Source organism: Stenotrophomonas sp. GQ19, from assembly GCF_059758695.1.
On the sequence record NZ_JCAXES010000003.1, the window covers coordinates 337,182 to 433,179 of the forward strand.

Here is a 95,998-nt window from a genome sequence, read left to right on the forward strand (position 1 = left end):
GCCGGTCTTGCAGCCGAGCTTCTTCTCGGCGTGCGCGACCAGGTCCTCGGCGCCGTTCAGCCAGCAGCTGATGTTGGTGCAGAAGGCAACGTTGTGGCGGCCGACCTTCTCCAGCTCGAACATCGAGTAGAAGCTGGCCACTTCGTAGGCCCACACCGGCGGCAGGTCCAGGTACTTGGCCACGCCGGCGATCAGCTCGTCGGTCAGCCAGCCTGCATTCTGTTCCTGTGCGGCGTGCAGGCCCTGCAGGACAGCCGAGCGCTTGCGATCCGGCGGGAACTTGGCCAGCCAGTGATCGATGTGCGCACGGGTCTTGTCATTCAAGACCACCATCGGGTCGACGTCGCGCGCCGCCTCGAAATTACCTGTCGCCTTCATCGGCCGACCTCAGCGAATACGAAATCGTTAAAAACCAGAACCTGCAGCGCCGGCAGCAGCCGGCGGGTGTCAGGCATCGTGCAAGCGGATGCGATCACCGGTCCACCTCGCCGAACACCAGATCGTAGGTACCGATCATGGCGACCACGTCGGCGAGCATGTGCCCGCGTACGATCGAGTCGATCGAGGACAGATGGGCGAAGCCGGGCGCGCGCAGGTGCACGCGGAACGGCTTGTTGGCGCCATCGGACATCAGGTAGCAGCCGAACTCGCCCTTGGGCGCTTCGACGGCGGCGTAGGTTTCGCCGGCCGGGACGCAGTAGCCTTCACTGAACAGCTTGAAGTGATGGATCAGCGCTTCCATGTCGTCCTTCATGTCTTCCCGGCTGGGCGGGGCGACCTTGAAGTTCTTCACCATCACCGGGCCCGGGTTGGCCTTCAGCCACGCCACGCACTGCTTGATGATGCGGTTGGATTCGCGCATTTCGGCCACGCGGCACAGGTAACGATCGTAGCAATCGCCTTCCTTGCCCAGCGGGATGTCGAACTCGACGGCGTCGTACTTGGCATACGGCTGCTTCTTGCGCAGATCCCAGGCAATGCCCGAGCCGCGCAGCATCACGCCGGTCATGCCCCAGGCATGCGCCAGTTCGGGGGTGACCACGCCGATGCCGACGGTACGCTGCTTCCAGATGCGGTTGTCGGTGAGCAGGGTTTCGTACTCGTCGACACGCTTCGGGAATTCAACGGTGAAATTCTCGAGGAAATCGAGCAGCGAACCTTCGCGCGCGGCGTTGAGGTTCTTCAGGGCCTTGCCCTTGTGCCAGCGCGATTCGGTGTACTTGGGCATGCGGTCCGGCAGGTCGCGGTAGACGCCGCCCGGACGGTAGTACGCCGCGTGCATGCGTGCGCCGGAGACCGCTTCGTAGCAGTCCATCAGCTCTTCGCGTTCGCGGAAGGCGTACAGCATGACCGCCATCGCGCCCAGATCGAGCGCGTTGGACCCCAGCCACATCAGGTGGTTCAGGATGCGGGTGATTTCGTCGAACAGGGTGCGGATGTACTGCGCACGCTCCGGCGCCTCGATCCCCATCAGGGTTTCGATCGCGCGCACGTAGGCGTGCTCGTTGCACATCATCGACACGTAATCCAGGCGATCCATGTAGCCGATCGACTGGTTGAACGGCTTGGACTCGGCCAGCTTTTCGGTACCACGGTGCAGCAGGCCCACGTGGGGATCTGCACGCATGATGGTTTCGCCGTCCATTTCCAGGATCAGGCGCAGCACACCGTGCGCGGCCGGATGCTGGGGACCGAAGTTCATCGTGTAGTTGCGGATTTCCTGGCGCAGTTCCGCCGGGTTGCTCGCAAAGGCCTGGTGGGCCTGGGGTTCACGCTTGCTCAGATCAGCACTCACTTTACTGCCTCCGTCTGCGCGCTTTCGCCGGCAGCGGTCTGGAAACGGGCATCGTCACGGATCACGCGCGGCACGCCGACGCGCGGCTCCACCGAGGTCACCGGTTCGTAGATCACGCGCTTCTTTTCTTCGTCGTAGCGCACTTCGACGTTGCCGATCAGCGGGAAATCCTTGCGGAACGGATGGCCGACGAAGCCGTAGTCGGTCAGGATCCGGCGCAGGTCCGGGTGGCCTTCGAAGATCACGCCGAACAGGTCGAACGCCTCGCGCTCGAACCAGTTCAGGCCCGGCCATACATCGGTCAGCGAGGCGACCACCGGCAGTTCCTCATTCGGCGCAAAGCAACGGATGCGCATGGTGAGGTTGTGCTGGTAGGAACGCAGCTGGGCGACCACGGCGAAACGCTGCAGCGGGATCGGCTGCGGCTGGGCGCCATCGCTGGTTTCGCGGGTGGGGAATTCACCCCAGGCGAAACGGCCGACGGACTTGCCTTCGACGCCACGGCTGAAGCCCTGGGACGACACATCGGCCGTATCCCATTCGTCGCTGCCGTAGCCGAGGTAGTCCAGGCCGCACAGATCGACGGCCTGCTCGAAACCGAATACGTCGCGCAGCGCCACAGCCGTGGCATGCCAGTCAGCGGCGGGCACTTCCAGCGTCACTTCGCCGCGGGGTTCGACCACGAAGACCTGCGCACCAGCAAAATGTGCGGAGAGTCGGTCGATGAAGGAAGGTGCTTGCTCTGCCATGGGGGCTTGGCGTGCTCTAGTCAGGAGGGAGGTCAGCGGGCGATGGTCTGCGTACGCCAGATCTTCTTCTGCAACTGCAGGATCCCGTACACCAGCGCTTCGGCGGTTGGCGGGCAACCGGGGACATAGATGTCCACCGGCACCACGCGGTCACAGCCACGAACCACTGCATAGGAGTAGTGGTAGTAGCCGCCACCGTTGGCGCAGCTGCCCATGGAGATGACCCACTTGGGGTCCGGCATCTGGTCGTAGACCTTGCGCAGGGCCGGGGCCATCTTGTTGACCAGGGTACCGGCCACGATCATCACGTCGGACTGACGCGGCGACGGGCGGAACACCACACCGTAACGGTCAAGGTCCAGGCGCGCGGCGCCGGCATGCATCATTTCGACCGCGCAGCAGGCCAGACCAAAGGTCATCGGCCACATCGAACCGGTACGTGCCCAGTTCAACAGCGCGTCGACGCTGGTGGTCAGGTAACCCTTCTCCAGCAGCGGGTTGTCGCCTTCGGGGCGCAGGATGTCGTCGACCCGCCCTTCCGGGACCGGGTTGTTCATCAGGCCGTCGAGCGTCTGAATCACTCCCATTCCAGCGCTCCCTTCTTCCAGACGTAAATGAAACCGAGGAAAAGCATGCCTACGAAGAGGCCCATCGTGACCAGCGAGCGTGCGCCCAGTTCCATGAAGACCTGGGTCCACGGCACGATGAAGATGATTTCCAAGTCAAATACGATGAACTGGATCGCGATCAGGTAGTAGCGCACATCGAACTTCATGCGCGCGTCCTCGAAAGCCTCGAAGCCGCATTCGTACGGCGAGAGCTTTTTCAGATCAGGACGTCGTGGACCGAGGAATCGGCCAACCAGCATCAGCGAAACGCCGATACCGGTGGCAACGATCAGAAACAGCAGAGACGGCAAATATTCGGCCAGCACAGCGATTCTCTCTTGCCTCTGCCGCGACGCCTGCAGGCGTGTTGGCATGGGGGAGTGGACGGATACCGCTACCTGGCGCTTTGCGCGCCAGACGAACCCGCTTACAAACAAAATGGTGCCCAAGAGGGGACTCGAACCCCTACGACCTAAGTCGCTACCACCTCAAGGTAGTGCGTCTACCAATTCCGCCACCTGGGCTTACGTTCGCAAAGAGGAGTTTCCCTATCGGATTCCCTCAGTGCGCCGCATATTGTAACCGTCTTCAGCGAGTCTGGGTGCCTTCCGAAGGCTTTTCTTCACCAGATTTCGGCGTTTCCGCCTGAGCCGGCACAGTGGCCTGCGGAACCGACTGCTGCACAGCGGTTTCCGGGGCCTTGGGCACGGCCGGCAGCTCGCCTGCCGGGGCGGCCGGGGTCGTTGCGACCGGGGCCGACATCAAACCAAGATCCTGCTGGGTGGCCGGGCGCGAGCCATGGCTGGCGTACCAGGCCATGAACAGGCTGATGCCGAAGAACACCACGGCCAGCCACTTGGTCGACTTGGACAGGAAGTTGGACGCGCCACGCGCGCCAAACACCGTGCCCGAGGCGCCGGCGCCGAAACCCGAGCCTGCGGCAGCACCGGAACCACGCTGCATCAGGATGAGCGCGATCATGGCGACGGCCACCAGCACGTAGACCACATTGAGGATCAACATCAGCATTTCGAATCCGTCCTCGGACATGTTCGTGCCGGCGGTTGGCCGGCAACATTACTAATTAGCGCCCGGCCGCCGCAGTGGCGATGGCCAGGAAGTCCGCGGCGACCAACGAGGCGCCGCCCACCAGCCCACCATCGACATCGGGCTGCGCGAACAGTTCCCCAGCGTTGTCGGGCTTCACGCTGCCGCCGTACAGGATCGGCAACGAATCGGCGATTCTAGCATCCAGCTTGGCCACTTCGCCACGGATGAACGCATGGACCTGCTGGGCCTGCTCCTTGGAGGCGGTGCGGCCGGTGCCGATGGCCCAGACCGGCTCATAGGCGACAACGGCGTGCTGGAAACCGGCCGGGCCCACCAAGGCAAGCACCGGGGCGAGCTGGGCGGCGATGACCTGCTCGGTCTGGCCGGCCTCGCGCTGCTCCAGGGTTTCGCCCACGCACAGCACGGGCGCCAGGCCGGCATGCAGGGCGGCGGCGAACTTGCGGGCAACCAGTTCGCTGGTTTCATTGTGGTACTGGCGGCGCTCGGAGTGGCCGACCAGGCCGAACCGGGCCCCGACTTCGGCCAGCATGGCGGCGGAGACCTCACCGGTGTAGGCGCCCTTTTCGTTGGAGCTGACATCCTGCGAGCCGAAGGCGATGGCCCGGCCCTCAAAGGCTTCAACCAGCTCGCCCAGGTACGGCAGCGGGGGCAGGATCACCACCTCGACGCCATCGACCGGCAGGCTGGCGACCAGGTCGCTGACCAGGTCGGTGGCGAATTGGCGGCTGCCGTGCAGCTTCCAGTTACCGGCGACGATCTTGCGGCGCATGCGGTGCTCCTTTGGGTATCAGCCGGCAATGATACCGGATGAAACGAAACGGCGCGGCTGCGAAAACGCTTACATTTCAAATGGATATTGGTTTGGGGATGCGAACGGCGTGGATTCCTTTGCTATCGGGTTGGGCTGGCGCGGGTGGGCTGGCGGGACACGCCGTAAATCCGTCCCTGGAGGCTCGTGAGCGCCATCCATGGCGCCCAACGGTCCCGCCAACCCACCCGCACCAGCCCCCGACAGTTGGCCGGTTCGCATGGGAGAGCGGTGGAGCGTGCCGACCAACGGTCGGCACCTACCCATCCCCACACCCCATCACCCATCCCCAATCCCCAGTCACCCGTAGCCTCAACCATCCGCAGACCCAAAGCACCAGCAGCAAGCCCGCCCTGCCCTCGGTTCCGGTCACAGCAATCTGTGAGGTCGGGCGCTGCCATGCCTCGCCGGGACCTTAGGCAACATGGATGTTGCCTAAGAGCCCCCATGGATGGGTTCACGGCGTGTCCCGGCGGGGCATGGCAGCGCCCGACCAACCAACAGCAACCGACCAGCCGGCGGTTGCCGTTGATTTTGAGGTTGAATTTGACGTTAAAAAGAAGAAGGCCGCCTTCCGGCGGCCCTCCTCCCAACATCATTTCAGCTTGATCTCGCGCAAACGCTCTTCCAGGAAACCATGCGCCGTAATCGGCTCCGGATAGCGGCTCGGGTTCTCCGGCGTGATGCAGGTCGGCAGCACATCGATCAGGAAGTCCGGGTTCGGGTGCAGGAAGAACGGCACCGAATAGCGCGGCTGGCGCGCCTGCTCGCCCGGGGGATTGACCACCCGGTGGATCGTCGACGGATACACATGGTTGGTCAAACGCTGCAGCATGTCGCCGATGTTCACCACGATCGTGTCCGCGTCCGAAGTGAACGGCACCCACTTGCCCTCGTGCGACTGCACCTCCAGCCCCGCCGCGCTCGCGCCCACCAGCAACGTGATGAAGTTGATGTCGCCGTGTGCACCGGCGCGCACGTTCGGAATGTTCTCGGCGGTGATCGGCGGGTAGTGGATCGGGCGCAGGATCGAATTGCCGTTGTTGGTCTTGTCCGCGAAGAAATCTTCCGGCAGCCCGATGTGCAGCGCCAGCGCCGACAGCACCCGCGACCCCAGCTGGTCCAGCGCCTGATACAGCGCATAGCCACGCTCGCGGAAGTTCGGCACCTCGGACGGCCACAGGTTCGGCGCCATCACGTCACGGTACTTCGAGTCGTCCGGAATCTCGCGGCCGATGTGCCAGAACTCCTTCAGGTCGAAGTGCTGCGAGCCCTTGGCCGTCTCCACGCCGAAGGCCGTGTAACCGCGCGCCCCGCCGCTGCCCGGCACGTGGTACTGGCGCTTGGTCTCTTCCGGCAGTGCGAAGAAGGCCTTGAACACCTCGTAGGCGGCGTCGATGTCGGCCTGCGGGATGCCGTGGTTGCGGATACCTGCAAATCCCCATTCGCGGTAGGCCGCGCCCAGCTCGGCAACGAAGGCGTCGCGGTCACTGTCGAAACGGGTGATGTCGAGGGTCGGGATCTGGCTCACAGCGGTTCCTGGCTTGTTCGGATGGGTCACAGGCCATCTCACTGGCCCGGCTGAACATTGTGCCAGATCCGCCACCCGGCACTGCCGACACAAAGATACAAACCGATACAATGCGCCCGCCCTGTTGCCATAAGCAGGGTGCCGACGCAGCCGCCGCCACGTCCCCCCGTCCCCTTTCACTGCGCCGCCGACCCGCTCCATGCCCCTTTCCCTGCCCGCTGATGCCCTCTCCCCGTCCACGCGCTGGCAGCGCTTGGCCTGGCTGAGCCTGTTCACCGCCCTCAATGCCGGCGCCGCGATTCTCATCGCACTGGGCAACACCCCGCTGGGCGACAACCCCGGTGGCGGGCTCGGGCTGGCCTACCTGAGCGTTGCCCTGCCCGGCCACTTCCTGGCGCTGGGCGCGGTGGTATCGCTGCTGCCGCTGCTGCTTGGTCTGGGCCTGCGCGCACCGCGCGGCCTGCTGGTGAGCGCGGTGGTGCTGCAGACCCTGTGGCTGTGCCTGCTGCTGGTGGATGCCAAGGTGTTCGCCCTGTATCGCTTCCACCTCAATGCCATGGTGCTCAACATGGTGTTCGGCGGCGCACTGCAGGACCAGGTTGCACTGTCCTGGCAGACCTGGCTGCAGGCCGCGGCCGTACTGGCCGCCGTGGTGCTGGCCGAAGTGCTGCTGGCCTGGGCCTGCTGGCGGCTCATCCCCGGCGCGGCGCGGCGCCGCCCGCTGCTGCTGGCCTGGGCCGCCGGCCTGGTGCTGATGACCTGCGGCCAGGTGGCCACCGCCTATTACGATGCCCGCGGCGAACGTGCGGTGACCAGTCAGTGGGCGTACCTGCCCTGGGCGCAGCCGATCACCGCCAAACGCCACATGCACCGGCTCGGCGTGCACAGCCTGCCCCAGGCCAGCCTGCCCGACCCGCGCCACAGCCAGCTGCAGTACCCGCTGCACCCGTTGCGCTGCCAGAGCAACGTGCAGCCCAATGTGCTGGTGGTGGTGATGGAATCGCTGCGCCACGACGCGCTGGACGCCACCACCATGCCCAACACCTGGGCACTGGCCGCGCAGTCCGAGCAGTTCACCGCCCACTACAGCAGCGGCAATGCCACCCGCTACGGCCTGTTCGGCCTGCTGTACGGGCTGCCCGGCGGCTACTGGGACAGCATGCTCAGCGAGCAGCGCGGCTCGCAGCTGTTCGACGTGCTCCAGCAACAGGGTTACGACCTGCACCTGTATGGCAGCGCGCCGCTGCACAGCCCGGAATTCGACCGCACCGTGTTTGCCCAGGTGCGCAACCAGCTGCACACCGCGCCGTCGGCACTGCCGGTGGCCGCGCGCGACCGGCACATCATCGATGCACTGCGCGCCGACATCGCCCGGCCCGGCAAGGGTCACTGGTTCGGGTTTGCGTTCCTGGACAGCACCCACGCGCCCTACCACCTGCCCAAGGACTACCCGCCGCTGGCCACCCCGATGGCGAGCCACATCGACTTCCTCGCGTTGGACGAGGACCACGTGCCGGTGCCCGAGCGCAACCGCTACCGCACCGCCGTGCACTACGCCGATGGCTTGCTGGGCGAGCTGCTGCAGACCCTGCGCGACAGCGGCCAGGCCGACAACACCATCGTGCTGGTCACCGGCGACCACGCCGAGGAATTCAACGACCTCGGCCTGAACTACTGGGGCCACAACGGCAACTTCTCCGATTACCAGATGCGCGTGCCGTTCGTGCTGCATTGGCCCGGCCGTGCGGCCGCCCGGCACACCGGCAACACCAGCCACGAAGACTGGGTACCTACCCTGATGCGCCATGGCCTGGGGTGCGAGAACGCGCTGGCCGATTTCAGTACCGGCCGCGACCTGTTCGACCCCGTGCCGGCCGACCGTGCCCTGCTGGTGGAAAGCTGGTCGCAGCGCGGCATCCGCCATGGCGAGCGCACCTACGTGTTCGACAAGTTCGGCAACGCCACCACCCTGGACCGCCAGTACCTGCCGGTGGCCGACCAGCAACCCGATGCCGCTGCGGTACGCGCGGCATGGGAAGCGCTCACCCATTTCCGCCGGCCATGACGGCCGCGCCCCGCCTGGAACGTTCATCGATGAACATGCCTTCCACTACCCCGCCCCTGAAGATCCTGCACACGGAAGCCGCCAAAGGATTCGGCGGGCAGGAGATCTACATCTACCGCCACATGCTGGCCATGCGCGAGCGTGGCCATGACGTGTCGCTGCTGTGCCAGCCCGGTGCACGCCTGGGCATCATCGCGCGCGAGGCCGGGTTCACCGTCCATGACCTGAAAATGGGCGGCCTGCTGCGTCTGGTGCGCGGGATCTGGTCGGTGCGGCGGCTGGTGCGCCGCCATGGCTTCGACGTGGTCAATACCACCAGCCGCCGCGACAGCCTGATCGCCGCCGCCGGCGCGCGGCTGGGGCGCACGCCGCTGGTGGTGCGCTCACGCCACCTGATGAGCCCGGTCAACTCGCTGCTGACCTATACCGGCCTGCCGCACCGGGTGATGACGGTCAGCAGCTTCGTCAAGCAGCTGCTGGTGGCGCGCGGGGTGGACGACCGCCACGTGGGCATCGTGCCGCCGATCGCGGTGCCGCCGGAGTGGTCGAAGATCGACTGCGAAGATCCGTGGCAATGCATCCAGGACACCCGTGCCGAGGTGCGTCGCGAGCTGGGCTTTGCCGACGACCAGATCGTGGTGGGCTGCGTGGCGGTGCTGCGCGAACCCAAGGGCCACGTGGACCTGCTGCGCGCGATTGCGCCACTGTGCCGCCAGCATCCCAACCTGCACCTGGTGATTGTCGGTGACGGCCAGCCGGTGATGGGCCGGCTGGAGGCGCTGCGCAGCGAACTGGGCGTGGCCGCGCAGGTGCACCTGCTCGGCTACCGGCACGGTGCGTGCCGCCTGATGGCCGGTTTCGACATCTTCGCGCTGGCCACGCATAAGGAAGCGGCCGGTACGGTGTTCCTGGAGGCGGCGCACGTGGGCGTGCCGGTGGTGGCCACGCGCGTGGGCGGGGTGCCGGAAATGGTGCTGGAAGGCAGCAATGCTATTCTCGCCCCACTAGGCGACCAGGCGGCCCTGACCCAGGCGTTGCAGACCCTGGTTGACGATCCCGCGCAGCGTCGGCGCATGGGGCGCGCCGGTTGGGAATGGATGCGCAGCGCGCAGCGCTTCACCCCGTCGGGGCATACCGAAGCGACCGAACACTATTACCACCAGTGGTTGAGGGAACTGGGCCATGGCCAACGCTAGATCCGTGCCGGTATTGATGCACCACCACGTATCGCCGTCGCCGGGGATGATCACGGTGTCGCCGGAGAATTTCGAAAGCCAGATCGCGTGGTTGGCCAACAACGGCTGGACCTCGCTGACGCTGGCGCAGTACGCCGACTTCCTGGCCGGCAAGCCGGTGCCGCGCAAGTCGATCGTGATCACCTTCGACGACGGCTACCTGGACAACTGGGTGTACGCGCACCCGATCCTGCTCAAGTACGGCATGCACGCGGTGGTGTTCGTGGTGACCGGCTGGATGGGCGAAGGCCCGGTGCGCCCGCATGCGGGGCAACCGGGGGTGACGCTGCCGCCCACCCCGGACCATCGCGGGTGCGAAGCGGCGATCCTGCGTGACGACCGTACCGACGAGGTGATGATGCGCTGGAGCGAGGCGCGCGCGATGATCGCGGCCGGCACCTTCGAAGTGCATTGCCACACCCACTCGCATACGCGCTGGTTGAAGCAGGACATCACCCGCGAGCAGAAGTGCGAGGGCATCACCCGCGACCTCTCGATGGCGCGGCTGGTGCTGCAGCAGCAGTTGGGCGAGGTGTCGGACACGCTGTGCTGGCCCTACGGCGATTTCGATGCGGACTACCTGCCGATCGCGCGTGCACAGGGCTTCAAGTACCTGCACACCACGCACCCGTTCGGGCGCAACGTGGTGGGCGGCAATCCGGAGCACATCTACCGGTTCGCGATCCGCAACCGCCCGGCCAGCTGGCTGCGCAAGCGCATCGCGTGGAGTTACAACCCGTTGATCGCGCCGGTGTTCAACCGCTTCAAGGCGAAGCAGAAGAAGATGGTGCCGGGGCCGTAACGCCCGGGTACCGCCGGGCTCTGGCGCGGCCCGCATCCGGTATGCGCTGGCTCTTGCGCAGCCGCGTAGCGCCGGGCTCTGCCCGGCTTGCATCCTGCATGCGCTGGCGTTGGAGGCGCTTCAGCCGGGCAGAGCCCGGCTCTACGTGACTGCTCAACGCAGCCCACCGACGGTGGAGAAGCCGACCAACGGTCGGCTCTACCGCGCGGTGGCCGTTCTCAGGCGGCCGCCGCCTTCACCGCGCCGGACAGGTTGTCCAGCGTGGACTGCATCAGCTCGGCGGTATCGGCCTCGACGGTGACACGCACCACCGGCTCCGTGCCGGACGGACGCAGGAACGCGCGGCCGCGGCCCTTCACCGCCTGCTGCGCGGCGACCAGCGCGGCCTGCACGGTATCGGCCTGCACAATGGCCTTGGCCGAGACGTCGCCCAGCCGCACGTTCACGGTCTTCTGCGGCACCCGGCTCAGGTCCTGCAGCGAGGCGCGCAGGGTGCGGCCTTCGCGACGCAGCACTTCCAGCACCTGCAGCGCGCTGACGATGGCATCGCCGGTGGTGGCACGGTCCAGGCACAGCAGGTGACCGGAGGCTTCGCCACCGAGCACGCCGCCGCCTTCCACCAGTGCCTGGTGCACGTAGCGATCGCCCACGTTGCTGCGCACGAACGGCAGGCCGAGACGCTCCAGCGCCTGTTCCAGACCGAAGTTGGTCATCAGCGTGCCGACCACCGGCCCGCGCAGGCGACCATTGCCCTGCCAGGACGCCGCCAGCACGTACAGCAGGTCGTCGCCGTCGACCGGGTTGCCCTGGTCGTCGGCCATCAACACGCGGTCGCCATCGCCGTCGAAGGCGATGCCCAGATCGGCACCGACCTCACGCACCTTGTTGGCGAGGTTGTCGATGTGCATCGAGCCGACGCCATCGTTGATGTTCACCCCGTTGGGCTCGGCACCGATGGTGACCACCTCCGCGCCCAGCTCGCGGAACAGCAGCGGGGCGATGTGGTAGGTGGCGCCGTGCGCACAGTCGAGCACGATCTTCAGCCCGCGCAGGTCGAAGCTGCGCGGCACGCTGGCCTTGCAGAATTCGATGTAGCGGCCCACCGCGTCGCGCGCGCGCATGGCCTTGCCGAGGCGGTCGGATTCAGCGGTAGTGAAATCGCCGTCCAGCGCTGCTTCCAGGGCCAGTTCGGTGGCGTCGTCGAGCTTCTCGCCATCGGCGGAGAAGAACTTGATGCCGTTGTCGTAATGCGGGTTGTGCGAGGCGCTGATGACGATGCCGGCGTCGGCACCGAGGGTGCGGGTGAGGAACGCAACGGCCGGGGTCGGCATCGGGCCGAGCAGCTGCACGTCGACACCGCCGGCCACCAGGCCCGCTTCCAGCGCGGCTTCGAACATGTAGCCGGAAATGCGCGTGTCCTTGCCGATCACCACCACCGGGCGGTGCCCGGGGCGGTGGCCATTGCGTTCGGTCAGTACGCGGCCGAGCGCATTGCCCAGGCGCAGCACGAAATCGGCGGAGATCACGCCTTGGCCGACACGGCCACGGATGCCGTCAGTCCCGAAATACCGGCGCGCACCCATCAGGCGACCTCGTCGGCGACCGGCGCCGGCTGGCGGCCGAGCATGGCCAGCAGGTCGGACAGGCGCTCACGCATTTCGCGGCGGTCGCAGATCTGGTCGATGGCACCGTGTTCGAGCAGGAACTCCGAGCGCTGGAAGCCTTCCGGCAGTTTTTCGCGCACGGTCTGTTCGATCACGCGCGGGCCGGCGAAGCCGATCAGCGCCTGCGGTTCGGCGATGTTGATGTCGCCCAGCATCGCAAACGAGGCCGAGACGCCACCGGTGGTCGGGTGGGTCAGGACCGAGATGTACGGCAGGCCGGCCGCACGCAGCTTGCCCAGTGCGGCCGAGGTCTTGGCCATCTGCATGAGCGAGAACAGGCCTTCCTGCATCCGCGCGCCGCCGCTGGCGGAGAAGCAGACGTACGGGGCGCCGATTTCGACGGCCTTTTCAGCGGCCAGCGAGAAGCGTTCGCCGACGACCGAGCCCATCGAGCCGCCCATGAAGGCGAAGTCGAAGGCGGAGGCGACCAGCGGGCGGCCTTTCATCAGGCCCTGCATGGCGATCAGGGCGTCGTACTCGCCGGTGTTCTTCTGCGAGGCCTTGATGCGCTCGATGTACTTTTTCTGGTCCTTGAACTTGAGCAGGTCGGTCGGGCCCAGCCGCGCACCGATTTCGGTGGTGCTGTCGGCGTCGAACAGGGCGGCCAGGCGCGCGCGCGCGCGGATCGCCATGTGGTGGCCGCACTTGGGGCAGACTTCCAGGTTCTCTTCCAGCTCAGGTCCGTACAGTGCGCTGCCGCAGTTGCTGCACTTTTCCCACAGGCCCTCGGGGACGCTGCGCTTTTTGCTGGGGACGTTGTCGGTGCGGATGCCAGACGGCATCAACTTGCTGAGCCAACTCATGCGGGATGCTACTTCCGTTCAGGGCGGCCCGAAGGCCGCAAAGGCGGACAGTCTAGCTCAGGCCCTCCCCACCCGTGCACCCCCTGCCGGGTGCGGCGGCGGACGGTAAAACCGTGCTGTGACGTATGTTTAGGAGCGGGCGACGACGGTCTCCGGCCGGGATTCCGATGCTCTCACGGCAACACCAGCGCCTTGGTCGTGTCGCGGGAGGCCGGCGGGCAGCCGCACCCGGGACACGCACGTAAACCCATCCCTGGGGGCTCGTGGGCGCCATCCATGGCGCCCAACGGTCCCGGGCGCGGCTGCCCGCCTGCCTCTGCACAGTTTCACGTATGCGGATCGGAGAGCGAGGGCGCCGCTTGATCAGGCTTGGTCGAGCGCAGCACGCAGCGGCGCGAGGAAGGACGTTGCGGTCTGTGCGGCAGTGGCTGCATCGGTCGCTTCACCCAGTGCGGCGACCAGGGCGCTGCCTACTACGACGCCGTCGGCTTCGACGGCCATGGCAGCGGCGCTGGCGGCGTCCTTGATGCCGAAGCCGGCTACGACCGGGACGGTCGAGCGGCGGCGCAGGTCGCGCAGGCGGGCGCTGGCGGCGCTGCTGTCCAGGCGCTCGGAGGCACCGGTGACGCCGGCGAAGCTGACGTAGTAGAGGTAGCCCTGGGCCATGGCCGACAAGGTGTCCAGGCGGGTGTCGGCGGTGGTTGGGGAGGCCAGCAGGATCAGGGCCAGGCCGGCGGCGGTGAAGATGGCGCGGGTTTCGGCGGCCTCTTCCGGCGGCAGGTCGACCAGCAGCACGCCGTCCACGCCGGCGGCGATGGCCGCGTCGGCGAAGCGGGCGGTGCCATGGATCTCGACCGGGTTCAGATAGCCCATCAGCACCACCGGGGTGGTGGCGTCGTCACGGCGGAAGGCGGCCACGGTTTCGAGCACGTAGCGCAGCCCTGCCCCACGCGCCAGCGCGCGCTCGGAGCTGCGCTGGATGGTGGGGCCATCGGCCATCGGGTCGGAGAACGGCACGCCCAGTTCGATCACGTCCGCGCCGGCGGCGGCCAGCGCGTGCATCACCGGCACGGTGGCGTCCAGGCCCGGATCACCGGCGGTGATGAAGGGAATCAGGGCCTTGCGGCCATCGGCGCGCAGGCGGGCAAAACAGGCATCGATACGGTCCACGGACATTTCAGGCACATCCTTCAATCAATTCAACGGCGCCGCTGGCGCCCCAGTACAGCGTCGAAATCACCCCGTCGAAGATCTCCAGCCGGATCGCCAGATCCGAGCCGGGGTCCTGCCAGGTCAGGTATTCGCCCGTTTCCGGGTCGTAGGCGTGCGGCTGCGCGAGGCTGCCCTTGGGCAGGCGCTTGAGCGCGGCGTCACGCGACATGCCCAGGCGCAACCCGAACGGGCCGGCCTGGGTGATGGTTTCATCGCTTCCGTCCAGCGGCGCCAGTTCGAAACGCTGCACATGGTCATCGTCGACCATCATCGAGATGCCCTCGGGCAGGCTGCCGCGCTCGTAGTATTCGCAGCTGCCGGCCTGCCCGCCTTCGCTCAGACCGGCCGAATGCCAGGTGGCATCGGCATCGGCGGCCGTGAAGCGCTGGCCGATGACGATGTCGCCGGCATGGTCCAGCGCCACCGAGACCACCGCTGGCGCGGGCGCCGCATCGGGGGCCGGGGCCGCCGGTTCCGGGTCGTCCTCGATCGGGCGGTTGGCGATGTCGTCATCGTTGCTCGCCGGCACCTGCGCCGGTGCGATGGCCGCCGGGGCCGACGGCGCGGCGGGCAGCAGCGGCGGATCCGGCGGGGTGCAGGCGGTCAGGCCGACCACGATCAGCAGCGCACTTCCCTGGCGCAGCAGTGGATTCACAGCATCAAGCCCTCGCGTGCGGCGATGGTATGCACGTCCTTGTCACCGCGACCGGACAGGTTGCACAGCACCAGTTTGTCGCGGGGCAGTTCACGCGCGATCTTGATGGCCTGGGCCACCGCGTGGCTCGATTCCAGCGCGGCCAGGATGCCTTCGCTATGGGCCAGCTGGTGGAACGCGGCCAGCGCTTCCTCATCGGTGATGCCGACATACTCGGCGCGCCCGGCATCGGCCAGGAACGCATGCTCCGGGCCGACGCCCGGGTAGTCCAGGCCGGCCGACACCGAGTGGGTCTCGGTGATCTGGCCGTCGTCGTCGCAGATCACGTAGGTGCGGTTGCCGTGCAGCACGCCCGGGCGGCCGGCGGCGATGGAGGCGGCATGGCGGCCGGTCTCGATGCCGTCGCCGGCGGCTTCGGCGCCGACGATGCGCACGTCGCGGTCGTTGAGGAAGGCATGGAACAGGCCGATGGCGTTGCTGCCGCCGCCGACGCAGGCGGTGATCGCATCGGGCAGGCGGCCGTAGTCGGTGAGCATCTGCGCGCGCGCTTCGCGGCCGACGATGGCGTTGAAGTCACGCACCATGCGCGGGTACGGGTCCGGACCGGCGACGGTGCCGATGATGTAGAAGGTGTCGCGCACGTTGGTGACCCAGTCGCGCATGGCTTCGTTGAGCGCGTCCTTGAGCGTGGCCGAGCCGGAGGTGACCGGCACCACCGTGGCCCCGAGCAGCTTCATGCGGTAGACGTTGATCTTCTGCCGTTCAATGTCGGTGGCGCCCATGTAGACCACGCACTCCAGGCCCAGCCGTGCGGCCACGGTGGCGCTGGCCACGCCGTGCTGGCCGGCGCCGGTCTCGGCGATGATCCGGGTCTTGCCCATCCGCGCGGCCAGCAGGGCCTGGCCGATGGTGTTGTTGATCTTGTGCGCGCCGGTGTGGTTCAGGTCTTCGCGCTTGAGCAGGATCTGCGCCCCGCCCACCTGCTGGCTGAGCCGTTCGGCGTGGTAGATCGGGCTGGGACGGCCCACGTAATGGGTGAGGTCTTTGTCGTAGGCGGCGATGAACGCCGGATCGCGGCGCGCCTCATCGTAGGCCGCCGCCAGTTCCTGCAGCGGCCCGATCAGCGTTTCAGCAACGAAACTGCCGCCGTAGCGGCCGAAATGGCCCTGGGCATCGGGATAAGCGTGGAAATCGGTGATGGGGGATGCGGACATGGCGCGACAACCGGTGGAGACAGGGTGCCAATTTAACGCACATGTCATGACAGGAATATCGATAATATCTGCGACAACCCGTCAGGAAAACTCACATGAGCGACCTTCCCCTGCCGCCGCTCAACGCCCTGCGCAGTTTCGAGGCCGCCGCCCGTTTGGGCGGGGTGGGCCGCGCGGCGGAGGCCCTGCATGTCACCCATGGCGCGATCAGCCGCCAGCTGCGGGTGCTGGAGGACCACCTGGGCGTGGCCCTGTTCGAACGCGACGGGCGCGGGCTGCGCCTGACCCGGGCCGGCGCCGAGCTGCAGAGCGCCTGTGAGGGTGCGTTCGGGCAGATCCGCGAGGCGGTGGGCACACTCAAACGCCAGCAGCGGCCGGATGCGCTGGTATTGGGTTGCAGCGGCAGCATCCTGGCGCGCTGGATGATTCCGCACCTGCCCGCGCTGCAGCGCGACCTGCCGCAGCTGGCGTTGCATTGGTCGGCCCAGGACGGCAGCTTCACCGACGCCCAGCGCGGCCTGGATGCGGTGCTGCTGCTGGCGCAGCCGCCGTGGCCACGCGGCTGGCAGGTGCGCGAACTGGCGCCGGAACGGGTGGGCGTGGTGGTGAGCCCGCAGCACCCGGCGGCGGCGCGGTTGCGCCAACAGCCGCCGACTGCCCTGCTCGGCGAAGCCTTGCTGCATACCGCCTCCCGCCCGCAGGCGTGGCCGGCGTGGGCGCTGGCGCATGGGCTGGACCCGGCGCAGCTGCAGCTGGGCAGCGGGTTCGAGCACCTGTACTACCTGCTGGAGGCGGCGGTGGCCGGGCTGGGCGTGGCGATCGCGCCCGAGCCGCTGGTCGCCGACGAGCTGGCTGCAGGCCGCCTGTTGGCGCCGTGGGGATTTGGCGCCACCGGCGGGTTCTGGGTACTGGCCACGCCCGACGGGGCGGTGGATGCACGGGTGGAGGTGCTGGCCGGGTGGTTGCAGCAGCAGTTGGCGGGGGTGTAGGTCCCCACCGTTGGTGGGGACGCTGCCGGGGCGCGCGTCGCTCAGACGGCGGTTGGCGCCGCGAGGCGCTGCTGGACGTCGTCGCGCAGGCGCGCCAGTTCCACTTCGGCCTGCTGGCGCTGCTGCATGCCTTCGCGGTGGATGGTGCGCACTTCTTCCACCGTGGCGATCAGCTGCTCGTGCACGTGGCGCAGCGTGGCCACATCGATCACCGCGCGCTGGTTGGCCTTGGCCGTCTCCACAGTGGTCTGGCGCAGCAGGTCGGCGTTGCGTCGCATCATCTCGTTGGTGGCATCGTCGATCGCGTTGGACAGCTCCACCGCGTTCTTCTGCTCGTTGAGCGACAACTGGATCGCGAACTGGCGCTTCCACGACGGAATGGTGATGTCGCGGACCGTGTTGAACTTCTCGATCAACAGGATCGCGTTGGCCTGGATCAGCCGGATCATCGGCAACGATTGGTCGGCCGCGTGCTGCATCACCACCAGATCGCCCACGCGCTTGTCGAGCAGCCGGATCGCGTTGTCCAGCTCGCCCTGGCGGATGCGCTGCTGCGGATCGTCCTGGCCCTGCCCGGCCAGCTGTTCGCTGCGCAGCGAGGCGATCCGGCGCTTGCCGGCGGCGATGTGCAGGCCCAGGCCGTGGCGTTCCTCGCGGACGATGTCGTGCATGCGGTCGAACTCGACCACGCGCTGGCCCATCAGCGCCTGCTGGCTGCCCACGTCGCCCATCAGCTGCTCGATCTGGCGGTTGGTGTCGCTGAATTTCTGCACCAGCTCGCCCTTGGAGGCGCGCAGCTTGTCGATCAACCCACCGATCACCGGCACCTTCGAGCGTTCGGCCAGCCCATCGAGCTTCAGCGAGCGCGCAATGCGCACCACTTCGCCCAGCTTGTCGCCGCTGGCGTCGAGGTCGCGGTTGCGTACCTGGTCGAGGAGCTGGCTGGAAAACGCCGCCGTCTTGGCCGCCGCGTCGCGCCCAAACACCTGCAGGTTGCCCGGCCGGATGTCGTCCAGGCCGCGCCCGATCTCGGCGATCTTCGGCAGGTCCTCCCGCCCCAGGCCCAGCGCCTGCAATGCGCTGTCATCGATGACATCCACGCTGACCTCCACCGGGAGGGATGCGTTCGGCTGGGAATCCTGGGTCATCGGTGCATCTCCATTCTGAAGGGCGGCCGGAGCGCCGGCACGGGTCAGTGTACTCAGGGAAGTCTAGCCTGCGCCGCGGCGACCTCGGCGCGGATCTGGCCCAGCAGCTGCGCCGCCTGGTCATTCTGCCGCGCATGCGATTGGGTGCTGCTGGCGCGCACGGCCTGCTGCCACGCTGGCATCAGTACCGCGGCGATGCGCTGGACGTGGTCCAGCAGGGCGGTGTCCTGTGCCTGCAGCAGCTGCGTCTGGCCGGCCTGCACGCGCTTGAGCGAGGCCAGCGTCCGCAGGTGCGTCACGCGCTGCTGCAACATGCCCTGCGCATCGGTGGGCAACCCGGCACCCAGCGCCGTTCCTGCGTCGGCCCACTGGTCCAGCGCCTGCGCGCCGTGCAGATCCACCGCGGCCGCGTGCGTGCTGGCCTCGACCACGGCGCCCAGCAGGCGGGCGTGCGCCTGCGCCTTGAGCAGCAGGACGCCGCACTGTGCCTGCAGCGCGTCAGCATCGGCCTGGCGCTCCACGTCACGCCCCAGCAGCCGCCCCCACCAGCTGGTCTGGCGGCGCAACGTGGCCGGATTGTCCGCCTGCAGTGCCAGCGCAAGCCGCGACAGCGCCTCGACCAGGCCACTGCGCGGGTCGTCGTCGTACGCAACGGCCCCCGGCTGGTGCGACATCAACGCCTGCAGCAGTACCTCGCCATAGCGCGACAGCACCGCAGCGTCCGCGCCGATGGTGGCCGGCGGCGCCGGCAGCGCAGGCAGCGACGGCGCGGTCATGCAGGCGCATCACCGCCGTCGCGTTCCCACCGCGGCGGCAGGCTCGATTCGCCGTAGAAGTGGCGCATCAACGCCTCATCCAGGGCGCGTTCCTCGGGCGTGGAGGCGCGCTTCGGCCGGGCACCGACGCGCGGGGCGGGACCGCTCTCCATCTGCTGGCGCACCCAGCCGGCCAACAAGGCCAACGTTTCGCCGGTGCGTACCTGTTGCTGATGCGAATCGCCCAGTAGTTGCAGCAGCGGGGCCAGCCCGGCCTGCAAGCCACTGGCCAGCGGTTCGGCCAACGGCAGCGCCTCCGGCGCGGCGGGGGTGGCGGCAACCGGTACCGGCTCGGCGCGTGCGGCCGACAGCCGCTCCAGCGCCGACAGCAATGCCGGCCACGGCGCGGGTTCGACCTCGGCCACCGCAGCAGGCGGCGGCAGCTGCAACGCGCTGGCGATGTCGGCCAGCTGCGCCACCACGCGGCCGCCCACATCGGCGTCGTCGGCGCCCATGGCCTTGTTGCGCAGGAAGTCGCGCTTGATCTGCTGCCAGCGCTCCAGTTCGGCGCCCTGCAGCAGGCCACGCAGTTCGGCCAGCTTGAGCAGGTTTTCCTCGGCCCCGGTGGTAAGCAGCTGCGCCTCGCCCAGGTAGTGGTCGGACACCAGCTGCTGCAGCTCGGCGTCGTTCATCACCGGCGAGATCTTCTCCGACAGCTTGTTCATGTTGCGGTAGCTGCCCTGCAGCCGGAACGCCGGTTCGGTGCGGTAGCGGTCGTCCTGCGCGGCACTGGCGATGTACTGCTGGTTGACCCGGTAGACCACGTCACGCACGCGCAGCATGCGCTGCAGCGTGGCGACGATCTCGTTGACCTCCGCGCCGCTGTAGGCATGGCTGAGCGCGTTGGTGGACACCTCCTTGCCCATCGCCCGCTCCACCAGCAGGTACAGGTCGGCCATGTCGCGCGTGGCCAGCGGCGCCAGCACCGGATTGGAGGTCAGGCTGTTTTCGATGTAGCTCAGGGTGAAGGCATCTTCCATGCCGCCCAGCACGTCACCCAGGTTGTAGATGTCGGCGCGGTTGGCCAGCATGTCCGGAATCTTGAACACCTCGCCGGACTCGGTATACGGGTTGCCGGCCATCACCACGCAGAACTTCTTGCCGCGCATGTCATAGGTGCGGGTGCGCCCGCGCCACACGCCTTCGATGCGCCGCGTGCCGTCGCACAGCGAGATGAACTTCTGCAGGAATTCCGGGTGGGTGTGCTGGATGTCGTCGACATACAGCATGGTGTTGTTGCCCATCTCCAGCGCCAGGTTGAGCTTTTCCAGCTCCTGCCGCGAGGTGGCGTCCGGCGCCTGGGCCGGGTCCAGCGAGCGCACCTCGTGGCCCAGCGCCGGGCCGTTGATCTTCATGAAGACCAGGCCAAGGCGGTGCGCCACGTATTCCATCAGCGTGGTTTTGCCGTAGCCGGGCGGCGAGATCATCATCAGCAGGCCCATCAGGTCGCTGCGCTTGTTCTCGCCCACCGTGCCCATCTGCTTGGCCAGGTTGTCGCCGATCACGCCGAGGTAGACGTCGTTGATCAGCTTGTTGCGCACGAACGAAGACAGCGGCCGCGCCCTGAACTCGGACAGGCGCAGGGTGTCGCGTTCGCGCGTGACGATGCGCTGGCGCACCGCCTGGTAAGCATGGAACGCAGGCACGAACACGCCGGTGTGGTGCTGCAGGCGCGCCAGGAAATCATCCAGCGACAGGGTCATGTGGCCCTGCACGATGCGTGGGTGTTCGCCCAGCAGGCCATCCACGCTGACCAGCAGCGCGACGTCGCTGGCACGGGTGCGCAGCGCGCGCTGCACCAGCAGCAGTGCGGCCGCCTCGTCGGCATAGCCGGCGTGGTCGGTGAACGCGGGGGTGCGGCACAGGGCGCGCAGCCACTGCCCGGCCAGCGCCCAGCGCGTGCCCAGGCCGTCCTGCTCGCGCTGCAGGGCGCGTTCCAGGGCCTCGCGCTGGCCGGCCGCCTGCAGCTGCTGGCCCAGTGCCTCCAGCAAGGCCAGCGCATAGCGGCTGCTGGTGAACACCGGCTCGCCCGCCGACAGCTCGTCGGCGAGGTAGGCCGCAGCGGCCAGGTGATCGGCCGCCGTGAACGGCAGCGCGTGTTCGTCATTGAACGCGGCCACCGCCAGCGCCATCTCCGTGCGCAGGGCCTGGCGGCCTTCATCGGACCCGAACAGGCGCGCGATCGCATCGGCGCCGGCCTGGCGTGCCGGCCACTGCGCCACGTCTTCGCGGCGTTGCCGTGCGGCCCAGAACAGCATGGCCAGCGCGCGCACGCGCGGCGCGTGCAATAACGTGCCGGCCGCCTGCTGCAGCGGCAGCAGCGCGCGCAGGATCAAGGTGGCGTCGTGGTCATGGATACCGCGCTCGTAGCCCTCGCGGTAACGCGGCGCGGCGAAATCACGCACGCTGCGGTCCAGTGCGTCCGGCTCGGCCGCGTTGTGCTGCAACCCGGCCAGGTCGAGCCCCTCGCGGTTCTCCATGGCCGCGCGCAGCACGCTGCCGGCCAGGTATTCGCCGCGGCACAGCGTGTCCGATTCCGAATCGAGGCTGAGCTGCCAGTACGGCTTGAGTTCGGCCAGTTCCGGATCGTGCAGTGGCTCCAGGAAGTCGGTGCCGGTGAGGTGGATGGCCAGCGCGTCGCCGCGCGGCAGGATGGTCAGGTCCAGCGCCTGGGTGTTCACGCTGAAGCGGTGCCGCGGGCCCAGGCGCACGATGTTGCCACCGGCCTCGAACAGGTCGCTGCGGTCGCGCAATGCGCGCACGGCCTGGTCGCGCACGCCTTTCAGGCGCGATTCGATGTCGTCGGCCTTGACGCTGTCGCGCAGGCCGCGCAGGCGTTCGGCCAGTTCGCGCAGCTTGAGGATCAGCGGGTCGCCGGCGAAGAACGCGTTGAGCTCGTCGGCGGTGGCGAAGCGCTCGGTGCGCTTGGCCAGGCCGTCGAGGATACGGGTGGCCGCATCCAGCACCGAGCGCGCCTTGCGCTGGCGCTCGTCCAGCAGCGCCTGCTTGTGGGCCTCGAAGGCATCGATCAGCTCTTCGCGCTTGGCCAGGATGTCGCCCAGGAACTGCTCGTGTTCGCCGAACTGGCTTTCCAGTTCCTCCAGCTGCACCAGCAGCCGCGACATCTGTTCGTCGGCGCGTTCGGGATCGGTGGCCATCGCCAGCGCACTGGTGATGGCCTGCGAGAACAGCGCGAACTGCGCGGCGAACTGCGCCACCGCTTCGGCCGAACCCAGGTTGCGGCGGCGCTGTTCGGCGCGTGCGCGGGTCTGGTTGAGGCGCGCGTAGATGGCCGAGATCGCTTCGACCACGCGGGTGCGCGCGGTGGCGTCGTCGACCTTCAGCCCGGCCATCAGCTCGGACAGCATGTCCAGGTCGGCCGACATCGCGCGCAGGCCCGCCAGCTGTTCGTCCAGCACGCGCGCGCTTTCGGCCTGCTGGGCCGCCTCGTCCAGCGCCTGCAGGCGCTCGCCCAGCGGGGCCAGCGCGGCATCGCCGGCCAGGAACGCGCCGGTGGCCGCGCCGATGGCCTCATGCGCCTGCTGCAGCGCGGCGGTCATCGCATCGATCAGGTCGGTGTCGATGTAGCGGTAGTCGCGGATGGTGAGCAGGTGCCCACGCTGCGCCGAGATCGCATTGAGCGCCTCGACGAAGGACTGCACCTCTTTCCAGTTCTCCGGCTGCAGGCGGGCCAGCAGGGCTTTCTGCGTGCTCTGCGCCTGGGCCATGGCCTGCGCGGACTGCGCGCGGATCGACTGCACCTTCTCGTATTCGTCCAGCACCGACTCGCCGGTGCTGCTGACCTCGCGCAGCAGGCTGACTGCGCCGCCGCATTGGTCGTCGTCCAGCCAATGGTGGGCGTCGAACAGGCGCCGGGTGTCCTGCACCAGGCGCTGGTAGCGCTGCACCGACACGTCATCGCCTTCGATGGTGCGGGCCAGGTCGAACAGGTTGGAGATGCCGCGCACCAGTTCGGCATTACCGATGCGGCCCATGAAGGTGTTGCCGGGCGGACGGCTGGCGGCGAATTCGTCACTGCTGAACGGCGTTTGCCACACCTGCATGGCATGGATGCGGGTGGCCTCGCTGCCTTCGGCATGGAACAGCACCATGCGCCCGTCGTGCATGAAGGCGTAGCCGTGGCCGAACACCGGGTTCTGCAGCACGCGCTGGATGGTGTTGTAGACAAACAGCGCCGAACGTCCGCCTTCGCGCTCGTAGAAAATGTAGAGCACGTCCTCGCCATTGGGCGAGCGGATGGCCCGCTTGAACTGCATGCCGTCCATCGCCGCGTCGAACGCCTTGTGCTCGCCGCTCTGCAGGTAATAGCCGCCCGGGAAGATGATGCCGTGGTCTTCGGGCAGCTGCACGCAAGCCTGCACGATCGCATCGTTGCGGGTGATGTTGCCGGTGAGCGTGTTGTAGATCAGGCCGCGCCACACCGTTTCGCGGTATGGCAGCACCTTGAGCAGGATCAGCGAGCCCACCCGGGCAAAGTCGAACTGCGCGTCGTCCAGCGACTGCGTGCTGTCTTCGACCGGTTCGCTGTAGACGCCCTGCCCGCTCTCGGTATTGTTCTCGACCTTGATGGTCAGATCGCCACCGGTGGTCTCCACGAACAGGCTGTCGAGGATGTTCAGGTGCGCATGGCGGCCGGTGACGGCCATGTCGCGCGTGGCGCGGGTCCACTCGAAATCGAATGGCGGCGGCAGTGCGATGTCGCGCTCGCCACGGGCGTCCAGGTAGGTCAGTGCGCCATCGCGGGCCAGCGCCCAGCGGAACACGCGCACGTCGCTGCTGCGCTCGCCGATCTGGAAGGAGGCCAGCAGCTTGTCGCCGACCACGATCAGCTGCAGCAGGCGCGCATGCTTGTAGTAGGCGTAGAGCTCGCCGAAGTCGTGCACGAACGCCGGCTGGGCCAGGAAGCTGCCCTTGGCGTCCACCGGCACCACGTCGTAGCCGTCGTTGGCCTGCACCAGCCGATACAACCCGAACACGTCTTCGACGCGGGTCTGGGTCTTGAGCCCGATGTACACGTTGTAGCCGAACAGCAGCAGGTCCGGCCCGACCTGGACGATGTCGCGGCCGACGCAGTTGTTTTCGCTGCGGATGCGGAAGCGGCCGATGACTTCCAGCCGGCTGTCGCCGAACTCGGCCAGGCGCTGCCGGTTGAGGGCATCGGCGACGCTGCGCAGGCGGCTGCCCTGCTCGGCCAGGCGGCGGCGCAGCACTTCATAGGCGCCGCCCTGGGCAACGGCCTGGTCGACGCTGGCGGTGGCTTCCGGCGCGGACGGCTCGGGACGGTTGGGGGTATCGGACATCGGCTTCCTTCCGGCTCACGGACAACCGGCCGGGCGAGCCGGCCGGGAACGGCGTGGCGGTGGCGTCACGGCCACCGCCGGGGTGCCCGACACGCCACCCCAAGGTGGCGCGCCGGCAGTGGGGCTCAGCGGGTTTCGACCACGGTGGCGGTCACGCTGGGCACCGCCTCAACGGCGTCTTCGCTGATCTGGCGCGGCGCGGATTCGCGCGGGCCCACGCCCAGGTAGCGCTGCATCAGCTCCTGCACGATCGGGCTCTTGTCGGCCAGGCCTTCGATGGACTTGCCCAGCGACACGGCCTTGATCAGGTTCTCGAACATGCCGCCGTCGCCGCCCACCAGGTCGATGTCGGCGTTGCGCAGCGCGCTGGCGATGACGCCGGCGTTCTCGCGCGAGACTTCCTTGCCGGCATCGATCGAGGCCAGCGCCTGCTTGAGGCTGTTGTCGAGCATCATGCGGAACTCTTCGTGGCCGCGCGCGGTGTCGCTGAGCGAGCCGATCGCCTCGAACTTGCGCACCAGGCCTTCGGCCTCGGCCAGCAGCTTCTTCTGCACCACGCCGGCTTCGGCGCCGCCGATGGACTCGGTCGCGGTGGCGCGGGCACGGCCCATCTGTTCTTCACCGTGGGCCTGGGCCTGCAGGTTCTCGGCCAGCACGCGGGCTTCGTTGGTGCCCTGCTTGAGGTTGGCTTCGGCCTTGGCTTCGATCACGCGGGCCTCGGCGATGCCGACCTTCTCGATGGCCAGCGCCGAGGCTTCGCGCACCTGCGCCTCGGCCAGGCCGGGGGCGGCCTGTTCGGCACGGGCACCGTCGGCCAGCAGGCGCTTGGCGTCGGCCTGCTTGCCGGCCGCCTCGTGCTGAGCCTGGGCCAGGGTGGTGATTTCCACGGCGCGGTGCTTGGCCGAGGTTTCGGCCGCCAGTGCTTCCTTGACCTGGCGCACCAGCAGTTCCTGCGCCTTGCCTTCTGCTTCCAGGATCAGCACCTGCTTCTGGCGATCGGCTTCGGACACCTCACGTACTTCCTTGATGCGCTCTTCTTCCTGGGCCACGGTCTTGTCGATGGCGATGCGCTCGCGGGTGATGTTGGCCACGTCCATCTTGCCGGACTCGACCACCTTGTCGCGCTCCACGCCCTGCAGCTGCACTTCGCGCTGGGTGGTGACCTGCTCCAGCTGGCGCGCGCGCTCGACGCGCTCGGATTCGATGGCCACCGCACGCTGGCGGTTCTGCTCGGCCACTTCCACTTCGCGCATGCGGTTCTGTTCGCGGATGTCGATGACTTCCTGCGCTTCGATGCGTGCCTGTTCGGACAGCTGGCGCTGCTCTTCCTGGACCTTGGCGGTCTCGGCTTCCTCACGCGCGCGGATGGTTTCAATCTCGCGCTTCTGGCGGGCTTCGGCTTCGGCCTGCTGGCGTTCCAGCGCCAGCAGCGCTTCACGCGCTTCGACGTTCTTCTTGGTGATGGCCAGCTTTTCGTTCTGTTCCAGCTCGTTGGTGACCACGTTGTGGGTGGCGGTCAGCTCGGTGATCTTGCGGATGCCCTGGGCATCGAGGATGTTGTTCTGGTCCAGCAGCAGCTTGGGGGTCTGCTCCAGGTAGTCGATGGCGACGTCTTCCAGCGCATAGCCGTTCAGGTCGTTGCCGATCACGGCAATGATCTCGTCGCGGAACTCCTGGCGCTTTTCGAACAGTTCGGTGAACTCGAACTTCTTGCCCACCGTCTTCAGCGCTTCGGAGAACTTGGCGTTGAACAGTTCATCCACGGCGTGCTTGTCCGAGGCGCGGTCGGCACCGATCGCCTTGGCCACGCGCAGCACGTCGGCCTGGGTTTCGTTGACGCGCAGGTAGAAGGCCACGGCGATGTCGGCGCGCATGTTGTCGCGGCAGATCAGGCCTTCCTTGCCGCGGCGGTCGATCTGCAGGGTGATCAGGCTGATCCGCATCAGCTCGGCGCGGTACAGCACCGGGATGATCAGCGCACCGGTGAAGTGCACCTTGGGCTGGGCGCTCATGTCATTGACGATCAGGGCCACGCCCTGGTCCACCTTGCGGTAGAACGCTTTGAACAGGCCGGCCAAGCCAAGCAGCAGGACCAGCAGGATGCCCACCCCGATCACGAACGGGGCCAAGGTCGCAAAACTCATCGATGGATCTCCTTATCGCCCGCAATCAGGCTGTCTTGGATGGAAAGCGCGGGGTGGACGTTTTCACGCACCACCAGGTAATGGTTGTGGTCGGCCAAGTAGTCGAGCAGGACCACGCGGTCGCCGCGCGCGAGCACGCTGCCGTCGTGCGAGCGCACCTGCAGGATCAGCCCGGCGCCGCCGTCGTCGACGTTGGCATGGCCCACCGTGGCGGTGACCTGCGGCGAGGCGACCACGCCGATGCGGCCCAGCAGTGACGCTTGGGGCACCGGGCGCAGGCGCAGTAGCAGGCGCCGGATCGGGCGCAGTACCACCACGCTGAGCGGCACGGCGGGAATCAGCGCAAGCACGGCGGTGACGCTGCCGGCGACCCAGCGCACCGGGGTGGGCAGGGACTGCAGCAGGAACAGGTGGACGAAATAGGTGACGGTCCAGCCGAAGAAGGCCAGCAGCGCGATCACCAGCATCACCGGGGCGCCGCCCAGGCCCAGGCGCGCGAAGATGCCGGAAATGCCGTGCAGGCCGTCATCGCCCAGGTGCAGGTCCATGCCGTCATGGGCAATGCCGTCATCGACCACGCCAAAGGCGGCCAGCAGCCAATACAGCACGGCGAACGCCAGCACGATGCTGTACGGCAGCGTGGGGAAACTCAACGCGACAGTGAGGAATTCGTTCATTCCATGCCTTCCCTGTGAAGGCGGCCAGCCGCTTCCCCGGCCGCCGCTTTGAGGGAAGCGCTCCGGCTTCCCGCGACTACACGCCGTGCCGGCCGCGCCATGTCCTGTCGATGCTACGTGAAATTCGCCGCTGCGCCCATAGCACCATCGCAGCGCCTTGCCTGGCAACGGGTGGGGGGTGTCGGCAATGGCCGGGGCCGGATCGCCAGGGGTGTCCCGACCAACGGTCGGGACCTACCGGGATTTACATGTCCCGACCAACGTCGGGACCCACCACCGGCCTCAGTCGGCCTCGTGACAGTCGGCGCGGCGGACTTCTTCGACGAACTTGCGCATCTTGTAGCCGTCCTTGATGCCCGGCTCGGATTCGATCCCGCTGGATACGTCCACGCCCCATGGCAGCGTGGCCACGATCGCGTCGAATACATTGTCCGGGGTGATCCCGCCGGCGAGCAGGAACGGCCGGTGCAGGCCGGTGGGCAGGCGGGTCCAGTCGAAGGCCACGCCGGTGCCACCGCCGCCACCGGGGGCGTGGCTGTCGAACAGGAACCCGGCGGCGCTGGGGTAACGCAGCTGCAGCTGGCGCGCGTTGACGTCCTCGCGGCCCCCCATCGCCACGGCCTTGAGGTAGGGCATGTTGAAGCTGCGGCAGAACGACTCGTCTTCCTCGCCATGGAACTGCAGCAGGGTGGGCCGCACCGTGCGCAGCACTTCGCGCACCTCTTCCTTGCTGTTGTCACGGAACAGGGCCACCACGTCCACCATCGGCGCGATCGCCTGGCGCATCGCACGGGCTTCGGCCGGCGCCACGCGGCGCTTGCTCTCCCGGGCGAAGATGAAGCCGACGGCATCCACGCCCAGCTCCCCGGCCAGGCGCACGTCGCCGGCGCGGGTCATGCCGCAGAACTTGATACGGGTGCGATAGAAAGAGCGGCTCATAGAGTCACCTCGGCGGGCAGTTGCCAGTTGTCGGGGTACAGGGGTCCAACGAACACCAAACCCTGCGGCGGTGCGGTCGGCCCGGCCACGGTGCGGTCCTTTCCGGCCAGCAGCTCGCCCAGCCACGACACCGGCTTGTCCCCGCACCCGACCAGGATCAATGAACCGACGATATTGCGCACCATGTGATGAAGGAATGCATTGGCCTGAACACAGACCTCCAGCACCTCGCCATCGCGGGTCACACTGATCGCCTGCAGCTCGCGGCGGGCATGCAGGGCCTCGCAATTGACGCTGCGGAAGGCACTGAAGTCGTTTTCGCCCAGCAATGCCTGCGCCGCCGCGTGCATCAGCGCGGCATCCAGCGGCCGCCGTTCCCAGCTCAGGCTCTGCCGGTTCAGCGCCGGGCGCACCTGGCGGTTGAGCAGGCGGTAGCGATAGCGCCGGGCGCGGGCGGAGAAGCGCGCATGGAAATCATCGGACACCGGCTGGCACCAGCGCACCGCGATGGCGGGCGGCAGGCGGGTGGTCGTGCCCAGGGTCCAGCCGCGCAGGTTGCGGACGACGTCGGTGTCGAAATGCACCACCTGGCAGTGCCCGTGCACGCCGGCATCGGTGCGCCCGGCACACATGACCTTGATGGGCGCATCGGCCACCGAGGACAGCGCCTGCTGCAGACTGGCCTGCACGCTGGGACGACCGCTCTCGCCCAGCTGCTGCCAGCCCTTGAATTCACTGCCATCGTATTCCACGCCCATTGCGTAGCGCATGGTCAACCTCTGTAAGTCGGTAAGAACCGGCCAGGGCCGGTCGGGGCATCAGGCCGGATCGCGCTCGGACCACACGGCAAGTTCGTTGCCGCCGGGTTCGACGAACTGGAAGCGGCTGCCCCCGGGAAAGGAAAACACGGGCTTGACCACCTGCCCACCGTGGGCGGCCACCGCCTCGGCCACCGGGGCCAGGTCGTCGGCGTAGATCACCAGCAAGGCGGCGCCCGCGGCGGTGGTGGCCGGGCTGCCGCGGAAGAAGCCGCCCTGCAGGCGGCCATCGTCGAAGGCGGTGTAGTCCGGGCCGTAATCCACGAACGTCCAGCCGAACACCGCCGAGAAGAAGCGGCGGCTGGCGGCCGGGTCGGTGGAGGCGAACTCCACGTAATCCAGCCGGCGCTCGCGCGGCGAAGGCGAGACGGGGCTGGTCATCCCAGCCGCGCCAGCAGTTCGCGGGCCTGCGCCTGGCTGTGCGGGTCTGCCGCAACGGCGACTTCCTGCAGCAGCGTGCGCGCGGTTTCGGCGTCGCCGAGGTCCAGGTAGGCGATGGCCAGTTCCAGCCGGTCGCGGCCAGGGGTGGCCAGGACATGACCACTGTTGTCGGTGGCCTCGAACGGGGCCTCGATGCCTGCCTCGGGGGACGCATCGGCATCGGCGTCAGCCGCCTCTTCCGCGGCGACGGCAACCGCGTCGCCATCGGCGGGAAACTCGAAGACGCCGCGGAACGACGGCTGTGCGGCGGCTTCCAGCGCATGCGCCGGCGGGGTGTACACGTCGACCGTGTCCGTGTCCGCATCCACGGCAGCGGTCGCTGGGGGCACCTGCTCCACGTCCGGCGCGGTGTCGTCGCCTTCGGGGTGCACTGCATCGCTGCCGGCCACGGTGTGCCCCGGGCGCGGCTCCAGCGTGAACACAGGCTCGCGGCGCAGGCCATCGGCGTAGTGTTCGGCGGGTTCGTCGAGTATTTCATTGGCCCGGTCGCGTGCTTCATCCAGGCGGGCATCCAGCGCATCGTCCTGCTGGGCGGCCAGCTCGTCGATGTAATCGGCGGCAGGCACGGCGGCGGCCAGCGCGGTGGCATCCAGGCCGTCGCGGCGCAGCGGCGGCAACGGCGACGGCTTGCGACGGCGGGCCACGGCCCACCCGCCCACCACCAGCAACAGCACCACCAGGCCCAGCCAGTACCAGCCGCTACCGCCGGCCTCACGCGCGGCCGGGGCCTGGCCCAGGCGCTGCTGCGCGGCGGCCAGGTCGCTGTCCTTCATCGCGATCAGCGACTGCTGCTGCTTCTGCAGCTTTTCCAGGTCGGCCACGCGGCTGCGCAGCTCCTGGATCTCGGCATCGCGCGTGGCGACATCTTCCTTGGCCTGACGCAGTTGTTCGTTGCCCAGCATGTCGCCCTCACTGCCGGCGGCGGTGCCGGTGGTTGTGCCTGCATTGTTATCGGTGGCGGCGACCGCCGGTGCGATCTCCAGGCGCGCGCCACTGGCCACTGCCGCCGCCGCTGCTGCCGGCTTGGCGGCCGGGCCCGGGCTGGCGGCAACGCCGCTGCTGGCCGGCTGCGGGATGGCCGCGCGGGATTGCCGCCATTGTGCGGCGTGCTCGCGCACGATCGCGGCCGCTTCACTGGCGTCGATCGGCGTGGTCGTGTCGGTGGGGCTGCGCAGCACCGCGCCCTGCTTGAGCAGGTTGACGTTGCCGCGGATGAAGGCCTCCGGGTTGGCGCGCAGCAGCGCGACCATCGCCTGGTTGCGGTTGATGCCCTGTTCGCGGGCCACCGCGGCGGCGATCTGGGACAGGGTCTGGCCACGTTGCACGGTGACGCCGCCGGCGGCGCTTGCCGGTGCCGGCGCTGCGCTGCGCGATGGAGCGGTGCGTGGCGGCTGCGCGGCCGTGCGGGCCGGTCTGGCCTCTGCCTTGGGCGCAGGCGCAGGCGCGGTCGCCGGTGCCGGCTCACGCACGATGGCGTTGGACATCGCGCCGGCCGGCGCGACGATCTCCGGTTCGGCCACGGCCAGCGCACTGTTGGGTGCATCGACCAGTGCCGAGTATTCGCGGACCAGGCGCCCCTGGCCCCAGTCGGCTTCGATCAGGAAATTCAGCGACGGGGTGGTGACGGGGGTCTGGGTGCTGACCCGCACCACCGCCCTGCCCTGCGCATTGCGGGTCAGTTCGAACTGCAGTTCACTGACCAGGCCCGCCGGTGCATCCAGCCCGACCCGGGCAAACGTGCCCGGTGAGGCCAGCGCCACCCGCAGGTTTTCCAGCTCGGCCGGGTCGGCCGAGATCACCGGTATTTCGGCCAGCAGCGGCTGGCCAGGCTTGGACAGCACCCGGATATCGCCCAGGCCCAGGGCCATGGCGGAGCTGCTGGCCAGGGCCAGCAGCAGTGTGGACACATACTTGAGCGGGCGCAGGGCGCCCCGGGTCCGGTTGTTCATGGCGGCCAATATAGCGGCTCCCCCCGTGATCGGCGATGGTTGAATTGCAACCGCCGATGGCATCCCCATGCCATCGGCGTTGCACGATCAGCCTTCGGCGGCGACCAGTTCGGCCAACTGCACCGCATTGAGCGCGGCGCCCTTGCGGATGTTGTCCGACACGATCCACAGGTTCAGCCCGTTGGGGTGCGAGAGATCTTCGCGGATACGGCCGACATACACTGCATCGTTGCCCGACGCATGCGTCACCGGGGTCGGATAGCCACCGGCTTCATGCTTGTCCACCACTTCCACGCCCGGCGAACGCGACAGCAGTTCGCGCGCGGCCGCCACAGTGACCTTGTCGCGGGTTTCGATGGTGACCGCTTCGGAGTGACCGTAGAACACCGGCACGCGCACCGCGGTGGGGTTCACCAGGATGCTGTCGTCGCCCAGGATCTTCTTGGTTTCCCAGACCAGCTTCATCTCTTCCTTGGTGAAGCCGTTCTCCAGGAAGTCGTCGATGTGCGGGATCAGGTTGAAGGCGATCTGCACCGGGAAGCGCTGCGGGTCGATCTGCTGGAAGCTGAGCAGCTGGCCGGTCTGCTTGCCCAGTTCCTCCAGCGCGGAACGACCACCACCGGATACCGACTGGTAGGTGGCCACGTTGATGCGCGTGATGCCGTACTGGCGGTGCAGCGGCGCCAGCGCCACCAGCATCTGCATGGTGGAGCAGTTCGGGTTGGCGATGATGCCGCGCGGGCGGTTCTTCAGCGCGTCCGGGTTCACTTCGGACACGACCAGCGGCACGTCGTCGTCGTAGCGGAAGGCCGACGAGTTGTCGATCACCACCGCACCGGCAGCGGCGAACTTCGGGCCGTACTCCTTGGACACGCTGCCACCGGCGGAGAACAGCGCGATGTCCACGCCCTTGGGGTCGAAGTCGGCCAGGTCCTGGACCTTGATCTTCTCGCCGCGGTAGTCGATCTCACCGCCGGCCGAGCGCGAGGACGCGAGCAGGCTCAGCGAGGCGATCGGGAAGTCGCGCTCGGCGAGGATGGACAACATGGTTTCGCCAACGGCGCCGGTGGCACCGACGACAGCGACGTGGAAACGACGATCTGGATTGTTCATGGGGGAACCTCGTGTTGGGTGTACCGACCAACGGTCGGTACCTACCGTGTTTTTGGAGGGGTGTACCGATCAACGATCGGTACCTACCGGGATAGTGAATGTGCGTGCCGACCAACGATCGGTGCCTGCCGGTTCGGGAACCTCGCCTGTTGGCTGGGGAGGTTCCCTATCGTTTTGCGTCGCCGACTTTTTTGCCGCCCACGGTCGCGCCGCCGGCTTTCGCGGCGGCCACAGCGTCGGCGTTGATCGCGCTCGGCGGGTGACCGGCGTTCGGGCCCAGCCCCAGCGCGGCGGTGAGGTTGTCCACGGCCAGCTGCACCATCGCCCGGCGCGTGGCCTGGCTGGCGCTGCCGATATGCGGGGTCAGCACGATGTTGTGCAGGGCCAGCAGTTCCGGGCGCACCGTGGGCTCGCCTTCGAACACGTCCAGTCCGGCCGCGGCGAGGCGGCCGTTGGCCAGCGCGTCGGCCAGCGCCACTTCGTCGACGATGCCGCCGCGGGCGATGTTCACCAGGGTGGCGGTCGGCTTCATCTTCGCCAATGCGCCGGCGTCGATGATGTGGTGGGAGGACGCGCTGTAGGGCAGCACCAGTACCAGGTGGTCGGCCTGGGCCAGCAGGGTGTCGAGGTCGACGTACTGCGCGCCCACTTCGGCTTCGGTGGCGTCGGGCAGCCGCGAGCGGTTGTGGTACAGCACGCGCATGCCGAACCCGAGCGCGCCGCGGCGGGCGATGCCTTGGCCGATGCGCCCCATGCCGAGGATGCCCAGCGTGCTGCCGTGGATGTCCGCGCCGAGCAGGGTCTGGAACGACCACTGGCCCCACTGCCCATCACGCAGCCAGCGCTCGGCCTCGGTGATGCGACGGGCGGTGGCCATCAGCAGCGCGAAGCCAAGGTCGGCGGTGGTTTCGGTGAGTACGTCCGGGGTGTTGCTGGCCAGGATGCCGGCGGCGCTGAGCGCCTCCACATCGAGGTTGTTGTAGCCCACGCCGACGTTGGCGATTGCGCGCAGGTGCGGGGCGTTGGCGATCTCGGCCGCGCCGATGCGCTCGTTGAGGGTGATCAGCGCGCCGTCGACCTCAGCCAGCCGCTCCGCCAACTGCTGTGGCGTATAGCGGGTGACCTCGCCGGTCATGTCCAGGTCGACATGCTGCCCGAGCTGTTCGACCACATCGTCGAACAGCGGCTGGCTGACCCAGACCCGGGGGCGGCGATCAGCCATCGATCGATCCGGGGATGCGCGGGGTGATGGTGCCCACGTCGCCGCACTGCGCGCGGTGGCGCAGGGCCTGGTCCATCAGCACCAGCGCCATCATCGCCTCGGCGATGGGGGTGGCGCGGATGCCCACGCACGGGTCGTGGCGACCGGTGGTGATCACATCGACCGCGTTGCCGTCGGCATCCACCGTGGCGCCCGGCAGGCGCAGGCTGGAGGTGGGCTTGAGCACGATCGAGGCGGTGACCTGCTGGCCGGTGGAGATGCCACCGAGAATGCCGCCGGCATGGTTGCTGGCAAAGCCCTGCGGGGTGATCAGGTCGCGGTGTTCGGTGCCCAGCTGGGCAGCGCTGGCAAAGCCGTCGCCGATCTCCACGCCCTTGACCGCGTTGATGCTCATCAGCGCGGCGGCCAGTTCACCGTCGAGCTTGCCGTAGATGGGCTCGCCCCACCCCGGCGGCACGCCGTCGGCGACCACGTTGACGCGGGCGCCGACCGAGTCGCCGGACTTGCGCAGCGCGTCCATGTAGCTCTCCAGCGCGGGCACCTGTTCGGCCACCGGCCAGAAGAACGGGTTGTCTTCCACCGCCGACCAGTCGTGCCCGGTGGGGGTGATCGCGCCCAGCTGGGACAGGTAGCCCCGCACGGTCACGCCATGGCGCTGCTGCAGCCACTTCTTGGCGATGACGCCGGCGGCCACGCGCATGGTGGTTTCGCGCGCGGACGAGCGGCCGCCACCGCGCGGGTCGCGGATGCCGTACTTCTGCCAGTAACTGTAGTCGGCATGGCCCGGGCGGAACTGCTGGGCGATGGCGGTGTAATCCTTGCTGCGCTGGTCGGTGTTGCGGATCAGCAGCGCGATCGGGGTGCCGGTGGTGCGGCCTTCGTAGACGCCGGACAGGATCTCGACGTCGTCGGCTTCGCGGCGCGCGGAGGTGTGCCGGCTCTTGCCGGTGGCGCGACGCTGCAGGTCGTGGTCGAACTCACCGGCGCTGATCTCCAGCCCCGGCGGGCAGCCATCGATCACGCAGCCGATCGCCGGACCATGCGATTCGCCGAAGGTGGTGACGGTCAGCAGTGTGCCGAAGCTGTTGGAACTCACGGCCGCTGCGCTGCCAGTTCGGTGATGCGCGCGCTGTGGGCGATGAGCTCACGGCATTCGACGGCGAAGATGCCCATCTGGCCAACCTTGAATTCGATCCAGGCAAAGTCGACTTCGGGCAGGAGCTTGATCAGATGCTGTTCGGACTCGCCTACTTCGCAGATCAGCAGGCCATCTTCGCTGAGGTGCAGCGGGGCGTCGCGCAGGATCTTGAGGACGAGGTCGAGGCCGTCGGGGCCGGCCCGCAGGCCCATGTCCGGCTCGTAGGAATACTCCTGCGGCAGGGCATCGGTTTCGTCGTTGGTGACGTAGGGCGGGTTGGTGACGATCAGGTCGTAGTGGCGGCCGGTGAGGCCGTTGAACAGGTCGGACTTGATCAGGGTGACGTTGTGCGCCTGGAGGCGTTCTTTGTTCTCATGCGCCAGGGCCAGGGCATCGTCGCTGAGGTCGACGCCGTCCACTTCCCAGTTGGGGTAGTAGTGGCCGATGGCGATGGCGATGCAGCCCGAGCCGGTGCAGAGGTCGAGGGCGCGATGGACGTCGCGGCCGGCCAGCCAGGGTTCGAAGCCGGTTTCGATGAGTTCGGCGATGGGCGAGCGCGGGACCAGGGCGCGGCTGTCACTCTTGAAGCTGAGGCCGGCAAACCAGGCTTCGCCGGTAAGGTAGGCGGCGGGGAGGCGTTCGTTGATGCGACGCTCGAACAGGGCCAGCACCTCGGCCTTTTCAGGCGTGGTGACGCGGGCGGCGCCGTAGGCGGGGCCGAGGTCATGCGGCAGGTGCAGGCTGTGCAGGACGAGCTGGGTGGCTTCGTCCAGGGCGTTGTCGTAGCTGTGCCCGAAGGTGAGGCCTGCGGCATTGAAACGGCTGGTGCCGTAGCGGATCAGGTCGATGATCGTGTGAAGTTCGGCGGCCGTTTCGGCAGTCATGGCAAGGCAACAGACAGTGTGGCCCCCGATTATAGGCGACCCCATGCCCCCCGGCATCCGTTGCAGTCGAAAGTGGTTGGGTTGGGGGGTTGGGGGTTTGGAGGCCTGGAGCAGGGTCAAGGTCAACTTCAAAGGCGGCGCTTCGTTGGTGGCGGGCTGGGTCGGTGGGGGTGGGTTGGCAGGGCACGCTGCAAGTACGTCCATGTAAGCTCCGTCGCCGCATCCATGCGGCTCAGGGCCCTGCCAACCCACCCCCACCGACCCCCGACACACCCTCGGTGCCGCATTGAGAGCAAGGTCAAGAACCAGAGCAGCCTCCTGCGCCCACGGGGTGGGAGGGGTAGTGCCGAGCCTTGCTCGGCACCTCCCTACCTTCCCCACAACCTGCCCCCCTCCCCTCGCCCCAACCCCAACCGCTCTGCCAGTGAAATGCACTGGCCCGACCCACCTTGCCCTTGCCCTTGCCCTTGCCCTTGCCTCGAGCCTTGCCTTGGCCCTTGCCCTTACCCAAGGGGCACCAGCCAACTGTCGAGCGTCGGCACGGGTGGGGTTGCGGGGCCCTGAGGCGCATGGATGCGCCGACGGAGCTTACATGGACGTACTTGCAGCGTGCCCCGCAACCCCACCCGTGCCGGCGCCGCCTCCGATCGCTGCACACAAAGGCTTCGGCTCCGGCTCCGGCTTCGGCTCCGGCTTCGGCTTTAGCTCCGGCTTTTGCCTTCGCTTCAGACCTACGCTCTTCAAAGAATCACCCCAACAAACCCCAAAAGACCCAACAGCGCCGCCGCCGCCCCTATCATGGTGGCCCCTTCCGGGAACGGGCTTTCCATGTTCAATCGCAACGTCGGCATCATCCTGCTCATCGCCCTGGCCGCCGGCCTGGGCCTGGTCGCCGCGCAGAAAGTGTTCGCGCCCAAGCCGGCCAGCGACCGCCCCGCTACCGAATCGATCACCTTCTATCCCCAGCCGCGGCCCCTGCCTGACTTCAACCTCAGCCAGTCCGACGGCACCCGCCTCATTCCCGGCGAGCTCAAAGGCCACTGGACCCTCGTGTTCCTCGGCTTCACCTTCTGCCCCGACGTCTGCCCCACCACCCTGGCCGACCTCGCCCAGGCCCAGAAACAGTGGGAAGCCCAGCCCGACACCCTGCGCCCGCGCCTGGTGTTCATCTCCGTGGATCCCGAGCGTGACACCCCGGCCCGCCTCGGCGAGTACGTGCACGCCTTCCACAAGGACACCCTGGCCGCCACCGCCGACGTCCCCTCGCTCGAACGCTTTGCCACCTCGCTCGGCTTCGTGTTCCAGAAAGTGCCCGGCAAACAGTTTGATGAGAATCCCGAGGATTACACCCTCGAACACTCGGCCAGCCTGGCCGTGCTGGACGCGGACGGCAAACTTGCCGGCCTGATCCGCCCCCCTTTCAATGCGCAGGCCATTGCCCGCGATCTGCAGACGCTGACCGAGAAAACCGCACCATGAGCCTGACCACCACGCTGAGCTACGTCCTGCCCCACCGCCTGCTGTCCTCGATGGCACGGCGCCTGGCGTATTCCAGCAACCCGCGGATCTCGCGCTGGCTGATCGACACCGTGACCGAAAAGTTTGGCGTCAACCTGGCCGAGGCCGCCAATCCCGACCCGCGCAGCTACGCCACGTTCAACCAGTTCTTCACCCGCGCGCTCAAGCCCGGCGCCCGCGTGGCCGCGCCCGACCCGCGCACCCTGGTGATGCCCGCCGATGGCCGCATCAGCCAGCTCGGCGCCATCGAGGACGGTCGCATCTTCCAGGCCAAGGGACAGTCATTCACCGCCGCCGAACTGCTCGGCGATGCCAAGGATGCCGAGGTCTTCCACCACGGCCTGTTCGCCACCGTGTACCTGTCGCCCAAGGACTACCACCGCGTGCACATGCCGTGGACCGGCACCCTGCGCGAAACCGTGCATGTGCCCGGCCGTCTGTTCAGCGTGGGCCCGGCCGCGGTCAACAACGTCCCCGGCCTGTTCGCCCGCAACGAGCGCCTGGTCTGCCATTTCGATACCGACTTCGGCCCGATGGTGTCGGTGATGGTGGGCGCGCTGCTGGTGTCCGGCGTGGAAACGGTGTGGGGCGGTGAAGAGATTCCGGCGTACGGCGACACGATCACCCGCAAGGACTATCGCGGCAAGGGCATCACGCTGGAGCGGTTCGCGGAGATGGCGCGCTTCAACTACGGCTCCACCGTGATCATACTGCTGCCGCCGGGCGTGGCCGACTTCGCCCCGCACCTGGATGCCGAGCATGCCGTGCAGCTCGGTCAGGCGCTGGCGACCTTGAAGTAACGGCGGTGCCGGCCGCTGGCCGGCATTGCGGTAGTGCCGGCCGCTGGCCGGCATTGCAGGCATTGCAGGCATTGCAGGCATTACGGCGGTGCCGGCCGCTGGCCGGCATCGCGGGCACTACGGGGAGCCGGCCAGCGGCCGGCACTACCTTGGGCTCACGTCCACAAAAAAACGCCCCGGGAAACCGGGGCGTTTTTTGTGGGACGCGGTCCGCTGCGGTCAGATCTCGACCGGGCCGACGTCCATGCCGTCGTAGTCTTCCACGCCATTGGCTTCGGCCAGCGCCTGCAGCTCGTGGTTGCGGGCGTCCAGCGAGGCTTCGCTGTGCACTTCTGCGCGCTCCACGTGCAGCACGTGGTACGGCGCCTCGCCCTCTTCCAGGTCCGGCTCGAAGATCTCGACCAGGCTGTAGCCCATGCCGACCAGCTTCTCGCCCAGGCCGCTCAACGGCTCCGGCGTGGTGTTGACGAAGAAATAGCCCCACAGCATCGGGCCATTGAGGTCCCAATCGGTGTTTTCGCGGATGTTGGCGAACATCTCGTTGATTGCGGTGATATCCATCGTCTTGTCCTGTATGCGTGACCCGGTGGCCGAAAGGGAGTGGCCGCGGGCGTGATGCCGGCAGCCTACTCCATTGGGCGTGTGCTTACTTGCCGCAGCCCTGCAGCTTGAGCACCTGGCCCTGCCTGAGCGCGTAGGCCGGGGCCTTCAGTCCGTTGGCACGGGCCAGTTCACGCACGTCGCACTGGAACTTGTCGGCGATCGCGCCCAGGGTCTGGCCCTTGCCTACCTTGTGGCTGCGCGCCGGCTTGGCCTTGGGCTTTGCCGCAGGCGTGGCCACCGGGGCGACCGGCGTGGACGCCACCGCACTGGCCTGCACCTGCGCCACCGGGACCACGCTGCCCACCGCCACGTTGCCGGTGTAGCTGGCCGCGGCGGGGCGCACGATCGCGGCATTGAGGTCGGCGGTGATCAGGGTGCGTGCCAGGTCCGCGCGCGGGCCGCTGACGCAGTACCGGTTGTACAGCCCGGCGATGCGGGTGGTGGCGTTGATCGTGGTACCGGCCGGAATCCAGCCGTCGGCCTCATAGCGCGGGTTGAGGTTGCGCAGCGCGCGCATGTAACCGTCGCGGGTGCCGGCACTGCCCAGGCAGATGGTCAGCTCGTAGATGGTGGTGGACTTGGCCAGCCGGATCGTCGCCGGCTGCGCGCTGATCTTCGGGAACTCCACGCCGTACTGCTGCGGGTGCAGGAAGATCCAGGCCGCGGCGATCACCATCGGCACGTAGTCCTTGGTTTCACCGGGGAACTGGTTGTACACGCTGTCCACCCAGAAGCCCTGGCCGCCACTCTGCTTGAACACGCGCACGGCCCGGCCTTCGCCGCCGTTGTAGCCGGCCAGCGACAGCTCGACGCTGCCGTTGAGCTCGCGCATGCGCTCGTTGAGGTAGGTGGCGCTGGCCTCGGCGGCGCTGCGCGCGTCGAAGCGGGTATCGAAGCCGGTGCCATCCGGGCCCAGCCCGAAGCGGCGGCCGGTAGCCGGCATGAACTGCATCAGGCCGGCCGCACCGGCGCGCGAGGAGGCGTGGACGCGGCCATTGGATTCCTTGGCCATGATCCCGAACAGCAGGGCCTCGGGCAGGCCGCGCTTCTCCCACTCGGGCCACATCACCTGGCGCAGGTTCTGGTAGTTCTCGTAGGTGGTCATCAAGGCCGGGCGCATGTCGGTAAGCCAGCGACGGATGCCGGCCTGCACCGCCGGGTTGTACTCGACCATGTTGTCGAAGGCATGGCGCTTGTCGTTGAGCAGCGCGGCCGCGCGGGCCGCTTCGGGCACGTCGGCCGACAGCGGGCCGATGTGGTCCGGGTCGGCTTCCAGCAGGCCGCCGTCGCTGGCCAGCTCGTCGCCCTCGCCATCACGGGTGTCGGCGTTGTCCTTCAGCAGGCGCTTGTAGGCCGGCAGCATGTTGCTGACCTGGCAGCCCTTCTGGGCGACACAGGCGCTGATCACATCCTCCATGTCCTCCAAGGCGGCATCGCCTTCGTTCTTGCCCTTGGGATCGGCATTGGCCACCAGCACCAGCGCATCGCGGTAGCGCTTTTCGGCGGCGGCCATGCGCTGGTCCAGCGCATCGATCTTCACCCGGTCACGGGCCGAAACCCGCTGTGCATGGGCCTCCGGCACGAACGAGAGCATTGCAGCGAGCGCCAACAGCGGCCAACCACGGACAAGCAAGACAGGAACGGGCATTTTTGGCACTGTGTGCGAAAGATGGGGCAGAGTAGCCGCGCCACTTGCATCGGGGCAACCCGGTCGGCCCGGCAACCTGCGTCGACGTTTAGAATCCCGCCCATTCACACAGCACCAGCACAAGCGAGTTGACCATGGATCCGATCCTGCTCGGCAAAGGCATCACCGACGATATCGCCGTGACCCTGCAACCCCGCCTGGGCAATCGCCATGGCCTGGTGGCCGGGGCCACGGGCACCGGCAAGACCGTCACCCTGATGACCCTGGCAGAAGGCTTTTCACGGATCGGCGTGCCGGTGTTCCTGGCCGATGTGAAGGGCGACGTGTCCGGTCTGGCCGTGGCCGGTGCAGGTACCGAGGCCTTGCTGCAGCGGGCACGGGAGATCGGCGTGGCCGACTACGCCCCCGCCGCCAGCCCGGCGATCTTCTGGGATCTGTACGGCAAGCTGGGGCACCCGGTGCGCACCACCGTGAGCGAGATGGGCCCCACGCTGCTGGGCCGCATCCTGGAACTCAACGACACCCAGTCCGGCGTGCTCGACATCGTGTTCAAGCTGGCCGACGACCGCGGCCTGCTGTTGCTGGACCTGGATGACCTGCGCGCCCTGCTCGGCCTGGTGGCTGACGAACGCAAGGACATCTCCACCGAATATGGCCTGGTCAGCGCGCAGACGGTGGCGGCAATCCAGCGCTCGCTGCTGCGCCTGTCGCAGGACGGCGGCGAAGCCTTCTTCGGCGAGCCGGCGCTGGAACTGGCCGACATCATGCGGGTCAACCACGACGGCCGTGGCGTGATCGGCATCCTGGCCGCCGACCAGCTGGTCCTCAAGCCCAAGCTGTACTCGACGTTCCTGCTGTGGCTGCTGTCGGAGCTGTTCGAAACCCTGCCCGAAGTGGGCGACCTGGACAAACCGAAGCTGGTCTTCATCTTCGATGAGGCCCACCTGCTGTTCGACGATGCGCCGCCGGCGCTGGTGCAGCGCATCGAGCAGGTGGTGCGGCTGATCCGCTCCAAGGGCGTGGGCGTGTACTTCTGCTCGCAGTTCCCCGACGACGTGCCGGCCAACATCCTGGGGCAGCTCGGCAACCGCGTGCAGCATGCGCTGCGCGCCTTCACCCCGCGCGACCAGAAGGCGGTGAAGACCGCCGCCGAAACGTTCGTGCCCAATCCCAAGCTCGACGTGGCGGCCGTGCTGGCCAAGCTCGGCACCGGTGAGGCACTGGTGTCCACGCTGCAGGACAAGGGCATCCCCTCGCCCGTGCAGCAGACCCAGATCGCCCCGCCCCGCTGCCGGATGGGTGCCATCACCGAGGCCGAACGCGCCCAGGTGCGCGCTGGCAGCCCGGTGGGCAGCCGCTACGACACCGCGATCAACCGCGAGTCGGCGGCCGAACTGCTGGCCCAGCGCGCGCAGAAGGTGGTCGCGCAGGCCGATACGCCCAAGGCCCGCACGCGCGAGCAGGACGAACAGCAGGAAGGCGGCTTCGGCCAGTCGATCAAGGACGCCATCTTCGGCACCAAGCGCCGCCAGGGCATGATCGAAACCATGGCCAAGCAGACCACCCGGACCGTGGGCAGCAAGCTGGGCAACCAGATCGTGCGCGGCATCCTGGGCGGGCTGTTCGGCGGCAAGCGCTGAGCGAAACCGATGTCGCGTTGGCGTCCCCCGGCGGAAAAGAGTACGGCCCTGATCACCGCACAGGGCCATCAGCGGTTGAAGACTGAACTGGACGACCTGTGGCGGGTGCGCCGGCCGGAGGTGGTCAAGGCGCTGGCCGCGGCGGCAGCGGAGGGGGATCGCTCGGAGAATGCCGAGTACACCTACCGCAAGAAGCAGCTGGGCGAGATCGACCGGCGCGTGCGCTACCTGACCAAGCGGCTGGAATCGCTGCGCGTGGTCGACACCACCCCGACCGATCCGCAGGCGGTGTTCTTCGGCGCCTGGGTGGAGCTGGAGAACGTGGACAGCGGCGATACCAGCCGCTACCGCATCGTGGGCCCGGACGAGACCGACGCCGCCACCGGCTGGATCAGCATCGATTCGCCGCTGGCGCGCGCGTTGCTGAAAAAGCGCGTGGATGACGAGTTTGAAGTGGAGCTGCCCAGCGGCCGCCACGGCTTTGCGATCCTGGCGGTGGAGTACGGCGCGGGCTGAGGCATTTGCGCCGTTCAACGCACGGCGTTACCGGGTGGTGCGCCGCTATCGGCGGTTGTTTGGGAACCAACCCTACCGTGTGGGGCGTTCTGGTGCGCAGGCGGAACGGGGATGTCCATCGGCGATGGCCCCAGCGCCATCCGGGCGTTGAGGGCTGCCCGCTGTTGGTAGGGTCGCATCCCGATCGACTGCCATGGAACACGCCGCGTTCGGTGTCGGCATGAGCATCGGCGACAAAGGCCTTTGCGTCGTTCAGCGCACGGCGTTACCGGGTGTGGCGCCACTAGCGGCGGTTGTTTGGGAACCAACCCTACCGTGCGCGGCCCTACGCGTCATGCGGCGCGGGATAGCCCCTGCCGTCGCGCAGCGGCCGGAAATAATCGGCCTGCCGGTAAAACGCCGCATCCTGCCGCGGATGCCAGCCGGGAATGCCCGCCAGCGGCAACGGCCGCAGCTCCAGCGGATCGTTGAGCACGCGTCCGCTCTGGATCATCCGCGCGACCTGTGCCACGGCGCGCGCATCCTCGTCGGCGCACACCACCACGCACTTGCCCACCAGCAGACGCCCCGGCAACAAGGCCTGCTCCATCAACGCGTGGCCGATCACCGCCGCCACGGCGATCTCGCCGTTGCGCCACTGCCCTGCCCCATCCACGAACACCGCCGCCCAGTCATGCCGGTCCCAGGCCTGCACCATCGCCGGATCGCGCACCCGCACGATCACGCCGGTTTCGTCGAACTGGGTCAGCGCCGCCTGCGCACGGTTGCGCTGCTGCGGACCATGGCAGGCGATATGCAGGCATTGGCGCGCATTGAGCGCATGTTTGATGGCCGGATGGCATGCCCACACCAGCGCGTTGAACAGGTCATGCCAGTTCGCCGTGCGGGTGGCAATGCGGCCCCGGGCAATGCGTTGTTCGTAGTGCAGGCCATCGGCCAGCAGCGCGTCGTCCTGCTCGACCAGGTGCCGGCCCGGCAATGCCAGGCGGGCATCGAGCGCCGCGACGGTCGGCCAGTCGGCCGCCGTCAGCAGATCGGCGTAGCGGGAGAACCCGGCAAACAGCGGCTGGGCGAAGACGTCCGCCGCCACGGCGCCACGTGGCGGTGCGATGAAACGGCGGCGGGTGCCGCCGGCATCGACCGCCGCCGCGGTCACAGCACCTGCAGGTCGAACGGCTTGCGGGCCGCCGCGTCAATCAACGCGTCGCCGTACAGGTCGTGGTCGTCGCTCTCGGTGATCTCCACGTCGACGAACTGACCCACGCGCAGGCGGGCTTCTTCGGCATTCTGGATATGCACCAGGCCATCGATCTCCGGCGCGTCGGCCTTGGACCGGGCCACCGCGATGCCGTCTTCGATCGCGTCGACCAGGCACTGCTGCACGGTGCCGATCTTGGCCTCCAGGCGCGCGGCGGAGATCTCTGCCTGGCGTTCCATGAAGCGCGCCAGGCGCTCCTGCTTCACTTCCTCGGGCACCGCATCGGGCAGGTCGTTGGCCGTGGCACCGGTCACCGGCGAGTAGGCGAATGCGCCCACGCGGTCCAGCTGCGCCTCGTCCAGGAAGCCCAGCAGTTCCTCGAACTCGGCGTCGGTCTCGCCGGGGAAGCCGACGATGAAGGTCGAGCGCACGGTGATGTCCGGGCACAGCTGGCGCCAGCGCTGCACGCGCTCGAGGGTCTTGTCGACCGCACCCGGGCGCTTCATCAGCTTCAGGATGCGCGGGCTGGCGTGCTGGAACGGAATGTCCAGGTACGGCAGGATCCGGTTCTCGGCCATCAGCGGCACGATCTCGTCCACGTGCGGGTACGGATACACGTAGTGCATGCGGGTCCAGGCATCCAGTTCGGACAAGCCTTCGCACAGCGCCTTGAGCCGGGTCTGGTAGGCCTTGTCGCGCCACATGCGCTCGGCGTACTTCACATCCACGCCATAGGCCGAGGTGTCCTGGGACACCACCAGCAGTTCCTTCACCCCACCGCGCACCAGCCGCTCGGCCTCGCGCAGCACCTCATCGACCGGGCGCGAAACCAGCTTGCCGCGCATCGACGGAATGATGCAGAAGCTGCACTTGTGGTTGCAGCCTTCGGAGATCTTCAGGTACGCGTAATGGCGCGGGGTCAGCTTGATGCCGTAGTCGGGCACCAGGTCCACGAACGGATCGTGCTTGGGCGGCAGCGCGGCGTGCACGGCCTCCATGACGCTGATGTAGTCCTGCGGGCCGGACACCGCCAGCACGTTCGGGTACGCCTCGCGGATCTGCTCGGGGCGCTTGCCCAGGCAGCCGGTGACGATGACCTTGCCGTTGGCGTTCATCGCCTCGCCGATCGCATCCAGCGACTCGGTCACGGCCGAATCGATGAAGCCGCAGGTGTTGACCACCACGACGTCGGCCGCATCGTAGGAGGGCACGATGTCGTAGCCCTCCGAGCGCAGCTGGGTGAGGATGCGTTCGGAATCGACGAGCGCCTTCGGGCAGCCAAGGCTGACGAAGCCGACTTTGGGGTTCAGCTGGGACATGGAATCGCGGGACTCTGGGGGCCTGGGCCCATGCCGGAATGGCGTGGGGACCTGGGGCCGGAAACGGCGGCAAGTATACCGGCGTTGGGCCCCGGGCCCTGAATCGCATCGGGGCGATCCCGCCAGACCCGGCACGGCCGCTGACACCGCCCTAACCGGCGCGCGGCCGATAATGAACGCCTGAACCAACAGGAGTCACGCATCATGGGTGAGTGGGTCACGCTCGATACGCACCACGGTCCGGTCCGGGCCTGGCAGGCCACGCCGGCGGGCAAGCCCCGGGGCGGGCTGGTGGTCATCCAGGAGATCTTCGGGGTCAACGCGCACGTGCGCGAGGTGGCCGAAGGCTTTGCCGCGCAGGGCTACGCGGTGCTGGCGCCGTCGTTCTTCGACCTCATCGACGGGGTGGACGCCGACCCCGACGCCCTGCCCTACGACCCGGACGGGGTGAAACAGGGCCTGGAACGGGTAAACGCGCTGGGCGTGGAGAAGGCGCTGGAGATCGTCCGCGCCGCGACCTCGCGGCTGGCCCCGGCCGGCAAGGTGGGCACGGTGGGCTACTGCTGGGGCGGCAGCATCGCGCTGTTGTCGGCGCTGCGGCTGGGCCTGCCGTCGGTCAGCTACTACGGGGCGCGCAACGTGCAGTTCCTGGACGAACCACCCAAGGCGCCGGTGATGTTCCACTTCGGCGCCCAGGACAAGAGCATCCCGCCCGAGGCGATCGCCGCCCACCGCGAGAAGCTGCCGCAGATGGCCACCTTCGTGTACCCGGCCGACCACGCCTTCAACCGCAGCGTCGGACATGCGTATGATCCAGACAGCGCCACCCTGGCGCTGGAACGCACCCTGGACTTCTTTGCGGAGCATCTTGGATGAGCGAGTTCGAACTGGATCCACGCCTGGCCACCGATAGCGTACTGGTAGCAGAAGGGCCGTTGTCGCAAGTGCGATTGATGAACGACGAGCGTTACCCCTGGTTGATCCTGGTGCCCCGGCTGGCCGGCATCACCGAGTGGATCGACCTGGACGGCGATCAGCAGGACAAACTGCGCACCGAGTTGAACCGTGCCTGCAAGGCGCTCAAGGGCACCGACGGGGTGGAGAAGATCAACATCGGCGCACTGGGCAACATCGTGCGCCAGTTGCATTTCCACGTGATCGGCCGCCACGTTGGCGATCCGGCGTGGCCGGGCCCGGTATGGGGCCAGGGCCAGGCGCACCGTTTCGATCCGGCGGTGCTGGCCGAACGTGTCGCGCACTGGAAGGAACGGCTAGGATATTCGCCCCAGCCCTAGCGGACCCTGCCCCTGATGCGTTCCAACCTTGTCGCTGCCATCGTCCTGATCCTCGTCGGCCTGTTCCTGCTGGCCAGCAATCTGGGCTGGACCAACATGAACATGGGGAAGCTGATCCTCACCTGGTGGCCGGTAGTACTGGTGGCGGTGGGCATCGGACTGCTGTTCGGCCGCGGCAAGTAGTGCCGGCCGCTGGCCGGCAACCGCAGAAGCAAAGGTAGTGCCGGCCGCTGGCCGGCAAATAAGCAAAGGTAGTGCCGGCCGCTGGCCGGCAAACCGGTGAAACGAAAAAGCGCGGAGCGATCCGCGCTTTTTCGTTCGGGGCGGTCGCCGTTACGGATCGCGCAACCGCAGCCGACCAACGGTCGGCTCTACCCTTCGGGGAACCAGGCGCCCAGCAGTATCCGCGTCAGGGGACCCGGTGCACCGCAGTCCGCGCGTCGGGTTTACACGATGCGCGCCAGCACGCCGGGGAAGACCAGATGCGCGGCAGACACCCGCGTGGTGATCAGGTGCGCGGCAGGGTCACACCGGTCTGGCCCTGGTACTTGCCACCGCGGTCCTTGTAGGACGTCTCGCAGATATCGTCCTTGTCGGCCTGGAAGAACAGCATCTGGGCCACGCCTTCGTTGGCATAGATGCGCGCCGGCAGCGGCGTGGTGTTGCTGAATTCCAGGGTCACATGGCCTTCCCACTCCGGTTCCAGCGGGGTCACGTTGACGATGATGCCGCAGCGCGCGTACGTGCTCTTGCCCAGGCACACCACCAGGGTGTCACGCGGGATCCGGAAGTACTCCACCGTGCGCGCCAGCGCGAAGCTGTTGGGCGGGATGATGCACTCGTCGCCCACGATGTCCACGAAGCTGCCCGGGTCGAAGTGCTTGGGATCGACGATGGTGGAGTTGATGTTGGTGAACACCTTGAACTCGCGCGAGCAGCGCACGTCGTAGCCGTAGCTGGAGGTGCCGTAGCTGACGATGCGCTGGCCGTTGGCCTGCTTGACCTGGCCAGCTTCGAACGGCTCGATCATCGCCTGCTGTTCGGCCATCTGACGGATCCAGCGGTCACTCTTGATGCTCATGGGGGGTCCTGGGTGCGGAAAGGAACAACGGCACCGCCAACGGGCGCCCGGGCCACGATTCTAAACAGCCACCCGGGTTGCGGCCAGCCACGATGCAGGGGCGCAGGCGACAAGGCCCGGCAATGCCGGGCCTTGTGCGGTTCAGACGTGCCAGGCCTGGGCCCGGGCGGTCAGATCAGGGAGGACAGGATCGGGATGCTGGCGCGCGGGCGCTTGGCCACTTCCTCGATCAGGCGCTCGGCCGCGCGCAGGTAGGCCTGGGCGGCTGCCGAGTCCGGCAATGCGGCGGTGATCGGCGTGCCGGCATCGCCCTGCTCGCGGATGCCGATTTCCAGCGGCAGCGAACCCAGCAGCGGCACGCCGTACTGCGCGGCCATGCGCTCGCCGCCGCCATCGCCGAACAGGTGCTCGCGGTGGCCGCAGTTGCTGCAGGTGTGCACGGCCATGTTCTCCAGGATGCCCAGGACCGGCACTTCCACCTTCTCGAACATCTTCAATGCCTTCCTGGCGTCCAGCGTGGCGATGTCCTGCGGCGTGGTGACGATCACCGCGCCGGCCAGCGGAATCTTCTGGGTCAGGGTCAGCTGGATGTCGCCGGTGCCCGGCGGCAGGTCGATCAGCAGGTAGTCCAGGTCATCCCAAAGAGTGTCATTGAAGAACTGGGTCATCGCCGAGGTGGCCATCGGGCCGCGCCAGATCATCGGCGTCTCGTCTTCGATCAGGTAGCCGATCGACATGGTCTCCACGCCGAAGGCGCGCATCGGTTCGATCGACTTGTTGTCCGGGCTTTCCGGGCGGCCGCTGAGGCCGAGCATGGCCGGCACGCTCGGACCGTAGATGTCGGCATCAAGCAGGCCCACGCGCGCGCCCAGTTTGGCCAGCGCCACGGCCAGGTTCACCGCCGTGGTGGACTTGCCCACGCCGCCCTTGCCCGATCCCACGGCAATCACGTTGCGGATGCGCGGATGCGGGCTGAGCCCTTTCTGCACCTGGCTGGCGTGGGGACGACGCGACTGACTGCTGCTCACTGCATGGCTCCGGGAAGACCGCGATGGGAACCGGCAACTATACAACCCCGGCCGGGCCGCGCCCCGCTGTGATGGGCAGCAGTGCACGCCGCACCGTGTTTTCCCACCGGTTGCATCACGCAGCGCAGCTGCATCGGCTGCCGCTGATGGAAACTTGTCCAAGTATCTCGGTTGTTAACTTGTATGGATATTCATCATTTATTCATTGTTATTATGAAACGACACCAAGGTAATCCGTAACCGTATGTTTTTCATGAATAATTTTCGGAATAAACGAATAATGTTTCCAAGACATTTATTTCAAGTTAAGCCTGTGTTACGGTCGAAAAACGCTGAAACCCAGCTGAACGATCCGGGTATTGCCAGGAAAGGGAATACCGCGCCATTACCAGTACGGAGATCCACATGTTCCGCAAAGGCCTCAAGTACCCGCGTCACCCGCTTACCGCCGCCGTCCTGTCCGGCCTGCTGCTCGCCAGCGCAAGCGCGTTCGCCCAGGATGCGGCGACGACCGAACTGAGCCGCGTCACCGTCACCGGCTCGCTGATCCCGCAGACCGAGATCGAAAACCACACCCCGGTGCTGACCGTCACCGCCGAGGACATCCAGACCCGCGGCTTCTCCAGCGTGGCCGAAGTGCTGCAGCAGAACTCGCTCACCACCGGCGGCCTGCAGGGGGGCCAGAGCTCGGCATCGTTCACCCAGGGTGCCGAGGCGTCGGGCATGTTCGGGCTCAACCCGGGCTACACCAAGTACCTGATCAATGGGCGGCCGATGCTGTCCTACCCTGCCCTCTACAACGGCAGCGACACCTTCAACAACCTCAGCGGCATTCCGATCGACATCGTCGAGCGCATCGAGATTCTGCCCGGCGGGCAGTCCTCGCTGTATGGCTCGGACGCGATCGCCGGCGTGGTCAACATCATCCTCAAGGACCGCATGGACGGCGGCGTGCTCAACGTGCGCGGCGGCGCCTATACCGAGGGCGGTGGCAACAGCTTCCGGCTCAGCGGTGCGCATGGCTTCAATGCGTTCGACGACCGCTTCCACGCGCTGGTCAACGTGCAGTATGAGAAGAGCAGCCCGATCTGGGGCTACCAGCGCGACCTGACCAAGGTGAACAATCCGGTCGGTTATTCGGCGCAGGTCCCCACCAACGACTTCCTGGTGTACCTGCCCGACCAGCAGAACGCCTATGTGATGATGGACCCCACCCGGTGCGCAGGCGTTGCGGGGCAATTCGGGGGCACCACCGTACTCGGCACGCGCGCGACCGGCGAATCCTGCGGCTCGGCTTACAGCCCGGGCTACAAGACACTCAAGAACGGCAAGGAAAGCAGCCAGTTCTACACCTCGATGAGCTTCGATGTGAACGACAATTTCCAGTTGTTCGGCGATGCGCTCTACAGCCTGGAAGAAGTCGATTACACCTCCGGCTCGGGCTATGCGTTCTGGGGCAGCGATGTGGGCTTTGGCCAGTTCTATGACCAGTCCAGCCAGCAGTACATGAACCTGCAGCGCGCCTTCGCACCGGAAGACATCAGCGGCGCCGGCTACCGCGACATCCTCAGCACCGACCGCAACAAGTCCTACCAGGTCACCCTGGGCGGCCGCGGCAGCGCCGGCAACTGGGATTACAGCGCCAGCTTCAGCCGTGGCGAATATCGCCTGACCGAGCGCAGCTTCGCGCGCTGGGCCGACGAGATCGACGGCTACTTCGAAGACCATGTGCTCGGCCCGGTGCTGGGTACCACCGATGACGGCTACAACATCTACAACCCCAACTGGGGTGCGTTCTACTCGCGCCTGCCCGCGGGCGACTTCCAGACCTTCACCGGCTTCACCTACAACGAAAGCAAGACCTGGCAGAACCTGGGCCGCGTGCAGATCACCAACGGCTCGCTGTTCACCCTGCCCGGCGGCGATGCGGGCTTTGCGGTGGTCGCCGAGGGCGGCAGCGAAGGCTGGTCCTACCGTCCCGACCAGCGCCTGCTTGATGGCGAGGTGTGGGGCACCACGGCCGTGTCCGGCGCCGGTCACCGCAGCAACTACGCGCTGACCACCGAACTGCGCATGCCCTTGCTGGAGTCGCTCACCGTGACCGGCTCCGGGCGCTACGACGCGTTCAAGATCGCCAACAACACCGTGGACAAGGCGACCTACAGCATCGGCGTGGAATTCCGCCCGATCGAGAGCCTGCTGTTCCGCGGCAAATACGGCACCGCGTTCCGGGCGCCCAGCCTGTCCGACGCCTTCCAGGGCCGCAGCGGTTACTACGCCAACGCCTCCACCGACTACTACCGGTGTGGCCAGCTCGGCTATGACCCGGCCGATACCCTCGGCTGCGCCTACGACAACGAATCGGTGTTCGGCGAGCAGTCGGGCAACCCCGACCTGCAGCCCATCACCGCCGATGTCTGGAACGCCGGCATCGTGTGGGCACCGATGAACAATCTGTCGGTGTCGGTGGACTACTACAACTGGAAGATCAAGAACGAGGTCAACACCCTGTCCTCTGACCAGCTGCTGCTGGCCGAGTACTACTGCCGCAACGGCCTGACCAACAACACCTCGGCCAGCTGCCAGAACGTCGACGACTGGATCACCCGCGACGCGGCCGGCAACCTGGAGCAGATCTACACGCCCAAGTTGAATGTCGCCGCGCAGAACCTGCAGGCGGTCACGGCCAGCTTCAAGTACGTGCAGGAAATCGGCCGTTTCGGTGCACTGCAGTTCGGCGCCAACTACACCAACATGATCAAGCGCGAACTGCAGCCGCAGCCGGGCGATGCATTCCTGGACCTGCTGCGCGACCCGTACGCGATGTGGAACTACGACCAGTACGCCAAGGTGCGCACCGACGGTTCGGTCGGCTGGGCCAAGGACAAGTGGACCACCACGCTGTACTTCAACTACATCGGCAAGACCCCCAACCGCATGGCCTACCTGGGCAACGGCTATGACTACGTGCATTCGTCCGGTTACAAGGCGGGCAAGTGGGGCTCCTACACCACTTACAACCTGAGCGTGAACTACCAGGCGCTGGAAGACCTGACCCTGTCGGTGATGGTCAACAACGTGTTCAACAAGATGCCCGACGGGCAGGCGCACAGCTACGCCGGCAACGTGGGCGCGCCGTACAACAGCAACATCTACAACCCCTACGGCCGCGCGGTGTACGTGCAGGCCAAGTACGACTTCGGCAGGTAAGCGCCGGCGTCAGCGGTCAGAAGGGCCCCGCTTCGGCGGGGCTTTTTTTTGGTTCTTCGCCCTTATTTCGGGCAAGCAGCAACGTGCCGTGACGATTCCCAACTACAGCGGTCGGTGGGTCGGGCGCTGGGGCCCCTTGCCCTTTCCGGCGACGCCCCCGGCGCCGACCTGCGGCCGCCCCCTCCTCCTTTAGTTCGCCTCCAAGGGCATGGGGCCCCAGCGCCCGACCCACCGAAAGCGCCAGAAGAGCCTGCCTTCCCCCCGGCGCACCGCAAGCCGAGCCGCGTAGCAGCCGGTAGGCTCCTGGGCAAAATAAAGGAGGAGGCCGCCTCGCGGCCGGGGGACATTTGCACCAGGGGCCTACCGGCTGCTACGGGGCCCTCACGCTCGCGACCGGCCCGGTCGGAGACGCCAGCCGATCCAATCGGCGCCTGCACACCCGGCCACCCGCGCACCGTCGTGCTCACCCTGCGACGGCCCTTGCAACAAGACGCCCTCCTCAGATGGGAGAAGAACCGTTTTTTGCCCTGACGAGTACTTATTCCAATATGTCATCAGCCATGAAAATGAACGATCCATGTACGTCCCGCCGTGTCGCCCGGACAGCGCGGGACAGCCCGGAAATCTTCACATGGTCGTTTCAACCGCAAATAATTTTCGTGTAATCAATAACTTGGGCGAATCGCCCGCCATCATTGGCTTCAGCGCACCTATGTGCCGATCCTGCCTTTATGACGCGGTGATGAACAGTTGACAGTGCAAGTTAAGCTCGTGTTAACTTCTGGTCATCGGCTTGTGAAGCTGATTACAGGGGGCAGCGGTTGGGGCCCGTCGGGAGCACAAGGGTGTCGGATCCGGCCAAGAAGGCCTACATACCGCCACCTGGCGCACAGAACTGATTTCAAGGGGAACTATTCATGGCAAATCGCAACCTGCTCAGCCGCAACCCGCTGAGCTTTGCGCTGGCATCGGCGCTGCTCGTTTCGGCCGTCGCACCGGCCTTCGCACAGGAAGCCGGCAACGAGGTCGGCGGCAAGAACGCCACCAACCTGGACCGTGTTTCGGTGGTGGGCTCGCGCATCAAGCGGTCCGAAGTTGAAGGCCCGGCGCCGGTCACCGTGATTACCCGCGGCGACATCGACCGTGAAGGCTTCCAGACCGTCGGCGACATGCTGCAGACGCTGACCCAGAACACCACCGCCTCGTTCACCGGCGATCTGGCCGTGTCCGGCTTCACCCCCAACGCCCAGGTGGTCAACCTGCGCAACCTGGGTCCCGGCTACACCCTGACCCTGGTCAACGGCCGCCGCCCCGCCCAGTACCCGCAGCCGTACAACCGCGACAACAACGTCGCCAACATCAACTCCATTCCCAGCAGCATCGTCGAGCGCGTTGAAGTGCTGACCGGTGGTGCTTCGGCCATTTACGGTTCCGACGCCGTCGCCGGCGTGGTCAACATCGTGTTGCGCGAGCACTTCGACGGCAACCTGGTGCGCCTGACCACCGGCACCACCGCTGAAGGCGGCGGTGACACGGTGAATCTGGAGCTGACCGGTGGCCGTACCGGCGACCGCTGGAGCGCGGTGTGGGCATTGCAGTACAGCGACCGCGAACCGGTCTTCGCCAGCCAGCGCAAGTGGCTCTCGGACGTCCGCGAAGGGCCGCTGGGCAGCACCGCCACCCCGGGCCTGTCGCTGATCGCGATCCGCGGCCTGGCCTCGGCCAACGGCCCGGTCAACCACAATGCGTACTATCCCGGCCAAGCCAATTGCGATGCACTGGGCTTCAGCACCGTAACCACCAACGCCCGCGGTACCTACTGCGGCTCGTATGACAGCAGCGCTTCGCGCTCGATCTCCAACAAGCGCCAGTTCTACTCCGCCTACGGTTACGGCACCTTCGATTTCACCGACACCACCCAGGGCTGGGCCAGCGCGAACTACTACACCACCAACGGCAAGGCCAGCTCCGGCACGGAGTTCTGGGCCACCAACGGTGACAAGTTCAACATCCTGTCCAACGGCAGCACCAGCGCCTTCTACTACGATGCCGGCCTGCGCGACATCGTGCAGCTGCAGCGTGTGTTCACCGCCGATGAGCTGGGCGGCAACGAAGCGGCCAGCACCACCTACGACGAATACACCTACGACTTCGCCGCCGGCGTGCGTGGCACCATCGCCGATCGTTTCGACTGGGAAGCCAGCGGCGGTTACGGCTACTACAACTACAAGATGGACCGCCCGCGCCTGCTGGCAAAGTCGGTGCATGACTACTTCCTGGGCCCGCAGCTCGGCTGGAGCAACGCGACCGGCACCGGTACCGGTGTCTATCCGATCCATGCACTGAACCTGCAGCGCTGGGGCTCGCCGATCACCCCGGAGATCTACCAGTCGTTCGCCACCCGCGTGATCAACCGCTCTGAAACCAGCGTCGCCAACGCCAGCTTCAACATTAGCGGCGACCTGTTCGAACTGCCGGCCGGTGCCGTCGGCTTCGCCAGCGTGCTGGAGTGGAACCGTCAGAAGATGGACATGGTGAGCGATCCACGCACCGACCAGCTGCGCCCGATCGATGGCCAGACCATCTACAACCTGACCAGCTCCGGCGAAACCCACGGTACCCGCGACCGTTACGCCGTCGGCGCCGAGTTCCGCGTGCCGATCTTCAGCAGCCTGAGCGCGAACGCGGCGGCCCGCTACGACAAGTACGACGATATCTCGTCGGTCGATGCGGCCAGCACCTACAACCTGGGCCTGGAATGGCGCCCGTTCAGCAACCTCATGCTGCGCGGCAGCTACGCCACCAGCTTCCGCGCGCCGGACATGCAGCTGATCTACGCCGGCGGTGCCGCGTCCTACACCACCGAGCTGGATGAGTACGCCTGCCGTTCCGGTACCGGTGCGGGTGCTGCCCAGGGTCCGCGTACGCGCACCCAGTGCAACGCGCCGACCAGCGATCCGACCAAGTACTCGGTGCAGACCCAGGTTGCCGGCAACCCGAACCTGACCGAAGAAAAGGGCAAGTCGTGGGGCGGTGGTTTCGTGTGGGACATCACCGATGGCATGTCGCTGACGGTCGACTACTACCGCATCCAGCTGGAAGACGCCGCCGCCCAGCTCAGCAACGACTACCTGCTGCGTGCCGAAGCGGCCTGCCGCCTGGGCAGCGCCAGCGACGGTCGTGCCGTGCCGAGCCCGTCGGTGTGCGCCAACGTTCAGAGCCTGATCACCCGTGTCAACCTGCCCGGCTCGCCGGATGACGGTCGCATCCAGCTCATCAACAACGCCTACATCAATACCGCTCTGCAGGACACCAGCGGCATCGATGCCAGCTACAAGTACGCGCTGGACACCGACCGTTGGGGCCGTTTCAACGTCGACCTGGGCTACTCGCTGACGCTGACCAACAAGTACAAGCAGACGGCCGACGACGAGCTGATCGACTACCGCGATCTGCCGCCGGAGTTCTTCTACTCCGAACGCAGCCGCGCCCGCGGCAGCCTGACCTGGACCAAGGGTGACTGGGCATCGACCGTCTTCGGTACCCGCTACGGTTCGGCCTTCAGCCAGGCCGAGGCGGACGGCGTCAATGCCGCAGGTGCCTTCTACCCGCGTCGCCTGGCTCCGTACTTCCTGTGGAACCTGAGCGTGGGCAAGAAGTTCGGTGAGAACGTGCTGGCAACCTTCCAGGTGGTCAACGTGTTCGACAACCAGTACCGCAAGGACAACAGCCGCACTGCCTACCCGTTCTTCGACCCGTACATCGGTGCCGATCCGCTGGGCCGCCGCTTCTACGTGAGCCTGCAGTACAAGTTCTGATCACCTCCGGGTGATGTAAGGATGCGTGGGAAAGCCCGGTCCTTGACCGGGCTTTCCTTTTTTGACTGCCGCTGCCGGCGACGCAGCGGCCCTGGACAGGAAACAGGCACACATGCAGATGAAGTCGATGCTGTACGCACCCCTGGCACTGGCGATGGCACTTGCCGCATCGCTGCCGGTGGCACAGGCGGCCTCCCCGGCCAACACGCCTTACTCGATTGAAGATTTCGCCAAGCACGCCAGCTTCAGTTCGGCCAAGATCTCGCCCAACGGTGACTACCTGGCCATCAGCGTCGACCTGGGCGACCAGGACGTGCTGACCATCCTGCGCACCAGCGATCTCAAGGTGCTGAAGGTCAACCAGCTGCCGGACAAGAAAAGCGTCGGCAGCTTCCATTGGATCTCGCCCCAACGGCTGATGTTCAATGCAGTGAAAAAGCAGGGTGGCTATGCCCAGCCCTTCCCCACCGGGGAATGGTTCGCGGTGAACGCCGACGGCAGCCTGGCCCGCCCGGTGATCTTCTACGGCACCCGCGATGCCACCCAGCGCGGCAAGAGCGTCGGCAACGAGTCCTACTCTCTGCTGGACACCCTGCGCGGCGATGACCAGAACGTGATCATGCAGGTGCGCTACCCGCGCTCGTCCGAAGGCGCAGGCACCCAGGTGGTCAGCCTGGACACCATCAGTGGTCGGCGCACCCCGCTGGCCCGCGCGCCCAAGGAAAACTGCGACATCGCGCTGGACGCCGCCAAGGAGCCGCGGTTCGCGGTGTGCAGCTCCAGCCGCGATGAAAGCGGTGAGTACGACGAGCGCAGCGAGCTGTATCGCCGCGACGGCACCACCTGGACGCTGATCAATGCCTCCAAGGCGGACGGCAAGCACCTGCGTGTGCTGCGCACCACCGCCGATGGCACCGTCTACGCCGAGCAGGACGACGGCAAGCTGCCGGCGGCACTGGGTACGCTGGATACGGCCAGCGGCCAGTTCAACAGCCTGTTCCAGGACCCGGTCACCGATGTCTCGCAGATGATGTGGAGCACCGATGACAAGCGCTTGCTGGGCGTGATCAACCAGTCCGGCGCGCCCAAGGTCACGCTGATCGACGAAGACCACGCCGATGCGAAGTTGTACCAGTCGCTGGCCGCGGCCTTCCCCGACCAGATGGTGCAGTTCTCCAGCTATACCGAGGACGGCCAGAAGATCCTGGTGTCGGTCTACAGCGATACCAATCCCGGCGAGCTCTACCTGTTTGATCGCGGTACCGGCCAGGCCCGTTTCCTGCTCCAGGGGCGCGACTGGCTGGACCCCAAGCGCATGGCCAGCGTCACCTCGTTCACGCTCAAGGCTCGCGACGGCCGCCAGCTGTACGGCTACCTGACCGTGCCCAAGGGCGCAGAGGGCAAGCGGCTGCCGATGATCGTCAACCCGCATGGCGGCCCGATCGGTCCGCGCGACAACTGGGGCTTCAACCCGGAAGCGCAGTTGCTGGCCAGCCGCGGCTACGCGGTGCTGCAGGTCAACTTCCGCGGGTCCGGTGGCTATGGCAAGGCATTTGAAGAGGCCGGGCATCGGCAGTGGGCCGACGGCATCCAGAACGACATTCTGGATGCGACCCATTGGGCCATCGCCCAAGGCGTGGCCGACAAGGACCGCCTGTGCATCTACGGGGGCAGTTTCGGGGGCTATTCGGCGCTGATGGCACCGATCCGCGAACCGGGCCTGTTCAAGTGTGCGTTCGGCTATGTGGGCGTGTATGACGTGGACATGCTGTTCACCAAGGGCGACATCCCGCAGCGTGAGTCCGGCCAGCGCTACCTGCGCCGCACCCACGGCGTGGATCCGGCCGAACGCGCCAAGGCGTCGCCGGCCAAGCGTGCTGCCGAAGTCCGCATTCCCGTGTTCCTGGCCGCCGGCGCGCGCGATGCCCGTGCGGTGCCTGAGCAAACCGAACTGATGGCCAAGGCGTTGACCGAGGCCGGCAATGCGCCGGAAGAGGTGATCATCCAGTCCGGGGAAATGCATGGCTTCTACGGCGTCCCCGCACGCGTGAACCTGTACACGAAAATGCTGGCCTTCTTCGACCGCCATATCGGTACCGGCAGCAAGCGCTGACCGCAACAGGGGCGCGCGGCCGTCAGGTCGCGCGCCCTGTCTTTTGGCATAGTGACGTACGCCGCATGCGCCCGACCCGATCGCCGCCGGACCATGCCCCCGTCGGCATCCGCCCCGGGCTGATCAAGGAATGATGCTATGAATACCCCGCGTTATCTGCTTTACCCCCTCTTCGCAGCGCTGCTGCTGCCGGCGGTTGCAACCGCCGCGCCACCGGCCGCCAAGGCCAAAACCGGCACCGCGTTGCCCAGTGATCCGGTCGACGATCCGTTGATGATCAGCGCCGGGTTCCTCAACGGCCACCCGGACCTGCGCTTCCGCATGCTGGGCATGGAAAAAATGCGCGGCAACGACCCGACCGCCGCGTTCGCGTTCTTCCAGCGCGCCGGGTTCTATTCGGACAAGGTGTCCCAGGCGATGGTGGCCGAGATGCTGTGGAATGGCACCGGCACGCCGGTCAACCGCGCGTTGGCCTATGCCTGGATGGATCTTGCCGCCGAGCGTGGCTACAAGGGCTTTGTCGAGCTGCGCGAGCGCTACTGGGCCAACTTGAGCGCCGCCGAACAGGCGCAGGCCGTCACCGAGGGCGAGGCGATCTATGCCCGCTTCGGTGATGAGGCGGCGGCGCCGCGACTGAACCAGGCGATGCGCCGCGAGCAGCACCGCTTGACCGGCAGCCGCACGGGCTTTGCCGGCAACGTGAAGATCCTGGTGCCGGGTCCGAACGGCGTGGTCGAGCAGATCGACGGCTCCAAGTTCTATGACCAGCGCTACTGGGACCCGGACAAGTACCGGCAGTACCAGGACAGCATCTGGATGACGCCGCGGGTGGGCCGGGTCGATGTGGGCACGGTGAGCACGGTGCCGGTCACCGGCGACCGCAGTACGCGCATCCCCGAGGTCAAGCCGCAGGTAGATGCCAGCGAGCCGCAGACCGAAGAATTGCAGCCGGATCTTGACGGAAAGTAGCCGCGTCGCTGCGGCTCAGCCGCGCAGGATCACCTGCGCGGCGTTATGCCCCGGTGCACCGGTGACACCGCCGCCGGGATGCGTGCCGGACCCGCACAGATACAACCCCGGCAACGCGCCGCGGTAGTCGGCCTGGCCCAGCATCGGGCGTGCACTGAACAGCTGGTTGAGGCTCAGCGCGCCGTGGAAGATATCCCCGCCGATCAGGCCGAAGGTCCGCTCCAGGTCCAGCGGGCTCAGTACCTGCCGGCCCAGTACCGAGGCGGCAAATCCCGGCGCATGCTGTTCCACCGTGGCGATCATCAGGTCGGCCACTTGATCACGATGATCATCCCAGCTGCGCCCGTGCGGCAGCTGCGGTGCGACGTGCTGGCAGAACAGGCTGGCCACGTGCTGCCCGGGCGGCGCCAGCGAATCGTCCAGCGTGCTGGGAATGAGCATCTCCACGATCGGTTCGCGCGACCAGCCCTGCTGGCGCGCATCGGTGTAGGCGCGGTCCATGTAATCCAGCGACGGGGCGATGATGATGCCCGCGGTCAGGTGGTCGCCCGCACCGGGCAGGCAGCGGAAGTCCGGCAGCTGCGACAGCGCCACGTTCATGCGGAACGTGCCTGAGCCGCAGCGCCAGTTGGCCATGCGTTCGCGCGTGGGCGCCGGTACCTCGTCGGCGGCCAGCAGTTGCTCGTAGAGCAGTTTCGGGTTGACGTTGGCCACCACCGCGCGGGCGTCGATGCACTCGCCCTCCAGCGTCTCCACGCCCACCGCCCTGCCCGCCTCGACCCGCACGCGGCGCACGCCGGCATCGGTGCGGATCTGCGCGCCGGCCTGGATGGCCGCACGCGCCATCGCCTGGGTGATCGCGCCCATGCCGCCAATGGCGTGGCCCCAGGCGCCCTTGACCCCGTTGCTCTGGCCGAACGCGTGGTGCAGCAGCACGTAGGCGGTGCCCGGCGCATACGGGCTGGCGTAATTGCCCACCACGCCGTCGAAACCGAACAGCGCTTTGATCGGCGCACTCTCGAACCAGCGGTCGAGGTACTCGGCGGCGGAAATGGTGAACAGGTCCAGCAGCTCCTGGCGCAGCCCGGGCGACAGCGCGTGCAGCCGCCGCCCCAGCTGCCCCGCCCGCCACAGTTCGGGCAGGGCCTGCAGCCAATGTCCGCTGCCCACGTTGGGCGGCGCCTGCAGTGCAACGGCGCGCAGCACGTCGGCGAACACCTCCAGCCGCTGTTCGTAGGCCGGCAACTGCTGCGCGTCGCGCACGGAGAAGCGACGCACCTCAGCCTGGGTAAGACCGGTGCCGGCCAGCAGGTAGCCGCCGTCGGGCAGTGGCAGGAAATTGTTGATGCGGCGCGGCACCACCGTCAGCCCGTGCCCGGGCAGGTCCAGGTCGGCGATCACCTTGGGCTGCAGCAAGGACACCGTGTAGGACGCCACCGAATTGCGGAAGCCCGGATGGAATTCCTCGGTGACCGCCGCGCCCCCGACCACCCCGCGGCGCTCCAGCACCAGCACGCGCTTGCCTGCGCGCGCCAGGTACGCCGCGCAGACCAGGCCGTTGTGCCCGGCGCCGATGATGACCGCGTCCCACGCCTGCGCAGAAGGGTTTGCCATGGCCGTTGTATACACCGCCACGGCAGGGCGTGTCGCCCCACAGGCCAGGACTTTGCCGCTGCGGTCGTCCGGCCGTGCCGAAGGCGGTGGCCGGCCCCACGCAGGGGCGGCTTGCCATCGGCCATGACCTTCGACACCCTTGCAGGCCGGGCCAGCGGCGTATCGTCTGGCCCACGGCCCCGCAGGGGCCAGCCCACGCATGACCCATCGGCCTGGAGGCCATTCACAGTGATCGCTCGCACTCCCAAGATTGTTCTGCTGACCCTGGCCGTTTCGGCCGCGCTGGTCGGCTGCGGCAAGAACGAAACCCCGGCTACGGACAGCGCGGCCTCCACCGCCGCACCGGCCACCCCTGCCGCTGCCGCCACCGAGTACAAGCTCGACGACAGTAAGCTGCCGGCCTACAACGCCTTCCACCCGTCCGACCTGGACACCAGCCTGGACGCCTGCAGCGCGTTCGGCGACTACGTCAACAGCAAGTGGCTGGCCGCCAATGAGATTCCGGCCGACCGCACCAGCTGGGGCGCCTTCACCATCCTGGACGAGCGTTCGGTTGCCGTGCAGCACCAGCTCGCCGAGCAGGTCGCGGCGGTGAAGAACCCCAGCGGGATCGAGAAGATCGTCGGTGACTTCTGGGCCACCGGCATGGACGAAGCCAAGATCAACGCGCAGGGCATCGAGCCGATCAAGGCCGACCTGGCCGCCATCGACGGCCTGCAGAGCAAGGACGCCGTCGCCGACTTCCTGCGCAGCAGCGCGGCCAAGGGCGAGAACGTGCTGTTCGGCTTCGGTCCGGAAGCGGACTTCAAGAACTCCAGCATGAACATGGCCTACGCCAGCCAGGGTGGCCTGGGCCTGCCGGACACCACCTACTACACCGACGCCAAGAACGCCGACAAGCTCAAGGCCTACCAGGCGCACGTGGCCAAGGTGCTGGAACTGTCCGGCGTTGCCGCCGCCGATGCGGCCAAGCAGGCAGCTGACGTGGTGAAGTTCGAAACCCGCCTGGCCAAGGCCTCCAAGTCCAGCGTCGAGCTGTCGCGCGATGTGTCGCTGTACTACAACCCGGTCACCCTGGCCGATGCCGACAAGCTGACCCCGAACTTCAGCTGGACCAAGTTCTTCGAGGCCCAGGGCGTGGCCGCGCCGGAGAAGTTCTCGCTGGCCATTCCGTCCTTCCACCAGGAAGTGAGCAAGGCGCTGGGTGACACCGATCCGTCGGTGTGGCGCGCCTACCTGCGCTTCCACACCGTGGACGGCGCCTCGCCGTACCTGGCCGATGCGTTCGTGGATGAAAACTACGCGTTCTACGGCAAGACCCTGAACGGCCAGAAGGAACAGAAGCCGCGCTGGAAGCGCGTGCTGGGCACCATCGAGAACGACGCCGGCGATGCGTTCGGCCAGCTGTACGTGAAGGTCGCCTTCTCGCCGGAAGCCAAGGCCAAGATGGAAGAACTGGTCAAGAACCTGGCCGCCGCGCTGAAGGAGCGTATCCAGGGCCTGACCTGGATGAGCGACGAGACCAAGGCCAAGGCCATTGCCAAGTGGGAAACCTTCACCCCGAAGATCGGCTACCCGGACAAGTGGCGTGACTGGAACGGCCTGACCACCGGTCGCGACAGCTACCTGGGCAACGTGCGCGCGGCCAACGCCTTCAACTACAAGTGGAGCCTGTCCAAGATCGGCAAGCCGGTGGACAAGACCGAGTGGGGCATGACCCCGCAGACGGTCAACGCCTACTACAACCCGCTGCAGAACGAGATCGTGTTCCCGGCCGCCATCCTGCAGCCGCCGTTCTTCGACCCGAAGGCCGATGACGCGCTCAACTACGGCGGCATCGGTGCGGTGATCGGCCACGAAATGACCCACGGTTACGACGACCAGGGCAGCCGCTTCGGGCCGACCGGCAACTTCGAGAACTGGTGGAACGCGGCGGACACCAAGAACTTCAGCGGCCTGACCGGCAAGCTGGTCAAGCAGTTCGACGGGTACAAGGTGGACGGCCAGGCGGTCAACGGCAAGCTGACCCTGGGCGAGAACATCGCCGACCTGGGCGGCGTGGCAACCGCCTACGACGCGCTGCAGAAGGCCTCGGCCGGCAAGGAAGATCCGAAGATCGACGGCTTCACCCGCGATCAGCGCTTCTACTTCAACTGGGCCACCGTGTGGCGCACCAAGTACACCCCGGAAAACGCCAAGGTCCGCCTGGCCACCGATCCGCACGCCCCGGCGCAGTTCCGCGCCATGGGCGCGCCGTCGAACCTGCCGACCTTCGCGGCCGCGTTCCAGTGCAAGGCCGGCTCGCCGATGGTCCGCGCCGGCGACCAGCAGGTCGTGATCTGGTAACCCATCGCGCCACCGCGTGATCCGCTGCAATCAAAGGCCCGGGATTTCCCGGGCCTTTGTTTTTTCCTTTGCAGGTATCGCGATTGGTCAATTGAACACAGCAAGCAGAGCAAAAGCCGCCGGCGTGCGACTGGACTGCATTGGGCCGGTTGGGGTGGGTTTGCGGGACACGCTGCAAGTACGTCCATGTAAGCTCCGTCGCCGCATCCATGCGGCTCAGGGTCCCGCAACCCCCCCCCCCACCAGCCCTTGGACAACTCCCGGCACGCACGGAAAAGCAAACCTGCCCTGCGTGCTCTCGCTTTTCTTTGGATGCCGACCCACTGTCGAAGGCGGGGGTGTGGGGTTTCGCGGGACCGTTGGGCGCCATGGATGGCGCTCACGGGCCTCCAGGGATGGATTTACGGCGTGTCCCGCGAAATCCCACACCCCCGCCTCGTGGGATCTACGTGCCAAAGGCCTTTGCCTTTCTTCCCCATCACGCTCTTTTCGCTTTGCTTGGTACACTCGCGCGATCCCAATCCACACTGGATTCGCTTTACATGTCCAACCTCCGTCCGCTCGCCATTGCCCTGGGCCTTGGCCTGGCCTCCCTGGTCATCGCACACGACGCGCACGCTGCGCCGAAGAAGAAGGCCGCGCGTGCGCCGGCGGTCAGCGCCCAGTGCAGCGACTTCTATGAAGCCAGCAATGGCGCGTGGCTGAAAGCCAATCCCGTGCCGCAGACCGGCGCCACCACCGCCCTTGGGCAGCTGGCCGAGCGTACCCGCCTGCAGCAGCGCGAGCTGCTGGATGCATCCATGAAGACCCCGCAGGGCACCGTGCAGAAGCTGCTCGGCGACTTCTGGGCCAGCGGCCTGGACGAAGCCGCGGTTGAAGCCGACGGCTCCAACCCCATCGCCCCCCTGCTGACCCGCATCAACGCCATCAAGAAGGCCAAGGACGTCCCCGCCTCGATCGCCGCGCTGCACCAGGTCGGCATCCCGGTGGCCTTCAACTTTGCCCCCGACGTGGACCTCAAGGCACTCGACCGCCACATCGGCTACTTCATGCAGGGTGGCATGGGCCTGCCCGACCCGGCCTTCTACACCCGCACCGACGCCGACACCGTCGCGCTGATGGCCCGCTACCGCGCCTACGTCAAGCAGATCCTGGCCCTCACCGGCACCCCGGCGGCCAAGCTCGACGCCGAAGCGCAGGCCGTCATCGCGCTGGAAACCGAACTGGCGCGCAACGCACAGTCGCTGGCGGGCATCAACAACCCGTTCAACAACTATGCCCCCATCTCCACCAAGGACCTCAACAGCCGCTACCGCAACCTGCAGCTGGATGCGTTCCTCAAGGTCCAGGGCGTCAACGACGACCTCGTCTCGCTGGCCGACCCCGCGCTGTTCAAGCAGCTGGACGGCATGGTCACCCGCATCAAGCCGGACCAGTGGAAGGCCTACCTGCGCTGGCGCGTGGGCGATGCCATGGCCCCGTACCTGTCCAAGGCCTACCGCGATGCCGAGTTCGAATTCCGCGGCCGCGTGATCCGTGGCGAAACCATCGCCCCGGCGCGTTGGGAACAGACCCTGGATGCGATCAACGTCGCCGCCGGCCCGATGCTCGGCCGCGAATATGCCAGCAAGTACCTGTCCGCCGATGATCGCCGCCAGGCAGCGGTGATCGTCGACAAGATCCGCGAAGTGCAGATCGATGCGGTCAAGCGCAGCACCTGGCTCAGCAACGATGCCAAGACCGAAGCGCAGGCCAAGCTGGCCGCGCTGAAGATCGAAATCGGCACCCCGCTGCGCGACCTCGACTACAGCGTGCAGCCGATGGGCCGTGGCAGCTTCGGCGGCAACATGCTGATCGCCTCCACCTGGCGCCACCGCGAAGAAATGAAGCGCATCGGCAAGGGCAACGCCGACCGCCGCTGGGACGTGCTGCCGCAGCAGCCCGCGCTGGCCTATGACATCGCGCAGAACCGCCTGATCGTCACCGCCGCCGTGCTGCAGGGCCCGGTGTTCAACGCCAAGGCCGATGCCGCCGACAAGTTCGGCAGCTTCGGTGCCCTGGTCGCCCACGAACTGACCCGCGCCATCGATGCCAAGGGCGCGCTGGTGGATGCCAAGGGCGAACTGCGCAGCTGGTGGACCCCGGCCGACAAGACCGCCTGGACCCTGCTGGGCAGCCGCGTGGCCACCCAGTACAGCGCGTACGACTTCCCCGGCATCAAGGGTGCCAAGGTCAACGGCGAACTGACCCGCGAGGAAAACCTGGCCGACGTGGCGGGCCTGGAACTGGCGTGGGAAGCCTACAAGGCAGTGGAACCGTCGGCCAAGCCGGCTGCCCAGCAGGGCTTCTTCCGCGCATGGGCCGCGCTGTGGGCACAGCAGCTGTCGCCGAACGAGGCCGCCCAGCGGCTCACCGCCGACGTGCTGGCCCCGGGCCGCTGGCGCACCAATGGCGCGCTGTCCAACCTGCCGGCGTTCGGTGCGACCTTCAGCTGCAAGCCGGGCCAGCCGATGCAGCGCGTGGACAACGACCAGATCAAGGTCTGGCGCTGAGTCCAGCCGCAGGCACGGTCAGGAAAAGGGCGCCTTCGGGCGCCCTTTTTCGTTGCGCGCCGACGTTCGCCGCGGCACCGGCATCCCACCCCGGGCGGTAGAGCCCCGCATGACGTGGCTTTACAGTGGGTCCGCCACCAAGCTGCCGCGGTAGCCCACGATCAAGCCGACCCACGGCGCGGCGATCTCCACGTCGAACACAAAGCGCCCATCGCGCTCGGTCTCGAACGTGTTTCCGCCAGGTAGCAGCGCCTTCGGCAGCGGAATGCCCAGGCACGACCAGCGGCGCGCCACCAACCGCAGGCAGTCGGCATCGACCATCAGTGCCAGCGCCACATCGACGATGCCGAAGCGCTCCACCAGCAGGTGCGTGTTCCTGCCCTGCCCGCGGCGCTGCCAGGAAGAAAACCGGCGGCCGCCGAAATCGCGGGTCCAACGTTCGCCGCCTCGCTCGGGGGTAAAGCCCACGCTGACCGGCACCGCGCTGGCCGCCGGTGGAAACCCGATCAGCGCGGCCACCATCCGTGCCAGCAACCCGCGCCCACGCCGCACCTCGGCGGTGCCCCGCCAGCGCCGCGCGCCCGCGTCGGCGTGCAACGCCTGCACCTGCGCCGGCAACTGCGCGAAGGCACTGCCCAGCACCTGCTGGTACAGCGGCGCGTGCGGGTCTTCGCTGCGGAAGCCGGTGAAGATTGCACGGCCCTCGAACAACCGGTCGTAGTCCGACAACGCCAACGCGTGCGTGGCGGGCCGCGCGCCCTCGGCCGGCGTCTCGCCCGCCAGCAGCTTGCGCACCACCGCCTCGATCGCCATCGACGGAATGTACGGGCCGTCCTCCCCCTCGGCGAGCAGGTGCCAGCTTTCCTCCATCGCCTGGCCGCCACGCGTGCCGGTGGCGTGCACATACATGCCGCCGCGGTGCTCGCCGAACTTCATCCGGTTGAGCACCGTGTAGAACAGCCGTGACAGCGGCACCAGCGATGGCACGCCGAACCGGGCACGCGCCCTGGCCAGCAGGTTGAGCACCCGATGCAGCACTTCCGGCACCGGCCCGGCGCCCATCCAGATATCGGTCAGGGTCGGATGCTCGGGCGGAATCACCTGCAGGTCGGGCACGTCCACCAGCGAAAAATGCAGGTTGCGCAGCGGTACCTTGCCCGGCACGGCGATGGTGAAGCGCCGGCTCTCGGCCAGCCCCAGCCCGTGCGAAGGTGCGCCGTTGCGCTGCAGCTTCACCGGTGCGCCCGCATACCCCACCACCGCGCGCATCACGTTGAGCCCGATCCCGGCATACGGCGACGGTGCGATGCCGCCTTCCACCGCCACGATATCCATGCGCCCGGCCATCTCGCGCAGCACCGCGGCGGTCAGCACCGGAAAGCTGCTGACCCCGGACAGCACGAAGATCCCGGCGGCTTTGGCCTGCGCGTCGAACTGCGCCACGCCAAACACGAAATCGGCTGCATCGGCGAAGTCCAGGTAGGGAATACGCGCGGCAATGCAGGCCTCGATCACGCTGTACGGGTGCTCGCCGTAATCCTGGAACGGACCGGAGGCATCCACCAGCAGGTCGGGCCGTTCGGCGTGCAGCAGCGGCGCGATGTGCTGCCGGTCGGCCTGCAGCGGGCGCAGCACCGGCGCGCCGGTGTAGCTGTCGCAGAACGCGGTCGCCGCAGCGAGGTTGCGGCCGCAGATCAGCAGTTCGAGGTCGGCCCGGTCGCCCAGCAGTCGCGCCAGGCGCCCGCCGAAGACGCCATATCCCCCCAGGATCAGTATTTTCATGCGCGAAACGTCCTTGCTTCTGTTCAACCCGTGGCCTGGATACGACGAAGGGCACCGTGGGTGCCCTTCGCGTGATGTGCCGCCTGCACGTTCGCCGCTAGCGGACGCTGCGGAGGTGGTTCTTGCGTGGACCGCCGCCCGGCGGGCGCTTGTTGAACGGCGGTTGGCCGCGCCAGTAACGGATCAGCAGCCAGCCAAACAGCATGCCGCCCAGGTGCGCGAAGTGGGCCACGCCGGGCTGCCAGCCGGTGGCGCCGAGCATCAGTTCCATTGCGCCGAACACGATCACGAAGGTGCGTGCCTTCATCGGAATCGGCGGGAACAGCAGCATCACCCGCTGGTTCGGGAACAGCATGCCGTAGGCCAGCAGCAGCCCGAACACGCCGCCGGAGGCACCCAGCACGGTGGCGGGGTCGGCCATCATCATGCCCACCAGCAGCTGGCACAGCCCGGCGCCGACGATGCAGACCAGGTAATAGGTCAGGAAGCGCTTTTCGCCCCAGGTCTGTTCCAGCGGCGCGCCGAACATGAAGAGCGCCAGCATGTTGAAGAACAGATGGCCGAAGCCCCCATGCAGGAAGCCGTAGGTCAGCAGCTGCCAGGGCTGGAAGTTGCCGCCCGGCGAGAACGGATCGAAGCCATCGCGCAGCGGCTGCAGCATGAACGGCTCGAAGGTGCCGTTGCCCAGCAGGAACGGTTGCTGCAGCAGGAACAGCACGATGTTGGCAATCAACAGTGCCTTGGTGACGGTGGGCAATCGCGGAAACATGAGGGCATCCTTTGGAACCGTGCCCATCATAGCCGCAGCGCCCCGCCCTGGCCGCCTCCTGCGTCGTCGCATTCAACCACCGCACACCCCTGCCGATGGTCAGCCCGGCCCCCACAGGGAGGCGTCGAGGTCGTCGCCGGTGCTGCGCGGCATCTGCGTGACCCGCCCGCGCTCGATGGCCACGCCTTCGGCGCGCAGGCGCTGGCTCTGCTCACGCCACCCGTGCGACCCCTCGGGCATGGCGATGCGACCGTCCGAGCGCAGCACCCGATGCCACGGCAGGTCAGGGTCCTCGTTCATGCCCAGCACGCGCGCGGTGAGCCGCGCCCTGCCCGGCAGGCCGGCCTTGGCCGCCACCTGGCCGTAACCCATCACCTGCCCACGCGGGATCGCGCGGATCACCGCCAGGATGCGCTCGCGCGCCTGCGCGGCCGCATCGGCAGCCGAAGCGACCTCGGCCGGTGTCACGCGCGTACGCGGCTGACCAGCAGCACCCCGAGCAGCACCAGGGCGGTTCCCAGGATCTGCCAGGGCCCCATGGGTTCGTCGAGCAGCCATAGACTCATCACGATGGTGGATACCGGGCCGAGCATACCCACCTGGGCCGCCAACGACGAGCCGATCCGCTTCACCGCCAGCATGATGGCCAACACCGGCAGCACCGTGCACAGGGTCGCGTTGATCAGCGACAGCCAGTACACCGGGGTCGGTGCCTGCCCCAGCGCGGCCAGCGGATGCAGCACCGCGAAGTGCAGCACGCACAGCACGCAGGCCACGCAGCTGGCGTAGGCGGTGAGCCGGATCGCGCCGATCCGTGCCACCACCTGGCCACTGCCGAACAGGTACAGCGCGTAGCTCAGGGCACTGGCAAACACCAGCGCACTGCCGAGCAGGATGCGCCCTCCCTCCAGCTGCAGGTCATGGCCGAACGCCAGCAGCACGCCCAGATAGCTCAGCCCCAGCGCGACCAGCTGCCAGCGCCCGGGGCGCTTTTTCAGCAGCACCAGGCTGATCAACAGCACCAGGGTGGGATTCAGATACAGGATCAGCCGTTCCAGGGTCACGCTGATGTACTGCAGGCCCTGGAAATCGAGCAGGCTGGACAGGTAGTAGCCGGTGAAGCCCAGCCACAGCACCCGGCCGCGATCGCCCCACGACAACGCCGTTGCCCGCCGCGCCGACCACACCGCCAGCAGCGCGAACAGCGGGAAGGCCATCAGCATGCGCAGCGCCAGCAGCGTGGTGGCATCCACGCCATGCCGGTAGGCCAGCTTGACGATCACCGCCTTGCCCGACGCGGCGATGGCACCCACCGCGGCCAGCGCGATGCCGCCGGCAGCAATGCGGGCGGAAGAGGTGGGCAGCGCGGACACAGGTGGCGGCATCGGGACGGCAGACGGCCGCACGGGGCGGCCGGAGGATGGAATGGAAACCGAATTGTCGCACGCTGGGGGAATGCGCGGATGCGCGCGCCTACCGCATCAAAACGATCTCTTCGGCCGACGTCGGGTGGATCGCCACGGTGTCATCGAACTGGGCCTTGGTCGCGCCCATCTTCACCGCCAGCGCGAAGCCCTGCAGGATCTCGTCGGCAGCTTCACCCAGCAGGTGCACGCCCACCACGCGTTCTTCTTCGCCCACGCAGACCAGCTTGAACAGGCTGCGCTGGGTGCCGTCGGACAGCGCTTCCAGCATCGGGCGGAAGTTGCTGCGGTACACGCGCACGTCGCCATGCTGCTCGCGCGCCTCTTCCTCGCTCAGCCCCACCGCGCCCAGCGCCGGGTGCGAAAACACCACGCTGGCGACGTTGGCATAGTCCATCTTTGCCTGCGGGTTGCCCCCGAACAGGCGGTCCATCAGCTTGCGCGCGGCCGCGATCGCCACCGGCGTCAGCCCGACCTTGCCGGCAATGTCGCCCACCGCGTGCACGCTGGGCACGGCGGTGGTCTGCCAGTCGTCGACCTCGACCTCGCCCTTGTCGCCCACCACGATCCCCAGCGCTTCCAGCCCCAGGCCGGCGCTGTTGCCGCGGCGGCCGGTGGCGAAGAACAACTGGTCGAACACCGCCTCGTGCGGGCCATCGTGGCCGTACGCCACCACCGCCTCGCCCTCACGACGCAGTTCGCGCAGGCGATAGTTGAAATGCACCTGCACGCCCTGGTGACGCAGGTTCTCGGCCAGCTGCGCGGTGAGTTCGGCGTCGAAGCGTTCCAGCAAGCGCTCGCCCCGCACCAGCAACGTAACCTTGCTGCCCAGCGCCTGCAGCAGCCCGGCCAGTTCAACGGCGATATAGCCGCCGCCGACGATGGCCACGCGCGCCGGCGCGCTGCACAGGTTGAAGAAGTCGTCCGATACCGCGCCCAGTTCCGCACCCGGAATGTCCGGCCGCTGCGGATGGGCGCCGGTGGCAATCAGGATGTGCGTGGCGCTGATGCGCACCCCATCGCTGCATTCCACCGTATGCGCATCCACCAGCCGGCCCTTGCGCGGCACCCGTACCACGTTGTTTTCGTTCAGGCGCTTGAGGTAGCTGGCATGGATGTTGGCGATGTAAGCCTGGCGATGCACCACCAGTTCCTTCCAGTCCAACGCCGGCCGCACCGGCACGTCGAAGCCCATCGCCGCGGCCATGCCGATCTTGGCCGACAGGTCGGCCGCCAGCCACATCGCCTTCTTGGGCACGCAACCCACGTTGACGCAGGTGCCGCCCAGTTCGCCCGGCTCCAGCATCGCCACGCGCTGCCCATGTTGCGCAGCGCGGAACGCCGCCGCCAGGCCGCCGGAGCCGCCGCCCAGCACGATCAGGTCATAGTCGTAGTGATTGCTCATGGATAGTGCTCGACTCGGTAAGGTGCGCCACACGGTGCAACGCTGTTGTCGCCACCGCGCATGCAGGCCATGAGCATGCCATGTCCGGCTGCGATCCAGCCGTGAGGACGGTGCTCAACGTGGGGTAGCCGCGCGTCGCAACGGCGGCCAATGCAGGTAGGTCATCGCCCGCCACACCCACTCCAGAGGGCCGAAGCGGAAGTAGCGCAGCCACACCGTGCTGGCCACCACCTGCAGCGCGAACAGCGCCATCGCGAACGGCACCTGGCCGGCGCGTGGCATTTGTTCAAAGGCGCCCAGGCCGTAGCCGTAGAACACCCACGTGCACACCAGCGACTGCGCGATGTACTGGGTCAGCGCGGTCCGTCCGACCGGTGCCAGCCATGCAAGCCGCGCGCGTGCCTGCACGATCCAGGCCAGGTAGCCCAGACACATCAGCAGCGACGCCACCGAATTCAGCGCGAAGGCCGCGCCACTGGCGGCGGTGAAGGTGCCCGGCGCCAGGTAGGGCTGCCAGAGCGCACTGGCCACCATCATGGCCAGCCCGATCGGCAGTGCGACCCAGCGCAGCCGTTGGTACAGCCGCGCGAAATTGTCCGGCGTGGCCAGCGCACCGCTGCGGGCGAACCAACTGCCGATCAGGAACATGCCCAGCACTTCCGGGCCCACCACGATGACGGCGCTGAGCTGGGCGAAGAAGTCACGCAGGCGCTGCACCACTGCCTGCAGGTAAGTGCCATGGCCATACGCCTGGCGCTGCATGTCGATGGTGTGCCCGGCCTGGGCCACGGCATCACGCACCTGCGTGCCCGCCGGTTCCAGGTGCGTCGACAGGCCCATCAACAGGCCCAGCAGCAGCATCAGCGCTGCCGCGCACAGATAGGTCAGGACGCCCATCGCGGGCAACCAGCGCGTGGGGGCCTCGCGGCAGGCCAGCAAGGGCAGCGACACCAGCGCGTACACCACCAGGATGTCGCCGGACCAGACCAGCAGCGCGTGGCACAGGCCGATCAGAAGCAGGGCCGCACTGCGCCGCAGGTAGAACGGGGTGAACGCACGCCGGGCCGCGTCGGCACGCTGGGCCATGATCGCAAAGCCAGCGCCGAACAACAGCGAGAACAGGGTGAAAAACTTGCCTTGCACCAGCACGTAGATGGCCGCGTCAGCGGCGTAGTCCAGGCCGTGCCAGTGCGGGTCGATCCCGGTGAAGGCCAGGTCCAGCGGACCGCTGAAGGCCTCCATGTTCATCAACAGGATGCCGAACAGGGCGAACCCGCGCAGGATGTCCAGCACCGCGATGCGGTCGCCGGCGGCAACCGGCTGCAGAAGGGGGGAAGCAGCGTTCACAGGCACTCCGTCCGGCAAGGCGGTCATTATGCGGCGGCGTTGGCGCTCACGAACGCAGCGTGCGGGGCGCCCAACGGCAACGGCCCGCCGAAGCGGGCCGTTGGATCAGGCGGGTTGGCCAGCACTCAGTGCTGGTGGCCACCGTCGCCGTGCACGTGGCCGTGCTCGAGTTCTTCAGCCGCCGCTTCACGCACGTCGACGATCTCGACCGAGAAGTGCAGGTCCTTGCCGGCCATCGGGTGGTTCAGGTCGACGTCGACCACGCTCATGCCGACCTTCTCAACGGTGACCGCACGCGGGCCGAAGTTGGTCTGCAGCACGACCTGCTGGCCCGGAACCAGCTTGCTGGTGCCGAAATGCTTCTTCGGCACGCGCTGGGTCAGGCCCTCGCGGCGTTCGCCGTAGGCATCGGCCGCCTTGACGTCCACCTCGAAGGTGGCGCCGGCTTCCTTGTCCATCATGGCGCTTTCCAGGCCCGGGATGATGTTGCCGTGGCCGATCAGGATCGCCAGCGGATCACGGTCCTTGGAGCTCTCGATCGGCTCCTGGCCCTGCTCGGCAACGGTGTAGTGGAAACGGACGACGCGGTCTTTTTCGATCTTCATGCGCAACTCTGGCTGGTCGCTGCCGATGGCAGACGGGTGGGGCGGGTTGTTCCCCGCCGGATACGCCGCCATCATGACGGCCTTCTGAGGCCGCGCATTATCCGGACAACCTGCACATGACGCCAGTTCCGCGCACGACCCGACTGGCCCTGCTGGCCCTCACCGCCCTGTTGAGCGCCTGTGGCGGCGGCAAGACCACCCGTCCCGCCGCCCCGCCCGCCTCCACCCAGGTCTGGCCCAGCGTGGTTCCCAACGACCCGCAGGCGGCCAATGCGGTGCTGATGCGCGCCATCGGCCTGGTCGGCACGCCCTACCGGTACGGCGGCAACACCCCCGAGTCGGGCTTCGACTGCAGCGGCCTGGTGACCTACGTGTACCGCGAGATGCTCGACCTCAAGCTGCCCCGGACCTCGCGCGACCTGGCCGCCGTGCAGGGCCCGAAGATCGAACCCAAGCGCCTGGCACCGGGTGACCTGGTGTTCTTTGGCAGCCGCGGCAACGTGTCACATGTGGGCATTTACGTCGGCGAAGGACGTTTCGTGCACGCTCCGAGCACCGGCGGCACGGTCCGGCTGGACTCGCTCGGGGGGGCCTACTGGAAGGACCACTACACCGGTGCAAAACGCGTTCTGCACTAAGCTGAACAGGGGTAAGGGTCAAATTTGTGATGTGCATCACGTGTTTGTAAACGAAAAATTAACGAAATTTGTACCTAATCACTGCGCTTACACGGCATCATCACCCATCGTTTTTATTAAGTGACCGCCGCGTGACGACAGCCGACCTGCCAAGCCAAGGCCAGACCGCCGCCCCCCAGCGCTGCACCCGCTCCGTTTTTCTCGCCCTCGCGCTCTGCCTGGCCAGCCTTCCGGCCTGGGCCCAGACCGCACCGGCCACCGCTGTCGATGCCGCTTCGGCCGGCGCCAGCACCCCCGAATCCCCCGCGGTGGCAAAGCCCAAGGCTGACGCCCCCGCCCGCAGCAAGGCCGACGCCGCTGCCAGCGCCACCCTCGCCGCCCTGCTTCCCCATCTGGCCGCGAACGACACCATTCCCCTGATGGACCGCTCGGCGATGTTCGCCGGCGACCTGAGCCGCCTGCTCGCCAACTACGACGCCAGCAGTGGTGCCAACGGCGCCGTTGTAGGCGGCGCGGCCGACAACGGCAAGGTGCAGTCGCTGCTGCGCCGCGCGATGACCCTGCTGGGCACGCCGTACCGCTGGGGCGGCACCTCGCCGGACAGCGGTTTCGACTGCAGCGGCCTGGTCGGCTACGTGTTCCGCACGGCGCTGGGCATCGAACTGCCGCGCGTGTCGCGCGAGATGGCGCATGACGGCGAAGCCGAACTGATCAACGACCGTAACGCGCTGGCTGCCGGCGATCTGGTGTTCTTCGGCCGCAAGGGCCGGGTTGACCACGTGGGCATCTACGTCGGTGAAGGCCGCTTCCTGCACGCCCCCAGCACCGGCAAGGACGTCCGCGTGGACAGCCTGATGACCGGCTACTGGAGCGCCAAGTTCATGCAGGCCCGCCGCGTCGACCTCTGAGTCACCGCCGCCCGTCTGTCGAAAGAACCGCTGCCCTGCAGCGGTTTTTTTTTGGGTCTTCTCCCATTTGAGAGGAGCGTCTGTTGCAAGGGCCGTCGCAGAGTGAGCACGACGCGAGGAGGGTGACCGGGTGTGCAGGCGTCGTTTGGATCGGCTGGCGTCTCCGATCGGGGCAGTCGCGAGCGTGAGGGCCCCGTAGCAGCCGATAGGCCCCTGGTGCAAATGTCCCCCGGCCGCGGGGCGGCCTCCTCCTTTATTTTGCCCAGGAGCCTATCGGCTGCTACGGGTCGGCTTGCGGTAAGCAGGGGAAGCCAGGCTTTTCTGGCGCTGTCGGTGGGTCGGGCGTTGGGCCCCCATGCCCTTGGAGGCGAAATAAATGGGGGAGGGGGCGGCCGCAGGCCGACGCCGGAGGACATTCGCCGGAAAGGGCATGGGGGCCCAGCGCCCGATCCACCGACGGCTGCGCCTGGAAAGCATCAAGGCACGTTTCTGCGTACCCCGCCTATTGGCCGCTACCGCCCCCAACCCGCGTTGTCCTTTTTGTCGAACACGCAACAGCCAGCAAACCAAGTGCCTGCCCGCTCCGTCGGTCCAGGCCGCGGACCCGGACGTGGGGCGGCACGTCCAAGGCCACCGGACCAGCATCAGATTCCGCCCGTGATCCTCGTCTACAAGGTGACGCATGGCGGCAGTCCCTGAATTTCCGGCCCGGTGTGTAATCTGGTTTGGGTCCCCGCAGACGGCCGAACGCACCGCCCTGGCGGCCGCAGGGTGGCAGGTCCGTGGCGTGGCCACTGACGACTGCGTGGCCATCGGCATGCGCGGCAGTGACCACGTGGTCGGCCTGCTCGACCTGCGCACCGCCTTGCCGGCCAACCTGGCCCGGCTGCAGGCCCTGCTCGACGAACACCGGCACATGACCCTGCTGGCCATCCTGCCCGCCGGCGCCCCGCCGCCCTCGCCCGCCCTGCAGGCACTGCTGGCCGTGTGCGTGGAAACCTTTGCCGCGCCGCTGGACCTGGCCCGCATCGTCCAGCGCCTCCAGCAACTGGCTGGCGATGCCAAGCAGCCGCCCACGCACGGACCGCAGCAGCTCATCGGCGACAGCCCCGTCCTGCAGGTCGCGCGCAGCGCCATCCGCAAATTCGCCCCGGTCGACCTGCCGGTACTGATCACCGGCGAAACCGGCACCGGCAAGGAACTGGCCGCCCAAGCCCTGCACGCATTGTCGCCGCGCCATGCCCGGCCGTTCCTGGCCGTCAACTGTGGCGCCATCCCGGCCGCGTTGGTCCAGTCCGAACTGTTCGGCCACGAACGGGGCGCCTTCACCGGCGCCGCCAACCGCCGGCTGGGCCTGTTCGAGACCGCCAGCGGCGGCACCGTGTTCCTCGATGAAATCGGTGACCTGCCATTGGACGCGCAGACCAACCTGCTGCGCGTGCTGCAGGAAGGCACCATCGAACGGGTCGGCAGCAACAAGCCGCTGGCGGTGGACGTACGCGTGCTGGCCGCCACCCACGTCGACCTGGAACAGGCGGTGGAGCGCGGCCAGTTCCGCCGCGACCTGTTCTACCGCTTGAATGTCCTGCGCCTACCGCTGCCGCCACTGCGCGACCGCGGCAGCGACATCCTGCTGCTGGCCCAGCACTTCCTGGCGAGCTTCCGCGACCGCCACGTCACCCGCGCGCGCGGCTTCAGCGCCGATGCCAGGCGCGCCCTGGAACGCTTCCACTGGCCAGGCAACGTGCGTGAACTGCTCAACCGCATCCAGCGCGCGGCGATCGTCACCGACGGCGAACTGATCAGTGCCGCCGACCTGGAGCTGGTGCCGGCGCAGCTGGAGATGCCGCAGCGGCTGCTGCATGACGCACGCAGATCGGCCGAACGCGACGCGCTGCTGCACGCGCTGCGCCAGAACGAATTCAACATCACCGCCTGCGCCCGCGACATGCAGGTCTCACGGGTAACGGTCTACCGACTCTGCCGCAAACACCAGCTGGCCCTCCCCGAGTTGCGCTGAGCGGATCTACCGACAGCTGTCGCGCGCCGAACGACACCGACCTTCGCAGCCGGCAGCAGAGCGCGCCGTTGCATCCCGCAAGCCGAGCCCCTTGGCGGCCGGCAGGTCCTTGGCAAAATAAAGGAGGAGGCCGACGCGCAGGCGTCGGCCGGGGGACATTTGCACAAGGGCCCGCCGGCCGCCGAGGGGCCCCGACGCTGCCGGCACGCGCAAACGGAGCCGCACACCCCGCCACTCACAGCATGTACGGCACTTTGAAGGCGAGGGTGAAGTCCGGCGCGTCCGGGGTCAGGCCGATGCCCAGCAGGCTCACCAGCGTGGTATTGCGGTTCAGCGCGTAAGTGATGCCCAGGTTCAGCGTGCCAGCGTTGGCGTCGCTGCCGATCACCTTGAACCACTGCCCATCGCGGTAGCGCGTGGAGGCCCGGCTGCTCAGCTTGTCGCTGAAGGAAATGCTCAGGCTGGTACGCTCGTTGAAAGCGAACGCCACGCCCGCACCGAAGTAGTACGACCCGCCCAGCTTCACCTCGCCCGGGTTGACCGTATCCGGGTTGGCATCCAGGTCGTCGAAGCTGCGCGGGAAGGAATGGATGTAGCCAATATTGGCGAACAGGATCGCCGGGTCGGCGGTCTTCACCGCCGACAGGCCCACGTTGGCCTGCCACACCCCGTTGCCGGTGGGCTGCTGTTCGGGCACCGCGAAACGGATGAAGTCGTCGTCGTCGCGCTCCAGCACCTTCCAGTCCAGGCCATACGGCGCGCGTCCGGTAGGTGCGGTCGCGCCTACGGTAAGCACCGTTTCCGGCCAGCGACCATGTTCGGCGAACAGCCGGTAGTTGGCGCTCAGGCCAACATCGCCGATGCCGTTGCCGGTGGTCTCTTCCTGGGCGATCGCTGCGGCCGAACCGCCGGCACCGCCCTTCTGGAACACGGTTTTGCGCGCCAGGTAGGGCACGTCCAGGTTCAGGGTAAGCCGGGGGCTCACGCCCCAGCGCGCGGCCAGGTTGTAGGTGAGCGTGTCCGACTCGACGTTCTCGATGGCGATGTTACCCAGGAAAATCGCATCCAGGGCCAGGAAGCCGTTGAGCGTCACCTGTTTGCGGTCATAGCGTGAGTAGGTGAGGCTGTTTTCCACGGTGAAGCGGCGACTGAACAACGCCGCCTGCTGCTGCTTCACGTCATCCACGCTGCGCCGCGAGGCCTGCTTGGCCTGCTGCGCCTCTTCGGCGCTGCTGGCGTAGCCGTCCGCGCTGGCGGGGGCGGCGGGCGTACCGGCGGGCAGCGGCGGGGGCGGCGGGGCTGCACCGGCCACCGGCGCGGTCTTGCCCGTGAGCCGGGCCTGCATCGCCTGCACCTGCATGTCCAGTTCGCGCAACCGGCGCACTTCCTGCGCGTAGTTGGCCTTGAGGGTTTCCAGCTGCGCGATCAGCGCCTTGACGTCGGCCTCATCGGCCGGCGCGGCCTGCGCATGCGCGCCGGCCGCGGCCATCAGTGCCAGCGCCGCCAGCGCCAGCGGTGTTACGCGTGTCGAGGTATGCATTGCCTTGGTCCACGTTGTGGTGTCACTCCCCCTGCCCGGCCACGGGGACTACTGGCCGGGACCCATGCCGACACCCCGCACCAGCGTCATCGCCTGGGCCACGTTCTGGCTGAGCGGGACGTTGCTGGCCAGCGATTGCCGGACAAGATCGATCTGCATGCGATTGCTTACGGCCTGGCCGTCGCTGCCCAGGGCGATGCTCTGCCCGACACTGCCGCTGCGGATCCACTGCTGTACCGCGCCGACGCCGTCGATCTGCAGCTGCACCTTGGCGTTGTTGCCGTCCAGCTGCGCCACCGCGCTGACCCCGCCCTGCTGCAGGCTGGCCAGGTGCTGGCCCTGCGCCGCCGGCGCGGGTGCATCGCCGTCGCGCACGTTGAGGTGGGTGGTATTGCTGGCCACGTTGCCGTCACCGGCAACCTGGATGCTCTGGGTCAACCCGGCCACGTTCTGCAGGCCGCTGGCATCGATGCTGCGCCCGGTGGAGACCGGCAGCGGCGCATCGGCGGCAGTGACCGTCACCGACGGGGTGAAGCTCACCTTCGGCGCACCGCCGGCACGGAAATCCATGCCCAGGGTGAGCGCGCTGGTGGCGGCCTGGTTGCCGCTGTTCCACTGGGTGATCATGGTCACCCCGAACCACGCCACGCTGCTGCCATTGACCGTGTAGCGCCCGCGCATCAGGCTCAGCTCGGGATCGGGGATTTCACTGAGGCCCTTGCCGGGCCGTCCTTCATCGGCGTGTGCCGGCAGGGCCCCCAGCAGGGTCAGCAGCAATACACCGTGCGTCCAGCGTGCGATATTCATGGTGCCTCCTAGAACAAGTCGGCATGGGTGAAGCCGAAATCCACCAACTCCGCGTCGGTGATCGGCCCCTGCCGGGCATACAGCGAGCGCGCACTGGGCCGTTCGCCGGGCTGCAGCAGCACCGTGTTGCGATCGAAGTCACTCCCGATCACGATGAACACGGCGCGCGACGGCCACGCCTGCAGAAATTCGCTGACGGGAATGCTGCGGTTGCCCAGGATCGGGTCGGCCACGTCCACCACATCGTTGCGGACCTGCTTGAGGACCACGAAATGGCGGAAGCCACGCACATCCATCAACACCAGACCGGGCACGCGCAGTGAGCGCAGGCGCTCTTCGTTGACGCGGTAGCCGCGTCCGCGCATGCCCATCGATTCAACGTACCGTTTGATGTCCAGCAGCGAGAACCCCCGCTGGTGGACCAGTTGCGGGTCCGAGACCCCCATCATGCCTTCGATCACCGTTCCTTCGTCCGCCTCCAGGTGGTAGGCGTATCGCAGGATCGTGGCCAGGGCCGCCGCGCCACAGCTGTAATCGGTGTGTTGCCGCACCACGTTGCGGAAGCGCCGTTCCTGCATGCTTTCCACACGCTGGGTCAGCACCGCGCCGTTGGGCAGCACGCCACTGAAGCCGACATCGCCGGCACGCGCGGCGCCGAACGGCAGCATCAGCAGCAACAACGACCCGTACAGCGCGTGCTTGAACATTGGCGTGGCTCCGGATAAGGAAGGAGCCCCTGCCCCAAAGGGGGAGAATGGGACAGGGGCCCCCGGGGGCCCGGCCATTGGCGGATGGCCGGGTTTGTTGCGCTCAACGCGTACTGCTTGCGAAAACGGACAAACTTACTCGCCGGTGCCGCCGCCACCGCCCCCGGTGGACGGCTGGGCAACTGCCAGGGCCAGACTGTTGGCCTGCAGGTTGCCGGTACCGGAGGCCACGTTCACCCCGATGTTGCCGGAGGCGCCGGAGAACGCACTGCCGGACAACGCCGCGGTGTTGGTCGCATCCACGTTCACCCAGCGGGTGGTGGACACGGTGCCGCTCAAGCTGGCATACAGATCGGCCACGCCGAGTTCGACGAACCGGCTGGTGCCGCTCTCATCGGTATCAAAGGCGATACCGCCCACGCCTTCCCGGTTCGGGTTGGCCGTTGCATTCTGGATCTCGTTGTCCATGTCGATGTGGCCGGTTGCATTGCCACTCGGATGGTCGAGTTCACCATTCCAGGTATCCAGGTAGTAGTTGTCCTTCTGGTACGCATTGCCGCTGCCGCTGTAGGTACCGGCGCCGACGGCGAGCGTGCCACCGGCCACGCGCCCACGCAGGCTGACGTTGACGGTGTCGGTCATGGAGCGCAGGTAGCCGGCGTTGGCAACGGTGTTGCCGGTGGATACCTGGTTGGAGCTGATGCTCGAGGTGGCATAGGCACTGGTGGCCACGGAGGCAGCGAGCGCATTCTTCTGCTCGTTGTTGTTGCCCGAGGCGACGTTGGCACCGATGTTGCCCGAGGCGCCGCTGAAGGCATTGCCGCCCAGGCCCGCAGCGTTGGTGACGCCGGAGTTGAGGGTGGTGTTGCCCGCGCCGTACTGGTTGACGAACACTTCGGCGTCGGCCATGCCGAAGCTGAAGGAGGCGTCTGCCGCGGACAGCGAGGCGGCGTTGTCCTGCGCGTTGTTGTCGCCGGCGGCCACGTTGAAGCCGAGGTTGCCGGAGGCATCGGCGCCGACGTCATCGGCGATCGAGGCGCTGTTGGTGACCAGGCTGTTGGCGGCGTTGTTGTTGGTGATCGACTGGCGGTTGTCGATGATGGCGATCGCGGCCGAATCGAGGTCGATCGAGCCGGTGATTTCCGGGTCGCCGGAGAAGTTCACATCCGAGCTCAGGCGCATGTCCTTTTCAAGGTTCACGTCGACGCCGTGGTTGTTCTTTTCCTTGCGCTCGTCAGCCTGGATGTTGCTGTTCTCATTCACCGTAACGTTGCGGTTGCGGGTGACGTTGCTGTTGACGGTGGTATTGCTGGTGGAGTTGTTGTTGGTGGTGGTGTTGCGGGTCCGGTTCCAGGTACGCGAATCGGTATCCGTATCGGTGTTGGTATTGGTGTTGGTGCGCGTCTCGGTCACGTTGTGGACGTGGTTGATGTTCGCATTCTGGTTCTGGTTGTCGCGATCGTTGCCCCAGCCGTTGGCGCCGGCGGAAGCAGACGCGGCGGCAATGGCCAGCGCAAGTACGGTCCGTTTCATGTTGGTGTTCATGGTGCCCTCTCTCTCATCACAGACAATCGGGTGGATGTGACTACTCACGGGGTGGACTGCACCGAGATGCTCAGTTGATTGGCGGTGGCGTTGCCGGATCCCGCGATCTGATTGAGTTGCAGGACGCCGTCGAAGCCCTGCAGCGCGGTGGCTTCCACCGCCACGCTGCGGGTTCCGGCCGGCCGGCCGCGAGTGACGGCCGCCTGCCCCCCTGCTGACACGAGCGCCCCCGATGAGGCCAGGGCCTCGTCGTTCGACTCGCGTATGCCCTGTTGCGCCAGCGTGGCGGTGACGACGTTGAGCGTCGCGTTGCCGGCCCCGCTGGCCTGGTTGATCATGGCGACGCCGCGGGCGCCGCTCAGTGCCTGTCCGCCGATGGTGGCGCTGGCATCCATCGGGCCGTCGCCGAGCACCTGGTTGGCGCTGTGTTGCTGGCGGGCGTTGATGGCAATGTGTGCGTTGGTGCCGTTGGCGATGCCGAGCAGGTTGGCCTGCTGGTTGAGGTCGCCGGCGGTCATGTTGACGGTGATGGCACCGTCGGCGCCGGACAGCGCGCGGCCGTCGATGCGGCTGGTGTTGAGGTAGGTGAGCATGGTGGCGTAGTCATCGGGCTGCTGCGCGTGGAGCGGCAGGGGCGATGCGATGACGGTGGCCAGCAGGAGGGTGCGGTGCAGGCGGTTCATTTGCCGGGCCCGCCCGCAGGTTGGCCGAGCGGGAACTGCGCGAGCGCGCCACGCACCTGGTCGCCGATGCCGCGGGTGGCGCCGGTGACCGCGCCCATGGGGCCGCCGATGGCGTTGCTGAGCTGGCCGCCGGAGAGCATGCCGCTGTCGGTGACTTTGCCCAGGGTGGAGGTGACGTTGGTGCCGGTGACGCGTTCGATGGTGGTCTGGGTGTGGGTTACGCCGGCGCCGGTGTTGGAGCCCAGGGATGCATAGTCGTCATCGCTGAGTTCGTCCATGCCGGTGGAGGTGCCCAGGGCCTGGCTGACTTCGCGCTTGGGCGAGGGGTCGGCGATGAGGGCCATGCCGGGAGGCGCGGGCCGGTAGGCCGGCCGGGCGGAGACGTCGCGCAGGAGGACGATTTCACCGGGCTGTGCTTTGACGCCCTGGCGTGCGCCGGAGGCCTGGGCGGCCATCGGCAGGGCCAGCGCGGTGGCGAGCAGCCAGAGTGCGGTGGTGGTGGTGGTGCGGTGTGCAACAACGCTGTCCATGGCGCCCTCCTCGAAACATGCGGAGGGGTAACGCAGCAATCGTGCCAACTCCACACGCGAGCAAACACGGGCCTTCGCCGCGGCTCAGGGTGTAACGCCGCAACAGCGTTGTTACAGATTCGTTGGAGATAACATCTGCTGAACAAGCGCATCACACGACCGACAAGCCCGCCGCTGCTGGATTCTTCGTGGGTGTATCACGTGTGTTACACCGGTTGATACACCGTTTACAGCGCGTAGTCAGGTTGGTCGCACGCGTTTTGTTTGATCGAAGAGCGCGTGTTGCTTGCCGCTATGTCCTTGCGGGCGGGGTCCGCGAAGAGCGGCTGTTGCCTTGTGCTCCCAACCTGGGATGGGGTGGGTGGGTTCACGGGACACGCCGCAAGTGCCGCTCCGCGGCCCGGCCCAGCCGCTGGCGGCTGTGCGTTCGGACGCATGCGAGGCAATGCCTCGCAAGCAATGCGTCCTCACCCATGTAGGCTCCGTCGCGCCATCCATGGCGCTCAGGGTCCCGTGAACCCACCCACCCCATCCCTCGACAGTTGGCTGGTGGCCTGGGCAGAGCAACAGGCAACAGCACGGCAATCCTCTGCCTCCATTCCATATCAGAGCGCGAGCTTCAGCTAACAGGCGAGCGGCAGTGCATGCATTTGCCTGCGCACTGCCTCTTGCTCTCGCCTGGACACCGACCCAGTGTGAGGGGTCGGCATGGGTGGGTAGCCGGGACCCTGAGCGCCATGGATGGCGCGACGGAGCCTACACGGACGTACTTGCGGCGTGTCCCGGCTACCCACCCATGCCGACCCACCCCAGCAACACTCGGACACCGGCTTTGAGCAGTTGAAGTTGAAGTTGAAGTTGAAGTTGCTTTCAGCTTCTAAAAAAAAACAGGCCCGCTTTCGCGGGCCCATCCTCATCACCATCGAACGCGACACTCACGACGCGCGTTTCTCCAGCTCGTCCACGCCCAGATTGGTCGACGGATTGTTGTACACCGCCTGGTCCAGCAACCCGGTCTCCTTGGCCACCAGCACCGGCACCAGCATCTGCCCGGTCACATTGGTCATCGTGCGCATCATGTCCAGGATCCGGTCGATCGCATACAAATACCCGATCGTCTCCAACGGCAGGTTCGCCGCGCTCAGCACCACCGTCGCCATCACCACCGCCGTGCCCGGCACGCCCGCCGTACCGAAACTGCCCAGCACCGACGCGATCAACACCACGATGTACTGCTCCGGCGTCAACGGCACCCCCGTGTACTGCGCGATGAACACCGCGCACAACGCCGGGTAGATCGCACCACAGCCATCCATCTTGATGCTCGCACCCAGCGGCACCGCGAACGACGCGTAATCCTTGTTCACGCCCAGATTGTGCGTGATCGACCGCATCGCCGCCGGCATCGCCGCAAAGCTCGACGAACTCACGAAGGCTACCTGCATCCCCGGCGCCGCGCCGCGGAAGAACTTCAGCGGATTCAACCCGTGCGACAGCAGCAGCCCGCCGTACACCACCACGATATGGAACGCGCAGGCCACGTACAGCGCCAGCACGAAGTTGCCCAACGGCAGCAGCTTCTCGAACCCATAACTGCCCACCAGCCCGGCGATCAACCCGAAGGTTCCCAGCGGCGTCATCTCCAGCACGAAGCGCGTCACCTGGATCATGATGTCGCTCATCTGCCCGGTCAGCTTGCGCGCCTCGGCCACCTTGTCGCCCAGCTTCACCATCGCAAAGCCCAGCAGCCCGGCGAAGAAGATCACCGGCAGGATCGACCCGCGCCCCGCCGCCAGCACCGTCTCACCGGCCGCGTTCACCCGCGTGCCAATGCCCGTCAGCGCGTAGAACACGTTCGACGGCACCACGTCCATCAGCACCTTCACCACGCTGGGCACTTCGCGCGGCGTGTAACCGTGGTCCATGCTCAGGCTCAGGTTGCCCGTGCCCGGCTGCAGGATCGTGCCCACCGCCAGCCCCACGCAGACCGCCAGCGCCGCGGTGATGATGAACCACAGGAACGTGCGCCCGCCCAGGGCTGCCACCGACTTCTGCCCGTGCAGCGAAGAGATCGCGTTGATCACCGCGAAGAACACCAGCGGCACCGCGATCATCTTGATCAGCGTCACGTACAGGTCGCCCAACGGGCCGAACCAGACCTCGGCCGCCGGACCCAGCAACCACCCGGCCAGCGCACCCAGCACGAAGCCGCCCAGCACGCGTTGCCAGAACGGAATCCGCAACCACGCAGAAACCAGCTTCATGAGCTTTCCAGAGAGAATTCGACAGCTAGGCACCTTAGCCCAACCGCGCCCGCGGAACGAGACGCACACGGAAAATCAGCGTGTCATCGGCGTGCCTTGCGCCGTTCTGCATAATGAACGCCCGATTCACCTGTGAGATATGCCCGTCCATGTCCCGTTCCACGTCCCTGGTGGCGGCCATCGCCACCACCCTGCTGCTCGGCGCCTGCGCCACCGGTACCCCCGCCGCCACGGCCCCCGGCGCGGTTGCCGTCGATGTTCCCGCCGTGGCCCACCCGGCAGGTGAAACTCCCCAGTGGTGGTACCGCAGCGGGGCCGCCCGTGCCGCCGGCAGCGGCGCCATGGACGGCAAGGCCAAGAATGTCATCCTGTTCCTGGGTGACGGAATGAGCCTCACCACGGTCGCCGCCGCGCGCATTTTCGAAGGCCAGCGCAACGGCAACCCGGGTGAAGAGAACCTGCTGTCCTGGGAGCGCTTCCCGGCCACCGCATTCAGCAAGACCTACAACACCGACTCGCAGACCCCCGATTCGGCCGGCACCATGACCGCCATCACCACCGGCGTGAAGACCCACATGGGCGCCATCGGCGTCAGCGCCGGCACCCGCAACGACTGCGCCGACAGCCTCAACAAGGGCCTGCTGACCTGGCTGCAGCTGGCCGACAGCGCGCACATGGCCACCGGCATCGTGTCCACCGCGCGCCTGACCCACGCCACCCCGGCCGCCACCTACGCGCACTCGCCCGAGCGCAACTGGGAAAACGACACCGACGTGCCCGACGCCGCCAAGGCCGCCGGCTGCACCGACATCGCCCAGCAGCTGCTGTCCACCGCGCGCTATGGCCGTGGTCCGCTGGTTGCCCTGGGCGGCGGCCGCGGTGAATTCACCACCGTGGAAGAGCGCGATCCCGAGTATGACGACAAGGTCGGCCAGCGCCTGGACGGCCGCAGCCTGGTCACCGAATGGCAGCAGGCCCACCCGCAGGGCGCCTATGTCTGGAACGCCAAGCAGCTGCAGGCCGCGCGCAATGCCCCGGCGCTGCTGGGCCTGTTCGAGCCGGACCACATGCGCTACGAGATCGAGCGCAAGGACGACCCGTCCGGCGAACCCAGCCTGGCCGAGCTGACCAAGGCCGCCATCAGCACCCTGTCCCGGCACAAGGAAGGCTACGTGCTGATGGTCGAGGGCGCGCGCATCGACCATGCCAACCACAGCGGCAACGCGTACCGCGCCCTCAGCGATACCGTGGCCCTGTCCGATGCCGTGCGCGCAGCCGTCGAGGCAACCTCCGACCAGGACACCCTGATCATCGTCACCGCCGACCATTCGCACACCCTGAACTTCGTCGGTTACCCGGCCCGCGGCAACCCGATCCTGGGCAAGGTCAAGGACAAGGGCGGCGAAGACGGCGTGGGCGGCCTGGACGTGGCCCGCGACGGCCTCGGCCTGCCCTACACCACGCTCAGCTACGCCAACGGCCCCGGCTACACCGGCGCCACCAACCAGCAGCCGGCCGGCCCGAAGGTGTATCCGCACAACCCGAGCAGCTTCGACCCGGCCGCCGGCCGCCCGGACCTGAGCCACGTGGACACCGAGCACCCCGATTACATGCAGGAAGCGCTGGTGCCGACCAAGAGTGAAACCCATGGCGGCGAAGACGTCGGCATCTGGGCACGCGGCCCGGGCAGCAAGGCCATCCGCGGCACCATGGAGCAGAACACGATCTACCACATGATCGTGCAGGCCACCCCGCGCCTGCGCCAGCGCCTGTGCGAGGCCGGCACCTGCGATGCCAAGGGCGTGCCGGTTGACCTGCCCACGCCGAAGGCGTTCGAGCGCAAGGCCGACGCCAACTGATGCGGGCACGCACGCCGGCCGCACGCCGCAGGGGCCGCCACGCGCGGCCGCTGTTGCTGGCGGCCGGGCTGGCCTGGGCTGGCACCGCGCTGGCCCAGGCACCGGCCTGCCAGGTGCTCACCGAGGAACACGGCCTGTGGGCGTTGCCCGGCTGCGAGGTGGTCAATGGCGCGCCACGGATCGCCGCCAGCGTCCTGCCCGATCTCCCCTACGATGCCGACGGGCTGGCGGCGGTATATGCCGCCGGCAGCTTCCACTACGTGACCCGTACCGGCCGCACCCAGGCCGTGCTGACCTGGGACAGCGGGCCGGATTACGTTGAGGAGGGCCTGCTGCGCGGCCGTATCGGCCCACGCGTCGGCTACTTCACCGCCGCGCTGGAGCAGGCGTTCCCGGCCACGTTCGATTTCGCCTGGCCCTTCGCCGACGGCATCGCCCAGGTCTGCAATGGCTGCCGCCCCGGCACACCCGACGGCGAGGGCCACACGCCGGTGGAAGGCGGCCACTGGTTCCATATCAATCGCCAGGGCATCCGCGTGCCCGAACCGACCACCCCCTGACCGCCGTGCGTGGCGAGCCTGGCCCGCAGCGTCGATACTGCCTCCCTGCCTGAGCCTGCCCGAACCGATGTCCTCGCCCCTGCCCCATCTCTCCGCTGCCCCCCGCCCGGTCCTGGTGGGCTTCAGTGGTGGACTCGATTCCACCGTGCTGCTGCATTGGCTGGCGCAGTCGGCTGCGCAGCGCGATGCCGGCCTGCGTGCGGTGCACGTGCACCATGGCCTGCAACCGGCTGCCGACGCGTGGGCGCAGCATTGCCAGGCGATCTGCACGGCCTGGAACATCGACCTGCAGGTGATCGGCGTCGACGTGGCCCGCGACAGCGGCCACGGCCTGGAAGCGGCCGCGCGCCATGCCCGCCGCGATGCGTTCGCCAGCGCCCTGCGCCCGGGCGAACAGCTGGCCCTGGCCCATCACCGCAACGACCAGGCCGAAACCTTCCTGCTGCGCGCCCTGCGCGGGTCCGGGGTGGATGGGCTGGCCGCAATCCGCAGCGAGGCGCCGTTTGCCACCGGTACGGTGTGGCGCCCGCTGCTGCAGGTTCCGCGCGCCGCGCTGCTGGCCTATGCGCAGTCGCAGGCGCTGCACTGGGTTGACGACCCCAGCAATGCCAGCGACGAGGCCGACCGCAATTTCCTGCGCCTGCACGTGTTGCCACTGCTGCAGCAACGCTGGCCGCAGGCCGATGCCGCCTTCGCACGCAGCGCCGCACTCTGCGCGCAGGCGCAGCAATTGCTGGACGTGTCCGACCAGGACGCCCTGCGGCGCTGCAGCCTGGCCCCCGGCGTGCTGGATGGCACGCGCCTGCTGCGGCTGCCGCGCGAACGCCGTGCCCGCCTGCTGCGCCAATGGGTGCGCAACTGCGGGCTGCCGCCGCTGCCTGCCGCCGGGGTGGACGCCATCGAGCGCGACCTGCTGCCGGCCGCACACGACGCCGACGCCCAGTTCGCCTGGCAGGGCGCGCGGATCCGCCGGTGGCGCAGCGAACTGCACCTGCTGTCGGCCACGCTGGCGCTGCCCCCGCACTGGAGCGTGCACTGGGATGGCCGTGCGCCCTTGGCGCTGCCCGACGGCGGCCAGCTGGAGCTGTTGGGCGCCAGCCAGCTGGCCACGCCCCTGCAGGTGAGCGCGCGCCGCGGCGGTGAGCGTATCCAGTTGCCCGGGCGCACCCACTCCCATGCGCTCAAGGACCTGCTGCAACAGCGGGGGCTGCCGCCGTGGCAGCGGCGCCAGCTGCCGCTGTTGTTCGACGGCGCGGTGCTGATGGCGGCCGGCGACCGGGTCATCGCCGCACCGCTGCAGCATTGGCTGGATGAACACCACGCGCAGCTGCGCTGGACCCCGGGCGCGGCGTGAATTGACCCCGCTGGGTTGGCGCATCACACTTGTCCCATGCCCAAGAAGTCCCCCAACGAAACCTCCCCGGTCGTCCACTTCGAGCAGTCGCTGGAAGAGCTGGAACAGCTGGTGGAGAAGATGGAAGCCGGTGATCTGAGCCTGGAACAATCGCTCAGCGCCTACGAGCGCGGCGTCGGCCTGTACCGCCAGTGCCAGCAGGCGCTGGAACAGGCCGAACTGCGCGTGCGCCTGCTCAGCGACCCGGCCCGCCCCGACACCGCCGAACGCTTCGATCCACCCGGCCATGATGGTTGAGCCTACGTTCGCGCGTTGGCGCGACCGCATCGAAAGCCAGCTCGACGCCAGCCTGCCTTCTCCCGAACACGCACCGCAGCGCCTGCACCAGGCGATGCGCTACGCGGTGCTCGGCGGTGGCAAGCGCATGCGCCCGCTGCTGGTGTATGCCAGCGGCCAGGTGTTCGGTGCCGACGAGCACGCATTGGATGCACCGGCAATGGCGGTGGAACTGATCCACGCCTATTCGCTGGTGCACGATGACCTGCCGGCGATGGACGACGACGCGCTGCGTCGCGGTCGCCCCACTACGCACATCGCCTTCGACGAAGCCACCGCGATCCTCGCCGGTGATGCGCTGCAGACGCGTGCGTTCGGCCTGCTGGCCGATGCCGCGCTGCCGGCGCTGTTGCGCGTGCACTGCCTGCAGGCGCTGACCCACGCTTCCGGCGCCGCCGGCATGTGCGGTGGCCAGGCGCTGGACATCGATGCCACCGGCCATGCGCAGCCGCTGGCTTCATTGCAGCGCATGCATGCACTGAAGACCGGTGCGCTGATCCGCGCGGCGGTGCGGATGGGCGCGTTGTGTGGCGATGCGCCGCAGACCGACCTGCTGCAGCTGGATGATTTCGCCAGTGCACTGGGGCTGGCGTTCCAGGTGCGCGATGACATCCTGGACGTCGAAGCCAGTTCCGAACAGCTGGGCAAGACCGCCGGCAAGGACGAGGCGCAGGCCAAGTCGACCTTCCCCGCCCTGCTCGGCATGGATGGCGCCAAGGCCGAACTGCGCACGCTGAGCGAACAGATGTTCGATGGTCTGGCCGGGTATGGTGAGGCAGCGGATGCACTGCGGGCGCTGGCGAAACTAGCGGTAGAGCGCGACCACTGAGCCGTTGACGCGGTTACATAGTTGCGCAGTCAGTGATACTTATCACGGTTTATGCATCGTCAATAGACGGCTGATTGCGCGCCATATTGTCGCATTACAGCCACCTCTCGCTCGAGCGCGGATTCTCGGGCGATTTGATCGTCCTTCGTGGCGCTTGCCTCGCAAAATCCCTGAGCGTGCCTGATCGGCACGGTCAAGGAAATGAACGCATGCAGGGGTTGCTCCATCCACATGGGCAGGGGACGGATTCCAGTCATCGATTGATCGATATGGAATGGCTTGGCGCGGGCGATTGCCCGCGACTGTGGCCGCATTCGGTGCGCTATCGCGACGAACTCCACCGCCCTTTCCAAATAAGCGCAACCTGCTTATGCGGCGCCGATGCCATCGAACTCACCTCGCTACTGGGCAAGCCGGTGGCCTTCGGAGTGGACATGGGCAGCGGAACTCGCCGCTGGTTGTCGGGGATTGTCACCGGTGCCATCAAGCGCGACGGTGCCGGCAGCTTCGGCGTGATCGATCTTCAGGTGGAATCGGCGCTGTCACTGCTGGACCGGCGGCGTACCTGCCGCATCTTCCAGGACCAAAGCGTGCCGCAGATCGTCGCCGCCGTGCTGGACGAACACTGCCAGCGCAACGCCGCCATCGCGGCCTGCTTTACGTACGCCAGCGTGCTGCGGCGCAGTCATCCCACGCGTTCGTACTGCGTGCAGTTCAATGAAAGCGACCAGGCCTTCATCGATCGCCTGCTGGCCGAAGAGGGCATAACCTACTATTTCATCGCCAGTCCACAGGCCGACACCCACGGCCACCACCTGGTGCTCACCGATACGGCCCCGCAGCAGGATCAGCCGCCGCAGGTCCTGCACTACCGTGCGCAGGCTGCTGCGTCCCGGCCACAGGAGCGGCAGTTGACCGGCTGGGAGGGCCGCACTCGCCTTGGCCCAAGCCGCGTCGAGCTGTCCAGCCATGATTATCAGGCGGCCCATCCGCTGCACGGCGAAGATCTGAGCGTCCAGGTCCAGGAGTACGGCGAGTACGGCCAGCACTGCGAGCAAGCAACCGCCAGCCTGACCGATTACCAGGCCGTGCCGCCCTACTACGCCAGCCACACTCGCGAACTGTGTACCTATGCGCAGCTGCGGATGCAGGCCGAAGAGCTTCAGGCCCGCACCTTCCATGGCCAGGGTCGGTTGCGCGACGTCTCAACCGGCGACAGCGTTCTGATCCAGGATCATCCAGCCCACGCCGGACACAACGAGCAGCAACGCACCTTCGTGGTCACCGGCATCGACCTGCAACTGCGCAACAACACCCCCGAAGCCTGGCAAGTGCCCCCATCACTCCTGGAAGAGGTCGCCCCTTGCGGTCAGGGCGATGTGACCGACAACATCCAGCTTTGCTTCAGCGCGGTACCCCAGGATGTTCCGCTGGTGCCCCGCTTCGCCGGCGTACTGGACCGACCGACCGCCAACGGGCCGCAGACCGCCACGGTGGTGGGGCCGGCCGGCGAAGAGGTATTCACCGACGCCCTCGGGCGTATCCGCATCCAGTTCCACTGGCAACGCCCGGATGAACATCCCACGGGCACGGCCCAGGTCAATGAACGTGCCTCCACCTGGGTGCGTGTGGCCATGCCCAGCGGCGGTGCCGGTTTCGGTCACCAGTTCGTGCCACGGATCGGCCAGGAGGTGCTGGTCGCCTTCCTCCACAACGATATCGACCGGCCGGTGGTGATTGCCACGTTGTACAACGGCCGACACGCCCCGCCCACATTCAGCGGCCGCAACGGCCTGCCCGGCAACAACGCGCTATCGGGCATCCTGTCGCGTGAGCATCGCGGTGAGGGGTACAGCGAACTGCTGATGGACGACACCCCCGGCCAGGTGCGCGCACGGCTGGCCAGTACTCCGTTTGCCAGCGAACTGAACCTGGGCGCCTTGAGTACACCGCGCGTGGATGGCCAGGCCCAGCCACGTGGGGCCGGCGCCGAACTACGCACCGATGCCGCCCTGGCGTTGCGCGCCACGCACGGCATCCTGATCACCAGCTATGCCCGCGAGCTGGCCCAAGGCGGGCAACTGGACCGGCAGGAACTGCTGGCCCTGCTGGAGGATTGCGCCGAACTGTTCCGTGGCCTGGGCCAGGCCGCCACCCAACGCGGCGCATCCAGCAGTGACCCACAGGGCCTGGCGCAGTTGCACCAAGGCCTGCGCGAGTGGCCCGCCGCCGCCGAATCCGGCGAGAGCGAGGGCGCGGCCGTGGTGGCGCTGGCTGCCGAAGCCGGCGTGGTCAGCGCCACGCCGGCATCGCAGCTTCACTATGCCGGCGGCAACCACGATGTGGTTGCCCGCGATGCAGTGCAATCGGTCAGTGGTGGCAGCACCCGCCTGCAGGCCGGCCATGGGCTGTCGCTGTACGCGCAGGATCAGGATATGCAGCTCATCGCCAACCGCGGCAACCTGCTGCTGCAGGCGCAGGCCGCGGACATCCAGATGCAGGCACAGCAGAATCTGCAACTGGTGGCCAGCGAAGGCGAGGTGGTGATCAGTGCACCGCGCATCCGCCTGGTGGCCGATGATGGCAGCTACCTGCGCATCGGCGAGGGCATCGAGCTGGGCACCCCGGGCACCGCGGTGGTGCATGCGGACACCCACGACTGGCGGGGCCCCAAGACCGACAGTACCACCGTGCCCGCGTTCGGGCGCGACCCGGCCACACAGCAGCATCGCTTTCATTATGAAGGCGATGTTGCTGCCGCCGCTGCAGGCATCGACTATCGCGTGGCGCTGGAAGATGGCGAGGAAGTACGGCAGCAGGCCGATGCCGATGGCGGCGGCGAACGTGTGCAGCGCGAGAGCATGCAGCGGTTGAAGATCAGCGTGAAGGACACCGCCATCGACGCCAGCGGCGAAGCGGCCGCCGCAGCGCCCGGGCAGACCGAGACCCCGCAGGAGCCCACCCCATGAGCCCATCGAACTGGACCGACGTTGCCACCAGTCGTCTCATCCCCGCCAGCGGCGGCATGGTCAAGAATGTCGCGGTGCCACGCAAGCGCCCGGGCATCGTGATCTTCCTGCATGGGGTGAACGATCCCGGTGCCAGCTACAAACCAGTGGAAGCTGGCTTGTGCCAAGGGCTGAACGAGCGGCTGGACCGCACTGATCTGCGACCCGGAGAGTACGGGGCCAGGTACGCGGCGGCGAAGGGCAAGCCTCGCGTTCAACTAAATGACAGAGAGTTCAAGATCATTGATGACCCCGACACCCATCTGTACCAACGCGACGACACCCACGCCAACAGCATGCTGATTCCCTTCTACTGGGGCTATCGGGCTGCGGAACATGAAATCCAACGCGACCCGAACGGCGACCCGTTCACGCTGCGCACCCAGTACCAGGACAAGCTCGGCAACCGCCTGGACCGCCATTTCGGCAAGCCGGGTGGCTTTTTCGCCAACGCCACCAACAACCTGCCGGAGATGTACGGCAAGGGCTTCGATTCGGCCATGCGCCATGCCGTGCAGGTGGTCGCACCCAACACCCAGTACTTCGGCCTGGGGCCGCACCGCCGCTACTTTGTCCTCGCCGCCGAGCGCCTGGCGACGATGATCAGCACCATCCGCAGCAAGTTTCCTTCTGAAACCATTACCGTCATCGGCCATAGCCAGGGCACCCTGGTCACCCTGCTGTCCCAGGCCATGCTGGTGGAGCGCGGCGCGCGCTGCGCCGATTGCGTGGTGATGGTGGACACGCCCTACTCGGTGGAAACAACAACAACGCCGGCCGGCTCGGATACCCTGGGAACCCTGCTTGCCATCGTCAACAAGATCACCGCCACGCCGTATGCCCAGCCCTCACTGGAGGACATGTGTTCAGGCGGGAAGCAGCACTTCGGGCGCACCGGCAAGGCGTGGACCGGCGCACAGGGCCAGCGCCTGGGCAAGGATGGAAAGCTCCTGGTTTTCCCCGAGCGCGACAACCGCGGCAAGGTGCTGCTGTACTTCTGCCCGGATGACACCACGGTTTCGCTGGACAAGGTAGTGGGCATCGGCACCTACGGCGTACCCGACCAGGTTACGGATCGCGTGAAGACACAGCCGGCGATGGATACCCTGCGCGACATGCGCTTCTACCAACGTATGTGGACCAAACGCTACCGTGTGTCCAAGCCGGTCATGGTAGGCGATCCTCCACGCAGCCACTTTCTGCGCGCGGCCGACGAGCCCCGCTATCCCGGTGCCAGCTGGATGGTCGGGCTGTTGGCCCTGGAGCCCGTAGCCGAGGGCACCCTGCGCTTGATCAACGGCGAAGCGCTCACACCACCGCATGTGCCGCAGATGTTTGGCGGAGAGGTGGTGAAAGGCTCGCCAACCCAAGTGGGCAAGGACCGTCCTGATGATGTCAGCCAGGCGGTGGCCCTGGGCAATCCCAAAGCCAACTTCAAATGGATCGAGATGGAAAGGCGTGCCGACGTTGCAAACACCGAGCAGGTACGTGCGCGCTTCAACCAGGGGAAGGAACCTGATGACCAGACGCAGACGGTCAGGAATGAGATCAGAACCCGCGGGCGGGATGGCATGGAAGTACGCGTGCTGCGCGAGGAAACCCCGAATGAAATCCGCAAACGCATGACCCATGACGCCGACACGCTGGAACCCAACAGCTACCACTCGGCCGTTCTGCGTGACCGGGAGAACCACCGCTGGGTGACGGCGATGGATGTCGCCATTGGCCAGGCCCACACACTCGATGACCCGCAGTGGCGGCAACTGCTGACGCTGATGGGCGATTGGCGGATGACCAAAGAGGCTCACGCAAAAATTAAGACCAATGCGATTTGGAACACGCTCGATGAGCGCACCCGGTCTCTTGTGAAGGCAACCCACATCTATTACGAATCTGGCAAGTTTCCCGGCAACGATCTGGTGCGGCTGGACAGCATGCCGCCGCTCGTCCGAGGCCGTATCCCACAATGAGAAAGCGACATGCCGACAACAACAACCGTTAGGCCTCGCCTCAAACGCTATCTCTGGCCGATGCTGGGGCTGATGGGCACGTGGGTGGTACTGGTTGCAGGCATGGCAACTACGGCATCTACAGCACCGATGACAGACGAGGAGACGGGCTACGTGGCACGCGCAATCGCTTGGGGGCTATGCGCAATAGCCGCGTTGACAGCACTGGCATTTGCCGGGCATTGGGCCATCAATGGTGTGCGTTTCGGCGGGACGACCACAGCGGCCGGCCCTGTAGCGCCCACCATCGTGGGAGCGCAGATGCTGGATCAGGCTGACCAAGCCACCTGGTCACTGGAACTGCGGGGTGTTGGCATTGCGCCAGGAGTCCACCATCAATCATCGTTATGGCGACTGATTCAGACGAAGCCGGACAACTTTGCTTCCATCTTCTCCCAGAATCCCAAAGACTATTCTGATTCAGCACAGGGACGTGGGATTGATGCCGCCGTGGACACGGGCGCCGCCTTTGAGTACGCCGCCACCGACTCAGTCGCCTATTGGCCCATTCCCGCATTCGTAGCGGAGCCGCCTCGAAGTGAACCCACGAACGAGCAACAAGCAGCGAGCTTGATTCGCAATGGCCGCAACAAGGGCTCGCTCGGCGTGACGCTGTTCTTGTGGCAACAGGACGCCAATGCCCTCCACGCGCAACGCCTGATCGCGCAGCTTTTTGAGTTCTTCGACGCGCACCCCGAGGTACCCCAGGCATTGATCGCCAGCCGCGACGGCGATGTAGTACGGGAGATGTATCGCCCATACGGTACGCCTGGGCTGGCAGATGGTCATTACTTGCCGGAGGTACTGGATAACACAGCTGCGCTTCTGGTGTCGCGCAGCGATCGCGTGGATCACTATCTACGCCCATATGCACCGGACTACCGCGAAAACAACCAGACCACAGATACTGATCTGGGCAGATTGTGGGATTTCTACTGGAAACGAGCTGACCTGGCCGAAGACGAGTTCGACGCTGCTGCCCGCGCCAAAGGCGCTCCTGATGCCATATCCCCCGGCACCATGGCCTCGGCCTACTGGCAGGCCGCCCTTCCCGAGCTATGGAAGACCATCGACAACCGTGGCCCGGGACAGTTCACCCCCACGCCGTGGCTACCCGTGCGCTGGACCAGGCACCAGGTGGACGAGTTCGATCGTGCCCCCAAACTGGGCCACCTGCACCCACCGGTGAAGGTGCCGCTGCACGATGAGCAGGGCAAACCGCTCAAGCCGGCTCTGCAGGCCAAGGCACTGAAGGCCGGCTGGGCGCAGGCACTGGCCACCCTGCCTCCCGGGCACAACCCGGTGCGCGTGTTCTATGACAGCACCGACAATCCAGACAGCGTGATCGCCTTGAACACGGCCCTGCATGAGCTCAATGCCGATGGGCATGGCCTCGATCCGGGCAATGTCGATGAGGGCTACGACATCGGCAGGCGCCTGGGCGATACCGGCCTGGGCAGCGCTCTGGTGCAGATCGGCCTGGCCGCCATTGCAAGCTACAAGGATGGCGGGGTGAGCGCGGTGATGTATGCCGGCGAGGACGGCAGCGTCAGCCTGCAGATGGTGCGCCCCCCCAGCGCGGAGGAGAAGAAACACAACGCCCCCTTTGGCGAGGAAGATCCTTTCATGTACCGCGCCCGGTGAAACGCAGTGCCAGGATGCGCTCGCCCATCTGCCTGGGTGATGCCACCAACAGCGGCGGCAAGGTGATCCGCTGCCAACTGGCCGGTAGCCATGCCGTACACGGCCAGACGGTGGCGGTCGTGGGTGATAGCGCCACCTGCCTTATGCATGCAGGACAGTTCCGCTTTGTCGAAGGGCACCCGGCACGCAAGATGCTAGGCAAATCGATCGTACTTGAGGGGCATATGCTGGCGTGTGGGTGCCACGCCATTGCCGGTACTGCCGCCTGCATTGGCGTGGACTGAGCACCTCCCCAAGAGGTTCTGGAACGGGTCGGAACGACTGCGTGCGTCACGACCAACGACCAC

Annotated in this window: 76 protein-coding genes and 1 tRNA gene (1 of these 77 running past the window's edge); 29 read left to right on the top strand and 48 right to left on the bottom strand. The window is 67.2% G+C overall.

Annotation, left to right across the window (positions count from 1 at the left end; translation table 11 throughout):
- The 9 genes from nuoE to AC6CHL_RS08870 form a co-directional block, all read right to left on the bottom strand.
- Positions 1–378 carry the 5' portion of an NADH-quinone oxidoreductase subunit NuoE gene (gene nuoE, locus AC6CHL_RS08830; RefSeq protein WP_038687236.1) on the bottom strand. The gene continues 150 nt to the left of window position 1, outside the view, so 378 of the gene's 528 nt are visible here — the first part of the coding sequence; the start codon lies at positions 376–378; the stop codon falls past the left edge of the window.
- Positions 379–472: 94 nt separating this feature from the next.
- The gene (locus tag AC6CHL_RS08835; protein WP_244880231.1) at positions 473–1,702 is read right to left on the bottom strand and encodes an NADH-quinone oxidoreductase subunit D; all 1,230 of its coding nucleotides are present in this window, start codon (positions 1,700–1,702) and stop codon (positions 473–475) included.
- 89 nt (positions 1,703–1,791) lie between these two features.
- Positions 1,792–2,544, bottom strand: a complete 753-nt coding sequence (locus AC6CHL_RS08840; RefSeq protein ID WP_038687235.1) for an NADH-quinone oxidoreductase subunit C — start codon at positions 2,542–2,544, stop codon at positions 1,792–1,794.
- A 32-nt stretch (positions 2,545–2,576) separates the two neighbouring features.
- Positions 2,577–3,131: a NuoB/complex I 20 kDa subunit family protein gene (locus AC6CHL_RS08845; RefSeq protein WP_038687233.1), complete on the bottom strand. Its 555-nt coding sequence runs from the start codon at positions 3,129–3,131 to the stop codon at positions 2,577–2,579.
- Positions 3,122–3,478 carry an NADH-quinone oxidoreductase subunit A gene (locus AC6CHL_RS08850; RefSeq protein ID WP_038691968.1) on the bottom strand — a complete coding sequence of 119 codons (357 nt, stop codon included), beginning with the start codon at positions 3,476–3,478 and terminating at the stop codon, positions 3,122–3,124. The genes AC6CHL_RS08845 and AC6CHL_RS08850 overlap by 10 nt, the downstream gene beginning before the upstream one ends.
- Positions 3,479–3,591: 113 nt before the next feature.
- Positions 3,592–3,676 (bottom strand) — tRNA-Leu (locus AC6CHL_RS08855).
- Positions 3,677–3,740: 64 nt separating this feature from the next.
- Positions 3,741–4,181, bottom strand: coding sequence for a preprotein translocase subunit SecG (gene secG, locus AC6CHL_RS08860; protein ID WP_038691966.1), 441 nt, complete (start codon positions 4,179–4,181; stop codon positions 3,741–3,743).
- Between the two features lie 55 nt (positions 4,182–4,236).
- A complete protein-coding gene (tpiA, locus tag AC6CHL_RS08865; protein ID WP_038687231.1) occupies positions 4,237–4,992 on the bottom strand; it encodes a triose-phosphate isomerase in 756 nt (251 codons plus the stop codon).
- 634 nt (positions 4,993–5,626) lie between these two features.
- Complete coding sequence (locus AC6CHL_RS08870; RefSeq protein ID WP_038687229.1) at positions 5,627–6,562, bottom strand: isopenicillin N synthase family dioxygenase; 936 nt, start codon at positions 6,560–6,562, stop codon at positions 5,627–5,629.
- 199 nt (positions 6,563–6,761) lie between these two features.
- Between AC6CHL_RS08870 and AC6CHL_RS08875 the strand changes: the two genes are divergently transcribed.
- Genes AC6CHL_RS08875 through AC6CHL_RS08885 form a run of 3 tightly spaced genes read left to right on the top strand, consistent with a single transcriptional unit; the run spans position 6,762 to position 10,664 of the window.
- On the top strand, positions 6,762–8,627 hold the full coding sequence (locus tag AC6CHL_RS08875) for a DUF3413 domain-containing protein (protein WP_498294184.1): 1,866 nt from the start codon (positions 6,762–6,764) through the stop codon (positions 8,625–8,627).
- Between the two features lie 29 nt (positions 8,628–8,656).
- The gene (locus AC6CHL_RS08880; RefSeq protein ID WP_498294185.1) at positions 8,657–9,823 is read left to right on the top strand and encodes a glycosyltransferase family 4 protein; all 1,167 of its coding nucleotides are present in this window, start codon (positions 8,657–8,659) and stop codon (positions 9,821–9,823) included.
- On the top strand, positions 9,810–10,664 hold the full coding sequence (locus AC6CHL_RS08885) for a polysaccharide deacetylase family protein (RefSeq protein ID WP_038687226.1): 855 nt from the start codon (positions 9,810–9,812) through the stop codon (positions 10,662–10,664). Before AC6CHL_RS08880 ends, AC6CHL_RS08885 begins: the two co-directional genes overlap by 14 nt.
- 218 nt (positions 10,665–10,882) lie before the next feature.
- On the opposite strand, the gene glmM is transcribed toward AC6CHL_RS08885, so the two are convergent.
- The 5 genes from glmM to trpB form a co-directional block, all read right to left on the bottom strand.
- Positions 10,883–12,247: a phosphoglucosamine mutase gene (gene glmM, locus AC6CHL_RS08890; RefSeq protein WP_038687224.1), complete on the bottom strand. Its 1,365-nt coding sequence runs from the start codon at positions 12,245–12,247 to the stop codon at positions 10,883–10,885.
- Entirely contained in the window at positions 12,247–13,131 is an 885-nt protein-coding gene (gene accD / locus AC6CHL_RS08895; protein WP_038687222.1) for an acetyl-CoA carboxylase, carboxyltransferase subunit beta, read from the bottom strand. Before accD ends, glmM begins: the two co-directional genes overlap by 1 nt.
- A gap of 363 nt (positions 13,132–13,494) precedes the next feature.
- Positions 13,495–14,301 carry a tryptophan synthase subunit alpha gene (gene trpA / locus AC6CHL_RS08900; RefSeq protein ID WP_498294213.1) on the bottom strand — a complete coding sequence of 269 codons (807 nt, stop codon included), beginning with the start codon at positions 14,299–14,301 and terminating at the stop codon, positions 13,495–13,497.
- A 7-nt stretch (positions 14,302–14,308) separates the two neighbouring features.
- Positions 14,309–14,998, bottom strand: a complete 690-nt coding sequence (locus AC6CHL_RS08905; protein WP_038687220.1) for a hypothetical protein — start codon at positions 14,996–14,998, stop codon at positions 14,309–14,311.
- Positions 14,995–16,212: a tryptophan synthase subunit beta gene (gene trpB / locus AC6CHL_RS08910; RefSeq protein ID WP_038687218.1), complete on the bottom strand. Its 1,218-nt coding sequence runs from the start codon at positions 16,210–16,212 to the stop codon at positions 14,995–14,997. Before trpB ends, AC6CHL_RS08905 begins: the two co-directional genes overlap by 4 nt.
- Before the next feature lie 95 nt (positions 16,213–16,307).
- On the opposite strand from trpB, the gene AC6CHL_RS08915 reads away from it, so the two are divergent.
- Complete coding sequence (locus AC6CHL_RS08915; RefSeq protein ID WP_498294186.1) at positions 16,308–17,201, top strand: LysR family transcriptional regulator; 894 nt, start codon at positions 16,308–16,310, stop codon at positions 17,199–17,201.
- A gap of 41 nt (positions 17,202–17,242) precedes the next feature.
- Here AC6CHL_RS08915 and AC6CHL_RS08920 read toward each other — a convergent pair whose 3' ends face one another.
- From AC6CHL_RS08920 to prmB, 13 genes are all read right to left on the bottom strand, one after another.
- Positions 17,243–18,349 carry a toxic anion resistance protein gene (locus AC6CHL_RS08920; protein WP_038687214.1) on the bottom strand — a complete coding sequence of 369 codons (1,107 nt, stop codon included), beginning with the start codon at positions 18,347–18,349 and terminating at the stop codon, positions 17,243–17,245.
- A gap of 53 nt (positions 18,350–18,402) precedes the next feature.
- A complete protein-coding gene (locus AC6CHL_RS08925; protein WP_498294187.1) occupies positions 18,403–19,125 on the bottom strand; it encodes a hypothetical protein in 723 nt (240 codons plus the stop codon).
- Positions 19,122–24,485: a DNA repair ATPase gene (locus tag AC6CHL_RS08930; RefSeq protein WP_498294188.1), complete on the bottom strand. Its 5,364-nt coding sequence runs from the start codon at positions 24,483–24,485 to the stop codon at positions 19,122–19,124. Before AC6CHL_RS08930 ends, AC6CHL_RS08925 begins: the two co-directional genes overlap by 4 nt.
- A gap of 125 nt (positions 24,486–24,610) precedes the next feature.
- On the bottom strand, positions 24,611–26,629 hold the full coding sequence (locus AC6CHL_RS08935) for a flotillin family protein (protein ID WP_498294189.1): 2,019 nt from the start codon (positions 26,627–26,629) through the stop codon (positions 24,611–24,613).
- Entirely contained in the window at positions 26,626–27,306 is a 681-nt protein-coding gene (locus AC6CHL_RS08940) for a hypothetical protein (RefSeq protein WP_498294190.1), read from the bottom strand. The genes AC6CHL_RS08935 and AC6CHL_RS08940 overlap by 4 nt, the downstream gene beginning before the upstream one ends.
- A gap of 282 nt (positions 27,307–27,588) precedes the next feature.
- A complete protein-coding gene (locus AC6CHL_RS08945) occupies positions 27,589–28,245 on the bottom strand; it encodes a phosphoribosylanthranilate isomerase (protein ID WP_038687203.1) in 657 nt (218 codons plus the stop codon).
- Positions 28,242–29,015 carry a tRNA pseudouridine(38-40) synthase TruA gene (gene truA / locus AC6CHL_RS08950; RefSeq protein ID WP_498294191.1) on the bottom strand — a complete coding sequence of 258 codons (774 nt, stop codon included), beginning with the start codon at positions 29,013–29,015 and terminating at the stop codon, positions 28,242–28,244. Before truA ends, AC6CHL_RS08945 begins: the two co-directional genes overlap by 4 nt.
- A 48-nt stretch (positions 29,016–29,063) precedes the next feature.
- Positions 29,064–29,444 (bottom strand): VOC family protein, encoded by a 381-nt coding sequence (locus tag AC6CHL_RS08955; protein WP_498294192.1) that lies wholly within the window; start codon positions 29,442–29,444, stop codon positions 29,064–29,066.
- Positions 29,441–31,453 carry a motility hub landmark protein FimV gene (locus AC6CHL_RS08960; RefSeq protein ID WP_498294193.1) on the bottom strand — a complete coding sequence of 671 codons (2,013 nt, stop codon included), beginning with the start codon at positions 31,451–31,453 and terminating at the stop codon, positions 29,441–29,443. Before AC6CHL_RS08960 ends, AC6CHL_RS08955 begins: the two co-directional genes overlap by 4 nt.
- A gap of 87 nt (positions 31,454–31,540) precedes the next feature.
- Positions 31,541–32,566, bottom strand: a complete 1,026-nt coding sequence (locus AC6CHL_RS08965) for an aspartate-semialdehyde dehydrogenase (protein WP_038687198.1) — start codon at positions 32,564–32,566, stop codon at positions 31,541–31,543.
- 166 nt (positions 32,567–32,732) lie between these two features.
- Entirely contained in the window at positions 32,733–33,788 is a 1,056-nt protein-coding gene (locus tag AC6CHL_RS08970) for a 2-hydroxyacid dehydrogenase (protein ID WP_498294194.1), read from the bottom strand.
- Positions 33,781–34,884 (bottom strand): chorismate synthase, encoded by a 1,104-nt coding sequence (gene aroC, locus AC6CHL_RS08975; protein WP_038687194.1) that lies wholly within the window; start codon positions 34,882–34,884, stop codon positions 33,781–33,783. The genes AC6CHL_RS08970 and aroC overlap by 8 nt, the downstream gene beginning before the upstream one ends.
- Positions 34,881–35,810, bottom strand: a complete 930-nt coding sequence (gene prmB, locus AC6CHL_RS08980) for a 50S ribosomal protein L3 N(5)-glutamine methyltransferase (protein WP_038687192.1) — start codon at positions 35,808–35,810, stop codon at positions 34,881–34,883. The genes aroC and prmB overlap by 4 nt, the downstream gene beginning before the upstream one ends.
- An 828-nt stretch (positions 35,811–36,638) precedes the next feature.
- On the opposite strand from prmB, the gene AC6CHL_RS08985 reads away from it, so the two are divergent.
- Both AC6CHL_RS08985 and asd read left to right on the top strand, forming a co-directional pair.
- Positions 36,639–37,289, top strand: coding sequence for an SCO family protein (locus AC6CHL_RS08985; protein ID WP_038687191.1), 651 nt, complete (start codon positions 36,639–36,641; stop codon positions 37,287–37,289).
- Complete coding sequence (gene asd / locus AC6CHL_RS08990; protein WP_038687189.1) at positions 37,286–38,128, top strand: archaetidylserine decarboxylase; 843 nt, start codon at positions 37,286–37,288, stop codon at positions 38,126–38,128. Before AC6CHL_RS08985 ends, asd begins: the two co-directional genes overlap by 4 nt.
- 219 nt (positions 38,129–38,347) lie before the next feature.
- On the opposite strand, the gene AC6CHL_RS08995 is transcribed toward asd, so the two are convergent.
- Together AC6CHL_RS08995 and AC6CHL_RS09000 are read right to left on the bottom strand one after the other, a co-directional pair.
- The gene (locus AC6CHL_RS08995) at positions 38,348–38,689 is read right to left on the bottom strand and encodes a ribonuclease E inhibitor RraB (RefSeq protein WP_141058945.1); all 342 of its coding nucleotides are present in this window, start codon (positions 38,687–38,689) and stop codon (positions 38,348–38,350) included.
- 85 nt (positions 38,690–38,774) lie between these two features.
- Positions 38,775–40,379, bottom strand: coding sequence for a transglycosylase SLT domain-containing protein (locus AC6CHL_RS09000; RefSeq protein WP_038687186.1), 1,605 nt, complete (start codon positions 40,377–40,379; stop codon positions 38,775–38,777).
- 134 nt (positions 40,380–40,513) lie between these two features.
- Here AC6CHL_RS09000 and AC6CHL_RS09005 point away from each other — a divergent pair, with 134 nt between their 5' ends.
- Positions 40,514–42,019, top strand: a complete 1,506-nt coding sequence (locus tag AC6CHL_RS09005; RefSeq protein WP_448134124.1) for a helicase HerA-like domain-containing protein — start codon at positions 40,514–40,516, stop codon at positions 42,017–42,019.
- A gap of 9 nt (positions 42,020–42,028) precedes the next feature.
- Entirely contained in the window at positions 42,029–42,535 is a 507-nt protein-coding gene (greB, locus tag AC6CHL_RS09010; RefSeq protein ID WP_038687182.1) for a transcription elongation factor GreB, read from the top strand.
- 325 nt (positions 42,536–42,860) lie between these two features.
- Here the strand turns inward: greB and AC6CHL_RS09015 are convergent, their stop codons facing one another.
- Complete coding sequence (locus AC6CHL_RS09015) at positions 42,861–43,691, bottom strand: DUF3025 domain-containing protein (RefSeq protein ID WP_498294195.1); 831 nt, start codon at positions 43,689–43,691, stop codon at positions 42,861–42,863.
- Positions 43,688–45,052, bottom strand: coding sequence for a 30S ribosomal protein S12 methylthiotransferase RimO (gene rimO / locus AC6CHL_RS09020; protein WP_038687178.1), 1,365 nt, complete (start codon positions 45,050–45,052; stop codon positions 43,688–43,690). Before rimO ends, AC6CHL_RS09015 begins: the two co-directional genes overlap by 4 nt.
- 204 nt (positions 45,053–45,256) lie before the next feature.
- Between rimO and AC6CHL_RS09025 the strand changes: the two genes are divergently transcribed.
- Genes AC6CHL_RS09025 through AC6CHL_RS09035 form a run of 3 tightly spaced genes read left to right on the top strand, consistent with a single transcriptional unit; the run spans position 45,257 to position 46,530 of the window.
- Positions 45,257–45,928 (top strand): dienelactone hydrolase family protein, encoded by a 672-nt coding sequence (locus tag AC6CHL_RS09025; RefSeq protein WP_498294196.1) that lies wholly within the window; start codon positions 45,257–45,259, stop codon positions 45,926–45,928.
- On the top strand, positions 45,925–46,347 hold the full coding sequence (locus AC6CHL_RS09030; RefSeq protein WP_038687173.1) for an HIT domain-containing protein: 423 nt from the start codon (positions 45,925–45,927) through the stop codon (positions 46,345–46,347). Before AC6CHL_RS09025 ends, AC6CHL_RS09030 begins: the two co-directional genes overlap by 4 nt.
- Positions 46,348–46,362: 15 nt before the next feature.
- Positions 46,363–46,530, top strand: a complete 168-nt coding sequence (locus AC6CHL_RS09035) for a LiaI-LiaF-like domain-containing protein (protein WP_019182647.1) — start codon at positions 46,363–46,365, stop codon at positions 46,528–46,530.
- 325 nt (positions 46,531–46,855) lie between these two features.
- Here the strand turns inward: AC6CHL_RS09035 and dcd are convergent, their stop codons facing one another.
- Together dcd and apbC are read right to left on the bottom strand one after the other, a co-directional pair.
- Positions 46,856–47,428, bottom strand: coding sequence for a dCTP deaminase (dcd, locus tag AC6CHL_RS09040; RefSeq protein WP_038687170.1), 573 nt, complete (start codon positions 47,426–47,428; stop codon positions 46,856–46,858).
- A 170-nt stretch (positions 47,429–47,598) separates the two neighbouring features.
- Positions 47,599–48,456, bottom strand: coding sequence for an iron-sulfur cluster carrier protein ApbC (apbC, locus tag AC6CHL_RS09045; RefSeq protein ID WP_038687168.1), 858 nt, complete (start codon positions 48,454–48,456; stop codon positions 47,599–47,601).
- A 405-nt stretch (positions 48,457–48,861) separates the two neighbouring features.
- Here apbC and AC6CHL_RS09050 point away from each other — a divergent pair, with 405 nt between their 5' ends.
- The 4 genes from AC6CHL_RS09050 to AC6CHL_RS09065 all read left to right on the top strand — a co-directional run bounded on the left by AC6CHL_RS09050 (position 48,862) and on the right by AC6CHL_RS09065 (position 58,566).
- Positions 48,862–51,666 (top strand): TonB-dependent receptor domain-containing protein, encoded by a 2,805-nt coding sequence (locus tag AC6CHL_RS09050; RefSeq protein WP_038687166.1) that lies wholly within the window; start codon positions 48,862–48,864, stop codon positions 51,664–51,666.
- 917 nt (positions 51,667–52,583) lie between these two features.
- Positions 52,584–55,484 carry a TonB-dependent receptor domain-containing protein gene (locus AC6CHL_RS09055; RefSeq protein ID WP_448134127.1) on the top strand — a complete coding sequence of 967 codons (2,901 nt, stop codon included), beginning with the start codon at positions 52,584–52,586 and terminating at the stop codon, positions 55,482–55,484.
- A gap of 112 nt (positions 55,485–55,596) precedes the next feature.
- A complete protein-coding gene (locus AC6CHL_RS09060; protein WP_448134128.1) occupies positions 55,597–57,597 on the top strand; it encodes an alpha/beta hydrolase family protein in 2,001 nt (666 codons plus the stop codon).
- Between the two features lie 138 nt (positions 57,598–57,735).
- On the top strand, positions 57,736–58,566 hold the full coding sequence (locus AC6CHL_RS09065) for an SEL1-like repeat protein (protein WP_463601399.1): 831 nt from the start codon (positions 57,736–57,738) through the stop codon (positions 58,564–58,566).
- Between the two features lie 15 nt (positions 58,567–58,581).
- Here AC6CHL_RS09065 and AC6CHL_RS09070 read toward each other — a convergent pair whose 3' ends face one another.
- On the bottom strand, positions 58,582–60,180 hold the full coding sequence (locus tag AC6CHL_RS09070; RefSeq protein WP_498294197.1) for a phytoene desaturase family protein: 1,599 nt from the start codon (positions 60,178–60,180) through the stop codon (positions 58,582–58,584).
- A gap of 231 nt (positions 60,181–60,411) precedes the next feature.
- On the opposite strand from AC6CHL_RS09070, the gene AC6CHL_RS09075 reads away from it, so the two are divergent.
- Positions 60,412–62,526, top strand: coding sequence for a M13 family metallopeptidase (locus tag AC6CHL_RS09075; protein ID WP_498294214.1), 2,115 nt, complete (start codon positions 60,412–60,414; stop codon positions 62,524–62,526).
- Positions 62,527–63,068: 542 nt separating this feature from the next.
- A complete protein-coding gene (locus AC6CHL_RS09080; RefSeq protein WP_447594956.1) occupies positions 63,069–65,078 on the top strand; it encodes a M13 family metallopeptidase in 2,010 nt (669 codons plus the stop codon).
- A gap of 120 nt (positions 65,079–65,198) precedes the next feature.
- Here the strand turns inward: AC6CHL_RS09080 and AC6CHL_RS09085 are convergent, their stop codons facing one another.
- From AC6CHL_RS09085 to AC6CHL_RS09115, 7 genes are all read right to left on the bottom strand, one after another.
- Positions 65,199–66,860, bottom strand: a complete 1,662-nt coding sequence (locus tag AC6CHL_RS09085) for a saccharopine dehydrogenase family protein (protein ID WP_498294198.1) — start codon at positions 66,858–66,860, stop codon at positions 65,199–65,201.
- Positions 66,861–66,957: 97 nt separating this feature from the next.
- Positions 66,958–67,629, bottom strand: coding sequence for a rhomboid family intramembrane serine protease (locus tag AC6CHL_RS09090; RefSeq protein ID WP_038687159.1), 672 nt, complete (start codon positions 67,627–67,629; stop codon positions 66,958–66,960).
- 99 nt (positions 67,630–67,728) lie between these two features.
- Complete coding sequence (locus tag AC6CHL_RS09095; RefSeq protein ID WP_498294199.1) at positions 67,729–68,187, bottom strand: MGMT family protein; 459 nt, start codon at positions 68,185–68,187, stop codon at positions 67,729–67,731.
- A complete protein-coding gene (locus AC6CHL_RS09100) occupies positions 68,094–69,014 on the bottom strand; it encodes a DMT family transporter (protein ID WP_038687156.1) in 921 nt (306 codons plus the stop codon). Before AC6CHL_RS09100 ends, AC6CHL_RS09095 begins: the two co-directional genes overlap by 94 nt.
- An 88-nt stretch (positions 69,015–69,102) precedes the next feature.
- Positions 69,103–70,458 carry a glutathione-disulfide reductase gene (gorA, locus tag AC6CHL_RS09105; RefSeq protein WP_498294200.1) on the bottom strand — a complete coding sequence of 452 codons (1,356 nt, stop codon included), beginning with the start codon at positions 70,456–70,458 and terminating at the stop codon, positions 69,103–69,105.
- 114 nt (positions 70,459–70,572) lie between these two features.
- Positions 70,573–71,832: a DUF418 domain-containing protein gene (locus AC6CHL_RS09110; RefSeq protein WP_498294201.1), complete on the bottom strand. Its 1,260-nt coding sequence runs from the start codon at positions 71,830–71,832 to the stop codon at positions 70,573–70,575.
- A 98-nt stretch (positions 71,833–71,930) separates the two neighbouring features.
- Positions 71,931–72,410, bottom strand: coding sequence for an FKBP-type peptidyl-prolyl cis-trans isomerase (locus AC6CHL_RS09115; protein ID WP_038691951.1), 480 nt, complete (start codon positions 72,408–72,410; stop codon positions 71,931–71,933).
- A gap of 110 nt (positions 72,411–72,520) precedes the next feature.
- On the opposite strand from AC6CHL_RS09115, the gene AC6CHL_RS09120 reads away from it, so the two are divergent.
- The 3 genes from AC6CHL_RS09120 to AC6CHL_RS09130 all read left to right on the top strand — a co-directional run bounded on the left by AC6CHL_RS09120 (position 72,521) and on the right by AC6CHL_RS09130 (position 75,976).
- Positions 72,521–73,048 (top strand): C40 family peptidase, encoded by a 528-nt coding sequence (locus AC6CHL_RS09120; RefSeq protein WP_425598310.1) that lies wholly within the window; start codon positions 72,521–72,523, stop codon positions 73,046–73,048.
- A gap of 131 nt (positions 73,049–73,179) precedes the next feature.
- A complete protein-coding gene (locus tag AC6CHL_RS09125) occupies positions 73,180–73,956 on the top strand; it encodes a C40 family peptidase (protein WP_038687151.1) in 777 nt (258 codons plus the stop codon).
- A 682-nt stretch (positions 73,957–74,638) separates the two neighbouring features.
- On the top strand, positions 74,639–75,976 hold the full coding sequence (locus tag AC6CHL_RS09130) for a sigma-54 interaction domain-containing protein (protein ID WP_463601404.1): 1,338 nt from the start codon (positions 74,639–74,641) through the stop codon (positions 75,974–75,976).
- Positions 75,977–76,211: 235 nt separating this feature from the next.
- On the opposite strand, the gene AC6CHL_RS09135 is transcribed toward AC6CHL_RS09130, so the two are convergent.
- From AC6CHL_RS09135 to AC6CHL_RS09165, 7 genes are all read right to left on the bottom strand, one after another.
- Complete coding sequence (locus AC6CHL_RS09135) at positions 76,212–77,516, bottom strand: hypothetical protein (protein WP_038687148.1); 1,305 nt, start codon at positions 77,514–77,516, stop codon at positions 76,212–76,214.
- A gap of 48 nt (positions 77,517–77,564) precedes the next feature.
- Positions 77,565–78,323: a hypothetical protein gene (locus tag AC6CHL_RS09140; RefSeq protein ID WP_038687146.1), complete on the bottom strand. Its 759-nt coding sequence runs from the start codon at positions 78,321–78,323 to the stop codon at positions 77,565–77,567.
- Between the two features lie 8 nt (positions 78,324–78,331).
- The gene (locus AC6CHL_RS09145; RefSeq protein WP_038687144.1) at positions 78,332–79,030 is read right to left on the bottom strand and encodes a C39 family peptidase; all 699 of its coding nucleotides are present in this window, start codon (positions 79,028–79,030) and stop codon (positions 78,332–78,334) included.
- Positions 79,031–79,165: 135 nt separating this feature from the next.
- The gene (locus AC6CHL_RS09150; protein ID WP_038687142.1) at positions 79,166–80,575 is read right to left on the bottom strand and encodes a FapB/FapC family functional amyloid domain-containing protein; all 1,410 of its coding nucleotides are present in this window, start codon (positions 80,573–80,575) and stop codon (positions 79,166–79,168) included.
- A gap of 44 nt (positions 80,576–80,619) precedes the next feature.
- Entirely contained in the window at positions 80,620–81,258 is a 639-nt protein-coding gene (locus tag AC6CHL_RS09155) for a FapB/FapC family functional amyloid domain-containing protein (RefSeq protein ID WP_038687140.1), read from the bottom strand.
- On the bottom strand, positions 81,255–81,788 hold the full coding sequence (locus AC6CHL_RS09160) for a FapA family amyloid fibril periplasmic chaperone (protein ID WP_447594974.1): 534 nt from the start codon (positions 81,786–81,788) through the stop codon (positions 81,255–81,257). Before AC6CHL_RS09160 ends, AC6CHL_RS09155 begins: the two co-directional genes overlap by 4 nt.
- 935 nt (positions 81,789–82,723) lie before the next feature.
- Positions 82,724–84,052, bottom strand: coding sequence for a dicarboxylate/amino acid:cation symporter (locus AC6CHL_RS09165; protein WP_498294202.1), 1,329 nt, complete (start codon positions 84,050–84,052; stop codon positions 82,724–82,726).
- A gap of 149 nt (positions 84,053–84,201) precedes the next feature.
- On the opposite strand from AC6CHL_RS09165, the gene AC6CHL_RS09170 reads away from it, so the two are divergent.
- From AC6CHL_RS09170 to AC6CHL_RS09210, 9 genes are all read left to right on the top strand, one after another.
- Positions 84,202–85,911, top strand: coding sequence for an alkaline phosphatase (locus AC6CHL_RS09170; RefSeq protein WP_447594978.1), 1,710 nt, complete (start codon positions 84,202–84,204; stop codon positions 85,909–85,911).
- Positions 85,911–86,471 carry a WG repeat-containing protein gene (locus tag AC6CHL_RS09175; protein ID WP_498294203.1) on the top strand — a complete coding sequence of 187 codons (561 nt, stop codon included), beginning with the start codon at positions 85,911–85,913 and terminating at the stop codon, positions 86,469–86,471. Before AC6CHL_RS09170 ends, AC6CHL_RS09175 begins: the two co-directional genes overlap by 1 nt.
- A 67-nt stretch (positions 86,472–86,538) precedes the next feature.
- Positions 86,539–87,825: a tRNA lysidine(34) synthetase TilS gene (tilS, locus tag AC6CHL_RS09180; protein ID WP_498294204.1), complete on the top strand. Its 1,287-nt coding sequence runs from the start codon at positions 86,539–86,541 to the stop codon at positions 87,823–87,825.
- A 36-nt stretch (positions 87,826–87,861) separates the two neighbouring features.
- Positions 87,862–88,122 carry an exodeoxyribonuclease VII small subunit gene (locus AC6CHL_RS09185; RefSeq protein WP_038687128.1) on the top strand — a complete coding sequence of 87 codons (261 nt, stop codon included), beginning with the start codon at positions 87,862–87,864 and terminating at the stop codon, positions 88,120–88,122.
- On the top strand, positions 88,115–88,990 hold the full coding sequence (locus AC6CHL_RS09190) for a polyprenyl synthetase family protein (protein ID WP_498294215.1): 876 nt from the start codon (positions 88,115–88,117) through the stop codon (positions 88,988–88,990). Before AC6CHL_RS09185 ends, AC6CHL_RS09190 begins: the two co-directional genes overlap by 8 nt.
- Before the next feature lie 269 nt (positions 88,991–89,259).
- Positions 89,260–91,959: a type VI secretion system Vgr family protein gene (locus tag AC6CHL_RS09195; RefSeq protein WP_498294205.1), complete on the top strand. Its 2,700-nt coding sequence runs from the start codon at positions 89,260–89,262 to the stop codon at positions 91,957–91,959.
- A complete protein-coding gene (locus tag AC6CHL_RS09200; protein WP_498294206.1) occupies positions 91,956–93,968 on the top strand; it encodes a T6SS effector phospholipase Tle3 domain-containing protein in 2,013 nt (670 codons plus the stop codon). Before AC6CHL_RS09195 ends, AC6CHL_RS09200 begins: the two co-directional genes overlap by 4 nt.
- 9 nt (positions 93,969–93,977) lie before the next feature.
- On the top strand, positions 93,978–95,651 hold the full coding sequence (locus AC6CHL_RS09205; protein ID WP_498294207.1) for a type VI lipase adapter Tla3 domain-containing protein: 1,674 nt from the start codon (positions 93,978–93,980) through the stop codon (positions 95,649–95,651).
- A 14-nt stretch (positions 95,652–95,665) separates the two neighbouring features.
- A complete protein-coding gene (locus AC6CHL_RS09210; RefSeq protein WP_498294208.1) occupies positions 95,666–95,935 on the top strand; it encodes a PAAR domain-containing protein in 270 nt (89 codons plus the stop codon).
- The last annotated feature ends 63 nt before the right edge of the window (positions 95,936–95,998 follow it).

What these genes read in the sequence shown, in the direction of transcription:
- AC6CHL_RS08835 (WP_244880231.1), bottom strand. Translation starts at nt 1,702, where the DNA reads ATGAACTTCGGTCCCCAGCATCCGGCCGCGCACGGTGTGCTGCGCCTG.
- AC6CHL_RS08840 (WP_038687235.1), bottom strand. Translation starts at nt 2,544, where the DNA reads ATGGCAGAGCAAGCACCTTCCTTCATCGACCGACTCTCCGCACATTTT.
- AC6CHL_RS08845 (WP_038687233.1), bottom strand. Translation starts at nt 3,131, where the DNA reads ATGGGAGTGATTCAGACGCTCGACGGCCTGATGAACAACCCGGTCCCG.
- secG (WP_038691966.1), bottom strand. Translation starts at nt 4,181, where the DNA reads ATGCTGATGTTGATCCTCAATGTGGTCTACGTGCTGGTGGCCGTCGCC.
- tpiA (WP_038687231.1), bottom strand. Translation starts at nt 4,992, where the DNA reads ATGCGCCGCAAGATCGTCGCCGGTAACTGGAAGCTGCACGGCAGCCGC.
- AC6CHL_RS08875 (WP_498294184.1), top strand. Translation starts at nt 6,762, where the DNA reads ATGCCCCTTTCCCTGCCCGCTGATGCCCTCTCCCCGTCCACGCGCTGG.
- AC6CHL_RS08880 (WP_498294185.1), top strand. Translation starts at nt 8,657, where the DNA reads ATGAACATGCCTTCCACTACCCCGCCCCTGAAGATCCTGCACACGGAA.
- AC6CHL_RS08885 (WP_038687226.1), top strand. Translation starts at nt 9,810, where the DNA reads ATGGCCAACGCTAGATCCGTGCCGGTATTGATGCACCACCACGTATCG.
- glmM (WP_038687224.1), bottom strand. Translation starts at nt 12,247, where the DNA reads ATGGGTGCGCGCCGGTATTTCGGGACTGACGGCATCCGTGGCCGTGTC.
- accD (WP_038687222.1), bottom strand. Translation starts at nt 13,131, where the DNA reads ATGAGTTGGCTCAGCAAGTTGATGCCGTCTGGCATCCGCACCGACAAC.
- trpB (WP_038687218.1), bottom strand. Translation starts at nt 16,212, where the DNA reads ATGTCCGCATCCCCCATCACCGATTTCCACGCTTATCCCGATGCCCAG.
- AC6CHL_RS08915 (WP_498294186.1), top strand. Translation starts at nt 16,308, where the DNA reads ATGAGCGACCTTCCCCTGCCGCCGCTCAACGCCCTGCGCAGTTTCGAG.
- AC6CHL_RS08920 (WP_038687214.1), bottom strand. Translation starts at nt 18,349, where the DNA reads ATGACCCAGGATTCCCAGCCGAACGCATCCCTCCCGGTGGAGGTCAGC.
- AC6CHL_RS08925 (WP_498294187.1), bottom strand. Translation starts at nt 19,125, where the DNA reads ATGACCGCGCCGTCGCTGCCTGCGCTGCCGGCGCCGCCGGCCACCATC.
- AC6CHL_RS08930 (WP_498294188.1), bottom strand. Translation starts at nt 24,485, where the DNA reads ATGTCCGATACCCCCAACCGTCCCGAGCCGTCCGCGCCGGAAGCCACC.
- AC6CHL_RS08935 (WP_498294189.1), bottom strand. Translation starts at nt 26,629, where the DNA reads ATGAGTTTTGCGACCTTGGCCCCGTTCGTGATCGGGGTGGGCATCCTG.
- AC6CHL_RS08940 (WP_498294190.1), bottom strand. Translation starts at nt 27,306, where the DNA reads ATGAACGAATTCCTCACTGTCGCGTTGAGTTTCCCCACGCTGCCGTAC.
- AC6CHL_RS08945 (WP_038687203.1), bottom strand. Translation starts at nt 28,245, where the DNA reads ATGAGCCGCTCTTTCTATCGCACCCGTATCAAGTTCTGCGGCATGACC.
- truA (WP_498294191.1), bottom strand. Translation starts at nt 29,015, where the DNA reads ATGCGCTACGCAATGGGCGTGGAATACGATGGCAGTGAATTCAAGGGC.
- AC6CHL_RS08955 (WP_498294192.1), bottom strand. Translation starts at nt 29,444, where the DNA reads ATGACCAGCCCCGTCTCGCCTTCGCCGCGCGAGCGCCGGCTGGATTAC.
- AC6CHL_RS08960 (WP_498294193.1), bottom strand. Translation starts at nt 31,453, where the DNA reads ATGAACAACCGGACCCGGGGCGCCCTGCGCCCGCTCAAGTATGTGTCC.
- AC6CHL_RS08965 (WP_038687198.1), bottom strand. Translation starts at nt 32,566, where the DNA reads ATGAACAATCCAGATCGTCGTTTCCACGTCGCTGTCGTCGGTGCCACC.
- AC6CHL_RS08970 (WP_498294194.1), bottom strand. Translation starts at nt 33,788, where the DNA reads ATGGCTGATCGCCGCCCCCGGGTCTGGGTCAGCCAGCCGCTGTTCGAC.
- prmB (WP_038687192.1), bottom strand. Translation starts at nt 35,810, where the DNA reads ATGACTGCCGAAACGGCCGCCGAACTTCACACGATCATCGACCTGATC.
- AC6CHL_RS08985 (WP_038687191.1), top strand. Translation starts at nt 36,639, where the DNA reads ATGTTCAATCGCAACGTCGGCATCATCCTGCTCATCGCCCTGGCCGCC.
- asd (WP_038687189.1), top strand. Translation starts at nt 37,286, where the DNA reads ATGAGCCTGACCACCACGCTGAGCTACGTCCTGCCCCACCGCCTGCTG.
- AC6CHL_RS08995 (WP_141058945.1), bottom strand. Translation starts at nt 38,689, where the DNA reads ATGGATATCACCGCAATCAACGAGATGTTCGCCAACATCCGCGAAAAC.
- AC6CHL_RS09000 (WP_038687186.1), bottom strand. Translation starts at nt 40,379, where the DNA reads ATGCCCGTTCCTGTCTTGCTTGTCCGTGGTTGGCCGCTGTTGGCGCTC.
- AC6CHL_RS09005 (WP_448134124.1), top strand. Translation starts at nt 40,514, where the DNA reads ATGGATCCGATCCTGCTCGGCAAAGGCATCACCGACGATATCGCCGTG.
- greB (WP_038687182.1), top strand. Translation starts at nt 42,029, where the DNA reads ATGTCGCGTTGGCGTCCCCCGGCGGAAAAGAGTACGGCCCTGATCACC.
- rimO (WP_038687178.1), bottom strand. Translation starts at nt 45,052, where the DNA reads ATGTCCCAGCTGAACCCCAAAGTCGGCTTCGTCAGCCTTGGCTGCCCG.
- AC6CHL_RS09025 (WP_498294196.1), top strand. Translation starts at nt 45,257, where the DNA reads ATGGGTGAGTGGGTCACGCTCGATACGCACCACGGTCCGGTCCGGGCC.
- AC6CHL_RS09030 (WP_038687173.1), top strand. Translation starts at nt 45,925, where the DNA reads ATGAGCGAGTTCGAACTGGATCCACGCCTGGCCACCGATAGCGTACTG.
- AC6CHL_RS09035 (WP_019182647.1), top strand. Translation starts at nt 46,363, where the DNA reads ATGCGTTCCAACCTTGTCGCTGCCATCGTCCTGATCCTCGTCGGCCTG.
- dcd (WP_038687170.1), bottom strand. Translation starts at nt 47,428, where the DNA reads ATGAGCATCAAGAGTGACCGCTGGATCCGTCAGATGGCCGAACAGCAG.
- AC6CHL_RS09050 (WP_038687166.1), top strand. Translation starts at nt 48,862, where the DNA reads ATGTTCCGCAAAGGCCTCAAGTACCCGCGTCACCCGCTTACCGCCGCC.
- AC6CHL_RS09055 (WP_448134127.1), top strand. Translation starts at nt 52,584, where the DNA reads ATGGCAAATCGCAACCTGCTCAGCCGCAACCCGCTGAGCTTTGCGCTG.
- AC6CHL_RS09060 (WP_448134128.1), top strand. Translation starts at nt 55,597, where the DNA reads ATGCAGATGAAGTCGATGCTGTACGCACCCCTGGCACTGGCGATGGCA.
- AC6CHL_RS09065 (WP_463601399.1), top strand. Translation starts at nt 57,736, where the DNA reads ATGAATACCCCGCGTTATCTGCTTTACCCCCTCTTCGCAGCGCTGCTG.
- AC6CHL_RS09070 (WP_498294197.1), bottom strand. Translation starts at nt 60,180, where the DNA reads ATGGCAAACCCTTCTGCGCAGGCGTGGGACGCGGTCATCATCGGCGCC.
- AC6CHL_RS09080 (WP_447594956.1), top strand. Translation starts at nt 63,069, where the DNA reads ATGTCCAACCTCCGTCCGCTCGCCATTGCCCTGGGCCTTGGCCTGGCC.
- AC6CHL_RS09085 (WP_498294198.1), bottom strand. Translation starts at nt 66,860, where the DNA reads ATGAAAATACTGATCCTGGGGGGATATGGCGTCTTCGGCGGGCGCCTG.
- AC6CHL_RS09090 (WP_038687159.1), bottom strand. Translation starts at nt 67,629, where the DNA reads ATGTTTCCGCGATTGCCCACCGTCACCAAGGCACTGTTGATTGCCAAC.
- AC6CHL_RS09095 (WP_498294199.1), bottom strand. Translation starts at nt 68,187, where the DNA reads ATGGCTGCTCGACGAACCCATGGGGCCCTGGCAGATCCTGGGAACCGC.
- AC6CHL_RS09100 (WP_038687156.1), bottom strand. Translation starts at nt 69,014, where the DNA reads ATGCCGCCACCTGTGTCCGCGCTGCCCACCTCTTCCGCCCGCATTGCT.
- gorA (WP_498294200.1), bottom strand. Translation starts at nt 70,458, where the DNA reads ATGAGCAATCACTACGACTATGACCTGATCGTGCTGGGCGGCGGCTCC.
- AC6CHL_RS09110 (WP_498294201.1), bottom strand. Translation starts at nt 71,832, where the DNA reads ATGACCGCCTTGCCGGACGGAGTGCCTGTGAACGCTGCTTCCCCCCTT.
- AC6CHL_RS09115 (WP_038691951.1), bottom strand. Translation starts at nt 72,410, where the DNA reads ATGAAGATCGAAAAAGACCGCGTCGTCCGTTTCCACTACACCGTTGCC.
- AC6CHL_RS09130 (WP_463601404.1), top strand. Translation starts at nt 74,639, where the DNA reads ATGGCGGCAGTCCCTGAATTTCCGGCCCGGTGTGTAATCTGGTTTGGG.
- AC6CHL_RS09135 (WP_038687148.1), bottom strand. Translation starts at nt 77,516, where the DNA reads ATGCATACCTCGACACGCGTAACACCGCTGGCGCTGGCGGCGCTGGCA.
- AC6CHL_RS09140 (WP_038687146.1), bottom strand. Translation starts at nt 78,323, where the DNA reads ATGAATATCGCACGCTGGACGCACGGTGTATTGCTGCTGACCCTGCTG.
- AC6CHL_RS09145 (WP_038687144.1), bottom strand. Translation starts at nt 79,030, where the DNA reads ATGTTCAAGCACGCGCTGTACGGGTCGTTGTTGCTGCTGATGCTGCCG.
- AC6CHL_RS09150 (WP_038687142.1), bottom strand. Translation starts at nt 80,575, where the DNA reads ATGAACACCAACATGAAACGGACCGTACTTGCGCTGGCCATTGCCGCC.
- AC6CHL_RS09155 (WP_038687140.1), bottom strand. Translation starts at nt 81,258, where the DNA reads ATGAACCGCCTGCACCGCACCCTCCTGCTGGCCACCGTCATCGCATCG.
- AC6CHL_RS09160 (WP_447594974.1), bottom strand. Translation starts at nt 81,788, where the DNA reads ATGGACAGCGTTGTTGCACACCGCACCACCACCACCACCGCACTCTGG.
- AC6CHL_RS09165 (WP_498294202.1), bottom strand. Translation starts at nt 84,052, where the DNA reads ATGAAGCTGGTTTCTGCGTGGTTGCGGATTCCGTTCTGGCAACGCGTG.
- AC6CHL_RS09170 (WP_447594978.1), top strand. Translation starts at nt 84,202, where the DNA reads ATGTCCCGTTCCACGTCCCTGGTGGCGGCCATCGCCACCACCCTGCTG.
- AC6CHL_RS09175 (WP_498294203.1), top strand. Translation starts at nt 85,911, where the DNA reads ATGCGGGCACGCACGCCGGCCGCACGCCGCAGGGGCCGCCACGCGCGG.
- tilS (WP_498294204.1), top strand. Translation starts at nt 86,539, where the DNA reads ATGTCCTCGCCCCTGCCCCATCTCTCCGCTGCCCCCCGCCCGGTCCTG.
- AC6CHL_RS09185 (WP_038687128.1), top strand. Translation starts at nt 87,862, where the DNA reads ATGCCCAAGAAGTCCCCCAACGAAACCTCCCCGGTCGTCCACTTCGAG.
- AC6CHL_RS09190 (WP_498294215.1), top strand. Translation starts at nt 88,115, where the DNA reads ATGGTTGAGCCTACGTTCGCGCGTTGGCGCGACCGCATCGAAAGCCAG.
- AC6CHL_RS09195 (WP_498294205.1), top strand. Translation starts at nt 89,260, where the DNA reads ATGGAATGGCTTGGCGCGGGCGATTGCCCGCGACTGTGGCCGCATTCG.
- AC6CHL_RS09200 (WP_498294206.1), top strand. Translation starts at nt 91,956, where the DNA reads ATGAGCCCATCGAACTGGACCGACGTTGCCACCAGTCGTCTCATCCCC.
- AC6CHL_RS09205 (WP_498294207.1), top strand. Translation starts at nt 93,978, where the DNA reads ATGCCGACAACAACAACCGTTAGGCCTCGCCTCAAACGCTATCTCTGG.
- AC6CHL_RS09210 (WP_498294208.1), top strand. Translation starts at nt 95,666, where the DNA reads ATGCGCTCGCCCATCTGCCTGGGTGATGCCACCAACAGCGGCGGCAAG.